Source organism: Labedella endophytica, assembly GCF_003990045.1.
Lineage (GTDB): Bacteria > Actinomycetota > Actinomycetes > Actinomycetales > Microbacteriaceae > Labedella > Labedella endophytica.
Genome location: NZ_RZGZ01000002.1, coordinates 57,672 through 171,674 on the forward strand (window position 1 = coordinate 57,672; position 114,003 = coordinate 171,674).

A 114,003-nucleotide genomic window follows, 5' to 3' on the forward strand; every position below is an offset into this window, starting at 1 on the left:
CGAGCTTCGACTCGGTGCCGGTGAAATACGTGTCGACGAAGGACTGGCTGAGGCCGACCGCCTCGAACGCCTGCGCACCGGCGTATGAGGACACCGTCGAGATGCCCATCTTCGACATGATCTTGAGCACGCCCTTGCCGAGCGCGTAGATCAGGTTCTTGACGGCCTTCTCGGGCGTGAGACCCGCGATCATGCCCGCGCGGACGAGGTCCTCGCACGACTCCATCGCGAGGTACGGGTTGACCGCCGAGGCGCCGTACCCGATGAGCAGGGCCACGTGGTGGACCTCGCGGACGTCGCCTGCTTCGACGACGAGACCGACCTTCATGCGGTTCTGCTCGCGGATGAGGTGGTGCTGCACCGCGGCGAGCATGAGGAGGGACGGGATCGGGGCGAGCTCCTTCGTGGAGTCGCGGTCGCTCAAGACGATGAACTCGCTTCCCGCCGCGATGGCTCCGTCGACCTCTGCGCACATCTCGGCGATGCGCTCCTGCATCGCCTCGGGCCCGTCGTCGACCCGGTAGAGGCCGCGGACCGTCGTGGTCGTGCGCTTGCCCGGACGCGGATCGATGTGCTGGATCTTCGCGAGCTCGTCGTTGTCGATGACGGGGAAGTCGAGGATGACCTGCTTCGCGTGCTCCGGTCCCCAGGACAGGAGATTGCGCTCCGGGCCGAGTCCGGACGACAGCGAGGTGACGACCTCTTCCCTGATGGAGTCGAGCGGCGGGTTCGTGACCTGCGCGAACTGCTGCACGAAGTAGTCGAAGAGCAGCCGCGGCCGCTTCGACAGCACGGCGATCGGGGTGTCCGAGCCCATCGCGCCGAGGGGCTCCGCACCGTTCTGGCCCATCGGCATGAGGAGGATGCGGACCTCCTCCTGCGTGTAGCCGAACGTGCGCTGGCGGCGAGAGACGGACGCGGGCGTGTGTACGATGTGCTCCCGCTCCGGGAGGTCGGCGAGGCTGATGCGGCCGGCATCGAGCCACTCGCCCCACGGCTGGGACGCCGCGAGAGAGTCCTTGATCTCGTCGTCCTCGATGATGCGCTGAGCCTCGGTGTCGACGAGGAACATGCGGCCGGGGCGCAAGCGGCCCTTGCGCTTGACGCGCGCCGGGTCGATGTCGAGCACACCGGTCTCGCTCCCGACGACGACGAAACCGTCGTGCGTCTCGAGCCAGCGGCCGGGACGGAGCCCGTTGCGGTCGAGGGTCGCCCCGACGAGCGTCCCGTCGGTGAAGGTGAGGGCGGCGGGGCCGTCCCACGGCTCCATCTGGAGCGAGTTGAACTCGTAGAAGTCACGCCGGCTCTTCGGGATGCCCGGCTGCTTCTCCCAGGCCTCGGGAACCATCATCATCATGGCGTGGGGCAGCGAGCGTCCCGTGAGGGTGAGCAGCTCGAGCACCTCGTCGAAGGAGGCCGAGTCGCTCGCCCCCGGCGTGATGATCGGGAGCAGCGGGTCGATGTCGCCGATGAGCTCGGACTCGAGCTGCGACTGCCGCGCACGCATCCAGTTGCGGTTGCCCTCGACGGTGTTGATCTCGCCGTTGTGGGCCATCATGCGCAGCGGCTGTGCGAGCGGCCAGGACGGGAACGTGTTGGTGGAGTACCGGGAGTGCACGATCGCGAGCTTCGACGCGAAGCGCTCGTCGGAGAGGTCGGGGTAGAACGGCTCGAGCTGGAGCGTCGTGACCATGCCCTTGTAGACGAGGGTCCTGCTCGAGAGCGAGATGAAGTAGGCGCCGAGCGTGCGCTCGGCGCGCTTACGCAGGCGGAAGGTCTGACGGTCGAGGGCGATGCCCGCGAGGGGCGCTCCCTCGTCGTCCGTGAGCTCGCTCGCGACGAAGAGCTGCTCGAACGACGGCATCGCCGCTCGCGCGAGCTTCCCGAGGTTGTCCGGCTCCGTCGGCACGTCGCGCCATCCGATGACCCGCAGACTCTCGTCCTCGGCGATCTCGGCGATGCGGGCCTTGAGCGACGCGCGCTCATCGTCGTCCGTCGGGAGGAACGCCATACCCACGGCGTACTGTCCGGCGTCCGGCAGGTCGAAGCCGGCGACCGCGCGGAGGAACTCGTCGGGTATCTGCGTGAGGATGCCGGCACCGTCGCCGGTGCCAGCGTCCGAGCCGATCGCACCCCGGTGCTCGAGGTTGCGCAGCGCGTCGAGCGCTCCGTCGATGATGTCGTGACCTGCGGTACCGCGCAGGGTCGCCACCATGGCGAGACCGCACGCATCGCGTTCGGCGGCCGGGTTGTAGAGACCCTGGGCCTCTGGCACGAGGCTGAACTGGGAATACGGAGGGCGTGGAGCCATGGAGAATACCGTCCTCACGAGGTCAAGGAGAGTGAGGGACGACGGTGGCCCTGCTGCAGGTCGCGGGGCTGGGCCCCGATGGTCCGGTCCGTCGCCCGCGGCGGCGGGTCGATCGATTCGCGGTGGTTCCGGCTGCCCCGAGGACGTCCCGACCGGTCGTTCTCGGACAGGTCGTTGGTCTCCGCGGTGGTGATGGCCGGTTCGCGATTCTGGTGCTTGTCGCCCCAGCGAGTGTCGCTCCGGTGCCCCACGCCCGACGGATTGTGTCGATCGGACGCTGTGGCTCGTGTGATGCGGTGGCGACGGCCGTGACGTCGTCATCGTCGTCGCGACGGTGTCGACACCGCGAGCACGAGTCTACCCCAGCGCCGGGCGTGCTCCACCCGAGGCGGACGCGTGCGTCAGGCGCGTGTCGAGGCGCCGGTCGAGCCGGTGGATCCGGCCGCGCTGAGTCTGTCGTTGACGTCGGTCTCGTCCTCGGCCGGGGCGTCCGGGTCGCTCGTGTCCACGAGGGCGCCCGACGGGACGTCGGGGTCGACCCACTCCCGGCCGGGCAGGTACGCAGACGGTTCCTTCCCGACGTGGCGGCGGCGCTGGACGACGTTGATGATGATGCCGAGCGCCACGGCGCCGATCGCGGCCCAGACGTTGACCCGCAGGCCGAGGATGATCTCGCTCGGGTCGATGCGGATCGACTCCCATACGATGCGGCCGAGGCCGTACCAGATGAGGTAGATGCTGAAGACGCGGCCCCACTGGAGGCGGAAACGGCGTTCGAGACCGAAGATCACGGCGACCCCGACGAGATTCCAGATGATCTCGTAGAGGAAGGTCGGGTGGAAGAGGGTCCCATCCGGCAGACCGAGGGGCCACGCCGGGTTGCTCGGCTCGATCTCGAGGCCCCACGGGAGCGTCGTGGGCTGGCCGAACAGCTCGTGGTTGAAGTAGTTGCCGAGCCGCCCGAAGGCCTGTGCCAGAAGCATGCCGGGAGCGAGAGCGTCGGCGAAGGTCCAGAAACGGACACCGGTCTGCTTGCTCGCGAGCCACGCACCGACGGCACCACCGAGGAGCGAACCGAAGATCGCGATGCCGCCCTCCCAGATCGCGATGACCTTCCAGAGCTCGGCGCCCTCGAAGAAGTAGTCGTTCGGGTGGGTGAGGACGTGGAAGATACGCGCCCCGATGATGCCGAGCGGCACGGTCCACAGGAGGAAGTCGAAGATCACCCCGGGCTCGGCCCCGCGTGCCGTGAGCCGTCGCGACGTGAGCGCCGCGGCCACGACGATGCCGAGGAGGATCCACAGTGCGTAGAAGTGGATCGTGAACGGCCCGAGCGTGATACTGCTCACATCGGGACTGGGAATGCTCGCGGGGAACACGTCGGATACGCACCTTTCACACGTCGGAACGGAGTCGTCCGTCCGAAGGGCCAGTGTAGTCGGCCGGGCGGGCTCGTCGTGAGCCGCCGCGGAGGGGGTCTAGGCGGGAGCGGAGGTCCCGGTCGCGAGGTCGGCGGCCACACGTGCTACCGCCTCGACACCGCCCGTGGAGAGCGCCGTCACGAGGGCGGAACCGACGATGGCGCCGTCGGCGTACTCGAGCACTTCACGCACCTGCTGCGCTGTGGAGATGCCGAGACCGACGCACGTGTTCTCCACACCCGCGTCACGGAGCCGGGCGACGAGCCCACGGGCTGCCGAGTCCACGTCCGAGCGGGCTCCCGTGATGCCCATGGTCGAGACGGCGTAGACGAATCCGCGACTGACCTCGACCGCGCGCTTCAACCGCGCATCGGACGAGGACGGTGCGGCGAGGAACACTCGGTCGAGACCGGTCCGCTCCGACGCGACGAGCCATTCCTCTCCTTCGTCCGGGATGAGGTCCGGGGTGATGAGCCCCGCCCCGCCGGCCGACACGAGGTCGTCGGCGAAACGCTCGACGCCGTAGGACAGAACGGGATTCCAATAGGTCATCAGCAGCACGGGCGTCTGGACCTGCTCGGTGATGCGCCGGACCGCCTCGAAGCCGTGGCTCAGGCGGAAGCCGCGGGCGAGGGCCTGCTGCGTCGCCTTCTGGATGACGGGTCCGTCCATGACGGGGTCCGAGTAGGGCAGACCGAGCTCGATGACGTCGACACCGCTCTGTGCGATCGCGACGGCGGCGTCGACCGACTCCTCGAACGTGGGGAACCCGACGGGCAGGTATCCGACGAGGGCACCGGAGCCGGCATCGACGCGCGTGCGGATGACGTCGGAGACGGCGCTCATGCCTGCTCCGCCCCGGCGTCGATGAGGTCGAAGTACCGGCCGGCCGTCTCCATGTCCTTGTCTCCGCGACCGGAGAGGTTCACGAGGATGACCGAATCGGGGCCCAGCTCGCGACCGAGCTCGAGCACGCCGGCGAGGGCGTGAGCCGACTCGATGGCCGGGATGATGCCCTCGGTACGGCTGAGGAGACGGAGCGCGTCCATGGCCGCAGCATCCGTGACACCGCGGTACTCGGCGCGCCCGATGCTCGAGAGCCAGGAGTGCTCGGGACCGACGCCCGGGTAGTCGAGCCCGGCGGAGATCGAGTGCGACTCGACCGTCTGGCCGTCCTCGTCCTGGAGGAGGAAGGTGCGGGCGCCGTGGAGGACTCCCGGTCGACCGCGCGAGATCGTCGCCGCGTGGCGGGGCGTGTCGACGCCGTCGCCAGCCGCCTCGAAGCCGTACAGACCCACCTCGGTGTCGTCGAGGAACGCGTGGAAGATCCCCATCGCGTTCGACCCGCCACCGACACACGCCGCGACGGCGTCGGGGAGCCGACCCGTCAGAGCGAGAACCTGCTCGCGCGATTCCTCGCCGATGATCTTCTGGAGGTCGCGCACCATCGCGGGGAACGGGTGGGGGCCGGCGACCGTTCCGAAGATGTAGTTCGTGGACTCGACGTTGGTCACCCAGTCGCGCATGGCGTCGTTGATCGCGTCCTTGAGGGTGCGCGACCCGGTCGTGACGGGGATCACCTCGGCACCGAGGAGGCGCATCCGCGCCACGTTGAGCGCCTGCCGCTCGGTGTCGACCTCACCCATGTAGACGACGCAGTCGAGGCCGAAGAGGGCAGCGGCCGTCGCCGTCGCCACCCCGTGCTGGCCGGCGCCGGTCTCGGCGATGACGCGCGTCTTGCCGATCCGCTTCGTCAGGAGCGCCTGGCCCAGGACGTTGTTGATCTTGTGGGAGCCCGTGTGGTTGAGGTCTTCGCGCTTCAACAGGATGCGCGCGCCGCCGGCGTGCGCGGCGAAGCGTTCGACCTCGGTGATGACGGAGGGACGACCGACGTAGTTCGTCAGGAGCCCGTCGAGCTCCGTGTGGAACGCGGGGTCGACCTTCGCGGCCTCCCACGCCACCGAGAGCTCGTCGAGCGCCTCGATCAGGGATTCGGGGACGTAGCGTCCGCCGAAATCGCCGAAGTACGGACCGGTCTCGTCGCGTAGAGCCACAGGGTCACACCGCCAGGAAGGATTCGAGAGTGGAAACAGGATGATTGGTCACGAGCGCCTCGCCGATGAGGACGACGTCGGCCCCGGCCTCGCGGTACGCCGCGACGTCCGCCGGAACGGCCACCGCGGACTCCGCCACCTTCACGACGTCGTCGGGGATCGTCGGGGCCAGTCGGGCGAAGAGGGTCTTGTCGAGTTCGAAGGTGCTGAGGTCCCGCGCGTTGACACCCACGAGTCGCGCGCCGAGGTCGAGGGCGCGGGAGAGCTCGTCGCCGCTGTGGGTCTCGACGAGCGTGGTCATTCCGAGCTCGGTCGACAGCGCGAACAGCTCGGCAAGGGTGCGGTCGTCGAGTGCCGCGACGATCAGGAGCACGAGGTCCGCTCGTGCGGCCCGAGCCTCGAACACCTGGTAGGGCTGCGAGATGAAGTCCTTGCGGAGCACCGGCAGGTCGACGCGTGCACGGACCGCCCTCAGATCGTCGAGCGATCCCTTGAAACGACGACCCTCGGTGAGCACGCTGATCGCGCTCGCTCCCCCGAGCTCGTAGTCGGCGGCGAGGGCTGCGGGATCGGTGATCTCCGCGAGGTGACCGCGAGACGGGCTCGCGCGCTTGACCTCGGCGATGATCTTGACGCGATCCGCGCGGGACAACGCCGCGAGGGCGTCGAGCGCGGGAGGGGCTGCGAGGGCGTCGGCCTCGACCGTGGCGAGCGAGACGGCCTCCCGACGAGCGAGAGCGTCCTCCGCGGCGCCGGCCGTGAGTTCGGCCAGCATCCGGTCAGTGCCCCTTCGAGACGGACTTGTCGCCGTAGGCGCCGTATCCGGCCTTGGACATGATCAGTCCGAGGAGACCGCCGACGACGAGCAGCCCGACGCTCGCCCAAACGAGGACGGGCATGTCGAGGAAGAAGAACAACGTCCCGACAGCGACGGCCACGAGCATGACCACGACGGCGGTCCAGGCTGCGGGCGAGTGTCCGTGTCCGAGCTCGGTCGAGTCGTCGCTCATGGGTCTCCTTCGTGTGCGGGGTGTAGGGCGAGTCTACCGGTTCAGCGGGTGGGGTCGTCGCCGCGGCTGAGCTCGTCCCAGCTGTCCACGGCGTCGAGCGGAGCGCCGTCATCGGCGTGTTCGAACCGCACGGCATCGTACTTCCGCGACGGCCCCGGCCACCGTCCCGCCGTGAGCACGACCGCGGCACCCACGAGCGCGAGCAGGACACCGACGACGATGGCGAGGCTCGGCCAGATCGACGTCTCCACGGATTCGACCGCTTGCGCGACGGACTCGCTGCCGGCGACGCCCGTGGCCGTGCTGATGGCCGAGGACGACGACCCGATCGGATCCGCCAGCGCGAGGGCGGCGGAGAGCACGACCGACGCCCCGATGAGTGCGGTCAATGAACCGAGGATGACGCGGAAGAGACGGCCGGCGATACCGAGGGCGGCCCCGGCCGCGAGACCGGCCAGGCCGAGAGCCGCGAGGGCCGGGGCCGCCGTCTCGCCCGTCGCCTCGACGACGACGCCCGCGGTCTGGCCGGCCGTCACGGAGAACACGAACCAGGCGCGCGTCCACGTGAGGAACACGAGTCCCGAGATCACCAGGACCGCGAGGATCGACAGCGACTTCAGCCGACGGGCGTTCACACCGGTCACCGGATGCGACGCATCGCGTCGGCGACGGCCACGGCGCGCAGCGGAGCGGCCGCCTTGTTCTGCGATTCGAGGAACTCGCTCGCCGGATCGGAGTCGGCGACGAGTCCGCCGCCGGCCTGCACGTACGCGGTGCCGTTCATGATCGTCGCCGTGCGGATCGCGATCGCGAGATCGACGTCGCCGGAGAAGCCGAAGTAGCCGACCACTCCCCCGTACACGCCTCGTTGAGCCGGTTCGAGCTCGTCGATGATCTCGAGGGCGCGCGGCTTCGGGGCGCCAGACAGGGTGCCGGCGGGGAAGGTCGCGCGGAACACGTCGAGACTCGTCGCGCCCGGGGTGAGGTCTCCCTCGACGCTCGAGACGAGGTGCATGATGTGACTGAAGCGCTCCACACGCATGAACTCGGTCACCTCGACACTGCCGGGCCTGCACACCTTGAGGAGGTCGTTGCGGGCGAGGTCGACGAGCATGAGGTGCTCGGCGCGCTCCTTCGGGTCGTGCGCGAGCTCGGCCTCGAGCTCCGCGTCCTCCTCGGGGGTCGCGCCGCGCGGCTTCGACCCCGCGATCGGGTGGGTGAAGACACGGCCGTCCTGCACCTTGACGAGCGCCTCGGGCGACGAACCGACGATGTGGTAAGGCTCGCCGTCCGGCGTCTCGAGGCTCAGGAGGTACATGTACGGGCTCGGGTTGAGACTCCGGAGGATCCGGTAGACGTCGATCGCGTCGGCCTGCGTGTCGAGCTCGAACCGCTGCGACACGACGACCTGGAAGATGTCGCCGTCGCGGATGTAGTCCTTCGAGGCCACTACGGCGTCGAGGAAGTCCTGCCGCTCCGTGCGGTGCCGCGGGTCGGCCCGGCGGTCGAGGTCGACGTTCGCGAGCCACGCCTCCGACGGATCGGCGAGCTCCGACTGCATCCGATCGAGTCGGGACTGCGCGTCCGCCCAGGCTCCCTCGGGGTCGTCACCGTCCGCGAGCACGTTGGCGATGAGCATGACGGTCCCGCGACGGTGGTCGAGCACGACGATGTCGGCCGCGAAGCTCACCGCCTGACCGGGGACGCCGATCTCGTCGACGGGCCGATCGGGCAGGTTCTCGATCTGGCGGATGGCCTCCCATCCGATGAACCCGACGAGGCCGCCCGTGAGCGGCGGATGACCGGCGATCTTCGGGGTCTCCCAGCGGGAATGCAGCGCCTCCACGGCGCGCAACGGCTCGGTCGGGGCGTCGTGCCCGAGCGCTCGTTCGGCCGAGAGACCGAGGTCGAGCCAGACGGCCTCGTCCCCCCGCTGGGTGAGCACACCGAACGAGCTGACGCCGACGAAGGAGAAGCGGCTCCAGATCCCGCCCTGCTCAGCGGACTCCAGGAGGAAGGTGCCCGGTCTGTCCCGGGCCAGCTTGCGGTAGATGCCCACCGGGGTCTCGCCGTCGGCGAAGAGCTCCCGGATGACCGGGACCACCCGGTGGCTGGTGAGGAGGGAGTCGAATCCGTCCCGCGTCGTCGATCCGCTCATGCCGCTCATCCGAGGTCCCCCCGGTCTCCCGGTACGACCTCGAGCCCGTCGGCGTCGAAGCACGTGCGTGTGCCCGTGTGGCAGGCCACACCGACCTGGTCGACCTGGACGAGGACGGTGTCGCCGTCGCAGTCGAGAGCGGCGGAGCGCACGAACTGGGCGTGGCCCGACGTGTCGCCCTTCCTCCAGTACTCCTGACGCGACCGCGACCAGAACGTCACTCGCCCCTCCGTGAGGGTGCGACGCAGTGCTTCCGCGTCCATGTAGCCGAGCATGAGGACCTCGCGCGAGTCCCACTGCTGGATGACCGCGGGCACGAGACCGTCACCCGCGAAACGCACGCGGTCGATCACCGGTTGGACGTCGATCATGATCGCACTCCGATTCCTTCGGCCTGCATGGCCGCCTTCACGTCGCCGATGGTCAGGAGACCCGAGTGGAAGACGCTCGCGGCGAGCACCGCATCGGCGCCGGCGCCGATCGCGGGGGCGAAGTGGTCCGTCCGACCCGCTCCCCCCGAGGCGATGACGGGGACGGAGCTCACGGCGCGCATCGCGGTGATGAGCTCGAGGTCGAAACCGTCCTTCGTGCCGTCGGCGTCGATCGAGTTCACGAGCAGCTCGCCCGCTCCGCGCTCGATCGCCTCGCTGGCCCACTCGAGGGCGTCGATGCGGGTGAGCGTCCGCCCGCCGTGGGTCGTGACCACGAACCCGGACGGTGTCGTGTCCGCCCGGGTGACGTCGAGCGAGAGCACGACGACCTGGGCCCCGAAGCGGTCCGCGATCTCGCCGATCAGCTCGGGACGGCGGATGGCGGCGGAGTTCACGCCGACCTTGTCCGCTCCCGAGCCGAGGAGTCGCGCGACGTCCTCGGCCGAGCGGACCCCGCCGCCGACCGTGAGCGGCACGAAGACCTGTTCGGCCGTCGCGGTGACGACCTCGTAGGTCGTGTCGCGGCTCTCGACCGTCGCGGTGACGTCGAGGAAGGTGATCTCGTCCGCGCCCTGAGCCGCATAGCGGGAGGCGAGCTCGACGGGGTCTCCGGCGTCGGCGAGGTTCTGGAAGTTGACGCCCTTGACGACGCGGCCGTCCGCGACGTCGAGGCACGGGATGACACGGATCGCGAGCGACATCGGCGGGCTCCCTACAACCGCGCCGCGTGGATCGCGCTCACGAGGATAGCCCGCGCCCCGAGCTCGTACAGCTCGTCCATGACGGAGTTCGTGTCCTCACGGCGCACCATCACGCGTACGGCGACCCATTCCGGGTCGCGCAGCGGCGAGATCGTCGGCGATTCGATGCCACGCGCGATCGCGGTCGCCCGCTCGATGAGCGCGGCCGGGAGGTCGTAGTCCATGATGACGAACTGTCGGGCCACGAGTACGCCCTGGAGCCGGCGCAGGAGCGTCGGGAGGGCGGGCGGCGATGCAGGGGACGAGATGAGGACGGCGCTCGATTCGAGGATCACCGGGCCGAAGATCGTGAGGCCGGCGTTCCGGAGCGAGGAACCCGTCTCGACGACGTCGGCGACGGCGTCGGCGACCCCGAGCTGGACAGCCGATTCGACGGCGCCGTCCAGCTTCACGAGGGTGGACTCGACGCCCGCGCGAGCGAGGAAGTCGCCGACGAGACCCGGGTAGCTCGTCGCGAGCCGCTTACCGGCGAGGTCGGAGAGCTCGGAGAACGATCCCGTGGGACCGGCGAAACGGAACGTGGAGCGGGCGAAGTCGAGTTCGGCGACCTCCTCGGCCTCGCTGTGGGAGTCGAGCAGGAGGTCCCGGCCGGTGATCCCGACGTCGAGGGCCCCCGACCCGACGTAGGTCGCGATGTCGCGCGGACGGAGGTAGAAGAACTCGACGCCGTTGCGGGAGTCCATGAGGTGGAGGACCTTCGGGTCCTTGCGGACGGCGTAGCCGGCCTCGTCGAGCATGAGGGCGGCCGTCTCGGCCAGCGAGCCCTTGTTGGGCACTGCGATTCGCAACATGTGGAGGGAACTTTCGTCGGGGACAACGGGTGACGGCGGAATCAGCGCGTCACAGATGTCGATAGACGTCCGCGGTGTCGAGACCCTTCGCGAGCATGAGCACCTGGAGGTGGTACAGGAGCTGCGAGATCTCCTCGGCGGTGGCCTCGTCCGACTCGTACTCGGCGGCCATCCACACCTCGGCGGCCTCCTCGACGATCTTCTTGCCGATGGCGTGTACGCCGGCGTCGAGCTCTCGCACGGTCTTCGATCCCTCGGGACGGGACCGTGCCTTCTCACCGAGTTCAGCGAAGAGGTCGTCGAAGGATTTCACCCGTTCAGCCTACCGGGCGTGGGAGGGGGTTACGCGCGGGCGGCGTCCGCGATCTCGCGCAGCCGCGCGATCCGGGCCGCCGGGTCGTCCCCGCCGAAGACGGCCGAACCCGCCACGAACACGTCGGCTCCGGCGGCGGCGGCGATACCGATCGTGTCGGCGGAGATCCCGCCGTCGACCTGCAGGTCGACGGACAGCCCGCGGCGCTCGCGGACGTGCGCGAGCGCCTCGAGCTTCGGCATCGTCTCCTGCATGAAGGACTGACCGCCGAAACCGGGCTCGACCGTCATGACGAGCACGAGGTCGAACTCGGCGAGGTCGTCGACGATGGTCTCGATCGGCGTCCCGGGCTTGAGCGAGATCCCTGCCTTCGCTCCGCGGGACCGCAGCTCGCGCGCGAGCAAGACGGCGTCCACCGCGGCCTCCGCGTGGAAGGTCACGCCGGCCGCGCCGGTCGCCGCGTACTCGGGCGCCCATCGATCGGGGTCGTCGATCATGAGGTGCACGTCGAGCGGAACCGGCGACACGGCCTGGATGCGCTCGACCATCTGCAGTCCGAACGTCAGGTTCGGGACGAAATGGTTATCCATGACGTCGACGTGCACGGCGTCAGCGGTCGCGATCGTGCCCAGCGCCGCCTCCATGTTGACGAAGTCGGCGGACAGGACACTCGGGTGGATACGGGCCGTCATGAGCACCACCCTAACCGGCGAGGCTCCCGCGGCACGGTCACTCGGCCACCGCGAGCAGGGCGATGAACATCGCGTCCGTCGCGTGCCGGTGCGGCCACAGCTGGGCGCTCAGTCGTTCACCGTCGTCCCCGAGGTCGAGGCCGTCTCCGGCGATCCCGCGGAGGACGGCACCGGCGTCGAGCTCCGAGACGCGTCCGCGGGAGCGGCGGACCGCCGCCGAGACGACGGCCCTCGTCTCCGCGAGGTGCGGAGAGCACGTGACGTAGGCCACGAGGCCACCGGGACGCGTCGCGGCGATCGCCGAGTCGAGCAGGCGCGCCTGCAGGTCCGCGAGCTCGGCGACGTCGCGCGGCTGCTTGCGCCACCGTGCCTCGGGACGCCGGCGCAGCGCCCCCAAGCCGGTGCACGGTGCGTCGACCAGCACCCGGTCGAACGCGAGCGGGTGCCGCTCCCCCACCGTGGTGCCGTCGAGGACGGTCACGGGCACATCCAGGGGAACGGGAGCGACGGCGCGACGCACGAGCTCGGCCCGAGCGGGAACGAGCTCGTTCGCCGTCAGGTGTGCACCAGCGGCGAGAGCCTCTGCCGCGAGCAGGGCGGTCTTGCCCCCGGGACCGGCGCACAGATCGAGCCAGGTCTCGCCGGGGACGACGGGCCGAGCACGCGCGAGGGCGAGCGCGACGAGCTGCGAACCCTCGTCCTGCACGCGGACGCGCCCCGCGGCCGCGGTCACGACCGCATCGGGATCTCCCCCGGCCCCCGTGAACCCGACAGGCGAGAACCGATTGGGCGACGCCTCGGCCGGGCGACTCGCGAGACCCGGCAGAGCGGCGAAGTTGACCGCCGGGGCGTCGTTGTCGGCGCGGAGCAGGTCGGACAGCTCCGACTCGCGACCCTCGGCCGCGAGCGAACGGCGGAAGGCGCGGAGCACCCACTCGGGGTGGGAGGTGAGCGCGGCTTCGCGGTCGTCGGCGCTCGTCGCAGCCTCCGACACCGCGCGCGTCCAGGCGTCGGGAGATCGTCGCGTGATCGCACGCAGCACACCGTTGGCGAAGCCCACGGCGGATCGTGACCCGTATCGGCGCACGAGTGCGACCGACTCGTTGACGGCCGCGTGATCGGCGACCCGCATGCCAATCACCTGATGGCAGCCGAGCCGGAGAGCGTCGAGAACCGTCTCGTCGATCTGCCCGACCGGGCGACCGGCCGCGATCGCGATGATCCGGTCGTAGTAGCCCGACATGCGCAGCGTCCCGTAGCAGAGCTCGGTCGCGAGGGCGGCGTCCGCTCGATCGAGCCCCGCCGCCGCAATCGCTCCGGGCAGGAGCAGGTTGGCGTATGCGTCGTCGCGACTGACCGCGGAGATCACGTCGAAGGCGACGAGTCGAGCGGGCTGGATACGCTCGTCGGGCCGTGAGCGTCGTCGATCATCGGTCATGATGCGACCACCTCTCCGTCGGCGCCGGCGCCGAGCCCGCGCCACCAGGATGCTGCGTCCATCTCGCGCTTGCCGGCCGGTTGCACCGTGACGAGGAGCACGGGCCCAGTGCCGGTCCCCACGATGATGCCCTCGTCGGTGGCTCGGACGAGGCCGGGGGCCGGCGACCCGTGTTCGCTCTCCGGCCGGCTGACGGCGAGGAGCTTGACCCGTGTATCGCCCACCGTCGTGTGGGCGCCCGGTTCCGGCGTCATCGCCCGGATGTGGGCGATGACGTCGAGCCGGTCCCCTGCCCACTCCACGCGCCCGTCGGCCGCGGTGAGCTTCGGGGCGAACGTCGGTTCCCCGTCCTGTGGCACGGGCGCGGCCCCGGACTCGATGGCGGTGATCGCCGCGACCACGTCGGCGGCTCCCGAGACGGCGAGCTCCGCGAGCAGTTCTCCCGACGTCTCCTCGCCCGAGAGCTCCCGCTCCGTCCTCGTCCACATCGGTCCCGCGTCGAGTTCGGGGACCAGCTGGAACACCGTCGCCCCGGCGCCGGAGCGGTGGGCGATCGACCGCTGAACGGGGGACGCGCCGCGCCACGCGGGCAGGGCGGAGAAGTGGAGGTTGATCCACCCGGCCGGCGGAGCGCTCAGGAGCGGCTCGCGCACGAATCCGCCGAAGGCGACGATCACGCCGAGGTCCGGGCGGGTCGCGAGGATGCGTTCGGTCGCGTCAGCGTCGAGTCGCGTCGCGCGGATGACGGCGAGCCCCCGTTCCTCGGCCGCAACCGCGACCGGGGACGGCGTCAGGACGCGTCGCCGTCCGACGGGTGCGTCGGGGCGCGTCACGACGGCGACCACCTCGTGGCCGGCGGCGATGAGCGCGTCGAGGGTCGGCACCGCCGTGGAGGGGCTTCCAGCGAAGACGATCCTCATGTCCAGACCTCCGGGTCGTCGAAATGGAGCCGCAGGGACGGTGCGGCGCGTTGGGGGCGACCGGCGATGGGGCGTCGGCGGGTCGTGGCGTTGCGGATCAGGGTCGAACGCAGTTCGCGCGCGATGTCCGGACCCGCCCGATAGTCGAAGCGTACGACGGATCGCACTCCCCCGCCGTCGACGGGGATCGGACCGAGCACGTCGCGCACCGCCACGCCCGACACGGCGTCGACGGCGCTCTCGACCGCATCGACGGGTCCGGTGATCGTGGCCGTGCGCACGGCGGGTGGGAATCCGAGGGCCCGTCGGTCCGCGAGCTCTCGTGAGGCGAAGAGCGACTGGTTGCCCGCGGCGAAGGCCTGGGCGAGGGCGCCGGACACGCCTGCGAGGACGACGGGAGCGCGGGGAGCGGCGAGGGCCGCGGCATTCGACCACCAGCGCATCGCGTCCTCGGCGATCGTGAGGGACTCGCGGGCGAGCATGCGCTCGCCGTCGAGGAGGAGGACGGCTGCGTACCCGCCGTCGGCGAGGGGTTCGGCCCCGCGTGTCGCCACGACGAGAGCCGGGGACCCCGGCACGGTCAGGACGCGGTGCTCCCCGTCGGCGACCACGACGCGCGCGCCCGGGAACGCGCGACCGAGTTCCTCGGCGGTCCGCCCTGACCCGCGGGAGACGAGACGCAGCTTGGTACCGGAGCACACGTCGCACGTCCAGGACGCGGCGACCGCACCGCACACGCCGCACTGCGGCTGCGCTCCGCGACGCGCGATGCCGAGCGGTCCGTGGCAACGGGCGCACGTCGCCGCCGTGCCGCACGATCCGCACGCGACGACGGGCGCGTACCCGGGGCGCGCGACCTGGACCAGCACCGGCCCCGTCGCGAGCGCCTCCCTGGCGAGCTTCCACGCGGTCGCGGGGATCCGCGCGCTCGCCTCGCCCGGGGGATCCTCGGCGAGGACGACGCGCGGCCGGATCACCGGCGACGGTGTGACGGGGGTCAGCCAGTCGATCTCGACGAGTCTCTCCGCATCGACGCTCCGCGCATGGGAGAGCAGGACGAGGGCCGCGCCGGACTGCGATTGCCGCACGAGCGCGACGTCACGCGCGTGCACGTACGGCGCGAGCGGCTCACGGTGGAGCGGGTCCCCGTCGTCCCAGATCAGCAGGAGCCCGAGGTCCGAGGCCGGGGCCAGCAGTGCCGAGCGATTGCCGATGACGATGTGCGGACCGCCACCGAGCGAGGCGAGGAACGCCCGATAGCGGTCGGCCGACGGCTGAGCGGCGTCGACGCGCAGGACGAGGTCCCCGACCCCCGAACCGATGAGCGCCGCCTCGACCTGGTCGAGATCGCGGTGGTCGGGGACGGCGATGATCGATTGCTTCCCACGGGCGGACGTGTTGGCGGCGAGCCGGGCGGCCGTCGTCGCCCACGTCCCCACGGTGCCGCCAGCCACGAGTCGCACGAGGGCCGGGATGGCGTCGACAGCGAAGCGACCGCCGGAGGCGACACCGTCGTCGAGCACGGATCCGGCGTAGCCTGCGAGGGACTCGACCTCCGGGACCTCCCCTCGGATCGACGGCGAGCCCGCGGCGACGAACGCCTTCTCGACCCTGACCTGCCGCTTGGGAACCGCGAGGCGGAGGACGTCGCTCGCGGAACCCGCCGCCCGGTCGGCGACAGCCCGGGCCAGAGCCCAGACCTCGGGAGTGAGGACGGGGACCTCCGAGACGAGCGCCTCGATGGGGCTCAGATTCCCCTCGTGCTCGGACTCCTCCGCGACCTCGACGACGAAGGCATCAGCGATCCGACCGGCCGACCGCAACGGAACGCGGACCCGCACGCCGGGTGCGACGCCGACCATGTCCTCCGGGATCCCGTAGTCGAAGAGATGGTCCAGTTGCGGAAGCGGCGAGTCGATGACGACCCGCGCGACCCGGGCGGTCACGCGGTGGTCCTAGAGTCCTGCGGCGGCCCGCAGGTCCGCAACGCGGTCCGTGCGCTCCCAGGTGAAGTCGGGCAGCTCGCGACCGAAGTGGCCGTAGGCCGCGGTCTGGGCGTAGATGGGACGGAGGAGATCGAGGTCCTCGATGATCGCGGCGGGACGGAGGTCGAAGACCTCACGGATGGCCCGAGCGATCGTCTCCTCCGACACCGTGCCCGTGCCGAAGGTCTCGACGTAGAGGCCGACGGGGGCCGAGGCCCCGATGGCATACGCCACCTGGACCTCGAGCCGGTCCGCGAGACCCGCCGCGACGGCATTCTTCGCGACCCAGCGCATCGCGTAAGCGGCCGAGCGGTCGACCTTCGACGGGTCCTTGCCGCTGAACGCCCCTCCGCCGTGCCGCGATGCGCCGCCGTAGGTGTCGATGATGATCTTGCGGCCCGTGAGGCCGGCGTCTCCCTTGGGTCCGCCGATCACGAACGTCCCCGTGGGGTTGATGAGGAAGCGGGTCGACGAGGTGTCGAGATCGACGCTCTCGAGGACCGGGCGGATCACGTGTTCCGTCACGGCCGCGCGCACGTCGGCCGTCGAGACGCCCGCGGCGTGCTGTGTCGACAGGACGATGGTCTCGACGGAGCGCGGCGTGGAGCCCTCGTAGCCGATCGTGGCCTGCGTCTTCCCGTCGGGGCGGAGGAAGTCGAGCTCCCCGCTCTTGCGCACGGACGCGAGCTTCTCAGCGAGGCGGTGGGCGATCCAGACCGGGATCGGCATGAGCTCGGGCGTCTCGTTCGTCGCGAAGCCGAACATGATGCCCTGATCGCCAGCGCCCTGCGCGTCGCGCGCGTCGACGCTCGATCCCTCGCGCGACTCGAAGGCTGCGTCGACGCCCTGGGCGATGTCGGGCGACTGCTGCCCGATGGACACGGAGACGCCGCACGATGCGCCGTCGAAGCCGGTCTCGGACGAGTCGTAGCCGATCCCCGTGACGACGTCGCGCACGATCTGGGGGATCTCGACGTAACCTGTCGTCGACACCTCGCCGGCCACCTGCACGAGCCCCGTGGTCACGAGCGTCTCGACGGCGACGCGGCTCGCCGGATCGACCGTGAGCAGCGCGTCGAGGATGCTGTCGGAGATCTGGTCGCAGACCTTGTCCGGGTGGCCCTCGGTGACGGACTCGGAGGTGAACAGGCGGAGTGCGGTCATGGATGATCTCCATCGGGGAAGGTTCGGTGCTCGACATCGTGTCGGCGTTCCCAGCTTGCCCTGAACGCCCGACACCGGGGTGCATGTGACGACGAAAGGCCGGCGCCCTCGGGCGCCGACCTCTCGTCGGGGGTGCTTATTCCGCCAGCGGGCGGACGGTCAGCTTGTCCTCGTTGATCTCGCGCATGGCGATCGAGAGGGGCTTGTCGTCGACGTTGGAGTCGACGAGCGGCCCGACGTTGTCGAAGAGGCTTCCCTCGTGGAGGTCCGCGTAGTAGTCGTTGATCTGACGCGCGCGCTTCGACGCGAAGATCACGAGGGCGTACTTCGAGTCCACCTTCGACAGCAGTTCGTCGATGGGGGGATCGATGATTCCTTTTTGGCGATCGGCCATGGTTATTTCACACTCCTGGTGCGTTCGGTCGTGGCGGGGTTCGTGCGTTGCTCGGCGGCGGGGAGGCCGCCCGACAGCGACGAACGGTGCTCGAGAGCGGTCAACGCGAGGTCGCGGATCCGCGGGTCACCATCAAGTCTACGACCTCGGCGGCCGCCGTGCCCACGTCGGAGTTTACGATGCGGTGATCGAACTCGTCCTGAGCGGCCAATTCGATGTGCGCGGTCTCGAGACGGCGGGCCTGTTCGGCCTCGTCCTCGGTGCCGCGGCCGATGAGACGACGCACGAGTTCGTCCCACGTCGGGGGCACCAGGAAGACGAGCGTCGCCTCCGGCATGTGCCTCCTGACCTGGCGCGCTCCCTGGATGTCGATCTCGAGCAGGACGCTGTCACCGCGCGTGAGCGCCTCGTCGATCGGTCCCCGTGGCGTGCCGTAGCGGTGGGAGTTGTGCACGGTCGCGTACTCGAGCAGCTCGTCCGCGTCGACCATGCGATCGAACTCCTCGTCCGTGACGAAGAAGTAGTTGACGCCCTCGACCTCGCCGGGTCGCGGGTTCCGCGTGGTAGCCGAGACGCTCAGGAGGACGTCGGGGTAGTTGTCCCGGATGTACGAGGCGACGGTGCCCTTCCCGACGGCCGTGGGGCCGGCGAGGACCACGAGGCGGCTGCGGCGACGGGACCGGTTCACCGACTCGCGCTCGGCGAGGAACGACTTGAGCTTCCCGCGCTGATGCACCCCGAGTCCCCCGAGTCGCTTCGAGGGCGAGATGCCGAGATCGTTCATGATGCGAGGGAGCTTCGTCTGGCCGATGGCTGGAACGCTGAGGAGCAGGTCGGTGACGCGGAGGCGCCCCTCGACACCCACGGGATCGCTCGTGGCGGCGTCGAGCACGTCGACGGACGACCTCGTACCGCCCGCGACGGCGGCCTTGACGGCCGCACGCGCCCGACGAGCGGCCACGGCGGCGTGCGACGCCGCGGTGCGGTCGACCTCCGGTGGTCGACGACCCGAATCCTGCGTCACAGCGCTCCTCTCACCTCCGCTGCCCGCTCGACGATGGCGTCGGCGATCCCGTCGGGACCCGCCAGAAGGAGGCTGCGTGATTCGCTTACGATAACGCCCTCGAAGAGGTTCCCGTAAATCTGCCGAGCCTCCCCTGTGCGCGCGCCCTGGTGGCCGAAGCCGGGGGCGAGGACGGGGAGCGGCGCGGGGACGTCTCCGAGGCCTGCGGCCCGCAGATCGACCGTCGCCCCGATGACGACACCGATGGGGCCGAGCACATCATTCGTCGTGGCGTTCCAGGCGGCGACGTCGTCGAGGACGTTTCGCGCGAGGGTGCGGCCGTCGTCCGACCGGGCGGACTGGACACGGGTTCCCGCGGGATTCGACGTCGCCGCGAGCACGAACGCGCCCTTGCCGGCGCGCACCGCCGTCGCGAAGGTCTCGTGCAGGTCCTCGACTCCCAGGTAGGGGTTGAGGGTGAGGGCGTCGACCTCGAGCGGCGAGCCCTCCGCGAGCCACGCGGCGGCATAGCCCGCCATGCTCGACCCGATCTCGCCGCGCTTGACGTCGCCGATCACGACGAGGCCGGAGGCGCGCGCCGCGGCGAGCACCTCCTCGAGCGCGAGGAAGCCGGCCGAGCCGAACCGCTCGAAGAACGCCACCTGCGGCTTGACGATGCCGGCGACGCCCGCCGTGGCCTCGACGACCCTCAACCCGAAGTCGCGCGCTCCCGCGGCCGAGATGGGCAGTGCCCACGCGGCCAGGAGGCTCTCGTGGGGATCGATCCCCACGCAGAGCCGCCCGGCCCGGTCGAAGACCTCGACCAGTCGCTCACCGAACCTCACACGCGGGCCTCGCGTTCCCGCTGGTACTCCTGGAGGCTCGTCACCTGGAAGCCGTCGCGGATCGCTCCGAAGGAGGCGACGGCGGCGGTCAACTGAGCGATCGTCGTGAAGAGGGGCTTGTCCGCGGCCACGGCGGCGGCCCGGATCTCGTAGCCATCGGCACGAGCGGAGCGACCGGACGGCGTGTTGATGACGATGTCCACCTCGTTCCGGTTGATGAGGTCGACGATCGAGGGCTCTCCGACGACCGCCTCGTCGCCCTCGCTGAACTTGCGGACCTGGGTCGTGTGGATACCGTTGCGGCTGAGCACCTCGGCCGTCCCCACGGTCGCGAGGATCGTGAAGCCGAGCTCCTGGAGGCGGAGCACCGGGAGCACGATCGACCGCTTGTCCCGGTCGGACACCGACACGAAGACCGTGCCCTCGAGCGGGAGCCCGCCGTACGCGGCCTCCTGGCTCTTCGCGAACGCCGTCGGGAAGTCGCGGTCGATGCCCATGACCTCACCCGTCGAGCGCATCTCCGGGCCGAGGACCGAGTCGACGATGTCACCGTTCTTCGTCCGGAACCGCTTGAACGGCAGCACGGCCTCCTTGACGGAGACGGGCGAGTCCATGGGGACGAGTGAGCCGTCCACGGCCGGCAGCAGACCGGACTCGACGAGCTCCGGGATGGTGGAGCCGGTCATGAGAAGCGACGCGGCCTTCGCGAGCGGGATGCCGAGCGCCTTCGACACGAACGGCACCGTGCGGGACGCGCGGGGGTTGGCCTCGAGCACGTAGAGAACGCCCTGGGCGATCGCGAACTGCACGTTGAGGAGTCCGCGCACGCCGACGCCCTTGGCGATCTCGAGCGTCGCGTCTCGGACGCGGTCGATCTGCGCCTTGCCGAGCGTGACGGGCGGCAGCGTGCAGCTCGAGTCGCCGGAGTGGATCCCGGCCTCCTCGATGTGCTCCATGACACCACCGATGTAGAGCTCGGTCCCGTCGTAGAGCGCGTCGACGTCGATCTCGATCGCGTCGTCGAGGAAGCGGTCGACGAGCAGCGGATGGGTGGAGTCGACGATCCCCTGGTCCGCGATGCGGTGGAAGTAGTCCTCGAGGGACGCGCTGTCGTAGACGATCTCCATGCCGCGGCCGCCGAGCACGAAGCTCGGGCGGACGAGCACCGGGTAGCCGATGTCCTCGGCGATGCGCACGGCACCGTCGAAGTCGGTCGCCGTCCCGTTCTTCGGCGCGAGCAGGCCGGCCTGATCGAGGATCGTCGAGAACGCGCCGCGCTCCTCGGCGAGGTCGATGGCCTCTGGCTGTGTCCCGAGGATCGGGATGCCCGCCGCCTTGAGACCATTGGCGAGGCCGAGGGCGGTCTGGCCGCCGAGCTGCACGACGACGCCCACGAGCTCCCCGGAGAGGCTCTCCGCATGGATGACCTCGAGGACGTCCTCGAGGGTGAGCGGCTCGAAGTACAACCGGTCGCTCGTGTCGTAGTCGGTCGAGACCGTCTCGGGGTTGCAGTTGATCATGATCGTCTCGAAGCCCGCCTCGGAGAGGGCGAACGACGCGTGCACGCACGAGTAGTCGAACTCGACGCCCTGGCCGATGCGGTTCGGGCCGGAGCCGAGGATGACGACCTTGCGCCGGTCGCTCGGGGCGACCTCGGTCTCCTGGTCGTAGCTCGAGTAGTGGTACGGCGTGAGCGCGGGGAACTCCCCCGCGCACGTGTCCACGGTCTTGTACACGGGGCGGACCCCGAGGATGTGACGCACCTCGCGCACCTCGGTCTCGCCGAAACCGCGCAGCTGACCGATCTGCGCGTCGGAGAAGCCGTGGTCCTTCGCGACCGTGAACACGTGGGTGTCGAGGACCGGCGCGGACCCGATGTACTCGGCGACCTCGTTGATGAGCACGATCTGGTCGAGGAACCACGGGTCGATCTTCGTCGACTCGAACGCCTGCTCGACGGTCGCGCCGAGGCGCAAGGCCTGCTGGACGACGACGATGCGCCCGTCGGTCGGCGTCGAGGCGATCTCGAGGAGCTCCTCGACCGACCGGGACTCCTCGCCCCAGTGGAAGCTCGACCCCTTCTTCTCGAGGGAGCGGAGCGCCTTCTGCAGCGCCGTCGCGTAGTTGCGACCGATCGCCATGGCCTCGCCGACGCTCTTCATGGTGGTGGTGAGCGTCGGATCGGCGGCCGGGAACTTCTCGAACGCGAACCGCGGCACCTTCACCACGACGTAGTCGAGCGTCGGCTCGAAGCTCGCCGGGGTGACCTTGGTGATGTCGTTGGGGATCTCGTCGAGGCGGTAGCCGATCGCGAGCTTCGCCGCGATCTTCGCGATCGGGAAGCCCGTGGCCTTCGAGGCGAGCGCGCTCGAGCGGGAGACGCGCGGGTTCATCTCGATGACGATGACGCGCCCGTTCGATGGGTCGACCGCGAACTGGATGTTGCAGCCTCCCGTGTCGACACCGACTGCACGGATGATGTCGATGCCGATGTCGCGCAGGTTCTGGTACTCGCGGTCGGTGAGCGTGAGTGCGGGAGCGACGGTGATCGAGTCACCCGTGTGCACGCCGACGGGGTCGACGTTCTCGATCGAGCAGACGACGACCGTGTTGTCGGCCTTGTCGCGCATGAGCTCGAGCTCGTACTCCTTCCACCCGAGGATCGACTCCTCGAGGAGGACCTCGCTCGTCGGGCTCTGGTGGATGCCGTCGCCGACGATGCGGCGCAGCTCCTCCTCGGTGTATGCGAAGCCCGATCCGAGACCGCCCATGGTGAACGAGGGGCGGACGACGAGCGGGTAGCCGAGGTCCTCGGCGTAGGACACGGCCTCCTCGACGGAGTGCGCGATGTGTGAACGGGCCACGTCCGCGCCGGCGTCGAGGACGAGCTGCTTGAAGATCTGGCGGTCCTCGCCCTTGTTGATGGCCTCGAAGTTCGCACCGATGAGCTCGACGTCGTACTTCTCGAGGATCCCGTGGTCGTGCAGCTGGATCGCGGCGTTGAGCGCCGTCTGTCCGCCGAGCGTCGGGAGGATCGCGTCGGGGCGTTCCTTGGCGATGATCGTCTCGATGACCTCCCACGTGATCGGCTCGACGTAGGTGGCGTCGGCGAAGTCGGGGTCCGTCATGATCGTCGCCGGGTTCGAGTTGACGAGGATGACGCGCACGCCCTCCTCGCGCAGCACGCGGCAGGCCTGGGTCCCCGAGTAGTCGAACTCCACGGCCTGGCCGATGACGATCGGTCCGGAACCGATGACGAGGACGCTGTTGATGTCGTCGCGCTTGGGCATTAGTTCTGGTCTCCCGTGGAAAGGTCAGGCGTGAAGGTGGTCTCGTCCCGTCGTGCGATCACGAGATCGCGGAAGCGGTCGAAGAGGTGGTTGGCGTCGTGCGGGCCCGCGGCGGACTCCGGGTGGTACTGCACGCTGAAGGCGGGGATGTCGAGGCAGCGCAGTCCCTCCACGACGTTGTCGTTGAGGGAGTAGTGGCTGACCTCGGCACGCCCGAAGCCCTCGGGGCTGTCGTGCACGCCCTCCACCGGAAGGTCGACGGCGAAACCGTGGTTCTGCGAGGTGATCTCGACGCGACCGGTGGTCTTGTCGAGCACCGGCTGGTTGATGCCGCGGTGGCCGAAGGGCAGCTTGTATGTCGGGAAGCCGAGCGCACGTCCGAGGAGCTGGTTGCCGAAGCAGATGCCGAAGTACGGCACGCCCGCGCGGAGCGATTCGCGGAGCAGCTCGACGTGGGCGTCCGAGGCGGCGGGGTCGCCCGGGCCGTTCGAGAAGAACAGTGCGTCCGGGTTCAGCGCCTTCACCTGATCGGCCGTCGCCGTCTGCGGCAGCACCTCGACGTCGAACCCGCGCTCGGCGAGGTAGAGGAGCGTGGACTTCTTCACCCCGAGATCGAGCACGGCGACGGTGCCGACGCGCTCGCCGGTGGCGGCCATGCGATACGGCTCGCCGGTGGAGACGTCCCCGGAGAGGTTGCGTCCCGTCATGTCGGCTCCGTGGCGGACGAGATCGAGCTGGGTGCCGGTGGACAGCTCGGCCTCGTCGCCCGAGAAGATCCCGGCCTTCATGGCGCCCGCCGAGCGGATGTGGCGTGTGACGGCCCGGGTGTCGATCCCGGCGATGCCCACGACGCCGTCGCGCGTGAGCTCGTCGTCGAGCGAACCCTCCGCGCGGAAGTTCGAGACGACCCGGGAGGGGTCGCGCACGACGTAGCCGGCCACCCAGATGCGAGCGGACTCGCGGTCCTCCGTGTTCACCCCCGTGTTGCCGATGTGGGGGGCCGTCTGCAGCACGATCTGGCCGGCGTACGAGGGGTCGGTCAGCGTCTCCTGGTAGCCCGTCATTCCGGTGGCGAAGACGACCTCGCCGAGCGTGCGGCCGACCGCGCCGTAAGCGCGGCCCGTGTATCGGGTGCCGTCTTCGAGGACGAGGACGGCTGGAGGTCCGGGGGCGAAACGGTTCTCGCTCATGAAAGGGACTCACTCTCGGTGGGTGCGGGGGGACGGGGGACGAGGAGGCGCTCGAGATCGGCGATCACGGAGCGTTGATCGGCGTCGACGACGCGGACGTAGGAGTCACAGGGAGCACCGGAGATGCTCCAGCCGATGCGGACGAGGCCGTCGGACTCGACGACCCGGTCGATCGCGACGTTCGTCGCATCGACCGAGGTGAGGGTCGAGGCCGCGATGAAGCTCGGTCGCTCGCCCGGTATCGTCAGGACGAGTCCCGACGGGGCGATCGCCAGCACGGCTCGCGCGCGGAATCCGAGCCCCTGGATCGCGAGGCGTTCGAGGGGTCGGCCGGACTCGGTCGTCGCGACGTAGAGCACGTCGACCGAGCGGATCGGGACGTAGTCCTCGGGGACCTCGGGCACCACGAGAGCGGAATCGCGTCGGACGCGCGACCTCCACGCGAACCACATCACGGTCAGGAGACCGGCGAGCACGACGGCCACGATGAGGCCGGGCACGATCCTATCCATGGGCCGTCACCGACCTCACGGCGCCGACGACCTCGTCGTGCGGGCGGAGCGCACCGTCGAGCACGGTGGGCACTCCGCGGTGGAGCGTCGCGACGACGCGGCCGGGCAGCGTCCGCCCGAGGTAGGGAGAGTTCGTGCTCCGCCCCGCGAGGTCGCCTACGGCGAAGGTCCGCGTCGCGGCCGCGTCCACGAGGGTGATGTCCGCGCGGGAGCCCACAGCGAGGGGCGCGCCCGCGCCGGCGAGCCGGCCGATGCGCGCGGGCGCCGTCGACAGCACCCGGGCCACGTCGGCCCACCCGATCAGGCCGGTGTCGACCATCGTCGCCTGGACGACGCTCAGTGCCGACTCGAGCCCGACCATGCCGTTCGCCGCCTCTGGCCACGCGCAGTCCTTGTGCTGCTCCGGGTGCGGGGCGTGGTCGGTCGCGACGATGTCGATCGTCCCGTCCGCGAGTCCGGCACGCACGGCTTCGACGTCCTCCGCCGACCGCAGGGGCGGGTTCACCTTGAAGCGGGCGTCGTAGGACTCCGCGAGATCCTCGGTGAGCAGCAGGTGGTGGGGGGTGACCTCGGCCGTGACGTCGATGCCGCGAGCCTTGGCCCAGCGGATGATCTCGACCGAGCCGGCCGTCGAGACGTGGCACACGTGCAGTCGGCTGCCGACGTGCTCGGTGAGGAGCACGTCGCGCGCGATGATCGCCTCCTCAGCGACCGCCGGCCAGCCCGCGAGGCCGAGCCGCGTCGCGACCTCGCCTTCGTTCATCTGGGCCCCGACCGTGAGGCGGGGCTCCTGGGCGTGCTGGGCGATCGCCCCGTCGAAGGCCTTCACGTATTCGAGCGCACGGCGCATCAGCAGGGGGTCGCTGACGCACACCCCGTCGTCGGAGAACAGGCGCACGCGTGCGCGGGACGATGCCATGGCGCCGAGCTCGGCGAGCCGCTCCCCCGCGAGGCCCGCCGTGACCGCCCCGATCGGCTGGACCGTCGCGTAGCCGGAGGCCTCCCCGAGGGCGAGCTCCTGCTCGACGAGACCGGCGGTGTCGGCGACGGGCGACGTGTTCGCCATCGCGAAGACCGTCGTGAATCCGCCCGCCGCGGCCGCCCGCGTCCCGGTCAGGACCGTCTCGCTGTCCTCGTGCCCCGGCTCGCGCAGGTGGGTGTGGAGGTCGACGAGGCCGGGAAGGGCCTGGAGGCCGTCCGCGTCGATGATCATGGCGCCGGGTGAGGCGTCGAGGGTGCCGACGCCCGCGATGACGCCGTCCACGACGGCGATGTCCGCTCGTGCGCCGTCCGGGAGGGTCGCTCCGCGGATCAGCAGGGTGGGTGTCGACATGTCAGTCCTCACGTTCGCCGGAGAGCAGGAGATACAGCACGGCCATACGCGCGGAGACACCGTTGGCGACCTGCTCGCGCACCGTGGACTGCGGGGAGTCCGCCGCTCGGGAGGAGATCTCGAGTCCGCGGTTCATCGGTCCGGGGTGCATGACAATCGTATCCGGGCCGAGACGTGCCAATCGCTCGTCGTCGAGGCCCCAGCGGCGGGCGTACTCGTGGGGGCTCGGGAAGAATGCGTCCTTCATGCGTTCGGTCTGGATGCGCAGCATCATGACGACTTCCGGCTGCGTCGCGAGCGTCGCGTCGAGGTCGTACGACGTCTCGGCCGGCCAGCCCGTGAGGTCGAGGGGGATGAGCGTCGGCGGACCGACGAACACCGTCCGGGCGCCGAGAGCCGACAGCAACCACACGTTGGAGCGGGCGACGCGCGAGTGCAGGATGTCGCCGACGATCGCGACGGTGATGCCGTCGAGGCCGCGTCCCCTGCTCGCGGTGCCGTGGATGCGGCGGCGCATGGTGAAGGCGTCGAGGAGGGCCTGCGTCGGGTGCTCGTGGGTGCCGTCGCCGGCGTTCACGATCCCCGCGTCGATCCAACCGCTCGCGGCGAGCGTGTGGGGGGCGCCCGACGCGCCGTGGCGGATGACGACGGCGTCCGCGCCCATCTCCTCGAGCGTCTGTGCCGTGTCCTTGAGGCTCTCCCCCTTGGAGACGCTCGATCCCTTCGCGCTGAAGTTGATGACGTCGGCCGAGAGACGCTTCGCCGCCGCCTCGAACGAGATGCGCGTGCGGGTCGAGTCCTCGAAGAAGAGGTTGACGACGGTCTTGCCGCGCAGCGTCGGGAGCTTCCGCACCTCGCGCGTCTGTGTGTCGGCCATGTCCTCCGCGACATCGAGGATGTGGATCGCGTCGTCGCGCGACAGGTCGCGAGTGGACAGGAGGTGGCGCATCACGACGCGCTCCCCTCGATCGAGGAGCCCTGATCGCCTGTGGGCCCCTGCTCGATCGTGACGGACTCCTCGCCGTCCACGTCCTCGAGCCGGACGTAGATGCGCTCGCTCGGGGACGACGGCAGGTTCTTGCCGACGAAGTCGGGGCGGATCGGGAGTTCGCGGTGTCCTCGGTCGACGAGCGCGGCGAGACGCACGGCGCGCGGGCGCCCGATGTCGCCGATGGCGTCGAGCGCCGCGCGGATGGTGCGGCCCGAATACAGGACGTCGTCGACGAGGACCACCGTGGCGCCGTCGACGCCGCGTGGCGGGATCGAGGTGGGCGAGGGTGCGCGCGTGGGGTGCCGCGAGAGGTCGTCGCGGTACATCGTCACGTCGAGCGAACCGACGGGCACGTCGATGCCGGAGAACTCCGACACGAGGGTCGCGATGCGACGGGCGAGGACGACGCCGCGCGTGGGGATGCCGAGGATGACGAGATCGTCCGCTCCGCGATTGGACTCGAGGATCTCGTGTGCGATGCGGGTCAGCGCCCGCGAGATGTCAGCATGCTGCAGCACGATACGTGCGCCCATGTCCGACTCCCTTCTCCGCCTCTCGGACGGTGTTAAAGGTTGTCTCGTTGCTTCCTCGACCCTACCAGCCTCCCCGAGGACGCTCGTGCGAGCGCCGTGGGTGTGAACTGTGGTCAGGAGGCCTGCTGGGCGATGCGTCCGAGGAGCCCGTTGACGAAGCTCGGGGAGTCGTCCGTCGAGTACTCCTTGGCCGCCTCGACGGCCTCGTCGATCGCGACCCCGGTGGGGATCTCCTCGTTGAAGAGGACCTCCCACACGCCGATGCGCAGGATCGCCCGGTCGATGGCCGGCATGCGATCGAGCGACCAGCCCTGCGAGAACGTCTCGATCTGCTCGTCGATCTCGACCTGGTTGTCGATCACGCCGTCGACGATGTCGCGCGCGTACAACCACGACGCCGCACGATCGGGCTCGCTCGCCGCGCGGCCGGCCTCGGCCGACAAAGACTCCGACGGCGTGATCTGACGCACGTCCGCCGAGTACAGGATGTCGAGCGCGCGCTTGCGCGCCTTCGTCCGAGCGCCCACTAGTCGGTGACCCGGCCCAGGTAGTCGCCCGTTCGCGTGTCGACCTTCACCCGGGTGCCCGTCTCGACGAAGAGCGGCACCTGGATCTGGTGACCGGTCTCCACGGTCGCCGGCTTCGTGCCGCCCGTGGAACGGTCTCCCTGGAGGCCCGGTTCCGTGTAGGTGATCTCGAGAACGACGGAGGCGGGGAGCTCGACGTAGAGCGGGTTGCCGTTGTTGAGCGCGACGGTGGCCATCTGGTTCTCGAGCATGAAGTTGGCGGCGTCGCCGACGATCTCGCTGGGGACCGTGATCTGGTCGTAGTCGCTCGTGTCCATGAACACGAAGCCCGAGCCGTCGTTGTAGAGGTACTGGTAGTCGCGGCGGTCGACGTTCTCGGTCTCGATCTTCGTGCCGGCGTTGTACGTCTTGTCGACGACCTTGCCGGTCATGATGTTCTTGAGCTTGGTGCGGACGAACGCGCCGCCCTTGCCCGGCTTGACGTGCTGGAACTCGATGACGGACCACAGCTGTCCGTCGATGTTGATGACGACGCCGTTTCTGATGTCAGCGGTTGAAGCCATGGGGTATCCGTTCGGTACGCGTTCAGGGGAAGCGGTCGAGAACCGCGAAGGGGCCGGATCGGCCAGCATCCGAGTGTACCGCAGGCGATCCTCCGGGAATCGAGCGGGCCGCCGTCGGGTCAGCTACCGGAGACGATGTGGAGCAGCGCCAGCCGGTAGGAGTCGAAGCCGAAGCCCGCGATGACCCCTGACGCCACCCCCGAGATGACGCTCGTGTGGCGGAACGTCTCCCGCGCGTGCGGGTTCGAGATATGGACCTCGATGAGGGTGCCGCCCGGTTTCGTCACGAGGGCGGCCGCGTCGCGCAACCCGTAGCTGTAGTGGGTGAACGCCGCCGGGTTGAGAATGACGGGCGAGCCGGTGTCGACGGCCTCGTGCAGCCACGAGATGAGCGTTCCCTCGTCGTCGGTCTGACGGAGGTCGAGCGCCCATCCGTCCGGGAGGTCCGCGGCGAGGGACTCCCGCAGCGCGTCGAGGTCGGCGGAGCCGTAGACGTCGGGTTCGCGGCTGCCGAGGCGTCCGAGGTTCGGGCCGTTGAGGACGAGGACGGTCGGCATGCCTATGAACCAATCTCCTGGTACGCGCTGAACATCAGGGACTGATCGGGCGCGGTCAGTACGCTCGGCCGCGCGATGTCGTCGAGCACGATGAACCGCATGTGCCCGGCACGCGCCTTCTTGTCCCGTTGCATCGTCGCGAGCAACGTGTTCCAGCGCCCCACCGGGTAGTCGATCGGCAGGTCGAGCGACGAGAGCACGGAGCGGTGGCGATCCACCACGGCGTCGGACAGCGGGCCGGAGAGGCGGCCGAGCTCCGCCGCGAAGACCATGCCGATCGCCACGGCGGCACCGTGGCGCCACTGATACCGCTCGGCGTGCTCGATCGCGTGACCGAGGGTGTGACCGTAGTTGAGGATCTCCCGACGACCCTGCTCGGTGAAGTCCTCGCTCACCACGGCGGCCTTGAGAGCGATCGAACGCTCCACGACGTCGCGGAACTCCTCCGTCGTCGGGTCCGTGACGCGCGCGACATCCGACTCGATGACGTCGAGGATGCGGGGGTCGCCGATGAAGCCGCACTTCACGACCTCGGCGAAACCGGCGAGGATCTCGTTGCGCGGGAGCGTGCCGAGCAGATCGAGATCGGCGATCACCGCGGAGGGCGAGTGGAACGCGCCCACGAGGTTCTTGCCCTCGTTGGTGTTGATCCCCGTCTTACCGCCGACGGCCGCGTCCACCATACCCAGCACGGTCGTCGGGATCTGCACGACCCGCACGCCGCGCAACCACGTCGCGGCCACGAAACCCGCGAGGTCGGTCACCGCACCGCCGCCGAGGCCGATGACGGCGTCGCTCCGGGTGAAGTCGGCCTGACCGAGGATCTGCCAGCAGAAGGCTGCGACCTCGACGCGCTTGCCCGTCTCGGCGTCGGGCACCTCAGCGAGGAGGACCTCGAGCGAGGAGTCGAGGAGCCGCTCGCGCAGCCCCGCTGCGACGGCCCCGAGGGTGGACGGGTGCACGATGAGCACCTTGCGCACGCCCGATCCGAGGGCCGTGGAGACCTCCCCGAGGAGGTCGCGTCCCACGTGCACGGCATAGCCGTCCTCGCCGCCGACCTGGATGGGTGCGGAGTCCGCGCCTCCCGTCGTTCCGTTCATGTCCGTCCTTCCCGTGGTCATATGCGTCCTCTCGCCCAGTCGGCGATCTCGTCGGCGAGCCGTGAGATCGGAAGTCTCGATGTGTCCCAGGTGGCCGTCGCGAGCCGTTCGTACGTCGGGCGGCGTTCGGCGAAGATGCGCTCCCACGACTCGATACCGTCGGTGAGCAGCGGCCGGTTCGATCCGGCGATGCGTGATCGGACGACCTCGGCGCTGACAGTGAGGTAGACGACCGTCGCCGACTCGAGCAGCGTCGCCGTGTCGGGGTGCAGGACGGCACCGCCGCCGAGCGAGACGACCGATCGCTTGCCGACGGATCGCGCCACAGCGGCCCGCTCGTACGCGCGGAAGGCATCCTCGCCCTCGCTCTCGAAGATCGCGGGGATGGGGCCGTGCTCGGAGACGATCATGCGATCCGTGTCGGTGAACGGGACCCCGAGGTGCCGCGCGACTCGGCGCCCGATCTTCGACTTCCCGGCCGCCATCGGTCCGATCAGGACGAGGGCGCGGACGTCGGGATCAGACACCCGCTGGGACCGCTCCGGCGTCGGTCTCACCGAGCCGCGCGTCGGATGCGGTGGCCGTGCGCAGCTCCTCGGGGATCGCCGCGAGGTACGACTCGAGGTTGCGGCGGGTCTCCCCCACCGAGTCGCCGCCGAACTTCTCGAGGACCGCGTCCGCGAGCACGAGCGCGACCATGGCCTCCGCGACGACGCCGGAGGCGGGCACGGCGCAGACGTCCGAGCGCTGGTGGTGCGCCGTGGCCGTCTCGCCGGTGGCGACGTCGACCGTGCGCAGGGAGTGGGGAACGGTCGCGATCGGCTTCATGCCGGCGCGCACGCGCAGCACCGTCCCGGTGCTCATCCCGCCCTCGGTCCCGCCGGCTCGGTCACTCGCTCGAACGATGCCGTCGTCGCCGACGAAGAGCTCGTCGTGTGCCTGCGAGCCCCGCCGCGTCGTGGTGAGGAACCCGTCGCCGACCTCGACACCCTTGATGGCCTGGATGCCCATGAGTGCCTGAGCGAGCCGACCGTCGAGACGGCGGTCCCAGTGCACGTGGGATCCGAGCCCGGGCGGCAGACCGTAGGCCAGCACCTCGACGACACCCCCGAGAGTGTCTCCGTCGCGCTTCGCGTCGTCGACCTCGGCGACCATGGCGGCGCTCGTGTCGGCGTGGAAGCAACGCAGCGGATCGGCGTCGAGCCGGTCGACGTCGTCGGGTCCCGGGAGGGGCGCCCCCTCCGGGACGCGCACGGGGCCGATCGAGAGGGTGTGGCTCACGAGCCGGATGCCGAGCTCAGAGAGGAAGGAGCGGGCGACCGCCCCGAGGGCGACGCGCGCGGCCGTCTCTCGGGCGCTCGCGCGCTCGAGGATCGGGCGGGCCTCGTCGAAGTCGTACTTCTGCATACCGACGAGATCGGCGTGGCCCGGGCGCGGGCGGGTCAGGGGCGCGCTGCGTCCGCGCGAGCGTTCGGTCGACTCGACCGGCTCCGGGCTCATGACCTCGCTCCACTTGGGCCATTCGGTATTACCGACGCGCAGGGCCACGGGGCTGCCGAGGCTCAAGCCGTGGCGGACGCCGCCCGAGAGGGTGAGCTCGTCCTCCTCGAACTTCATGCGGCTGCCGCGGCCGTAGCCGAGCTTGCGACGCGCGAGGTCCTCCCGCATCGCGTCGAGCGAGACGGGCACGCCGGAGGGCAGACCCTCGAGGATCGCGATGAGTTCCGGGCCGTGGGATTCCCCTGCGGTGAGCCAACGAAGCATGGTCCCATCCTTCCACAGCACCGGCGGCGAGCCGTTCCCGTGACGTCGCGTGCTCAGTCGAGCGCGGTGACGATTCCCGACGCCGGCATCCCGACCGCGTCGAACATCGCGACCGTGACGTGCTCTCCGACGTCCTTCCATGTCGCGTCCTCGACCGCGGCGAACAACCGCACCTGACGGGCCGCCTGGTGGACGAGCATCGAGAGCCCGTGCACGACGACGGCCCCACCCTGAAGACCGGCGGTCACGAAGGCGCTCGGCCACGGCGAGTACGCGACGTCGAGGAGGAGCGCACCCTCCCCGAACGATGCGAGCGCGGGTTCCGGCACGTCCGCTCCCCCGGGGAGCGTCGAGACCACGAGGTCGGCCGACACCGTCGCCGCCCCCTCGAGTCCGACAACGGTCGTCTCGAGGCCGAGAGATCGCGCCAGGCCGGCGACGCCCGCCGCGCGCTCCGCGGAGCGGGCAGCGATCGTCAGGCGGCGGGCGCCGAGATCGGAGGCGGCGACGACGGCGGAGGCCGCGGTCGCACCCGCTCCGACGACGAGGACGTCGCGTGCCTCCGGCCGACCGGCGCCCCGGACAGCACCGACGATCCCCCCGACGTCGGTGTTCGCCCCCCGCGGCGTGTGCAGACCGTCGGAGACCGATCCCACGAGGGTGTTCACGGCCCCGGTCAGCTCGGCGGCCCGATCCCGCGTCGAGGATGCAAGCCAGGCCTCCGTCTTGAGAGGCATCGTGACCGAAACACCCCGGCGGTGGGCTGGCGATGAGCTGAGGTAGCCGCCGAGCCCGCCGGAACCGACCTCCGTCACGTCGTACTCGGCATCGAAGCCGAGGGCCGCATACGCGGCGCGATGGAGCAACGGCGACTTCGAATGCCCGATCGGCGATCCGACCACGCCGAAGAGCGGACGCACGATCTCAGCGGACACGACGCGTCAGCACCCGCTGTCGGGATTGTCCGCGCACCACGACCGCAACTGCGCGACGGCGGCCTCGTGCTCCGCGATGGTGTTCGTGAAGACCGTCTCCCCCGTGTTCAGATTGACCGTCACGAAGAAGATCCAACTTCCGTCGGCCGGATTCATCGCGGCGTCGATCGCGATGTCGCCGGGGCTCGCGATCGGCCCGACGGGCAAGCCGTCGCGCTGGTAGGTGTTCCACGCGTTCACCGAGTCGAGCGCCTCGGCAGACGACCATACGGAGCCGGAGGCCTCGTCCACGCCGTACTGCGCCGTCGAGTCCATCTCGAGCCGCATCCCCACGTCGAGCCTGTTCTGAATGACCCGCGAGACCTTGTAGAAGTCGTCGGACTGACGTGCCTCGCGCTGGATGATCGAGGCGATCGTCAGCACCCGCTCGCGGTCCTCCACGGGCACGCCGGCGCTGTCGAGCGACGAGACCGTCCGGTCGACGAGGGTCTGCACCACCTGCTCCGCCGTCAGCCCGGGGTCGAACGTGTACGTGGCGGGGAAGAGCCATCCCTCCATCGAGACCGCCGAGGCCGGCACTCCGTACGCCGTGGGGTCGGCGACGGCCGCCTCGAAGTCCGCGACCGGGATGTCGGTCGCGGCCGACAGCTCCTCGATGATCGTCGCGCCGGTGAGTCCCTCCCGGATGACCGCGGTCCGTTCGATCTTGTTCGCCGGGTCCTGCAGCGCGTCGAGAGCCGATCGTGCGCTCATCTCCTCGGCGAGCCGATAGACACCGGGCTGGAAGACGACGTCGCCCTCCGCCAGCAGCAGGTCGTAGAACGCGTCGACGGTCTTCGTCACCCCCGACGACGCGAGCGTCCTGGCGATGTCGGTCCCGGTCTCGCCGTCGGCGATCGTGACGAGGACCTCGCCGGAACCGGTGCCGGTGAAGTCGTTCGGCTCCTCCCACCCCATGACGGAGCGGATCTGCGGCTCGAAGGTGTTCCAGACGTAGACCCCGCTCGCGACGAGTCCCGCGACGACGAGGAGGGTGATGATGGTGCCGACAAGACCCCGGCGGCTGCGCTTCTCGCGCGGCGGATAGCCGTCGTCGCGCGACGTCGCGCGGCGTCCGGCGCGGTTGGCCGCGACGGTCGGCTGCTCGGACGTCGCCGTCCCGAGGAGCACGTGCGGGGGCGCGTCGGCATCGAGCTCGGAATCGGGCTCGGATCCGGCTGTCTCTGCTCCACCGGGCTCGGATCCGACGTTCTCGGGTCCACCGGTCGGGCCGGACGCGCGTTCGCGAGCCTCTCGCCGCGACAGCGGCTGTGCCGGCGACTCCCCGACTCCGGTGGTCCGCTCGGAACCGGCCGGCTGCGGCCGGTCGCTCGACGCACCCCTGACCGGGTCGGCGCCACCGAGGAGGGCGGTGAAGGGATCCGGCTCGTCGGACGGGGCGTCGGGGTCTGGCGTACGGCTCATGGGGTGGGGGGCGTTTCCTCTGCGTCGACGGGCGTCCCGGGTGGCCGTCCCGTGCTGCGCTCGGTGTCGAGCGCGTGCTGCAGGATGACGACGGCGGCGATCTGATCCACGATCATACGGGACGATTTCTGACTCCGGCCCGACTGGCGTAGCGCCGAATTGGCGGACACCGTACTCAAGCGCTCATCGACGAGTCGGACCGGGAGACCCAGAACGGCCGCGAGCCGCACCGCGAAACCCCGCGCGTCATCGGTCGATGCGGTGGCCCGACCCGACAGGGCGAGGGGCAGCCCTACGAGCACCTCGGATGCCTCGTACTCGACGGCGAGCTCTCCGATCCTCGTCAGATCGGAACCGTCGCTCGCACGGCGAACCGTCTCGAGGGGCGTCGCGAGCATGCCGTGGAGATCGGATCGGGCGACCCCGACGCGCGCCTTCCCGACGTCGATGCCGAGCCGGACACCGGTGCGGAAGCCGTCGGCCGCCACCGATCAGGCGCCGATGCCCGCGACGATCGCGGAGAGCGCGGCGTCGATCTGCGACAGGTCGCTCCCGCCGCCCTGGGCGAGGTCGTCCTTGCCGCCGCCGCCGCCGCCGAGGACGCCGGCCGCGACGCGCACGAGCGCACCCGCCTTCACGCCGGCCGAGCGGGCCGATTCCGTGGTCGCGACGATCACGACAGGGCGCCCGGACACGTCGGCCGCGAGGGCCACGACCGCGGACTCCGACGCGAGCTTCGCGCGGACCTGCGTCGCGAGCGACCGCAGCTCGTCACCCGACGCGATCGAACCGAGGTTCTCCGCGACGACGAGCACGTCTCCCCGTCGGCGGCCGGCGGCGGCGAGGGTCGGCACGCGCTCGGCGAGAGCCCGTGACTCGAATGCCTGGATGCGCTTCTCCGCCTGCTTGAGACTCGACACGAGGTCGCCGATGCGCTCGGGAAGGGATTCACGCGGGGTCTTGAGGCTGCTCGAGAGCTGCGACACGATCGCCCGTTCGACGGCGAAGTCACGGAAGGCCTCCGGCCCGACGAGCGACTCCACCCGGCGACTCGTCGAGCCAACGGACGACTCGCTCACGAGGTTGACGATGCCCACCTCGGCGCTCGTGCGCACGTGGGTCCCCGCGCACAGCTCGCGCGACCACGGACCACCGATGTCGACGACGCGAACGACGTCGCCGTACTTCTCACCGAACAGGGCCATGGCCCCGAGGGACTTCGCCTCGTCGAGCGGCAGCTCGCGCGTGACGACCTCGAGGTTGTCCTGGATGGCGTTGTTCGCGATCTCCTCGATCTCCGAACGCGTCTCGGGCGAGAGCGCCTGATTCCAGGAGAAGTCGAGGCGGAGGTATCCGGCTTTGTTGTACGAACCCGACTGGTGTGCGTTCGGCCCGAGCACCTGACGGATCGCCGCGTGGATGAGGTGGGTTCCCGAGTGCGCCTGGCGCGCTCCCCTGCGGTAGGCGGCGTCGACGATCGAGGTCGCTGCGTCGTCCACGGCGACCTCGCCGGAGGACACACGCACGCTGTGGGAGATGAGCCCCTTCACGGGCTTCTGCACGTCGAGTACCTCGAGCTCGTAGCCGGGACCGACGATGAGCCCCTTGTCGGCATCCTGACCACCGGACTCCGCGTAGAGCGACGTCTCCGCCAGGATGACCTCGGCCGTCTGGCCGGCGCGCGCCACCGACACCGACTCGCCGCCGACGATGATGCCGAGGATCCGCGAGGACGTCTCGAGCTCGTCATAACCCGTGAAGACCGTCTCGCCGACGCGTCGGAACTCGCTGTAGGCCGACAGGTCGGCGAGGACGGACTTCTTCGCCTTCGCATCGGCCTTCGCCCGGGTGCGTTGCTGCGTCATGAGCGTGTCGAACGCGGCACGATCGACGGTGAGGCCCGCCTCCTCGGCGATCTCGAGGGTGAGGTCGATGGGGAACCCGTACGTGTCGTGCAGGAGGAAGGCCGTGTCACCCGGGAGCGCGGGCGTGCCCGCCGCCTTGGTCTTGTCGACCGCGAGGTCGAGGATCGTCGTCCCTCCCGCGAGGGTGCGCAGGAACGCCTCCTCTTCGCTGATCGCGGCGCGGGAGATACGGTCGTAGTCCGTCTCGACCTCGGGATACGCGGCCTTCATGGCGTCGCGGGACGCCGCGAACAGCTCGGGGAACGTCGCTCCGTCCACCCCGAGCAGGCGCATCGAGCGCACGCTGCGGCGGAGGAGGCGACGCAGGATGTACCCGCGTCCCTCGTTCGACGGCGTGATGCCGTCGCTCATGAGCATGAGCGACGAGCGAACGTGGTCGGCGATGACGCGCATGCGCACGTCGTCGTCGTGATCGGCTCCGTAGCGACGTCCCGAGAGCCGTGACGCCTCGTCGAGGACAGGACGCACCTGGTCGATCTCGTACATGTTCTCGACGCCCTGCTTGAGGAACGCGACGCGCTCGAGACCCATGCCGGTGTCGATGTTCTTGCGCGGCAGGTCTCCAGCGATGCGGAAATCGACCTTGCTGCGCACGTCCTCGATCGCGTACTGCATGAAGACGAGGTTCCAGATCTCCACGTAGCGGTCGTCGTCGGTGGCCGGTCCCCCGTCGGCTCCGTAAGCGGGACCGCGGTCGAAGAAGATCTCGGAGCAGGGGCCGGCGGGACCGGCCTGCCCGGTGGACCAGTAGTTGGTGTCCTTGCCGAGGCGCTGGATGCGCTCGTCCGGCAGTCCGGCGATCTGCTTCCAGAGCCGGATCGCTTCGTCGTCGTCCTCGTAGACCGTGACCCAGAGGTCCTTCTCGTCGAAGCCGTAGCCTCCGGCCGACTCGGGACTCGTGAGGAGCTCCCATGCGTAGCCGATGGCGCCATCCTTGAAGTAATCGCCGAAGGAGAAGTTGCCGTTCATCTGGAAGAACGTGCCGTGGCGCGGCGTCTTGCCGACTTCCTCGATGTCGTTCGTCCTGATGCACTTCTGCACGCTCGTGGCGCGCGGGTACGGCGCGGGCACGAGGCCCGTGAGGTACGGGATGAACGGGACCATGCCGGCCACGGTGAAGAGGAGGGTCGGGTCGTCGCTCACGAGCGACGCCGACGGCACGACGGTGTGGCCGCGGTCGCCGAAGTAGTCGAGCCAGCGTTGCCGGATGTCAGCTGTCTGCATGGTTCCGTTCGAGTCGTTTCGGGGCTTAGCAGCCCGGTGTTGTGGAAAAAAGGACGCGGAACCCGCGGCGGGTCAGTCCTTCGAGAGCCTGTCGATCGCGTCTTCCGCCTCACGCGTGACGCTCTCGAGCGACTCACGCAGTTCCGCCTCGCGCTCCTTGTACGCGTCGGCGATCGAGTCGCCGAACTCGCGCATCTTCTCGTCGATGTCGGCGAAGAACGCGGCTCCCCGCCGTGACCGGTTGATCTGGTGGGCGACGACGAATCCGCCGAGCATGCCGAGGACGAGGTAGGCGAGGGACTTCATGGGATTTCTCCTTGAGGGGACGTCGCGTGCAGGTGCTGACCAAGAAGCCATCCTAGTCGCGAGCTGCGCGGCGAAGCGCGGTGAACCGAGGGTCTACACGGCCTCGCGGACGAGCGACGGCGGACGACGAAGGGGGCCACGGCGAACCGTGACCCCCTTCGATTGGCGACAGACGCGTCAGCGCGCCGCGTAGTACTCGACGACGAGCTGCACTTCGCAGGTCACGGGGACCTCGGCGCGCTTCGGGTCGCGGACCAGGCGGACCTGGAGCTTGTCGAGCTCGACCTCGAGGTACGCCGGAACCTTCGGCAGGACGTCGGCGTGTCCGCCGGCGGCCGCGACCTGGAAGGGCTCGGTGCCCTCGCTGCGAGCCTTGACGTGGATGAGCTGTCCCGGCTTCACGCGGAAGGAGGGACGGTCGACGATCTTGCCGTCGATGAGGATGTGACGGTGCACGACCATCTGGCGCGCCTGCGCCGTGGTGCGGGCGAGGCCGGCACGCAGGACGAGGGCGTCGAGGCGGTGCTCGAGGATCTCGACGAGGTTCTCACCCGTGAGGCCCTTCGTGCGACGCGCCTCTTCGAAGGCGATGCGGAGCTGCTTCTCGCGGATGCCGTACTGGGCACGGAGACGCTGCTTCTCGCGCAGACGAACGGCATAGTCCGAATCGGCCTTGCGCTTGGAGCGGCCGTGCTCGCCCGGGGCGTATGGACGCTTCTCGAGGTAACGAGCGGCCTTCGGGGTGAGCGCGATGCCGAGGGCACGCGACAGACGGGTCTTGCTACGGGTACGTGACTTGGTAGACACGGTTTCCTTTCGGATGGAAGTCTCTGACGTTCCGCGGCGCCGTCGGCGCTGCGGGTCGGGGTGCGTACACGCTCCCCGGAAAGTCCACGGGGGAACCTTCCGAACGGATCGGCTCGACCACACATCCGGGAGAGACTCCCGGCGCACGATCGATCGATGTTCGGTTGTAAGAGGGTTCGGGCCGGGGCCGCTCGGCTACAGAGCGCATCCCGTCGGCCGATCTCGCGCAGCCGCACGCTTCGATCGGACCTAGGCCGTCGACAATCCTAGCACGGAGATCCCCGCCACCCCGCTCTCCGACCGGCGTTCGGACGTGACCGCTCAGCCCGTGATCCCGCGGATGATGCGGCGGAGCTTGTCGAGCCGCGAGGAGACCTCGCGCTCGTGGCCGTGCGTGGTCGGGCGGTAGTACTGTGCGGTCCGCAACTCGTCGGGGAGGTACTGCTGGGCCACGACTCCGAGGTCGGCGTCGTGGGGGTATTTGTAGCCCTTGCCATGCCCGAGCTTCTTGGCCCCGGCGTAGTGCGCGTCGCGGAGGTGCAGGGGGACCCGGCCGAATGCCCCGGCCCGCACATCGGCGATGGCGGCGTTTATGCCGTTGTACGCGGCGTTGGACTTCGCTGCCGTCGCGAGGTACACCGTCGCCTCGGCGAGAGGGATGCGTCCCTCCGGCATCCCGATGAGTTGCACGGCGTCGGCCGCCGCGACGGCGATGGGGAGCGCCTGCGGATCGGCCATGCCCACGTCCTCGGACGCCGAGATGATCAGTCGCCTGGCGATGAAACGCGGGTCCTCCCCCGCCTCGATCATGCGCGCGAGGTAGTGGAGGGACGCATCCACGTCCGAGCCCCTGATCGACTTGATGAAGGCGCTGATGACGTCGTAGTGCTCGTCGCCGTTCTTGTCGTAGCGGAGGAGCGCGCGATCGACGGCCGTCGACACGATGTCGGCGGTGACGACGGCACGATCGTCGCCGTCCACGACCGCGGCGGCGGAGAACGCAGCGGCCTCGAGGGCGGTGAGCGCCCGGCGGGCGTCGCCGGACGCGAGTCGGACGATGGCGTCCTTCGCTCCGTCCTCGACGTCGACGCGGCCCGCGAGTCCGCGGGGATCCTCGACGGCACGGTCGACGAGGATCCGGAGGTCCTCGTCCGAGAGCTGCTGCAGGGTCAGGAGGAGCGACCGGGACAGCAGGGGCGAGATCACCGAGAACGATGGGTTCTCCGTGGTGGCTGCGATGAGGATGACCCAGCCGTTCTCGACGCCCGGGAGCAGCGCATCCTGCTGCGCCTTCGTGAAGCGGTGGATCTCGTCGAGGAACAGCACGGTCGACAGACCGTAGAGGTCTCGTCCCGAGAGCGCCTCCTCCATCACCTGGCGTACGTCCTTCACGCCGGCCGTGACCGCGGAGAGCTCGACGAAGCGGCGGCCGGAGGAGTGGGCGACGGCTTGCGCGATCGTCGTCTTCCCTGTGCCGGGCGGACCCCACAGGATGACGGACACCGATCCCTTGGTGCCCTCGGTGTCGCTCGCGAGACTCCACAGGGGGGAACCGGGACCGAGCAGATGGCGCTGACCGGCCACCTCGTCGAGGCTGCGCGGGCGCATGCGCACGGCGAGCGGGGACGACCCCGGATGCAGTCCGGGCGCGGAGGAGGCCATACGACCAGGCTACTGGCCCGGTCCGACACAGCGGCCGAGCGTGTCTTTTGGGGCTCGATCCCCCGTCCCCGTAAAGTGCTAGGGGGCTCGGGGGTAGAGAGCCCATCGTCCCGGGCAGAGACCCGAACAGCAGCGGAGGACCACGTGGCACCCAGCAAGAACGAGGAGCGCCAGGCACGCGAGGCGCGTCAGCGGCTCAAGGCCTACAAGGCACGCCAGGCCGTGCACGAGCACCGCACCTCGCGTCGGGTCCGTGACAACTGGATCGCCGCCGTACTCGTCGTCGTGGTCGCAGCGGGCGTCACCATCGGCCAACTCGCGTTTCTCCAGGTCGGACCGTTCGACACGGCCACCCCGGAGGCGTCCGCATCGGCGTCAGCCGATCCCTCGGCGGCTCCGGCCGTAGAGCTCCCGTCCCCCGACCTCGCCGAGGACCGCACCTGGACCGGAACGATGACGATCAACGACATCCCGCTCGACATCGAGCTCGACGGCGCGGCCGCGCCTCAGGGAGTCTCCGCCTTCGTCGCGCTCACGCAGGCCGGCTTCTACGACGGGCTGTCGTGCCACCGACTGACGACGTCGGAGGGATTCGGCGTCCTCCAGTGTGGAGACCCGAACGGCGACGGCTCGGGTGGGCCCGGCTTCAGCTATGGACCGATCGAGAACGCACCGGCCGATGACGTCTACCCGGCCGGCACGATCGCGATGGCCCGCCAGGGCGGCGACGGTTCCAGCATGGGCAGCCAGTTCTTCATCGTCTACACGGACACCACGATCCCCGCGGACGAGGCGGGCGGCTACACCGTCCTCGGACAGGTCACGAGCGGCCTCGAGGGACTCGTATCCGGTGTCGTCGACGCCGGCACCGCGGACGGCGGGACGGACGGCGCTCCGGCGGTCCCCGCCACTATCACCTCCGTAACGGTTCAGTAGTCGGTCGACGGCGCGGCTGCCGCGCGTAATAGGCTGGGCAACGATTCTGTACGGCCGCACCACAGCGCGGCCGCAAGCGACAAGGGTGATGCACGTGACAACGTCTGGGCAGCAGGAGTGGGGCCGCGTCGACGACGACGGCACCGTATACGTCCGAGAGGGTGATGACTGGCGCACCGTCGGCCAGTTCCCCGATGGGACACCGGACGAGGCGATGGCCTACTTCCAGAGGAAGTACACGGACCTCGCGGGTCAGGTGGTGCTGCTCGAGCAGCGCGCACGCAACGGCGCGCCCGCTGCGGACGTCGCGCGGGCCGTCAACCGTCTGAAGACCGAGCTCGAGGCTCCGAACGCCGTCGGCGATATCGAGTCGCTCCGCGTCCGGGTCGCCGCGCTCGACACGACGGTGTCCGAACTCACAGCCCAGCAGAACGTCGAGGCGCAGGCCGCCGTCGAGGCGGCCGTCGCCGAGCGCACGGCCATCGTCGAGGAGGCCGAGGCCCTCGCGGCGCTCGACCCGGCGAAGGTCCAGTGGAAGCAGGCGACCGAGAAGCTGGGCGATCTCTTCGCCCGCTGGCAGGCCCACCAGCAGACGGGTCCCAAGCTCCCGAAGAACGAGGCGAACGACCTCTGGAAGCGTTTCCGGACGGCTCGCACGACGATCGAGCAGCACCGTCGTACGTTCTTCGCCGAGCTCGACTCGGTCCATCGCGACGCGAAGACCAAGAAGACCGCTCTCATCGAGCGCGCGGAAGCGCTCATCCCGAAGGGCATCGAGGGCGTCCCGGGGTACCGCGATCTCCTCGACGAATGGAAGCAGTCAGGGCGCGCGGGCAAGAAGACGGACGACGCCCTGTGGGCCCGCTTCAAGGCGGCGGGCGACGCGATCTACCAGGCGAAGGCCGAAGTGGACGCCGCCGAGAACGAGGAGTACTCCGCGAACCTCGAGGTCAAGCTCGCTCTCCTGGAGGAGGCCGAGCCGCTCCTCGCGGAGAAGGACCTCGACACCGCGAAGAAGGCGCTGATCTCGATCCAGCGACGCTGGGATGCGGCCGGAAAGGTCCCGCGCGACCAGATCCGTCCCATCGAGGACCGGCTCCGCAAGGTCGAGCAGGCGGTTCGGACACTCGAGGACGACCAGTGGCGCCGCAACAACCCGGAGACGAAGGCCCGCACGGAGGGTCTCGCGTCGCAGCTCGGGTCGGCGATCGAGAAGCTCGAAGCGGAACTCGCCTCGGCGACCGCTTCCGGAGACGCACGCGCCGAGGCCGAGGCCCGCGAGGCGCTCGAGACGCGACGGGCGTGGCTCGACGCGATCGGTTGATCGGACAGCAGTGAGACGGCGGGGCCGGTGAGTGATCACCGGCCCCGCCGTCATTCGTCGTGTGTTGTCCACCGCCCCGCTCGATGACGGGATCGTCCACAGGACGCCGCTCAGCGAGGTCGACCCGTACCAGCGGAGCGCATGCTGTCGGGCATGTCCTCCCCCGCGCTCCCCCTCCTCTTCTTCGGCGGCCTCGAATTCTCGGTCGCCGAGCTGTCCGCCGCTCGTATCGACGGGGAGGTGGTGGCCGTCGGGGACGGTTTCGCGCCGGTCGGCCTGCCGGTGGACGTGCGCCACCGCGCGGCGGCGCTCGCCGCGGACGTGCCGCTCGGTTACACGCTCGTCGGCCGGAGCGCCGCCTGGGTGCACGGTGCGAGCGCTCGCTGCCCGGTACCCGTGGAGATCGGCGGTTCCGGACCGGCCGCACGCTGGGCCCGGCCCTATCGATCGGTCCGGACCATGCGGATCCGCGACGACCACCGCCTCGTCGTCGTGGTCGGACGCATCGGGGTGCCGGTGCTCTCTCCCGTGGCGACCGTCATCGACCTGGCCCGGCTGGATCCCACCCCCTCGGAGGCCGCACTCATGACGGCGGTCGTCCGTCGATGCCGGCTGACCCGGGAGTCGCTCCTCGACTCACTCGACGACTGGACCCACCTGCCCGGCAAGCGTCACATCGCGGAGAGACTTCGGGCCGCAACGGCGGGCGCGAGCGAGTCGTGACGCGACACGGCGTCGAACTCGTCAGCCGCCGTTGACCCGGTACACGTCGTAGACCGCGTCGATGCGGCGCACGGCGTTGAGGACGCGCTCGAGATGAGTCGTGTCCCCCATCTCGAAGACGAAGCGACTGATCGCGAGGCGGTTGTTCGACGTCGAGACCGTGGCGGACAGGATGTTCACGTGGTTCTCGCTGAGCACGCGGGTGACGTCCGAGAGGAGACCGGCGCGATCGAGGGCCTCGACCTGGATCTGCACGAGGAAGAGGCTCTTGGACGTCGGCGCCCAGTCCACGTCGATCATGCGCTCGGGCTCCTGGAGGAGCGACTGCACGTTGTGACAGTCCGAGCGGTGCACCGATACTCCCGTACCACGAGTGACGAAACCGACGATCTCGTCGCCCGGGACGGGGGTGCAGCACTTCGCGAGCTTGACGAGGATGTCCGGCGCCCCCCGGACGAGGACCCCGGAGTCGCTGTCCGGAAGCGGACGTGTCCGTCCCCGGACCGGGAAGTCCATGGCATCGGAGTCGTCCGCATCGGTCTCACCCTGGATCAGGGCCGCTACCTTCTCGAGAACCGATTGCGTCGAGACGTGTCCCTCGCCGACGGCGGCGTAGAGGCCCGAGACGTCCTCGTACCGGAGCTGCGAGGCGACCTCCGCGAACGAATCCTGGTTCATGAGCTTCTGCAGAGGCATGTTCTGCTTCCGCATCGCGCGGGCGATCGCATCCTTGCCCTGCTCGATGGCCTCGTCGCGGCGCTCCTTCGTGAACCACTGACGGATCTTGTTGCGCGCCCGCGGGCTCTTGACGAAGTTCAGCCAGTCCTGGCTGGGGCCGGAATCAGGGTTCTTCGACGTGAACACCTCGACGACGTCGCCACTGTTGAGCTCCGACTCGAGCGGCACGAGCCGTCCGTTGACCTTGGCGCCCATCGTGCGGTGGCCGACCTCGGTGTGAACCGCGTAGGCGAAGTCCACGGGAGACGCCCCGGCGGGCAGACCGATGACGCGGCCCTTCGGCGTGAAGACGTAGGTCTCCTTCGCCCCGATCTCGAAACGCAGGGAGTCGAGGAATTCGCTCGGATCGGCGGTCTCCGCCTGCCAGTCCGAGATGTGCGCGAGCCAGGCGAGGTCGTTCTCCGACGGCGCCCCCCCGGACTTCGTGCCGTTCATCCGCTCCTTGTACTTCCAGTGGGCGGCGACACCGTACTCGGCGTGCTGATGCATCTCGTGGGTGCGGATCTGGATCTCGACGGACTTGCCACCCGGCCCGATCACGGTCGTGTGGAGTGACTGATACAGGTTGAACTTGGGCGTGGCGATGTAGTCCTTGAACCGTCCGGGCAACGGCGTCCATCGCGCGTGGATGGAACCGAGGACGGCATAGCAGTCGCGCACGCTCCCCACGAGGACGCGGATTCCGACGAGGTCGTAGATGTCGTCGAAGTCCCGACCGCGCACGATCATCTTCTGGTAGATCGAGTAGTACTGCTTAGGCCGGCCCACGACCTTGCCCCGGATCTTGAGGCCCTTGAGGTCTTCGCCGACGGAATCGATGACGTTCTGCACGTACTCTTCGCGCTGCGGCGTCCGTTGACGCACGAGGCTCTCGATCTCGGCGTACAGCTTCGGGTGGAGCACCGCGAACGAGAGGTCCTCGAGCTCCCACTTGATCGTCTGGATACCGAGTCGGTGGGCGAGAGGTGCGTAGATCTCGAGCGTCTCGGTGGCCTTCCGCACCGCGGACTCCGGCTTGACGAAGCCCCACGTGCGCGCGTTGTGCAAGCGATCCGCGAGCTTGATGATGAGGACGCGGATGTCCTTCGACATCGCGACGATCATCTTGCGGACGGTCTCCGCCTGCGCACTGTCGCCGTACTTGACCTTGTCGAGCTTCGTGACGCCGTCCACGAGCATCGCGATCTCGTCGCCGAAGTCGCCCCTCAGGTCGTCGAGCGAGTACTCCGTGTCCTCGACGGTGTCGTGGAGCAGCGCAGCCGCGATGGTCTTCGAACCGATCCCGAGGTCCGCGAGGATCTGCGCGACGGCGACAGGGTGGGTGATGTACGGCTCACCGCTCTGACGCTTCTGGCCACGGTGCGCCCGCTCGGCGACGGTGTAGGCGCGCTCGATGATCGAGATGTCGGCCTTGGGCTCGTGCATCCGGACCGTCCGGATCAAGCGGTCGACCGCACCGGCCGGCTGCGCCCGCGAGAAGATGCGGGGCACCAGACGGCGCAGAGAGGCGGTCTGCGACGGAGTCGTCTCGGTCATCGCGCGCACCACCTCTCTGTTCCGAGGTTACTCTGCGTCGACGGTCTGTCCGGCCACAGCGGGGCGCGCGGCCGGCGAGGTCGAACGGGATCGCGTCGCCAGGATCCGCTTGTCGCGTCGAGCCAGGTCGGGCTCGCCCTCACGGAACAGCGCGTAGAGCGGCGCCGCGACGAAGATCGTCGAGTACGTGGCAACGAGGATTCCGACGAGCAGCGACAGCGAGATGTCGCGCAGCGTCTCGGCCCCGAGGACGAACGCGCCGATGACGAGAATCGCGGCGACCGGCAGAGCGGCGACGACGGAGGTGTTGATGGAGCGCACGAGCGTCTGGTTGACGGCGAGGTTGACCGACTCCGCGAAGGTCCGCGGAGACTCCTCCCCGTCCTCGGAGGTGTTCTCCCTGATCTTGTCGAACACCACCACGGTGTCGTAGAGCGAATACCCGAGGATCGTGAGGAAACCGATGACGGCGGCCGGCGTGATCTCGAACCCGCTGAGCGCATAGACGCCGAGGGTGATCACGAGAACGTCGACGAGCGCGATGATGGCCGCGGCCGACATCTTCCACGTGCGGAAGTAGATGGCCATGATGGCGAACGTGAGGACGAGGAAGATCACGAGACCCGTCAGGGCCTGCCGCGTGACGTCCTGACCCCATGAGGCGCCGATGAAGGAGGTGCTGACCTCGCTCGAGTCGACTCCGTAGGCCGCGGCGAGGGATTCAGCCACCGCGGTCGACTCGGTGGGCGTCAGCTGGTCGGTCTGCACGCGGACGGACGACTCGCCGACCGTCGTGACCCGGGGCACCGCGTCGGGTGCCGCCCCGGCGACGGCCTCCGTCGCGACGTTCTGATCGGTCGTGTCGGCGTCCGCGATCGTGAACTCCGACCCGCCCGTGAACTCGATGCCGAAGTTGAAGAAGTTGCCCGTCGTCGCGCCCTTGACGAGCGGCACGGCGATCGAGCCGAGGACGAGGAGAATCGCCACGGTGAACCAGATCCGGCGGTTGCCGACGAAGTTGATGGACCGCTTCCCCGTATAGAGGTCGTTACCGAACTGCGTGAGGTTGGCCATCAGGAGTCCTTGTCCTTCTTCGTCGAGGACGCCGGGGTGGTCCCCTGCGCCTCAGCGAGCTTGCGTTCGGCGATGGTCTGGCGGCGCTGCGCCTCGCGACTCGATCGCGCGAGCTTCGCCTGCTTCTCGGTCTCGGTCGGTGACCGGAACTGCGCACGACCGCGGTAGACGGCGCCGAGAGCTTTCGGATCGAGACCCGAGAGCTTGTGACCGCTCGAGAAGAACCGTGTCTGTGCAAGCAGCTGGAGCATCGGGTGTGTGAACAGGAGCACGACGAGCACGTCGATGATCGTGGTCAGACCGAGGGTGAACGCGAACCCACGCACGTTGCCGACCGCGACGGCATACAGGACCACCGCGGCGAGGAGATTGACGCCCTTGGATGCGTAGATGGTGCGCTTCGCGCGCTTCCACGCGGCCTCGACGGCGGATTCGAGCCCGCGTCCGTCACGCAGTTCGTCTCGGATTCGTTCGAAGTACACGATGAACGAGTCGGCCGTGAAGCCGATCGCGACGATGATTCCCGCGACACCGGCGAGGGAGAGCCGGTAGCCCTGTCGCCAGGACAGCAGGGCGATCGCGAGGTAGGTGAGCACACCGGCCACGACGAGCGATGCGATCGTGACGAAGCCGAGCAGGCGGTACTGGAAGAGCGTGTAGATCACGACGAGGATCAGTCCGATGAGGCCGGCGATGAGGCCGATCTGGAGCTGGGCTGAACCGAGGGTCGCGGAGATCTGCTCGGAGGACGACACCTCGAAGCTGATCGGCAGTGCGCCGTACTTCAGCTGGTCGGCGAGCGTCTTCGCGGTCTCCTCCGTGAAGCTTCCAGAGATGCTCGGTCGGCCGTCCGTGATGAGTCCGTTCATCGACGGGGCCGAGATGACCGAACCGTCGAGCACGAAGGCGAACTGGTTCTGGGGCGCCGTCGCTCCGTAGAGACGCTGGCTGATGTCGGCGAAGATCTCGGTGCCGTCACCGTCGAGGGTGATGTTGACGACCCACTGTCCCGTCGTTCCGCCGGACTGCGTCGTCTGGAGTCCGCTCGTGGCGTCGGTGATGGCCGATCCGCTGAGCTCGACCGGTCCGAGGATGTACTTGACGCTGCCGTCCGACTCGCACGTGACGAGGGGCTCGTCGTCGGGGGCGTCTCCGGCGTCGGCCGGCGGGTTGTTGCAGTCGTATGCCTGGAACTCCGCCTGGAGCGCCGGGGTGACGTAGGCGAGGTCGCTCGCACTCGTCGGGGCGACGCTCGGGGTCGACTCGAGGGCCGGGTCAGGCGGCGGGTAGGGCGTCTCGACCCCGTCCTCCCCGACGAACGTGTTGGCCGGTGCCGAGGTCGTGAGCACGGGACGGAACTCCAGCTGAGCGGACGCCTCGATCCGGGCACGCGTCTCCTCGTCGGCCTCACCAGGGATGGAGACGACGATGTTGCGTCCACCCTGGGTGTTGACCTCCGCCTCGGAGACACCGGAGGCGTCGACGCGCTGGCGGATGATCGCCACGGCCTGGCTCAACTGCTCCTGGGTGACCTCCTGGCCGTCCTCCAGTTGGGCCTCGAGGATGATCTGCGTACCGCCCTCGAGGTCGAGGGCGAGTTTGGGACTCGTACTCGCCTCCCCCCAGATGACGCCGCCCGCGAGGACGGCCCCGAGGATGAGGAGGATCGCGCCCAACCACGCGAGTGAACGCGACGCATTTCTGACCGGGGTCGAACGTGCCAACTCGGTGTACTCAGCTTTCTACGATCGTGCCGCCCACGACGGGGCGGCACGAGGGGGTGGGACGACTAGTTGTCGGACTTCTTTTCGGCGTCGGCCTGCTTCTCGGCGTCCGTCCGCACGTCGATGACGGGCTCGCCGGCGACGAGGGGGTCGCTCGATGCCGACGTCTCGTCGACGATGACGTCGTCACCGGCGACCGTCTCGGCCTCGACGTCGTCGATGACGCGGGCGATGGTCTGGCGGTGCACGGTCACGACCGTGCCGGGCGCCACCTCGAGGCCGACCTTGTTGTCGTCCTCGTCCATCGTGAGGATGGTGCCGAAGAGGCCGAAGTTGGTCATGACCTCGGCTCCCGGGGCGACCTTCGACTGCAGCGCCTCCGTGTCACGCTTGCGCTTCTGACCGTTGCGGAACATGAAGAAGATGAGCACGGCCAGGATGGCCAGCATTCCGAGAGTGATCGGATCCATGAGGGGGGTGACACCTTTCGCGGCCAAGAAACCGCTGATCGATAAGAACGTTACGTATGGAGTGTGCCGCCTGGAACGGCTCCTTCGGGAACTCGCCCGGCGGGCCAGCTTGAATTATAGGTCATCGGTGAGGAACGGGCCTGAGCCTCTCTCCACACCGAAGTGGCGGAACGCCGATGGCGTCGCGACCCGACCCCGCGGAGTTCGCGTGAGGAGCCCGATCCGCACGAGGAACGGCTCGACGACGCTCTCGATCGTCTCCGCCTCCTCCCCCACGGAGACGGCGAGCGTGCCGAGCCCTACAGGGCCGCCGTCGAAGCGCGTGAGGAGGATGTCCATGACGGCGCGATCGAGGCGGTCGAGCCCGAGCGGATCGACGTCGTAGAGCTCGAGGGCTCCCCGGACGGCCTCGAGATCAGCGCCCGTGCCGTGCACGAGGGCGAAGTCGCGCACCCGGCGGAGCAGCCGGTTGGCGATCCGAGGCGTGCCGCGGCAGCGTCCGGCGATCTCCGCGATGGCCGAGGACGAGATATCGAGATCGAGGAGGAGTGCCGCTCGCGCGAGGACACGCTCGAGGTCGGAGGCGTCGTAGAACTCGAGGTGGGCGGTGAATCCGAACCGGTCGCGCAGCGGGTTGGGCAGGAGACCCGAACGGGTCGTCGCCCCCACCAGGGTGAACGGCGCCAGATCGAGAGGAACGGAGGTGGCCCCCGCCCCCTTGCCCACCATGATGTCGATCCGGAAGTCCTCCATCGCGAGATAGAGCATCTCCTCCGCGGACCGTGCCATGCGGTGGATCTCGTCGATGAAGAGGATCTCGCCCGGCAGGAGACTCGACAGGACGGCGGCGAGGTCGCCGGCGTGCTGGATGGCCGGCCCGCTCGAGAGCCGGAGCGGCCTCCCGCTCTCTGCCGCCACGATCATCGCCAGTGTGGTCTTGCCGAGCCCGGGGGGACCGGCGAGCAGGATGTGGTCGGGGGTCCGGTTCTGGATCGCAGCGGCGCGCAGGAGGAGCTCGAGCTGTCCGCGTACCTTCGGCTGTCCCACGAACTCCGAGAGCGTCGCCGGTCGGAGCGCTCCCTCGAACGCGAGCTCGGCCTCGGACTCGGGGAGCGGCTGGACCGACGAACCATCGGTCACGAGCCCGCTCCATTGCGCGGGGCGGGACCGAGCTGCGCGAGAGCGAGCCGCAGGAGGGTCTGGACCGGCGCCGTCGCGGCATCCGGGTGGGCGGCGGCGACGTCGTCGACGGCCGAGGCGGCGACGCGCTCCGGCCAACCGAGCCCGACGAGGGCGCTCACGACGTCGGCACCCGCCGAGGTCGCGACGGTCGCGCGCGCCTCCGGCTGCGTGATGCCGAGGAGCTTGCCGGCGAGGGAGACGACGATGAGTTTGGCCGTCTTGGGGCCGATCCCCGACACCTTCCGGAAGGACGCGTCGTCATCGGCCGCGACCGCCGCGGCGATCTGGCCCGGACCGAGGTGGGAGAGCACACCGAGCGCGGACTTCGGACCGACTCCCGCGACCCCGAGCAGGAGGTCGAAGACCTCACGGTGCTCGACCGACTCGAACCCGAACAGGGTCATGGCGTCCTCTCGGACGATGAGGGTCGTGTGGAGGAACGACTCGTGGCCGACGACCATCGTGAGAGCGTGCTCGGGCGTCACGAGGACGGCGTAGCCGACCCCACCCACCTCGATGTGCGCGGTCGCTCCGGATACGGCGAGCACGCGGCCCCTGATGCTGGAAATCACCCGTTCAGCCTACGGCGGGCCGCCGACACCGCCGCGACCGCCGCGCGGTCGTCCTCGGGCGCTCGCGCGTCAGCGCTTGCTCGCGCGCTCCGCCGCCGCCCACGCGCGCTGCGCCGGAGTCAACGCTGCGGCACCCCCGGTCGCCGCGGCCGGTCCAGCGCCGCGCCAGGCGTGACAGATCGCGAGGGCGAGAGCGTCGGCCGCGTCGGCAGGCTGGGGCGGCTCCGCGAGTCGCAGGACCCGCGCGACCATGGTCTGGACCTGCTTCTTGTCCGCCGCGCCGTATCCCGTGACCGCGGCCTTGACCTCGCTCGGAGTCCGCAGCCCCACGGGGATCGTGCGTGCGGCGGCCGCGCGGAGCGCGAGTCCGCTCACCTGCGCCGTGCCCATGACGGTCCGGAGATTGTGCTGCGCGAAGACCCGCTCCACCGCGATCGCGTGCGGTTCGTGCTCGTCGATCGCCGCCTCGAGCCCCAGCCCGATCGTGAGCAGGCGCTCCTCGATCGGGCTCGATGGGTCGCTGCGGACCACGCCGTAGTACACGAGCGAGACGCGGCGGTCCGGCTCCACGTCGACGACGCCGATGCCGCACCGGGTGAGACCGGGGTCGATTCCCAGCACCCGGAGCGTCACGCCTCAGTCCTCTGCTTCGAGCTGCGCCTGGACCTCGGGAGTGATGTCGTAGTTGCTGTAGATGTTCTGCACGTCGTCGGAGTCCTCGAGCGCGTCGATGAGGCGGAAGACCTTGCGGGCGGTGTCAGCGTCCACCTCGATCTTGAGGTTCGGGACGAAGGCGACGTCGGCGGAGTCGTAGTCGATCCCCGCATCCTGGAGAGCCGTTCGCGTCGCGACGAGGTCGCTCGCCTCCGTGAAGACCTCGAACGTCTCGTCCTCGGCGACGACCTCCTCGGCACCCGCCTCGAGCACCGCGAGGAGCACGTCGTCCTCCGTCGTGCCCTCCGCGGGAACGACGATGATGCCCTTGCGGGCGAAGTTGTAGGCGACGCTGCCGGGATCGGCCATGGCTCCACCGTTGCGGGACATGGCGGTGCGGACCTCGGCCGCCGCGCGGTTCTTGTTGTCCGTCAGACACTCGATGAGGAGCGCGACGCCGTTCGCCGCGTAGCCCTCGTACATGATCGTGGAGTACTCGACGACCTCACCGGTGAGGCCGGCGCCGCGCTTGACGGCGCGATCGATGTTGTCGTTCGGTACGGAGGTCTTCTTCGCCTTCTGGATGGCGTCGACGAGCGTCGGGTTGCCCGAGAGATCGGCCCCGCCCATCTTCGCGGCGACCTCGATGTTCTTGATGAGCTTGGCGAACGACTTCGCGCGCCGCGAGTCGATGATGGCCTTCTTGTGCTTCGTCGTCGCCCACTTGGAATGCCCGGACATGTGCTCCTCTTTACTGCCGCGTGATGATCGCACCCATTGTAGAACGCTCCGGCGGCGTCACCGCGGTGGAACGCCGCCCCGGAGCGAGACGGGGCGCCCACCCGCGATCACTCTCAGTCGGCGGTGCGGGTCGAGACGGTGTCGAGGAAGCGACGGTGGAACCGCGACTCCCCCGTCATCTCCGGGTGGAACGACAGCCCGAGGAGGTTCCCCTGCTCGACCGCGACGACGGTCCCGTCCGCGAGGCGGGCGAGCGAACGGGCGGCCGGACCCATCTCGGACACGACGGGGGCCCGGATGAAGGCGGCGCGCACAGGTCCGGGCCCGATCGCCGGCACGTCCAGCTCGGTCTCGAACGAGTCGAGCTGCGATCCGAACGCGTTCCGGCGCACGGTCACGTCGAGCCCACCGAACGTGCGCTGCCCAGGGATCCCGTCCTCGATGCGCTCCGCCAGCAGGATGAGCCCCGCGCACGTGCCGAGGACGGGCAGCCCGTCTGCGATGGCCGCACGCACCGGGTCTCGCATCCCGAACGTCGTCGCGAGCTTGTCGATGACCGTCGATTCGCCCCCCGGGAGGACGAGTCCGTCCACGCTCGCGAGTTCGGACGGACGACGCACCGGCACGACGTCCGCGCCGAGCGACGACAGCAGGGCGACGTGCTCGCGCACGTCGCCCTGGAGCGCGAGGACCCCGACGCGCGGGGCCGCGCTGCTACCAGCCACGCTCGGCGAGCCGGTGCGGGGCGGCGAGATCGGCGACGTTGATGCCGACCATCGCCTCGCCGAGGCCCCGAGAAGCCGCGGTAATCTCCGCGGGATCGTCGAAGAAGGTCGTCGCCTTCACGATCGCTGCTGCGCGCTGCTCCGGGTTGCCCGACTTGAAGATGCCGGACCCGACGAAAACGCCGTCGGCGCCGAGCTGCATCATGAGGGCCGCGTCGGCCGGGGTCGCGACGCCTCCGGCCGTGAAGAGCACGACGGGGAGCTTCCCGGTCGCAGCGATCTCCGCCACGAGCTCGTACGGGGCCTGCAGCTCCTTGGCCGCGACGTAGAGCTCGTCCTTCGACAGCGCCGTCAGGGCTCGGACCTCGGCACCGATCGTGCGGATGTGCTTCGTTGCCTCGGACACGTCGCCCGTGCCGGCCTCGCCCTTGGACCGGATCATCGCAGCGCCCTCGTTGATACGGCGGAGCGCCTCACCGAGGTTCGTCGCACCGCACACGAAGGGGACGGTGAAGGCCCACTTGTCGATGTGGTTGACGTAGTCGGCGGGGCTCAGCACCTCCGACTCGTCGATGTAGTCGACGTCGAGCGCCTGGAGCACCTGGGCCTCGACGAAGTGTCCGATGCGCGCCTTGGCCATGACCGGGATGGAGACCTCGGCGATGATCGCCTCGATGAGGTCGGGGTCGCTCATGCGGGCGACGCCTCCCTGGGCGCGGATGTCGGCGGGCACGCGCTCGAGCGCCATGACGGCCACGGCGCCGGCGTCCTCGGCGATGCGCGCCTGCTCCGGGGTGACGACGTCCATGATGACGCCGCCCTTGAGCATTTCGGCGAGTCCGCGCTTGACGCGGGTGGATCCGGTTTCGGAAGAGGATGAGGTCTCGGTCATGGCCCCGAGCCTAGGCCCGTGATCCCGCCGTTCTCGGTGTCGCCAGGTGCCAATCACCGAGGAGTGGACTGGTCCCCCGTCGATCCGACGAGCCAATTCAGGATCAGTGGCTCTCGGCGTGCAGCCAAGCGTCCGCGAGAGTCTTCCGGACGTCGCCGAGAACCTGCGGGAGGGCTTTCGTCCGGGCGATGATCGGGAAGAAGTTCGAGTCCTGCGCCCACCGGGGCACGATGTGCTGGTGGAGATGGCCGGCGATGCCGGCTCCCGCGACCGCCCCCTGGTTCATTCCGATGTTGAATCCGTCGTTGCGCGAGGACGCGCGGACGACGCGCATCGCGGTCTGCGTCAGGGAGCCGATCTCGGCGACCTCCTCCACCGTCGCGTCGTCGTACAGCGGGATGTGACGGTACGGGCACACGAGGAGGTGTCCGGAGTTGTACGGGAACAGGTTCAGGAGCACGTACGCGTGCGTGCCGCGTGCCACGATGAGCGAGGTCTCGTCGTCCTGCTGGGGAGCCCAGCAGAACGGGCACTCGTCGATGTGCGGCTGCGGTCCGCTCTCGATGTACGCCATCCGGTGGGGCGTCCACAGCCGCTGGAACTCGTCGGGGACGCCGGCCAGGTGGGCCGCATCCTCGACGCCGGGGTGACCCTCGGTCATTCCGCCCACGCCGAGAGGACGAGTTCCTTCGACGCGATCGCGCTGCGGATGCGCTCGATCGCCTGGTCGACGGGCACACCGTTGAGCTGGGTTCCGTCGAGGAAGCGGAAGCTCACCGAGCCGCCCTCGACGTCCTGCTCGCCCGCGATGAGCTGGAGCGGTACCTTGCCCGTCGTGTGGGTGCGGATCTTCTTCTGCATCCGGTCGTCGCTGCGGTCGACGCTCGCGCGCACACCCGCCGCCCGGAGCCGGGCCACGACGTCCTCGAGATACGGCGCGTATTCGTCCGCGACGGGGATGGCGACGACCTGCTCGGGCGCGAGCCAGAGCGGGAAGGCTCCCGCGTAGTGCTCGAGGAGGATCGCGAAGAACCGCTCGATCGATCCGAGCAGCGCGCGGTGGATCATGACGGGCTGCTGACGGGAACCGTCGGCGGCCGCGTACTCGAGTTCGAACAGCTCCGGCTGGTTGAAGTCGAGCTGCACCGTGGAGAGCTGCCACGTGCGGCCGATCGCGTCGCGCGCCTGGACCGAGATCTTCGGGCCGTAGAAGGCGGCTCCACCCGGGTCGGGCACGAGTTCGAGTCCGGACGCGACGGCGACCTCACGGAGCGTGTCGGTCGCCTCCGTCCACATCTCGTCGGTGCCGACGTACTTCTCCGGGTCCTTCGTGGAGAGTTCGAGGTAGAAGTCGTCGAGCCCGTAGCCGCGGAGGGTCTCGAGGACGAAGTCGAGCTGACGGGTCAGCTCCTCCTTCACCTGGTCGGGCGCCACGTAGATGTGCGCGTCGTCCTGCGTGAGGCCGCGCACGCGTGTGAGGCCCGACAGCGTGCCGCTCTTCTCGTAGCGGTAGACGGTGCCGAACTCGGCGAGCCGCAGCGGCAGCTCGCGGTAGCTTCGACCGCGCGCCCGGTAGATGAGGTTGTGCATCGGGCAGTTCATGGGCTTCAGGTAGTAGTCCTGGCCCTGGCGCGTCAGCTGGCCGTCCGCGTCGTACTCGGCGTCGAGGTGCATCGCCGGGAACATGCCCTCCTTGTACCAGTTGAGGTGCTGGCTGGTCTCGAACAGGTGCCCCTTGGTGATGTGCGGGGTGTTCACGAGTTCGTAGTCGTTCGCGATGAGCCGCTCACGCATGTAGTTCTCGATCTCGTTGCGGATGATTCCGCCGCGCGGATGGAAGACCGCGAGCCCCGAGCCGATCTCGTCCGGGAAGCTGAAGAGGTCGAGTTCGCGACCGAGCTTGCGGTGGTCGCGCTTCGCGGCCTCCTCGAGGCGCGCCTGGTAGGCGCGGAGCTCGTCCTTCGTGGGCCAGGCGGTGCCGTAGATGCGCTGGAGCTGCGGGTTCTTCTCCGAGCCGCGCCAGTAGGCGGCGGCGACGCGCATGAGCGCGAAGCCGTTGCCGATCATGCGCGTGTTCGGCAGGTGCGGGCCGCGGCAGAGGTCCTTCCAGACCGTCTCCCCCGTCTTCGGGTCGACGTTGTCGTAGATCGTCAGTTCGGCGCCGCCGACCTCGACGTTCTCGCCCGACTCGCCCTCGTCCGATCCGCCCTTGAGCCCGATGAGCTCGAGCTTGAACGGCTCGTTCGCGAGCTCGGCGCGCGCTTCGTCCTCCGTGACGACGCGGCGCATGAAGCGCTGCCCCTGACGGATGATGCGGTCCATCTCCTTCTGGAGCGGCTTGAAGTCGTCGAAAGTGAAGGACTCGCTGACGTCGAAGTCGTAGTAGAAGCCGTCGGTGACGGGCGGGCCGATGCCGAGCTTCGCCTCGGGGTTGATCCGCTGCACCGCCTGCGCGAGGACGTGGGCCGCCGAGTGGCGCAGGATGCCGAGCCCATCGGGCGAGTCGATCGTCACCGCCTCGACCTCGTCGGCGTCCGTGATGGTCGCCGCCAGATCCTTGAGCTCGCCGTTGACGCGCATGGCGACGACGGACCGATCGGTGAACCTGGCGAAACCGTCTGACACAGCTGTTCCTTATCGTCCGAGGGGGGCTTGACCACCCACTCTATCGCCGGGATCGGGCGCGCCGGACGGCCTCGGCGAGCTGCACCGGGAACGACGAAGGCCCCCGGCGATGCCGGGGGCCTTCGTTTCGATGGTGGGCGATACTGGGATCGAACCAGTGACCTCTTCCGTGTCAGGGAAGCGCGCTACCGCTGCGCCAATCGCCCATATTCATTCAGTTGTAAGCATGGCTCAGGATGAGAAATCGTGATCCTGATGATTGAGGTGGCGACGGGATTCGAACCCGTGTGGACGGCTTTGCAGGCCGCTGCCTCGCCTCTCGGCCACGCCACCGCGTGTGGTTGCCCACATGCCGTAGCCGACCGAAGCCGACCACCAACACTCGAGCGGATGACGAGATTCGAACTCGCGACCCTCACCTTGGCAAGGTGATGCGCTACCACTGCGCCACATCCGCATTTCGCTCCCGTTTCCGGGTGCCTTGAAACTGTAACCGAAACCGGCCGCATGTCCAAACCGAGACGCGCCGGCCGCGTGGAGACCGACTCGAGCGGCGATCGTGGTTCGCAGCACCCCTCGACGTCGGATAGGATCGTGTACCGCAGGCGGCCTCACGGACGCGCTGCACGGGCGATTGGCGCAGTTGGTAGCGCGCTTCCTTCACACGGAAGAGGTCATCAGTTCGAGTCTGGTATCGCCCACCACGACCCCGTAGGCCACCGGCCGTGCGGGGTTTCGTCTTCTCCCCGCAGGTCGCCCCGGGTGAACAGTCGAGACGCGCGACCGCGACCTGATCCATCAGAAGACGGCGCTCAGCACGATCCAGACGATCGCGGCGGCGAAGACGAGCGAGGCGAGCGCGATCCCGATGCCCACCCAGGCCATCCGTGGGAGTCGCGAGCGCAGCCGGGAGCCCGATGCCCCAACGTCGTTCTGCGCCGGTCCGGCGAAGCGCAGACCGGGCGCCGCCGCGACGCGCTCGTCGAGGTACATGTCCGTCTGCGACCAGGCCTTCTCCCCCACCGTCTGCCGGATGCGCTCGAAGCGCTCCCACGTCGCGACCCGTTCGAACGCGAATCCGCCCGGTTTGTAGACGATGAGTCGGTCGTCCCGGATCTCGACGTCGAGGTCACCCGACTCATCGATCAGCAGTGCCATGAGGTCCGGCGTGAAGACGTACAGGGCATCACGCTCGTAGCCACTCGGCACGTACAGCCGGAAATGGGAATCGAAGTCGCCCTCGAGCGAGAGAGCCTGATCCGCCGCCGGGCGATTCAGAAGGCTCGAGAACGGTCCACGATCGTTGCTCTTCGCATCGAGGATCATGTGCGGCAGCCGCCGCGGGAGCCGGATGGCGAGATAGCCCAGGTCGATGCTCGATTCCGGCGACGTGATCCGCACGGATCGTGTGATCGTCCAGCCGCCCCGCTGCTCCACCGACTGCGTCTGACGGGTCCCGCCCGTAATCCGCCCGGTCTCCCAGCCATCGCCGCTGACCCGATCGCGAACGATCCCGACCGACACGCGCTCCCACAGCCCTGCCCCGACCGCCGGCGGTTCCGCGACCGCGTCGTACCCCCAGCCGTTCGCCGACGCGAAGCGCAGCAGCTGGGAGATGTTCTCGATTCCGTTGAGCATGCGCCCTCCCTCGGCCAACGCTATCGGGCCTGTGGATCCGCCGGTTTCGCGGCGCGACCGGCCGTAAGGAGGTACGGTCGGGGATACAGGGTCACCCCGGCTCTCGACGGAGGCAAGACCATGGCGGAGAAGTCATCACGCAAGGCGGTCGCGAAGACGGCCGTTCGCTCTCTCAAGGAGAAGCGACTCGACAAGAAGAACAAGAAGGACTCGTCGTCCGACGCCGGAGACATCGTCTCGAACGCGAACCGCAAGAAGTAGACCTCTCGAGTGACCACGGTCGCTTGAGACGGAGGAGACGGTTCATGGCCTCACGGCCATGGGCCGTCTTTCCTTGCGTGCGGCGGTGCCGAGCACGGGCTCGGCGGATCGCGCGCTGTGGACGGTCCTCAGCCGGCTGCGCGAGGATGTCCACGTGACCACTCCCGAGCGCGCGAGCGCCCTCTCCCGCATCCTTCCCGGGATCATCGGTCTGCTCGGCAGCAAGAGGATGTTCGCGTCCGCCGACCGCACGATGCGCCGGGCGCGCGAGCAGCTCGTCCGCCCCCAATCGTTCGCTCCGCCGCGCTCCCTCGAACGACACGTCGACGTGAGCATCCGCCACGAGAACGGCTGGCCGATCTACACGGTCGGGCCGCGCACCGGAGCCTCCTCCCGACGTGCCGTCTACATTCACGGCGGCGCCTGGATCAACGAGATCTCGTCGTTCCACTGGCGGCTCATCGCCGACTTCGCGGCATCGACGGGTACGGAGATCACCGTGCCGATCTATCCGCTCGTCCCCCGTGCCGAGGCGACCGCCGAGAACGTCGTGGGGGTCATCGCCGATCTCGCGGCGAGCATCGTGGCGCGGGTCGGCGGCCGGAACGTCGTGCTCCTCGGGGATTCGGCGGGAGGCACGATCGCCCTCTCCGTCGCGCACCTCCTGAGGGATCGCGGCGTTCCCTCCCCCCGCGACGTCGTGCTCATCTCCCCCGTGATCGACATGAGGTTCACCGACCCCGAGATCTACCGCATCGAACCGTCGGACCCGTGGCTCGACGTCCCCGGACCGCGTGCGGCGGGGGAACGCTGGCGCGGTGACCTCGACATCACCGACTCACGAGTGAGTCCCGCATTCGGCCCGCTCGGCGGACTCGGCCGGATCTCGCTCTTCACGGGTACACGCGACATCACCCACGCCGACGCCATCACCCTCGAGAGGAAGGCCGCCGAGGAGGAACACCCCCTCGATGTGCATCGTGCGCCGGGCATGATCCACGTCTACCCGCTGCTCCCGATCCCGGAGGGCGCGGCCGCGCGCGAGGCGATCAGGCAGGTCCTCCGCCGCGACGCCCCGATCGACTGAGGCGGCGAGCCGGACCGGCCCACTCGAGACCGACTGAACGGTGAGGGCTCAGACGACGGTCCAGCCGTAACGCGACGCGAGCGTCTTCGCCACGCGGCGGTAGGTCTTCTCCGGGAGGAACGCCGCCTCCCGGCGCACGCTCGAGGCGTCCACGCGGAAGACCCGGTCGAGGCGCGCCCAGCTCTCACGATGCGCGGAGTCCCACGCACCCGTGCCGATCGACACGTGGTCCGCATCTCCGTCGTGGTCCTTCGACGTGAGCTGGACACCGAGCAGTCCAGAGCGGCCGGCCGAGACGATGAGGACGGGCCGGTCCTTGCCCCGCCCGTCGTTCTCCTCGTACGGCACCCACGTCCACACGATCTCGCCGGGATCCGGCAGCCCGTCCGCCGACGGCGCCCACTCGAGCCTCACCCGCCCGAGCGATCGTGGATCCACCTCGACGGTCCTTCCGGACCCGGCCTGCGACGGGGTACCGGTCGGCACCTGCCCATGCGAGGGCGCGGTCGGTCGCGACGGGGCCGTGGATCGCCGGGACGGGGCCGGTCGGAACACATCGAGGAGGGCGGAGAGAAGACCGGAGGCACGAACCATGCCGGGAAGACTACCCCGCACACGCTCACTGCCCGCGCGCCCATCCACACCCGATCCGGCAGGCCCGGAGCCCATCGACCGCACCTCCGTCCGCCTGACCGGTTCGGCGCGCTGCAGATTCTGTTGAGCGCTGCAGGAATTGCTGCAGCGCCGACCAAGAACTGCAGCGTGCCGCGCACAGACTGCGGGCGCGGCGGCGCCGGGTCAGTCGGCGGCGGTGAGCGCCATCATGCGGGACATCGAGCGCAGGTACTTCTTGCGGTAGCCACCCGAGAGCATGTCTCCGCCGAAGACCTCGTCGAGAGGGACTCCGCTCGCGACGATCGGGATCTGCGCGTCGTACACCCGGTCGATGAAGGCGACGAGGCGGAGTGCCTCAGCCTGCGACTCCGTGGAGTGCACGTGCGAGAGGCCGATGCGGTCGATCCCCTCGATCAGCCCGATGTACCGCGACGGGTGCACGGTCGCGAGGTGCGCGATGAGGGCGTCGAACGCGTCGTCGCTCACCGTCTCTCCCGCGGCCGTCGCCTGCTCGATCCGGGCGGCGTAGTCCGCCTCGTCCCGGGTGGTGGCATGGCCCTCGAGTGTGCGGCGACGGTAGTCGGTGCCGTCGATGCGCAGGGTGTCGAAGTTGCCGGAGAGCGCGTGGATCTCGCGGAGGAAGTCCGCCGCGGCGAAGCGGCCCTCCCCGAGCGCGTTCGGCGGCGTGTTCGAGGTCGCCGCGAGCCGCGTGCCGGTGGAGACGAGCTCCGTGAGCAATCGCGTCATCATCATCGTGTCGCCGGGATCGTCGAGCTCGAACTCGTCGATGCAGAGGAGCGTCGATCCGGTGAGCAGCTCGACCGTCTTGGCGTAACCGAGGGCACCCACGAGCGCCGTGTACTCGATGAAGGTTCCGAAATACTTCCGGGGGCCCGGCGCCGCGTGCCAGAGGGCCGCGAGCAGGTGGGTCTTGCCCACGCCGAAGCCTCCGTCGAGGTAGATGCCCGGGCGCGTGTCCGGTGTCTTCTTCTTGCGCGAGAACAGTCCGCCACCACGGGCGGGGGCCGACCACGAGCCGGCGAAGGTCCGGAGGATCTCCACGGCCTCGGCCTGGGAGGGATACTCCGCGTCGGGCCGGTAGTTCTCGAAGCTCGCCTCCGCGAACTGCCGGGGCGGTGCGAGGCCCTGGGCCAGCTCGGTTCCGCTGAACTGCGGGGATCGCTCGGCGAGGCTCACCGGGGATCGGGTGGAGGAGGAGGCCATGGGCACCTTCGGATCGGGGCGGGAGGCGTGTGTCGGTGTCTTACGGCCACGGTGGCGGCGGGAGGACGCATTCCGTAGATTCGCTCGTGACCCGTCCCAGCCTATCCGTCGGTCCGCACGGGTAACGTCGGGTGGACAGTACCGAAAACGAGGAGACACGATGCCCGTCGAGACCGACAGCTCGGACGACAAGTTCGCCGGCTACGCCCACCCCGAGCGCCTCGTCACGACCGAGTGGCTCGAGGAGCGCCTCGGAACGGACGGGCTCGTCGTGGTCGAGTCCGACGAGGACGTCCTGCTCTACGAGGTGGGCCACATCCCCGGTGCCGTGAAGGTCGACTGGCACACGGAACTCAACGACCCGGTGCAGCGCGACTACGTCGACGGGGCCGGGTTCGCCGCGCTCCTCAGCGCGAAGGGCATCGACCGTTCGGACACCGTCGTCATCTACGGAGACAAGAACAACTGGTGGGCCGCGTACGCGCTCTGGGTCTTCACGCTGTTCGGCCACGAGGACGTCCGTCTGCTCGACGGTGGACGTGACAAGTGGATCGCCGAGGATCGACCGCTCACGACGGAACCCGCCGAGCGGCCGACGACGCGCTACCCGATCGTGGTACGCGACGACACCGTCGTCCGCGCGTTCAAGGACGACGTGCTCACGCATCTCGGCAACCCCCTCGTTGACGTCCGCTCTCCCGAGGAGTACTCGGGCGAGCGGACGACCGCCCCCGCCTATCCGGAGGAGGGCGCCTTGCGCGCCGGCCACATCCCGAGCGCCCAGAACGTGCCATGGGGCAAGGCCGTGGCAGAGGACGGCACGTTCCGGCCGGTCGTCGACCTCGACGCGATCTACCGCGACGGAGCCGGACTGTCCGAGGGCGACGACATCGTCGCCTACTGCCGCATCGGCGAACGCTCGAGCCACACCTGGTTCGTCCTCACGCACCTCCTCGGGTTCGAGAACGTGCGCAACTACGATGGTTCCTGGACGGAGTGGGGCAGCGCCGTGCGGGTCCCGATCGTGACGGGCACGAAACCGGGACGCGTCCCCTCCGAGTGAGACCGGCCTCCCCGTTGTCCCCGTACCGCACGGCGCGGGGATAATGGGCTCATGAGTGACGAGACCCTCCCCCCGGCCCTCGCGGAGATCAGCGAGGAGTTCCTCGCCGTCGGCGAACCGGATCGCCTGCAGTTGCTCCTGGAGTTCTCCCGCGAGCTGCCGACGCTCCCCTCGCGACTCGCGGAGCACCCCGAGCTCCTCGAGCGCGTCGCGGAATGCCAGTCCCCGGTCTACATCGTGGCCGAGGTCGACGGCGGCGTCGTGCACCTCCACGCCACGGCTCCCGAGGAGGCGCCCACCACGCGCGGCTTCGCCAGCATCCTCGTCCAGGGTCTCGCGGGGCTCACGCCCGACGAGGTCCTCGCGACACCGAACGACGTCGCCCACCGGCTCGGCCTCGGCCGCGCGGTCTCGCCGCTTCGCCTGAGCGGGATGTCCGGGATGCTCGCACGGATCAAGCGCCAGGTCGCGGTCCGCACCGCCTGAGGCAGTCGCGTCCTCTCGGCGTCACGACGACTACCAGATCCGTCAGTCGCGGATCGACCGGAGCCAGGTGGAGATCGCGCCGTTCCAGCCGGCTTCGTCGAAGTTCCAGATCCGGGCGTGACGAGCCTCATGGAACGAGACGAGGTCGACGAGGTCGGGCCGTGCCTCCGCGAGGGCCTTCGATCCGTCCGACGGCACGAATCCGTCGTCCTCGCTGTGCAGGATCAGGACGCGGTGCTCCAGCAGGGGCGCCGAGGCCACGACGTCGAGAGACCCGAGATCGACGGGCTCGGACAGACCCGTGAGGCGCCGGCCCCAATCGTTCCCGATCGCGAGCAGGGCGGCGTCCCGCACGACCGCCGGAAGGTGCGACGCGGTCGCCTGGAAGGCGAGGACCCGGTGCCAGTCGACGACGGGCGAGTCCAGGACGAGCCCGACGACGAGGCCCTTCCGATCGGATCGCAGCACCGTCTGCAGCGCGATCGCACCGCCCATCGACCAGCCCATGAGGACGATCCGTTCAGCTCCTCGGTCGACCGCGAAGTCGATCGCCGCCTCGACGTCGCGCCACTCGGTCGTCCCCAGGCCGTAGCGGCCGTCGGCGCTCCGCGGACCTTCGTTGTCGTTGCGATAGGAGACGAGGAGCGAGGTGAAACCGGACTCGGCGAAGACGGGGACGGCACGCAGTCCCTCGGCGCGCTGCGAACCATGACCGTGGATCTGGATCACCCAGTCACCTCCGACGCCGTCGTCCGACGGCACGATCCAGGCGGGTGCCGGGCCGAGGGGCGTCGGGACGGAGACGTACTCGTACTCGACGCCGAGCTCGCGGGGATGGCGGTAGAACCACCCGCTCATTCCCGCGGCGACGTCGCCGGGCACACGACCCAGATTGCTCGACAGGACGGAGCGCGTGACGGTGCGGTCGGAGCGGGCCAGGATGTCGCCCACTTTCACGTAGGGCTCCGAGCCGTCGACCCACAGGCCGTAGCGCCCGGGCACACCCGTCTCCGCATCGGCGCGCAACGTGATCGTGCGGCCGGGCCGGTCGACACCCAGGATGCGCGAGTTGGATGGGCGCTTGCGCGGCGGAACCACGACTTTGCGCGACACGGTCGAGACGAGGGCGAGGAACGCGGCTGCGGTGGACGACGTGACCGCGAGGGCGGCGAGGGCTGCTGCGACTCCGGAACTCCGGGTGGTCTCCGGCTGACGGCGGACGGCGTGCCTCTGAGCTTTCATCGTCATGTCACTCTAGTCTGCCACCGTGGGAGAGATTCCGATCACCGACGCCGTCCCGGCCGTCTTCGCCGCGGCGCGCGATGCCATTCGTGACGCCCTCATGCGCGACGAGCTCGTCGTCAGCGAGATCCCGGCCCCGGCCCAACTCGCGCCGAACGCCGTCGCCTTCTCGGCCGACGTCCGCCCCTCGCGCCACGGCGTCGACTCCGAGCTCGGCACCGGCCGATTCATCCTGCTCCACGATCCAGAGGAACCCGAAGCCTGGGGTGGCCCGTTCCGCGTCGTGTGCTTCGCCCAGGCCCCGCTCGAGACGGAGATCGGCCTCGATCCCTTCCTCGCCGAAGTCGCGTGGTCCTGGCTCGTCGATTCCCTCGAGACCTTCGGCGCCGCGTACACGGCGGCTTCCGGCACAGCGACGAAGATCCTCTCCTCCGGCTTCGGCGAGCTCGCGGAGCATGGCGACGGAGCGCAGATCGAGCTGCGGGCATCCTGGTCCCCGCGCGGCGGCGACATGGACGCCCACGTCGCGGCATGGGGCGAGCTGCTCTGTCTGCTCGCCGGTCTCCCGCCGGCCGGCTCGGAGGGTGTCGCGTCCCTCGATGCTCGGAGGACTGCGCGTGACTGAACGTGTCGTCATCGACACGCGCGACGAGTACCTCCGCGCCGTCGAGAAGATCGCGGGCGGGCACGGGCCCGTCGCCGTGGACGCGGAGCGGGCGAGCGGCTTCCGCTACTCCCAGCGCGCCTATCTGATCCAGATCTTCCGCCGGGGTGCCGGCGTCTTCCTCTTCGATCCACCGGCGATCGGGAGCTTCGACGAGTTGCAGGCCGTGATCGCGTCGGAGGAGTGGGTGCTGCACGCCGCGAGCCAGGACCTGGCGTGCCTGCGCGAGGTGGGTCTCGATCCCACGACCGTGTTCGACACGGAACTCGCGGCCCGCCTCCTCGGTCTGCCGCGGGTGGGCCTCGGCACCGTCGTCGAGGACAAGCTCGGGATCGTGCTCCGCAAGGAGCACTCCGCCGCCGACTGGTCCACACGACCCCTCCCCGATTCCTGGCTCGAGTACGCGGCCCTCGACGTGGAACTCCTCGTCGACCTGCGCGACGAACTCGCAGCGGACCTCGTCGCCGCCGACAAGGTCGAGATCGCTCGTCAGGAATTCGAGGCCACCGTCGCCCGTCCCGAGCGTGCGGCCCGCGTCGACCCGTGGCGCAAGCTGAGCGGGATCCATGCCGTACGGGGTGGGCGGGGTCTGTCGATTGCCCGCGAGCTCTGGGAGACGCGCGACGCTCTCGCTCGCGAGCGCGACGTCGCCCCCGGCCGCCTCATCCCCGACAGCTCGATCGTGGCCGCTGTCCGGACGCAACCCACGACCCTGCATGCCCTGGCCACCCAGAAGGACTTTTCCGGTCGGGCCAGCCGCTCGGAGATCGACCGCTGGTGGGCGGCGATCGAGCGCGGACGCACGACGACCGATCCCCCGCCGACGCGCGGCACCGGCGAGACCCTGCCTCCCCCGCGGTCGTGGGCCGACCGGAACCCCGACGCCGACGCGCGCCTGAAGACGGCACGCCCTCTGCTCATCGAGCGTGCGGAGGAGCTGCAGCTCCCGGTGGAGAACCTCCTCACCCCCGACTTCCTCCGCCGCCTGGCCTGGACTCCCCCGGATCCGATCACGGACGAGACCGTCTCCGAGGTGCTCGAACAGTTGGGCGCACGCCCGTGGCAGATTGACGCAACCGCACAGTTGATCGCCCAGGCCTTTGTCGATCCCCACCAAGCGCCGCTCGACGGCGAGTCGGACGCATCGTAGAAAGAATCAAAGGATTGGGGTGCGTCCGCGACCCTTCCTAAGATCGTTGCGTAATCCCAACAAGGAGGCACTGTGGCCGGAAACAACGACGTCTACTTCGTCGATGGAATGCGAACGCCCTTCGGGCGAGCGGGCGAAAAGGGCGTGTACTGGGACACCCGGGCGGACGATCTGATCGTCAAGGCGATCATCGGTCTGCTCGAACGCAACCCGAATGTCCCGAAGGATCGCATCGACGAGGTCGCCATCGCCGCGACCACGCAGCAGGGGGACCAGGGCCTCACCCTCGGTCGCACCGCCGCCCTCCTCGCCGGTCTCCCGAAGTCGGTCCCCGGCTTCGCGATCGACCGCATGTGCGCCGGTGCCATGACGAGCGTCACGACGACCGGTTCGGGAGTGGCGTTCGGCGCATACGACCTCGCGATCGCCGGCGGAGTCGAGCACATGGGACGACACCCGATGGGCTTCAACGCCGATCCGAACCCGCGCTTCCTGTCCGAGAAGCTCGTGAGCGGGGACGCCCTCAACATGGGTATCACCGCCGAGCGCATCCACGACCGCTTCCCCGGGCTCACCAAGGAGCGTTCCGATCGCTTCGGGATGCGCAGCCAGCAGAAGGTCGCGGCAGCCTACGAGGCCGGCAAGATCCAGCCGGACCTCGTCCCCGTGGCCGTGCGCAGCGCCCAGGGATGGGGCCTCGCCACCGCCGACGAGGGCATGCGTCCGGAGACGACGATGGAGGGACTCGCCGCCCTGCGCACGCCGTTCCGCCCGCACGGCCGCGTCTCGGCCGGTAACGCGTCACCGCTCACCGACGGCGCCACCGTCAGCCTCCTCGCGTCCGGCGACGCGGTGAAGGAGCTGTCGCTCGCCCCGAAGATGCGCATGGTCTCCTTCGCCTTCGCCGGCGTCGAGCCCGAGGTCATGGGCCTCGGTCCCGTCCCGTCGACGGAGAAGGCGCTCCGCAAGGCCGGCCTCACGATCGAGGACATCGGCCTGTTCGAGCTGAACGAAGCCTTCGCCGTGCAGGTGCTGTCCTTCCTCGACCACTTCGGCGTCGACGACGACGACCCCCGTGTGAACCCGTGGGGCGGCGCGATCGCGATCGGTCACCCGCTCGCGGCCTCGGGGGTGCGCCTCATGATCCAGCTGGCCCGCCAGTTCGCCGAGCGCCCCGACGTGCGGTACGGCCTCACGGCCATGTGCGTCGGCCTCGGCCAGGGCGGCACGGTCATCTGGGAGAACCCGAACTGGAAGGGAAAGAGGTAGCAGCATGAACGACTACGAGAACATCGACTTCACGCCGCTCGTCGCCCTGTCGGACGACGAGGTCGTCACCCGCTCCTTCGTCCGCGACGTTCCGCTGTCGGAGGGCCGCGTGCTGGCGCTCGTCACGCTCGACAACGGCCGCGACCACACCCGTCCGAACACACTCGGCCCGGCGACGCTGCTCGAGCTGCGCGACGTCCTCGACGGTCTCCGCGAGCGAGCGTCCCGCGGCGAGATCCATGGTGTCGCCGTCACGGGCAAGCCCTTCATCCTCGCCGCCGGGGCCGACCTCAGCCAGGTCGACATCATCCCCGACCGCAAGACGGCCGCCCTGCTGCCGAAGCTCGGCCACGACGCGCTCGGTCGACTCGGCGACCTCGGCGTCCCGAGCTTCACCTTCATCAACGGTCTCGCCCTCGGTGGCGGGCTCGAGATCGCCCTGAACTCGGACTACCGCACTCTCGACATGTCGACGGCGGCGATCGCGCTCCCCGAGGTCTTCCTGGGCCTCATCCCCGGGTGGGGCGGCGCCTATCTGCTGCCGAACCTCATCGGCATCGAGAACGCCCTCAAGGTCGTCATCGAGAACCCGCTCAAGAACAACCGCACGCTCAAGCCGAAGGACGTGCTCGAGCTGGGGATCGCGGATGTCGGATTCGCCCCCGCGACTTTCCTCGAGCAGTCGATCCGCTGGGCGGACGGCGTCATCGCCGGGAGTGTCACCGTCAAGCGGCCTCACGCCCCCGGCCGCATCGAGCGCGCCGTCAAGTGGGACGCCGCCGTCGGCATCGCACGCAAGCAGGTCGCCTCGCGACTCGGGACCGTCCAGACGTCGCCGTACGTCGCGATGGACCTGCTGAAGGCCGCGAAGTCCGGCACGAGGGCGGAAGGATTCGCCCGCGAGGACGACGCCCTCACCGACCTCATCTCGGGGGATCAATTCCGGGCGAGCGTCTACGCCTTCAACCTCGTCCAGAAGCGGGCTAAGCGACCGGCTGGCGCTCCCGACCCGAAGATCGCCCGGAGGATCTCGAAGGTCGGCGTCATCGGCGCCGGCCTGATGGCGAGCCAGTTCGCACTGCTGTTCGTCCGTCGCCTCCAGGTGCCCGTGGTGATCACGGACCTCGATCAGGCGCGCGTCGACAAGGGACTCGCCTACATCACCGGTGAGATCGACACCCTGCGGGGGAAGGGCCGGATCTCGGGAGACGAGGCGAACCGGTTACGTGCGCTCGTCACGGGCACGACGAACCGAGCGGACTTCGCGGACGCCGACTGGGTGATCGAGGCGGTGTTCGAAGAGCTCGGCGTCAAGCAGGAGGTCTTCGCGGACATCGAGAAGTACGTGGGCCCGGAGACCATCCTCGCCACCAACACGTCGTCCCTCTCGGTCGAGCGGATCGGCGAGAAGCTGGCACACCCCGAGCGCCTCGTGGGCTTCCACTTCTTCAACCCCGTCGCGGTCATGCCTCTCATCGAGGTGGTCTCCGCTCCGGCGACGGACGACGTCACGCTGTCGACGGCGATGGCCACGGCCAAGGCGCTGCGGAAGAACGCGGTCATCACCCGCGACACTCCGGGATTCGTCGTGAATCGCGTGCTCGCCAAGGTCCTCGGCGAGGCGATGCGCGCCGTGGACAGCGGAACGCCGTTCGCGGACGTCGACACCGCTCTCGCGCCGCTCGGCCTCCCCATGGCCCCATCGGCCCTGCTCGACCTCGTCGGGCTCAAGGTGGGGGCGCACGTGCTCGACACGCACCACGCGGCCTTCCCCGAGCGGTTCTACCGGTCGGACAACCTGCACGCCCTCGCCGACCACGGCTCGCTCCTCGAGAAGGACAAGTCGGGGAAGATCACGGGCTTCGACAAGACCGCGCTCAAGATCGTCTCGGGCGGCGGCACCCCGACGCCCGGCGACGAGATCCTCCGGCGGCTGCAGGACGGCCTCGCCGACGAGATCCACCGGATGCTCGAGGACGACGTGGTCCACGCGGCCGAGGACATCGACCTCTGCATGATCCTCGGAGCCGGCTGGCCGTTCCAGATGGGCGGAGTCACACCGTACCTCGACCGGGTCGGCGCGAGCGAGCGTGCCTTCGGTGGCACGTTCCACTCCCCGCGCATCGCGGGCGTCGAGTAGGCCTGTCGCGTACGGGCAGCGAGTAGACACGTCCAGTGCGAGGAAGGCCCCCGACCGTTCACCCGGTCGGGGGCCTTCCTCGTATCCGGCCGATCGGACCGGGATCTCGTCAGCGGGAGTCGTCGTCCGACGACCTCGCCCGGTCGGCGTCCGCGAGGAGGTCGTCGTGGCCCGTGGCCTCACCGTCGAGCGGGCGGGCCACCGGGATCCGCGTCCCGAGCACCTGGGAGACGACGCCCCGCGCGATCGACTTCGCCGTGAGCCCCACGTCCTCGAGGATCTCGCCACGGGAGGCGTGCGCGAGGAACCGGTCGGGAAGACCCAGCTCGTCGACTGCAGTGTCGATCCCCGCCGCGCGCAGATCCTGACGCACGCGTGTGCCGATCCCTCCCACGCGTATACCGTCCTCGAGGGTGATGACGAGGCGGTGGCCCGCCGCGAGCTCGACGACCGATGCGGGTACGGGAATGACCCACCGCGGGTCGACGACCGTCGCGCCGATGCCGTGCGCCTCGAGCAGAGCGGCCACATCGAGGGCGAGTCGGGCGAACGGCCCGACCCCCACGATGAGGACGTCGCGGCGATCGGAACGCGCGAGCACGTCGACCCCGTCGTGAAGCCTCTCGAGAGCGGGGATGTCCTCCCCCACGTCTCCCTTGGGGAAGCGGAGGACGGTGGGCGCGTCGTCGACGGCGACGGCCTCGCCGAGCTCCTCGGTGAGTCGCGTCCCGTCACGCGGGGCTGCGATCCTGATCCCCGGAACCGCCTGCAGGAGCGCGAGATCCCAGACACCGTGGTGGCTCGGGCCGTCGGGTCCCGTGACACCCGCGCGGTCGAGCACGAACGTCACGCCCGCGCCGTGCAGGGCGACGTCCATGAGGACCTGGTCGAAGGCGCGATTCACGAACGTCGCGTAGAGCGCGACCACCGGGTGAAGCCCGCCGAAGGCGAGGCCCGCCGCCGAGGTCACGGCGTGCTGCTCGGCGATCCCGACGTCGAACACTCGCGCGGGGAACCGCTCCGCCATCCGGTGGAGACCCGTCGGGCGCAGCATCGCCGCCGTGATGCCCACGAGGCGTTCGTTCGAACCGGCGAGACGCACGAGCGAGTCACCGAAGACGTCGGTCCAACTCGGACCGGTGCCGGCATCGAGGGGCTCGCCCGTCTCGGGGTCGATCTTCCCCACAGCGTGGAACTGATCCGCGACGTCCCGCCGCGCGGGCTCGTAACCGCGCCCCTTCTCCGTGATGGCGTGCACGATGACCGGTCCGCCGTAGTCACGCGCGTGTTGGAGGACCTCCTCGAGAGCTTGCAGATCGTGTCCGTCCACGGGGCCGAGGTACTTGATGTCGAGGTTGGAGTAGAGCGCCTCGTTGTTGGTGAAGCGCGACAGGAACCCGTGGGCTCCCCCGCGAACGCCACGGTAGATCGCCCGTCCGGGAGGCCCGAAGCGCGAGAAGACCTGTTCGCTCGACCGGTGCAGCGACTGATAGGTCTTGCGCACGCGGACGTCGTTGAGGAACCGAGCCATCCCACCGATCGTGGGCGCGTACGAGCGGCCGTTGTCGTTGACGATGAGGACGAGCCGGCGGGTGTTGTCGTCGCTGATGTTGTTGAGCGCCTCCCACGTCATCCCGCCCGTGAGGGCGCCGTCTCCCACGACCGCCACGACGGTCCGGTCGTCCTGCCCCGTCATGGTGAAGGCGCGGGAGATCCCGTCGGCCCACGAGAGGGAGCTGGAGGCGTGGGAGCTCTCTACGATGTCGTGCTCGGATTCCGCGCGCTGGGGATAGCCGGCGAGGCCGCCCTTCTGCCGGAGCGTCGAGAAGTCGCGACGGCCGGTGAGCAGCTTGTGGACGTAGGACTGGTGGCCCGTGTCGAACACGATCGCGTCCTGGGGCGAGTGGAACACCCGGTGCATCGCGATGCTCAGTTCGACGACCCCGAGGTTCGGCCCGAGGTGCCCGCCCGTGCGGGAGACCTCCGCCACGAGGAACCGGCGGATCTCCCGTGCGAGTTCCTCGAGCTGCCGCGGGTTCAAGGCGTCGAGATCGCGTGGTCCGTCGATGCCGTCGAGAAGAGTCATCCCGTGCCTTGCCTTCCGATCCGTGATCCCTCCACTCTACGCAGCACACCCTTAAAGCGGACGGCGACCGGACCGCGTGAGCGGATCCGGTCGCCGTCCGTCACACCGACGGGCGCGTGAGCGTCAGACGAGGCTGCGCAGCACGTACTGGAGGATGCCGCCGTTGCGGTAGTAGTCGGCCTCGCCGGGGGTGTCGATCCGGACGACCGCGTCGAACTCGACGACGGCCTTGCCGGCGGGCGAGTGCTCCGTCGGCTCGGCGACGACGCGCACGGTCGAGGGGGTCACGCCTTCGTTCAGCTTCTCGATGCCGGAGATCGAGATCGACTCGGTCCCGTCGAGCCCGAGGGACTCCCAGGTCTCGCCCGCCGGGAACTGCAGCGGGACGACGCCCATGCCGATGAGGTTCGAGCGGTGGATCCGCTCGAAGCTCTCGGTGATGACGGCCTTGACGCCGAGGAGGCTCGTGCCCTTCGCAGCCCAGTCGCGGCTGGAACCGGAGCCGTACTCCTTGCCGCCGAGGACCACGAGCGGGGTGCCCTGCGCCTGGTAGTTCTGCGACGCGTCGTAGATGAACGACTGCGGAGCGTCCGGCTGCGTGAAGTCACGCGTGTACCCGCCCTCGACGCCATCGAGCAGCTGGTTCCGGAGGCGGATGTTCGCGAACGTGCCGCGGATCATCACCTCGTGGTTCCCGCGACGCGAGCCGTACGAGTTGTAGTCCTTGCGGGCCACACCGTGCTCGTCGAGGTACCGACCGGCGGGGCTGTCGCCCTTGATCGATCCGGCGGGGCTGATGTGGTCGGTCGTGACCGAGTCGCCGAGCTTCGCGAGCACACGGGCACCGACGATGTCGCTGACGGGGGTCGTCTCCATCGTCATGCCCTCGAAGTACGGGGGCTTCCGCACGTAAGTGGACTGCGGGTCCCACGCGAAGGTCGCGCCCTCGGGGGTCGAGAGCGAGCGCCAGCGCTCGTCACCGTCGAACACGCCGTTGTACTCGTGCGTGAACATGTCGGTGTCGATCGAGGAGTCGATCGTCTCCTGGACCTCCGCCGCGTCGGGCCAGATGTCCTTGAGGAACACGTCGTTGCCCTCGGAGTCCGTTCCGAGCGCGTCGACCTCGAAGTCGAAGTTCATCGACCCGGCGAGGGCGTACGCGATCACGAGCGGCGGGCTCGCCAGGTAGTTCATCTTGACGTCGGGGTTGATGCGTCCCTCGAAGTTGCGATTGCCCGAGAGGACGGCGGTTACCGCGAGATCGTTGTCCTGCACGGCCGTCGAGATCTCGTCGAGGAGCGGGCCCGAGTTGCCGATGCACGTCGTGCAGCCGTAGCCGACCGTGTAGAAGCCGAGGTCCTCGAGGTAGGTCGTGAGACCGGCCTTCTCGTAGTAGTCCGTGACGACCTTCGACCCGGGGGCGAGGGTGGTCTTGACCCACGGCTTGGCCTTGAGGCCCTTCTTCGACGCGTTCCGCGCGAGCAGACCGGCGGCCATCATGACGGAGGGGTTCGAGGTGTTCGTGCACGACGTGATGGCGGCGATCGCGACGGCGCCGTGGTCGATCGTGAAGTCGGCTCCACCCTCGAGGGCGACCTTCGTGGGCTTCGACGCCGTCTTCGGCGAGTGGCTCGCGGCGGCGTACTGGTGCTGGTGGCTCACATCCCGCTCACCCGGGGCGTGTGCGCTCTCCTCGTCCTGCGGCGTGAAGCCGATCGGGTCGGAGGCGGGGAACGTGCCTTCGACGGCCGCGTCCACCTGCGAGTGTCCAGGGGTCGCGTAGTTGCCGAGGTCGATCTCGAACTGCGACTTGGCCTCGGTCAGCTCGATGCGGTCCTGCGGACGCTTCGGGCCGGCGATCGAGGGGACGACGGTCGCGAGGTCGAGTTCGAGGTACTCGCTGAACACGGGCTCGACCGCGGGGTCGTGCCAGAGCTTCTGCACCTTGGCGTACTGCTCGACGAGGGCGATCTGGTCCTCGCTGCGACCCGTGAGGCGCAGGTAGTCGAGCGTGACGTCGTCGATCGGGAACATCGCGGCCGTCGAGCCGAACTCGGGGCTCATGTTGCCGATCGTGGCGCGGTTGGCGAGGGGGACCTCGGCGACACCCTCACCGTAGAACTCGACGAACTTGCCGACGACGCCGTGACGACGGAGCATCTGCGTGATCGTCAGCACGACGTCGGTCGCGGTGACCCCCGTGGGGATCGAGCCGGAGAGCTTGAAGCCGACGACCTTCGGGATGAGCATCGAGACGGGCTGGCCCAGCATCGCCGCCTCGGCCTCGATTCCGCCGACGCCCCAACCGAGCACGCCGAGGCCGTTGACCATGGTCGTGTGGGAATCGGTGCCGACGCACGTGTCGGGGTAGGCGCGCATCACACCGTCGACCTCGCGCGTCATCGTGACGCGGGCGAGGTACTCGATGTTGACCTGGTGCACGATGCCGGTTCCCGGCGGCACGACCTTGAAGTCGTCGAACGCCGTCTGGCCCCAGCGCAGGAACTGGTAGCGCTCCCCGTTGCGCTCGTACTCGAGCTCGACGTTGCGCTCGAGGGCGTTCTCCGAGCCGAAGAGGTCGGCGATCACCGAGTGGTCGATGACCATCTCGGCGGGCGCGAGCGGGTTGATCTTGTTCGCGTCGCCACCGAGGGCCTCGACGGCCTCGCGCATCGTGGCGAGGTCGACGATGCACGGCACGCCCGTGAAGTCCTGCATGACGACGCGGGCCGGTGTGAACTGGATCTCGGTGTCGGGGTCGGCGGTGGGGACCCACTCGCCGAGGGCGCGGATGTGCGCGTCCGTGATGTTGGCACCGTCTTCGGTGCGCAACAGGTTCTCGAGCAGGACCTTGAGGCTGAACGGGAGCTTCTCGTAGCCGTCGACCGCGTCGATGCGGTAGATCTCGTAGTCGTTGCCGGAGACGTGGAGCGTGTCCTTCGCTCCGAAGCTGTTGATCGTTGACACGATGTCTCTCCTTCGTCGGCGCCATCGGCGCACTCATGTCAATCTTGGATTCCCGGAGCGCCAGGGGCTAGCAAGGAGGTCCTAACCTCCCGCCGCACGAAGCGCGACTCGCGGATCCGCGATTTATCTCGATGTCGAGATAATTCTAGCGCAGTGGAGAACCTCCTCGCGGGCCGCCGGGCTGCGGAGGAGCGGGATCGCGACGATCAGGCCGCGTCTCGCGTCGTCGAGCGCAGGAGCGATCGGATGACGAGCCAGGTGACGACGAGGAGGGGGGCGTAGAGGGGGATCCCCATCACGAGCCGCGCGGTTCCGAGCGCCTCGATGGCTCCGGCGTAATACAGAGGCATCTGGACGATCAGGCGCAGCGCGAAGAGGCCGCACCACATCAGGGTGAGGGCCGAATAGATCCGGCGGAGCCGTCGATCGTCGCGCCAGGTCGTCCCCGCACCCGTGAGGAAGCCGGCAGCGACGCCGATGATGGGCCACCCGATGAACACCGACGCGAGCAGGACCGCGAAGTACGCTCCGTTCGTCCAGAAGCCGGGGATGTAGTAGTCCTCGGGCCGGTTGTTGAGCAACGCGAGCACGGCGGACAGCACGATGCCGAGAACGCCGCCGATCGCCGGCGCGGTCGGCTGGCGCTGGATGATCCGCGCGACCACGAAGACAGCACCCACGATGAGAGGAAGCGCGATGGAGAGGACGAGGTCACGCGTGAGCGTGTATGCGACGAGGAAGACGAGGCCCGGGAGCATCGCCTCGATGACTCCGCGCACGCCGCCGATCGCGGCGAGGACGCTCTTCCCGTCCACCTGCCCCGACTCCGCGAGTCGTCCGATACCGGAGGAACGGGCAGCCTGCTCGAGACGCGCGCGCGCGCCGTCGTCATCGGAGCCCCCGGAGTCCGGGGCCGAGCCGCCGGCGACCGGGTCGTTCGTCATGCGTCGGTGGGTGCCGCGTCGGTGGAGGCGGACGTGGGCATCTTCAGCGGGATCAGGTCGCGCGGCGGCATCGGCTGCGTGCCACGGACGACGACGACGCTGCGGAAGAGATCCTCGATCTTCTCTGCGGCCTCGGGCGAGGACGTGCCCTCCCCCGCGATGACGCCGCGAAGGAACCAGCGGGGTCCGTCGATGCCCACGAATCGGGCGACACGACTCGAGGTGCCCGAGCCATCCGCTGCGGCGACCGGGACCTGGGCCCGGATCTCGGGGCCGAAGGGGCCCTCCACATCCGTGACGGTCCCGCCCTGCTTGGTGATCTGCTCGACGATCTGCAGCCGTGTCTCGTGCCAGAGACCCGTCGTGCGGGGCGCCGCGAACGGCTGGACCTGGAGGGAGGAGCCGGCGTAGTCCAGACCGACGGCGACGATCCGCTTCGAGCTCTCCTCCACCTCGAGCCGGAGATTGAGTCCTTCGCGCGGCAGGATCTTGACCCCGCCGAGATCGATGTACGGCCGAACCGCATTCGCTTCCGCCTCGTCGAACGGGCCGTTCTCCGCACGGTCGGCCGGAGCGGACTTCGCGTCGAGGTCGAGATCCGGCTCGCCCTCGGGGGCGTCGATCGCGTCGACGACGTCGTCGGTGGGCGGGATCGTCTCGACGTCGGTCGTCACCGCGGCGGCCTCGGCCGTGGTCTTCTTGGATCGCTTCATCGTGTCTCTCCCGTTTCCGTGCCGTATCCGCTCGAACCGAACCCACCTGCGCCACGCGCACTCCCCGGCAGTGTCTCCACCGGGACGAAACGCGCTCGTGTCACCGGCATCACGATGAGCTGAGCGATGCGGTCACCCACCGCGATGTCGTACGACTCGCGCGCATCGGTGTTGAGCAGCGTCACCTTGATCTCACCCCGGTAGCCGGCGTCCACCGTTCCCGGCGCGTTGACGACGGTGATGCCGTGCTTGGTCGCGAGCCCGCTGCGGGGAACGACGAAACCGACGAACCCGTCGGGCAGCGCGATCGAGACGCCGGTACCGACGAGGGCACGCTCGCCCGGGTCGAGACGGACCGCCTCCGCCGCGCGCAGATCGGCCCCCGCGTCACCGGGGTGGGCGTAGCTCGGAGGTTCGGGAGCGATAATGAGAACGTCAACGCTTTCGGTCACGTGTCGAGGGTAATGCAGAACTCCGAACGAAGTGGGTGCGGTGCGGTATCGGGAAAAGCTCTGGCCGGCGCGATGGATCCTCGTGGCGACGCTCCTCGTGATACCGGCCAGCGCACTGGTCTTCGCTCCCCTGTCGTGGACACTCGGCTTCGCCACGGGCATCGTCCTCTACGCGGGCTGCCTCGGCCTCTACATCCGTGCGGGCGTGCCGCTCGAGATCACGGACACCGAGTTCCGCGCGGGCCGCGCCCGGATCGACCTCTGCTTCATCGGGTCGGCGACCCCGTACTCGGGGCAGGAGGCGACGGCCCAGCGGGGCCCGGAACTCGACGCTCGCGCGTGGCTCCTCCTCCGCGGCGGGGTGTCCGGCGTGGTGCGCATCGAGATCGACGATCCGGGCGACCCCACTCCCTATTGGCTCGTATCGACAAGAAACCCCGATCTGCTCGTCTCCGAGCTGACCGGGGCTGTTGCCTCACGCGCCTGACGTCAGGCGGAGCATTCCGCGCACAGCGGGCCGAGCTTCGACTCGTGGTCGAACTGGGAGCGATGCTTCACGAGGAAGCAGCTCACGCAGGTGAACTCGTCCGCCTGGGGCGGGAGCACCACGACGTCGAGGTCGAGGTCCGACAGGTCGGCGCCGGGAAGGTCGAACCCCGAGGGGTTGTCCGCATCTTCGACGTCGACGGCACCGGACATCTTGTCAGGGACGCGCTCCTTGAGTGCCTCGATCGACTCGGAGTCGTCCTCGGTCTTGCGAGGGGCGTCGTAATCGGTTGCCATACCCGTCCATCTCTGCTGTGTAGTCCACTGAAATCGCGGCGTCAGTTTGCATGAAAGGTCCGCGAATAGCAAACCCGCGCCAAGCATCTCGACGACGCTTCCTGGACAACTTCCGGCACGCCTTGCGTATTCCCCGGAATGGCCGTCGTCCCGTGTGAGTATGGGGCATCCGGATCCATCCTGGAAGGCAGGCACATGCAGGATTTGAAGGTCGTCGGAGTAGAGGACGGCGCACTCGTCGCCGCGACGGAGAACGGCGAGCGGTACCGCATCGTCATCGATGAGGTGCTGCACTCGTACGTGCGCCCGCCGCGGCTCGAGCAGAACACCGGTCCCCGCATCAGCCCGAAGGACATCCAGGCCCACATCCGTTCCGGCCTGTCGGCCGAGGAGGTCGCCGAACTCACGGGTGCCACCCTCGACTACGTGCGCCGTTTCGAACGCCCGGTGCTCGCGGAACGCGAGCACATCGTCGGTCAGGCTCTGAGCGTGCCCGTGATCGCCCCGGTCGAGGCGGCCGACGGCGAGGAGGCCACCTTCGGAGCGGCCATCCGCGCGCGGCTCGATTCACTCTCCGCCTCCGGTGAGCGCTGGACGAGCTGGAAGGACGCCGAGGACGGCTGGATCGTCAAGGTGTCCTTCACCTCGGGCGAGGTCGACCACGATGCACGCTGGACCTTCGAGCCCAAGCGCCAGACGCTGTCCCCCCAGAACTCCGAGGCGATGACGCTGTCGCGCCAGGGCGAGATGCCCAACGGACTCATCCCCCGTCTTCGCGCGGTCGAGCCCGACGGGAACGCTCACCACGACGACTCCCGCTTCGACAGCGGAGCGTTCGCCGTCGAGCGGCCGTCGGGAGACGACGATCTCGTCGCCGTGCTGGAGCCACTCGCGTTCGGTCGCAACCAGACCTCGTCGAAGGCCGCGGCTGCGGCGGCGGTCAACCGCGGCGACGACGCGCAGGGCGCTGCGTCGACGCAGACGGCCGATCTCCTCGAGGCCCTCCGCAAGCGGCGGGGCGAGAGGGAGCCGGCCGACTACCGGGGCACCCAGACTCCCGCCACGTCGACGCCGTCTTCGCCCGAACCGGCTCAGCTCTTCGACATCCCGATCGACTCCGCAGGCGACAAGCCGGCCGAGGAGCCGCCTCTCACGAAGGCGCCGCCGACCCGCAAGGGTCGCACCTCGATGCCGTCGTGGGACGAGATCGTCTTCGGCGCCCGCACCGAAGACGACTGAGTCACCCGGCACGCCGGACACGTGCATGTGATCCCGCCCCGGCCTCGCGGAGGGATCAGGTGCGCCACGCCCCCATACGGATGATGGGCACGGATCGCTCCTCGGGAGTGATCGAGCCGTGCTGCCCCACCATGCCGCGACCGGGGTCGTCGCCGAAGCGATCGTCGTAGAACGCGATGCGTTTCCTCGGAGCGACGAGGACGTCGCCGATCCGGTCGAGCACGTCGGGTGCGACCTCGGCCCCGAACCATCCGGCCGTAATCGCGGCGGTACGCGTCGTGACCCAGGCCGAATCGCCGAAGCGCTCCTCCCAGGCGGAGGCGACCGATCCGGGGTCGACGTCGGGGTCGAGTCCCAGGTGCAGGAAGCGCGGCTCTCCGGCGACGTGGCGTATGCCCGTCATGAGATCGAGATGGTCGGAGAAGAGCACGTGGGCATCGTGACGGATGTCGACCATGCCGTGGTCGGCGGTCACGATGATCCCCGTCCCCCGGGCCACGGAGGACTCGAGGACGCCGAGCGCCGAGTCGATCGCCTCGAGGACCGAGGTCCACTGGGGACTCTCGACCCCCTCCGCATGGCCGGCCTTGTCGAGCTCGGGGATGTAGACGTAGGTGAGCGTCCTCTCCGCGACGGAACGCTCCGCCGCGACACGCATGCGGGACGCGAGATCGTCCTCGCCCCGGTACGGCGCGCCCCGGAGGATCGCGCGAGAGAAACCGGAGCCGGCGAAGATCTTCGGCCCGACCGCGACGATGGAGGCGGTCGCGGGGTCGGTGCGCTCGAAGGCGGTGCTGCTCCGCTGCCACGTCTCGGGGGCCATCCGCTCGTCCCACCCGGAGAGCTGCTTGACCACCCGGTCGTTCGCCCGATCGATCGCGCTGTAACCGACGAGGCCGTGCTCGCCCGGCCAGACGCCCGTGAGGATCGTCGTCAGCGCGGCGGCCGTCGTGCTGGGGACGACGCTGTCGAGCGAGCGAGAGCGGGCCGCCACGAGGCGACGGGCATGACCCGCGCGGGCCGCGAGGGCGTGGGAGCCGAGTCCGTCGACGACGACCACTACGGCGGAGCGCGACCGGGGCAGCCCCAGACGCCCGCGACCGCCGGACAGGGCGGCGATCGAATCCGGGAGAACGTCGGCCAGGCTCACGGCGGCCGGTTTGACGATCGGTAGCATGGTCGGCATCGGGCCCAGTCTCCCACACGCTGTCCGGCCCCGTTCCTCCATCCGCCTCCGCACGGAAGCAACGAATGACGCCCAGAAACACCAATTCATCCGGCTCGTCGGTTTCGAACGACGAGCCGATCGCCGAGCGCATCGAGGACGTCGACGTCTCGACCGAGATGCAGGGCTCGTTCCTCGAGTACGCCTACTCGGTCATCTACTCGCGCGCCCTCCCCGATGCGCGCGACGGCCTCAAGCCGGTGCAACGGCGCATCATCTTCCAGATGACGGAGATGGGCCTGCGCCCCGACCGAGGACACGTCAAGTCGGCGCGTGTCGTCGGCGAGGTGATGGGAAAGCTGCACCCCCACGGTGACTCGGCCATCTACGACGCGCTCGTCCGTCTCGCTCAGCCGTGGACCCTCCGTGTGCCGCTCGTGGACGGCCACGGCAACTTCGGCTCGCTCGACGACGGCCCGGCCGCCGCCCGCTACACCGAAGCGCGGCTCGATGCAGCGGCCCTCGCGCTCGCCGAGGGGCTCGACGAGGACGTCGTCGACTTCGTGCCGAACTACGACAACCAGTTCCTGCAGCCCGACGTGCTCCCGGCGTCGTTCCCGAACCTGCTCGTCAACGGGGCGAGCGGCATCGCCGTGGGAATGGCCACGAACATGGCTCCCCACAACCTCATCGAGGTCGTGGGCGCGGCCCGTCATCTGCTCGCTCATCCCGACGCCACCCTCGAGGACCTCATGGAGTTCGTGCCCGCGCCGGACCTCCCCTCCGGCGGGACCATCGTGGGCCTCGACGGGATCAAGGATGCCTACGCCACCGGTCGCGGCGCCTTCAAGACACGTGCCCGGGTGAGCGTCGAGAACATCACGGCACGCAAGGCCGGTCTCGTCGTCACCGAACTGCCCTACCTCGTCGGTCCCGAGAAGGTCATCGAGAAGATCAAGGACGGTGTCGGCTCGAAGAAGCTGAGCGGCATCTCCGATGTCACGGACCTGACGGACCGTCAGCACGGCCTCCGGCTCGTGATCGGCATCAAGACGGGGTTCAGCCCGGAGGCCGTGCTCGAGCAGCTCTACCGCTACACACCCCTCGAAGACTCGTTCAGCATCAACAACGTCGCGCTCGTCGACGGCGGCCCCCGCACCCTCGGTCTCCGCGAACTCCTCCAGGTCTATGTCGAGCACCGCATCTCCGTCGTGACGCGGCGCACGCGCTACCGGCTCGATCGACGACGCGAACGCCTGCACCTCGTGGACGGACTCCTCATCGCGATCCTCGACATCGACGAGGTCATCCAGGTGATCCGCGCGAGCGACGATTCCGAGCAGGCGCGCTCGCGACTCATCGAGGTCTTCGACCTGTCCCAGATCCAGTCCGAGTACATCCTCGAGCTGCGCCTGCGGCGACTGACACGCTTCTCCCGAATCGAGCTCGAAGCGGAACGGGACGCTCTGCGGGCAGAGATCGCGCAGCTCGAGGCGCTCCTGGCATCGGAGGCCGCGATCCGCACCCTCGTCTCCGACGAGCTCGGTGAGATGGCCGATCGCTTCGGCACCCCCCGGCGGACCCTCCTGACCACGGCGCGACCGAGCGCGGCCCCGTCCCGCTCCAAGAATGCCCCCGTCCTCGAGGTGGCCGATGTCGCGTGCCGCGTGCTCCTCTCCACGACGGGTCGCATCGTCCGTGTCGACCTCTCGGAGGGCGTCGACGCCCTCGTGCCGCCCGCCCGACGTTCCAAGCACGACGCGGTCCGGTCCGCCCTCGACACAACGAGCCGGACCGAGATCGGAGCGATCACCTCGACGGGCCGCATGATCCGTTTCAGCCCCGTGGACCTGCCCGTGGTACCACCGCAGAGCGTGCAGCTGGGGGCCGGTGTCCGCATCGCGGACTACCTCGCCATGACGGACCGATCTGAGCGTGTTCTCGCGCTCGTGGCCCTCGACGACGAGCGGCCGATCGCCCTCGGTACCGCGGCCGGCGTGGTCAAGCGCGTCGCTCCCGGCGAGTGGCCCGCGCGACCCGATGTGGAGGTCATCTCCCTGAAGCCGGGCGACTCCGTCGTCGGGGCCGCCGTCTCGGAGGACGACGACGAGCTCGTCTTCATCACGAGCGACGCACAGCTATTGCGGTTCGCGTCCGCGAACGTGCGGCCTCAGGGCCGTTCCGCCGGCGGCATGGCCGGCATCAAGCTCTCCGCGGGGGCATCCGTGGTGTTCTTCGGGGTCATCCGCGCGGAAGACGAGACGATCGTCGCCACGGTCGCGGCCGACTCGCGCGCTCTCGCGGGCACCGACGCCGGGAGCGCGAAGGTCTCGGACCTGTCGGAGTTCCCTGCCAAGGGGCGGGCCACCGGCGGGGTCCGTGCGCAGCGATTCCTCAAGGGCGAGGACCGGATCTCGCTCGGGTGGGTCGGCCCCTCCCCGGCGCGGGCTTCCGGGCCCGACGGGTCTGTGCGCATTCTGCCCGAGGGCGGCGCGAGGAGAGACGCCTCAGGCATCGGGCTCTCCGCTCCCATCGGCTCGATCGGCCGCGCGATCGGCTGATCGGCCCGCGCTGGTCGCCCGGCCGCGGTGGGGTCCGCCGCACGGACCCCGCCGCCTCAGACGTCGATGCGGTCGCGGGACAGCCGGTCGGAGCTGTCGATGATGAACTCCTTGCGGGGAGCGACGTCGTTTCCCATGAGGAGCTCGAACACGTTGCCCGCCATCTCGGCGTCCTCGATCCGCACCCGGCGGAGGGTCCGGTGCGCGCGCTCCATCGTCGTGGATGCCAGCTGCTCCGCATCCATCTCGCCGAGGCCCTTGTACCGCTGGATCGGCTCCTGGTAGCGCTTGTTGCTGCGCTTGAGCCCGGTGAGCACACCCTGCAGCTCTTGCTCGGAGTAGGTGTAGATGATGTCGTTCGGCTTCGAACCCGCGTTGATGACGACGACCCGGTGCAGCGGCGGGACGGCGGCGAACACCCGACCGGCTTCGATGAGCGGCCGCATGTAGCGGAAGAAGAGCGTGAGCAGGAGCGTACGGATGTGCGCGCCGTCCACGTCGGCGTCGCTCATCAGGATGATCTTGCCGTAGCGCGCGGCGTCCAGATCGAACGTCCGCCCGGATCCTGCGCCGATGACCTGGAGGATCGAGGCGCACTCGGTGTTCGAGAGCATGTCGCTCACCGAGGCCTTCTGCACGTTGAGGATCTTGCCGCGGATCGGGAGGAGGGCCTGGAACTCGCTGTTGCGAGCGAGCTTCGCCGTGCCGAGCGCGGAGTCGCCCTCGACGATGAAGAGCTCGGTCGCGGCCACGTCGCTCGAACGGCAGTCCACGAGCTTCGCCGGGAGGGTGGAACTCTCGAGGGCGTTCTTCCGGCGCTGGGTCTCCTTGTGTGCTCGGGCGGAGATACGCGTCTTCATCTCGGCGACGACCTTGTCGAGCACGAGAGTCGTCTGCGCCTTGTCCTCCCTCTTCGTGGATGCGAAGCGCTCCTTGAGCCGCTCGCCGACGACATTCGCGACGATCGCCCGGACGGCCGGAGTGCCGAGGACCTCCTTCGTCTGGCCCTCGAACTGCGGCTCGGGCACGCGGACGGTCACGACGGCGGTGAGGCCGGCCATGACGTCGTCCTTCTCGAGCTTGTCGTTGCCCACCTTGAGGCGTCGGGCGTTCTGCTCCACCTGCGACCGCACGATCTTGATGAGGCCCTGCTCGAAGCCCGTCTGATGCGTGCCGCCCTTCGGCGTCGCGATGATGTTCACGTAGCTGCGCACGGCGGTGTCGTAGCCCGAGCCCCAACGGAGCGCGACGTCGACGCTGCACGTGCGCTCGATCTCGGTGGGGACCATGGCGCCGGTCTCCTGCAGCACGGGGACGGTCTCGGAGAAGGTCCCGTCTCCCGTGAGTCGCCACGTGTCAGTGACCGGGGAGTCGTTCGAGAGGAAGTCGACGTATTCGGATATGCCGCCGTCGTAGCGGAACTCGGAGACGGTCGCGCCCTCCCCTGTCGCCTCGGTGGCGCGTTCGTCGTCGATCCGGATGCCGAGCCCTGGCACGAGGAAGGCTGTCTGCCGGGCGCGGGCGTGCAGGTCGTCGACGTTGAAGGTGGCGCCGGGCGTGAAGATCTGGCGGTCGGCCCAGTAGCGCACGCGGGTTCCCGTGACGCCCTTCGCGACCTTGCCGACGGCGCGCAGCACGCTGCCCTTCTCGAAGGGGGTGAACGGCGCATCCGGCGTGCGACCGGCGGAATCGTCGAAGATCCCCGGCTCCCCCCGGTGGAACGACATCGCCCACGTCTTGCCCCCGCGATCCACCTCCACGTCGAGCCGCTCGGACAGGGCGTTGACCACGGAGGCCCCGACGCCGTGCAGGCCGCCAGAAGCGGCGTACGAGCCGCTGCCGAACTTGCCACCCGCGTGGAGCTTCGTGAAGACCACCTCGACGCCGGACAGACCGGTCTTCGGTTCGATGTCCACGGGGATGCCCCGAGCGGTGTCCCGGACCTCGACGCTGTCGTCGGGGTGGAGCACGATGCCGATCTGCGATCCGTGTCCGGCGAGGGCCTCGTCGACCGAATTGTCGATGATCTCCCACAGGCAGTGCATGAGTCCGCGGGAGTCCGTCGAGCCGATGTACATGCCCGGGCGCTTCCGCACGGCCTCCAGTCCTTCGAGGACGGAGAGATGGCGAGCCGAGTAGTCTGTCACGGGTACCCAGCCTAGTTCGGGGGCGGCTCCGAACACCGTAAGACACGGTCTCAGCCCCCGGACGGACGCACCGTACGCGCACAGCGAAATACGTGTCAATCCGGCAATAAGCCAGCGGGTGCGTGGTTGTATATGAAGACCACGCTGAACGTAGTAGGTCGAACAGGAGGAGCCCCATGGAATACACCACCAACCAGAGCGAGCAGCTCGAGGCGAGCGCTCCCCAGCTCACCGCGGCCGACCGCTGCGACAGCTGTGGCGCGCAGGCGTACATCCGCGTCGAATTGAACTCGGGAGAGCTCTTCTTCTGCGCTCACCACGGACGCAAGTACCAGGAGAAGCTCGCGAGCGTCGCTCAGTCCTTCCACGACGAGTCCGCTCGTCTCCTCGAGGACCAGCGGGCCTGACTCCGTAGCGCACGATCTGCTCGACACACGACGACCGCCACGACATCGTGGCGGTCGTTCTGCGTCGAGCGGGGCGTCCGCTACGTCCACGGCGACCGCAGGGCGACCCGAGGGCACCCGAGCCGCCGACAGCCGTCCGTCACGCGCCGTGGCCCGTCAGCCGCCGTGAGTCAGCCGTTCGATCCGCGGGGACAGTCTCACCGCGATCTCCTCGCCGATGGTCCCCGTCGAATCGGCCCACTCCTGGAGGGTCGGTTCGCCGCGGTCCTCCCGGCCGACGAGCGTCACGACATCGCCGACGGTGAGTCCCGCCTCGGGGGCGACCGTGGTCTCCACGAGACCGACCGTGATCGAGACCCGTCGACCGTCGACCGCCGCCTCGAGGCGCCGCCCCGCGCCCGGGAGGCCGTCGACGCTCCCGATGGACAGGACCGCTCCCCCGGACTCGTCGAGATCGACCACGCGCGCACGCAACGACAAGACGGGCACGAGACCGAGCGATGACGGGGTGACGCCGTCTCCCGGCGCGATCCCGTAACCGAACGCTCCGACCCTCACGACGTCGAACCGACTGTCGTCGCGAGCGAACGACGCCGCGCTCGCCGCGAGGTGTCGAACGAGACCGGTGCGTCGCCCCTCCGACACGCCGGCGACGGCACGTTCGAACGCGCGGATCGACACCCCGTCCTCCTCGTCGGAGGCCTCGGCGATGTGGGTCCACACCCCGGCCAATTCGACGAGGCCGGCGTCGGCGCTCCGCTCGATGGCCGCGACGAGATCAGCCCACTCCTCCGGTCGCGCCCCCGCACGGCCGAGACCCGTGTCGATCTTCGCGTGGATCCGTGCCGGTCGCCCGTCGGCCGTCTCCACGATGCGCTCGAGCTGGGTCTCGCTCGACACACCGATCTCCACACCGTTCGCCACCGCATCGGCGTAGTCCTCCTGTGGACCGAAGAGCCAGGCGAAGAGCCGGACGTCCTCTGGCAACCCGGCTCGACGGAGCGCCACCCCGACGGGCGCGTCGAGCACGCCGACGAAGCGGATGCCCTCGTCGACCGCCGCCGCGACGATCCGATCGAGGCCGTGCCCGTAGGCGTCGTTCTTGACGACCGTCATCACAGAGGCCGGTGCCACGGCGGCGCGGACCCGGCGGATGTTGGCGCGGTAGGCGTCGAGGTCGATCTCCGCCCATACGTCCCGCGTCACGAGGAGATCCTCTCGACACGGTCGCCGAGGCCCGCCATGACGGCCGCCGGCTCGACATCGAGTGCGCTGCTCCAGTCCATCAGGCTCGGCTCACCACACGCGGGGTCACCGAAGACCGTGACCCGGGCGCCCGGCCGGACCGCCCGGTCCCCGAGCGAGACGACGAAGACGTTCATGGCGACGCGCCCGACGATCGGCGCACTCGTTCCGTCGACGAGCACGTGGGACCGGTTGCCGGCGTGACGGTGTACCCCATCGCCGTAGCCGAGCGCGACGAGAGCCGTGCGCTCGTCGCGAGCCGCTCGATAGGTGTAACCGTAGGAGACGCCGTCGCCGCGGCGGATGGACTTCGTCGAGAGCAGTTCGGAGTGGAGCGAGGCGACCGCCAGTCCCCGCCCCCCGAAGCCGTAGACGGCGTCACGGGCGACTGCGGCGTCTGCCTGACCGACCGGACGGATTCCCGCCGCGCGCAGCTCGTCCTGCCGTCCGACGTGCGCACGACCGACGAAGATACCGAGACCGGGCGCCGTAGCCTGCGCGGCCAACGCTCCGTCCGCGTTCGCGACGTACAGGCCCGACGCGCCGGTGTTCCGCGCGATGTCCGCCACACGGGCGAGACCGAGACCGAAGGCGTTCGCCGTCACGTCGACGAGAAGGGGGCCCCCGGCGATGGCGCGCTCGACGTTCTCCGCGAGCGCGGAGACCATCACCTGCAGCTGCCGCCGTGGACCCATGTCGGGATCGCTAGATCGTGCTGAAGGCGTGATCGATGTTCGCGAGGATGACACCACGGGCCTCCTCGGCGAGACGGTCGAGCTCCGCGTGCGCGGGAGTCGCCGACCAGTCGAGCCCCCGGCGCTCGAGGGCGCGGGCGATGAGGAAGTCCGTCAACACGGGGTTGAGCGGCAGTACCGGGCCCTGGACGCGGGTGCCGATCGCGTTCGAGACGCGCACCCCGTCCTCGAAGCCCGCGGTGCCGGTGACACCGGACGTGACCTGGCCGAAGGGTGCGGCTCCGTCCCGACGCGTCGTGACGGTCCGGTGATCCTCGAAACCGACGATCCGGCCGACCGATGACTCGACGACCAGGTAGCCGGCGTGCCGGGCCCCCGCGCGGTCGGTCGTGACGGGGAAGACGCCGATGCCATCGATCGTCTCGCCGTCGGGTGCCACGATGCGCTCACCGAGCGCCTCCATACCGGCGCCCACAGCGAGCAGGGGGATCCCCGCTGCGACCCACTCCGTGAGCTCGGGCGCGATGCGACGGAGGTCGCCGATCACGGAACGCACGGCGGACAACGGACCGTTGCCGATCACGACGATGTCCGGTCGCTCGGCGGGCAGCGCGTCACCGATCCGGTGGTGCAGGACCGTCGCCGTCCCGCCGGCACGTTCGAGCCGCGTCGCGAGCGCGAGAACGTTCCCGCTGTCCCCCGTCACCCCGAGCTCTGCGGGGAAGAGCTGGAGGATCACGACGGTCTCGTCGGCGACGCTCATCGCGCGATCTCCATGTCACCCTGGCCCACGAGCTTGCGGGCGTACATCATCTGTTCGTAGTTGACGATCCACGCCTTGCGGCCCGACGTCGGGGCTGGCATGCCTCGCATGATCTCGATGCCCTTCTTCAGATCCGGCTCGATGTGGTGGACGGGGATACCGGCGTGCTCGAGACGCAGCGCGACCTGCCACCCCTTCGCACCCGAGATGACGTCGACGTGGTCGAGGCCTGTGAAGTCGACGTCGTAGATCCACGAGATATCGGGCGTGCCCTCGTCGATCGCGAGGAGGACCTGCTCCGGGGGCGTGTCGAACGCGTCGAGGTTCAGCTGGAGGCTCGCGCCGTTCTTGAACATCGTGATCTCGACCTGCTCGCTGCCGAACTGCAGCAGCTCGCCGCGACCGTACGCCGGACGCATCACTCGGAAGGCCTCGACGGCCCGATCGGCGGAGAACTGCGACTCGAGGACGAGTCGGGCCGTCTGCAGCGCGGCGGCCGCGTCGACCGCGTAATGCAGTCCGCGAGCGGGGAGCACGACGTCGAGCGTCTCTCCCCCGATCGCGATGGTCGCGGTCGTTCCCGACCACCCCACGACCTCTGAGGCCGCATCGACGTCGCCGACGGCATCCGCATCGCGGAAGTCCTCGGCGTTCACGAGACCGTGAGCCGATTGCGCCACGACCTCGGCGCTCGCGCCGAAGTAGCTGACGGCGGGTCGCACGCCGGCGATCTTCCGAGCGACCTTGCTGAGGTACGGGTCCTCACGGTTGGTCACGACGTTGGTGGCGGCCAACACCCCCGTGTCGATCATCATGTCGGCGACCCGCTCGGTCTCGTAGAACCGGAAGAGCTGGTCGACCTGCACGTTGAGCATGAGAACGATCGACGGACGCAGCGTCTGCGCGAGCTTGACCGCATAGGCCTCGTCGATCTCGAGCACCGCGACGTCGGCCGAGAGCTTGCCTGTGATGCTCACCTCGCTGAGCAGGGCGCTCGTCACACCCTGAGGGAGGTTCGCCCCCGTCGGGTTCGTGAACACCTTCAGGCCGTGGGCACGCAGGAGTTCCGACACCATGTGGGTGGTCGTCGACTTGCCGTTCGAGCCGAGCACGAACACGACGCCGCCGGGGAGCTGGTCCGGCAGGCTCGGGAGATAACTCGGCGCGAGACGGTTGACGAGGTGCCCGGGATAGGCCGAGCCGCCACCGCGCGCGCGCGTGACGGCCCGGGCCAGCCGGCCGATGAGGATCGGGACGGTGTAACGGAGACCCATCGATTTACTCGAGGTAGTCGCGCAGCGACTGCGAACGGCTGGGGTGCCGCAGCTTGGCCATCGTCTTCGACTCGATCTGTCGGATCCGCTCTCGCGTGACCCCGAACGTGTCGCCGATCTGGTCGAGCGTCTTCGGCATCCCGTCGCCCAGACCGAAGCGCATGCGGATCACGCCGGCCTCGCGCTCGGAGAGCGAGTCGAGCAGGCTCTCGAGCTGCTTCTGCAGCATGGTGAAGCCGACCGCGTCGGCGGGGACGACGGCCTCGGTGTCCTCGATGAGGTCACCGAACTCGCTGTCGCCGTCTTCACCGAGCGGGGTGTGCAGCGAGATCGGCTCGCGGCCGTACTTCTGCACCTCGATGACCTTCTCCGGGGTCATGTCGAGCTCGCGGCTCAACTCCTCCGGCGTGGGCTCGCGCCCGAGGTCCTGAAGCATCTGGCGCTGCACGCGGGCGAGCTTGTTGATGACCTCGACCATGTGGACCGGGATGCGGATGGTGCGCGCCTGGTCGGCCATCGCGCGGGTGATCGCCTGACGGATCCACCACGTGGCGTAGGTCGAGAACTTGAAGCCCTTCGTGTAGTCGAACTTCTCGACCGCACGGATGAGACCGAGGTTGCCCTCCTGGATCAGGTCGAGGAACTGCATCCCACGGCCCGTGTAGCGCTTCGCGAGCGAGACGACGAGACGGAGGTTCGCCCCCAGCAGGTGGCTCTTCGCACGCTGCCCGTCCTTCGCGACCCACGTGAGCTCGCGGCCCAGCTGGGTGCGCTTCTCCTGGTCGCTCAGGTGGGACAGCTTCTCCTCGGCGAAGAGACCGGCCTCGATGCGCATCGCGAGCTCGACCTCCTCAGCGGCGTTGAGGAGCGCGACCTTACCGATCTGCTTCAGGTAGTCCTTGACGGGATCGGCCGTGGCACCCGTGATGGCCGAGGAGTAGACGGGGACCTCGTCATCGTCGTCCGTCATGGACAGCACGAGGGCGCCCTTCGGAAGCGGTTCGACGGAGGCGGCCGGAGCAGCCTCCTCGTCGCCGTCCTCGGTCGCCGGGACGTCGGCGGGCGCGTCGTCCGGGGTGTCGGCGACCACGACCTCGACGTCGGCTTCGACGTCCTCCGACTCGTCGTCGGATGCGGCCGATGCGGCCTTCTTCGCGGCGGCCGCCTTGGTCTTCGGCGCGGCCTTCGTCTTGGGTGCTGCCTTCGCCGGGGCCTTCTTCGCGGCGGCCGGCTTGGTGGTCGTCGTCCGTTCGGTCGGCTCGTCCTCGACGATGGCCTCAGCCTTCGCCTTCGTGGGCGCTGCGGTCTTGGTTGCCATTGCGAACACCTTTCGGTCCTAGCGGCGGAGATGTGCGCCTACCGGGCTCGGGTTGCTTTGTCGGACAGAATTCTTGTCATCGCTTGCCGTGAGCGCGAGTCGGCGAGCCGGTGACGGACTTTCGGGCAGTACGAGGACCCATGTCAAGCCCCGGCCTGACGCTCGCCCGACGTCCTGATCACTCCGACGTCGTGCACACCGACCCCCGCGAACGGGAGACCGTGGTCACCGGGACCCGAACGGGTCCGTTCACCATTATACCCACGGAAGACGGGGACCGAGACCGTCGGACCGTGACCCGACGCGGCCTGAGCCCTGATTCCCGGGCCCACCGGCTCTTCGGACGGACGTGCATCCGGCCGTCGAGCGGGATCGGGACCCCTCGCGTCAACCGCGGGAGCGCCTCACCCTACGCAGGAGTGCAACCCAGATCGGTCCGACGTTTATTCCCTCGTCGTCCGACAGACGCGACCGTACCGTTCGCCGTGTCAGGAGGAGGAGGACCACGCCGGTGCCGACGACGAGGTACTGGACGAGGAAGGCGATGCGGAACGACTCCAGCCGGTAGAGCTCCTCGTTCGAGGTGGACCCTCCCCCGAGCAGGTCGATCACGACGCCGATGAGGAACATCATCACGAAGCTCGCGAGGAACCCGCCGACGTTCACGACGCCGTTCGCCGAACCGAGCGAGCGGGCCGGGTTATAGGTGCGGGCGTAGTCGAAACCGATGAGCGAGCCGGGTCCACCGATGCCGAGGAACACGAGGAGGACGATGAGGACGGCGAGCGGGGGCGTGCCCGGCCAGGCGAGGAGCAGGGTCCACGCGGAGAAGACCAGTCCCACGACGAGCAGCACCAGGTTGCTTCGGCGGTAGGGGAAACGCGCGCTCAGGATGCCGAGGATCGGACCGGCGATGACGCCGGACACCACGATCACGAGGAGCATCGACGCCGCGAGCCTCTCGTCGAGACCGAGTCCGAACACCATGAAGGGGAACCCCCACATGAGCGTGAAGACGGTGCCGCTCGACTGGGAGACGAAGTGCGCCCAGAACCCGAGCCGGGTGCCGGGTCGTCTCAGGCTCGAGAGGAGGAGGTCGAGCGATTGGCCCCAACTCGACGCCCGCGGCGGCTCGATCGAGTCGGTCGGCCGATCGGCGATGACGCCGATCACCACGACCGTCGACAGGAGCGCGAGCGAGCCGGCGGTCAGGAAGGCCGGTGTCCATCCGAACATGTGGAGCAACCAGGCGAAGGGCACGGCGGAGAGGATCTGACCGGCCTGTCCGAGGTTGCCCACCCACTGGGAGAGCTGCGGGACGTTCCGGCCGGAGAACCAGGAGTGCACGAGTCTCATGACGGCGGGGAAGATCCCGGCGTCGCCGAGACCGACGAGTACGCGTCCGAGAGCGGCGACCGCGATGTCGGGGGCGATCGCGAGCACGACCTGCCCGACGGCCATGAGTGCGAGCCCCGCGACGAGGAGAACGCGCGGTCCGATGCGGTCGATCATCACCCCGACGGGGATCTGGGCCGCGGCGTAGACCACGAGCTGGACGACGGCGAGGCTCGAGAGCGCCGCAGCCGACACGTCGAAGCGGTCGGCCGCCTCGACGCCCGCGACACCCAGGGTGGTCCGCTGGAGGATCGCGACGATGTAGGCCGCGATACCGACCCCGAAGACGAACCAGGAGCGCCGGGAATTCACCTGAACAGCTTACCGGCGGCGATCCGACGTCGCCCCCGGGCGACCGCCCGGTGTCAGATCCGGCCGGGGAAGTCGTCGTCCCCCGAGCGGCGCCCGGCTAGGAACTGTTCGAGTTCGTCCGCGATCGCGTCCGCGCTCGGCAGTTCACCGTCCTCGTCCGTGAGGGGAGATCGCACGCTCGTGCCCTCCATGTAGGCGTCGTACCGCTGCTCGAGCGTCGTCACGAGCCGCGCGAGTTCCTCGTTGCCCGCGACCTGTTCGTCGATGCGGGAGACGAAGTCGCGGCCGGCGCCGCGGAGTTCGTCGCTCGGGAGGATCAGGCCGGTCGCCGACGAGATCATGTCGAGCGCGGCGACGGCCGAATCCGGGTACTCGGTGTCCGCGAGGTAATGCGGGACGAGCAGCGCGAAGCCCGAGACGTCGGCCCCCTGTTCGGCCAAGCGGTACTCGAGCACGTGCAACACGTTCGCGGCGACCTGCGTGTGGGGGCGCCAGACCGAGAGCGACTCGATGAGGTCCGACCGGTTCCCGCTCACCGTGACGCCGATGGGCCGCGTGTGCGGCACGGGCATCGGGATGGCGTGGACCCAGGTGGTGCTGGACACGCGGAACCGCTCCCCGAGAGCGATGACCGCGGCGATGAAGCCCTCCCAGGCGAAGTCGGGCTCGTAGCCGGACAGCAGGAGGAAGGGACGGTGCACGTCGTCCTCGGCGAGCGAGAGCTCGAGACGGGGAGGCGCGTAGTCGGTGAGACGGTCCTGTTCGAAGGAGATGATCGGACGGCGCGCCCGGTAGTCGAGGAGAGCGTCGTTGTCGAAGCGCGCCACGGGGCGGTGGGTGATGGACTCGAGCAGGTGCTCGGTCACCTGCGCGACGGCGCCGCCGGCGTCGGCGAAACCGGTCAGTCCGACCACGAGGGGTAGCCCCTCTCCGACCTCGTCGGCCACGGCCGTCAACTCGTACAGCGCATCGGTTCCAGGCATGCATTCATGCTAATCGCGGCCCGGAGAGCCCGGTGCCGGTGGGCTGCGCTCAGGGCGAACAGCGCGGCGGGGCCGGCCGGATCCGCCGGCCCGCGACGATTAGCATTGCGGGCATGCCGATCCCCTCCTTCTCCTTGTCGATCTCCTCCCCGTCCGATGTCGCGTGCGACGTGCTCCTCCTCCGGTCCGCCAAGACCGCCGACGGACCGCGACTGTCGAGCGACGTCGCGCCGGACCTCGACGCTTCCCTGGCGGCCGTCGGTGCCACCGGCGCATCCGAGGAGCTCGTCCGCCTGCCCGCGCCGACCATCGCCGCCGGTTCGGTGGCGATCGTCGGAACGGGCGAGGACGCCGAGGCCGGCACTCTCCGCGACGCCGTCGGTGGGGCGATCCGCCGACTGGCCGGGACCGCCCACGTCGCCGTCGACGCGACGGACCTGGACGGCGCGTCGGTCGAGGCGCTCCTCGAGGGGGCGCTGCTCGGAAGCTATGCCTTCACGCGGTACCGCAGCGCATCGGCCGGGGACACGAAGACCCCGGTCGCGACGGTGACGGTCCTCGTGTCCGACGCGATCACCGACGCGGAGCGGACCGAGATCGCGAACCGCGCCCGCAGCGTCGCGACGGCGATCGCGTCCGTGAAGGACCTCGTCAACATCCCGCCGTCCGACCTCTACCCCGAGTCGTTCGCCGACCATGCGGTGGAGTCGCTCGCGGGTACCGACGTCGAGGTGACGGTCTGGGACGAGGAGGCCCTCGCCCGCGACGGCTTCGGAGGAATCCTCGGCGTCGGCATCGGCTCCTCCCGAGGCCCCCGGCTCGTGCGCGTCGACTACGCGCCCGACGGCGCCACGAAGCACATCGCCCTCGTCGGCAAGGGCATCACGTTCGACACCGGCGGCCTGTCGCTCAAACCGGCCGGTTCGATGGTCGGCATGAAGTACGACATGACGGGGGCCGCGACGGTCCTCGCCGCGGTGGCAGCGGTCGCCGAGCGCGAGCTGCCCGTGCGCGTCACCGGCTGGCTCTGCCTCGCCGAGAACATGCCGTCGGGCACGGCGATGCGACCGGAGGACGTCATCACGATCCGCGGCGGCCGCACGGTCGAGGTGCTCAACACCGATGCCGAGGGCCGGCTCGTCATGGCCGACGGCCTCGTCGCCGCGAGCGAGGAGTCGCCCGACGTCATCGTCGACATCGCCACCCTCACGGGAGCGGCCGGAATGGCGCTCGGCTCCCGCTACTCCGGAGTCATGGGTGACGACACCCTCGTGAAGACGGTCGTCGACCTGGCCGGAGCCTCGGGCGAGACCTTCTGGCCGATGCCCCTCCCCGCGGAGCTGCGCGGCCTCCTGGCGTCCGACGTCGCGGACATCGCCAACGCGAAGATGGGCAACCGCAACGGCGGCATGCTCCTCGCCGGAGTGTTCCTGCGCGAATTCGTCGGGTCGGTCGACGGCGTACGCATCCCGTGGGCCCACATCGACATCGCCGCGACGGCGAACAACGAGGGTTCGCCCTACGGATTCACCGGCAAAGGACCGACGGGAGTCGGCGTGCGCACACTCGTCGCGCTCGCCGAGCACATGACGCGCGCGTAGTAGGGTTTGAGGGCGCCTCGTGCCGCGTCGCCTCCCGACCTCGTCGGGGAAGAGCGCCGGCTGCGAGATCAGGGCGAAGCACGATCCGAGACGCGGACCGATTCGAGATGCACAAGGGAGAAGCTCAGTGTCAGAGCAGGATTTCGACGTCGTGGTGCTCGGAGGCGGCAGCGGCGGATATGCCGCAGCGCTCCGCGCCAGCGAGCTCGGATTCTCGGTCGGACTGATCGAGAAGGACAAGGTCGGTGGCACCTGCCTCCACCGTGGCTGCATCCCGACGAAGGCGCTCCTCCACGCGGCCGAGGTCGCCGACGTGTCGCGCGACTCGTCGAAGTTCGGCGTCAAGACGACGTTCGAGGGCATCGACATCGCCGGTGTCACGAGCTACCGCGAGGGCATCGTCGCCAAGAAGTACAAAGGGCTGCAGGGCCTGATCAAGGCGCGGAAGATCACGACGATCGCCGACGAGGGGCGACTGACGTCCCCCACCACCGTCCAGGTCGGCGACGAGACCATCACGGGCAAGAACATCATCCTCGCGACGGGCTCGTACAGCCGTTCGCTCCCCGGCCTCGACATCGGCGGCCGCGTCATGACGAGCGAGCACGCGCTCCAGCTCGACTTCGTGCCGGAACGCGTCGCCATCCTCGGCGGCGGCGTCATCGGCGTCGAGTTCGCGAGCGTCTGGAAGAGCTTCGGCTCCGAGGTCACCATCATCGAGGGTCTCCCCCACCTCGTCCCCGCCGAGGACGAGGCGATCAGCAAGCTCATGGAGCGCGCCTTCCGTCGTCGCGGGATCGACTTCTCGCTCGGTGTGCGCTTCGCGGGCGTGACGCAGGACGACTCCGGCGTCCACGTCTCGCTCGAGAACGGCACGGTCATCGACGCCGACATCCTGCTCGTCGCCGTCGGCCGGGGGCCCGCGACGTCCGGCCTCGGCTTTGAGGAGGTGGGGGTCGCGATGGATCGTGGCTTCGTCACCACGGACGACCGTCTCCAGACCTCCGTTCCCGGCGTCTACGCCGTGGGCGACATCGTTCCCGGCCTGCAGCTCGCGCACCGCGGCTTCCAGCAGGGCATCTTCGTCGCCGAGGAGCTCGCGGGGTTGAAGCCGGTCATCATTCCGGACATCAACGTCCCGAAGGTGACGTACAGCGATCCCGAGGTCGCGTCCGTCGGACTGTCCGAGGCGAAGGCCAAGGAGCAGTACGGCGACGACAAGATCACGGCCTACGACTACAACCTCGCCGGAAACGGCAAGAGCGAGATCATCGACACGAGCGGCCTCATCAAGGTCGTCCGAGTCAACGACGGCCCCGTCGTCGGCGTCCACATGATCGGCGCGCGCGTCGGAGAGTTGATCTCCGAGGGCCAGCTCGCCGTGAACTGGGAAGCCTACCCCGAGGACATCGCGCCGCTGGTCCACGCACACCCCACTCAGAGCGAGGCTCTCGGAGAGGCCTTCATGGCTCTCGCCGGGAAGCCGCTGCACGCCCTCTGATTCACGACGACCGGCGATCCGGTCGGTAGAGTTGTCACACGAAGTACGGTTTTTGAAGGAGACAAGGTCATGAGCGAATCCGTCAGCCTCCCGGCGCTCGGCGAGAGCGTCACCGAGGGAACGGTCACCCGTTGGCTCAAGAATGTCGGAGACAGGGTGGAGGTGGACGAGCCCCTCCTCGAAGTATCGACGGACAAGGTCGACACCGAGATCCCGTCGCCCGTCGCCGGAGTCATCGAGAAGATCCTCGTCGAAGAGGATGAGACGGTCGAGGTCGGAACCGACCTCGTCGTGATCGGAGACGGTGCCGGGTCCTCCGACGACGCTCCGGCCGAGCCCGAAGCCGCTGAGGAGGCTCCCGCCGAGGAGACCGCACCGGCCGAGACGCCGTCCCCCGAGGACGAGACGCCGGACCAGACCTCCCGTGAGCAGGAGACCGCGGCTCCGGCCGACTCGGACGCCGCTCCCGCGAGCGAGGCCGAGGAGATCGCCCAGGAGGCCGTCTCCGAAGGTATCGACGACACCGAGGACGAGACGGACGCTCCGGCGCCCGCCCCCGCCGCTGCGGCTCCCGCCGCCGTGCCGGCCGCCGCTCCCGCCGCCCCGGCTCCGGCCGCTCAGCCGGCTGCTGCCGCTCCCGCCGCATCCGACTCCGGTTCGGCGAGCGGACCCGGCTACGTGACCCCCCTCGTCCGCCGCCTGGCGAACGACAAGGGTGTCGACCTCGGCTCCGTCACCGGCACCGGTGTGGGTGGACGCATCCGCAAGGAGGACGTCCTCGCGGCTGCCGAGTCCGCGACGACCGCCGCTCCGGCCACCTCCACCGAGGCACCCGCCGTCGAGATCTCGCCGCTGCGCGGCACGACCCAGCCGATGTCCCGTCTGCGCAAGGTCGTCGCACAGCGCGCGGTGGCGTCGATGCAGGCGACCGCCCAGCTCACCACCGTCGTGGAGGTCGACGTCACCAAGGTGGCTGCCTTCCGCCAGAAGGTGAAGGATCGCTTCCTCGAGAAGACGGGCGTCAAGCTCTCCTTCCTGCCGTTCTTCGCTCTCGCGGCCGCCGAGGCTCTGCGCACCTACCCGGTCATCAACGCGACCGTCGACGGTGACTCGATCGTCTACCCGGACCACGAGAACATCAGCATCGCCGTCGACACGGAGCGCGGTCTGCTCACGCCCGTCGTGAAGAACGCCGCCGACCTCGACATCGCGGGCTTCGCCGCCCAGATCGCCGATCTCGCCGAGCGGACGCGCGACAACAAGCTGAAGCCCGACGAGCTCGCCGGCGGAACGTTCACGTTGACGAACACGGGATCGCGTGGCGCCCTGTTCGACACACCGCTGGTCTTCCAGCCGCAGAGCGCCATCCTCGGCACGGGTATCGTCGCGAAGAAGCCCGTCGTCATCTCTGCCGATGGCACGGACTCGATCGCGATCCGCTCGACGGTCTTCCTCGCACTGTCGTACGACCACCGCATCGTGGACGGAGCGGATGCCGCTCGCTTCCTGGTGGCCGTGAAGAACCGCCTCGAGGCCGGCGCCTTCGACGGCTCGCTCGGAATCTAAGGCGCGGTCCCGAACACCTCGCGGATACGCCAACCGGCCTCCGTCCTGATCATCAGGACGGAGGCCGGTTCCGTTTCGTCGGTCGGATCGAGAGCGACGAGGCGGGCATCACCGAGGTCTTGCTGCTGAGTGATGGTGAGGGCGTCGAGCGGGAGCCCGAGCGCGCGGGGCAGATCCCCGGTCCCGTCGCGGCGAACGGTCTCGAGCAGCCTCGACCCCGACTCGAAGACCGTCTCCCAGCAACCGTCCGTGGCGCCGGTCGAACAGCCGGCCAGGGCGTCGAGCGTCCCGCGCGTACCCGCGACGGCGTCGTCGGGATCCGTGGGCGAGGCACTCGACGCGTTCGACGGGCCCGCAGTCTCCGTGGGTTCCGCCGGTGCGTCGGTCGGCTCGTTCGCCGTCTCGCTCAGGGCGGCGCCGGCGGACGATGCCCGCGCCGTCGGCGCGGGTTCGGTCGACGCGGGATCGGCGTCAGAGGAATCCCCCGTCGGGATCAGCGTCGCCACGACGACCGCGACGACGACGGCTCCCCCGGCGGCGACGAGCACACGACGCCGACGACCGCCCTCGGCACTCCGCCACCCCTCCGTCCGATGACGGATCAGGTCGGCTGATCGTCCGATACCCCCGGAGAGAGCGGACGACGCGCCCTCCACGATGCGCCGAGGGGTCGACCGCGACCGCTCCCGCATGCGCGATCGCGGAACGACCGGCGATCCCAGGGAGCGGGCCGCTCGCCCCGCGGAATTCCCCACATCGATCTCGGCTCCCGCGTCGAAGGCCAGGGGCAGCGGATCCGCGATCTCGAACAAGCGCACCTCGACAGCCGTGCGCACCCCCTCAGCGAAGGGGGTTTCTGCTCCCGCCCGGATCTCGTCGGCGACCCGAGCAGCTCGATCCCGGGCCTCGGGGTCCGATACCGCCTCCGCGAGATCGTCGACGAGATCCGCGAAGGATCGAAGATCCCCCGCGGCGCCACGGTGACGATCGCGGCGGTCGACCGAGTCGCTCGCGACGGTGGCGCGCTCGCAACCGAGGAGCAGCGGGCGGCCTCCGGTCCCGATCGCGATCGACGACGCCGACACCGCCCCGTGCACGAGCCCTCGGTCGTGCATGCTCGAGAGTGCAGCGAGCACGGGTGCCAGGACGGTGACGAGTTCTCCTCCGCGCAGACGCACTCCCGCCGAGACGACGGCCGCGAGCGTCTCTCCGCAGAAGTCGAGCACGACCGCTGGCGCCCCGTCGGCATCGAGGCAGACGTCGAGGACCCGCGGGATGCAATCGCCCTCCAGGTGCTCGAGTCGTTCGATGAGCCTCATGGCCCGGGCACCGCCGTCGTCACCGTCGAAGGTCACGATCGACACGCTCGTGCGAGAACCCGGATCGGCGCCGGACGCCGCATGGTGCACGCGACCCCCGTGTCGATCCGGCGCGCGTCGGACGATGCGGTACCCCGCGAGCCGAGGGACGCCGGACGAGGAGCGCTGGGGAGCGCCCCGTGGAGGCGTCGCATCCACCCTCGTCATCGTCCCGTCGGAGGGCTCTGCCGACCGCCTCCGGGGATCCGTCGCCCGTGTTCTCGCGTCCGCATTTCTCGTCATCGCTCGAGGATCCCGGGTCCGCGCGGACCGCGCGCGACGTCGACCACCGACCGTGGAGGATCGGCCGTCCACAGCGCCGACGTCGGCAGGACGACCGGCGCAGCGATCGAGGAGAGATCCGGGGCGGACGAGGGCCGCAGGGAGGGTATTCTTAGGACCATGGCACGCAAGGAACGCGCAGCGAAGGCGCCGAAGGAACCCGGTCGCATCAAGCAGATGGTTCAGGTCTTCCACATGACGCGTCGGTACGACCCGTCCGTGGTCTGGTGGATGATCCTCGGATTCGTCGGCAGCGTCGCGGTCTTCGTGATCGCGGCCGTCCTGTTCTCCCGCGACAGCATCGTCGGAATCGTGCTCTGGAGCGTCGCAGGCCTTCTGGCCGGCGTCCTCGTCACCATGATCATCCTCGGTCGTCGGGCGGAGCGCGCGGCCTACGGGCAGATCGCCGGTCAGCCGGGTGCGGTCGGAGCCGTCTTCAAGGGCTCACTCCCCCGCGGCTGGGCGGGCAGCGAGATGCCCGTCGCCGTCAACGGCAAGACCCAGGACGCCGTCTACCGTGCAATCGGCCGCGGCGGCATCGCCCTCGTCGGCGAAGGCCCCGTCTCGCGCACCCGCCGCATGGTCGAGGACGAGAAGCGCAAGGTCTCGCGCGTCCTCCCGAACGTGCCCGTGACCACGCTCTACGTCGGACCGGACGAGTCGTCCGTTCCGCTCCACCGCGTCCCCCGTGAACTCCGCCGGGTGAAGCCGCAGCTCACGAAGCCCGAGGTGCTCGCCGTGAGCAATCGCCTCAGCTCCCTCGGCAACGCGCTGCCCATCCCCAAGGGCGTCGACCCGTTCAAGGTGCGACCGCAGCGAGCCCGCTGATCACCTGATCGATCGGTCGGCCGTCTGACCGACGGTCAGTACCGGACGAGCACCGTCCCGGCCAACCGGTCGTGCATCCCCCGCTGGTCCGCATCCCAGACGACCGCGGGGATCACGAGCAGCAGCAGCACGGTGCGGACGATCGGGCGCCACGGCCCGACCCACCCACCACCTACGGCGACGACGCGCATGCCGAGGAGCCGGTGGCCGAGGCTCCCGCCGATCGTCGGGATGAACACCACCTGCAGCGTCGCGAAGATCAGCGTGAGCGCGAGACCGTCGATGATGCCGTCGGACGACCGGAAGAACGCGAAGGCCAGGAGGTAGGCAGGGGCCTGGTCGATGAGGAGCGCTGCGATGCGCCGACCCAGTCTGGCGATGCTGAGGCGCCCCGTCGCCGGAAGTCCCAGCCTTTTCCCCGGCCAATCGGATGGGGTTCCTGCGGCGGAATCTCGGGGTTCTGTGGGCACGTTCCGAGTCTATCGACGCGTCCGTAACATGCCGGAAACATAGGTGTCACGGTCGGGAAACCCCGTGTGCCTACGCTGGGGCGAGGCTGCGCCCGTGCAGTCGTTTTCGCAATCAACGATGGAGAGATCGTCACATGTTCAGTGATTCTTCCGAAGTTCTCAAGTTCATCAAGGAAACGGACGTCAAGTTTCTCGACATCCGCTTCACCGATCTCCCCGGAGTCCAGCAGCACTTCAACATCCCTGCTTCGACCGTCGACGAGGAGTTCTTCACCGTCGGCCAGCTGTTCGACGGGTCGTCCATCCGCGGCTTCGCCAACATCCACGAGTCGGACATGCAGCTCATCCCCGACGTGACGACGGCGTACATCGACCCGTTCCGCGTCGAGCGCACGCTCATCCTCGTCTTCGACATCTACAACCCGCGCAACGGCGAGATCTACGCCAAGGACCCGCGTCAGGTCGCCAAGAAGGCCGAGAAGTACCTCGCGTCGACCGGCATCGCCGACACGGCCTTCTTCGCCCCCGAGGCCGAGTTCTACATCTTCGACGACGTGCGCTACTCCGTCACGCAGAACCAGGCGTTCTACACGGTCGACTCCGAAGAGGGCGCGTGGAACACCGGTCGCGAGGAAGAGGGCGGAAACCTCGGAAACAAGACCCCGTACAAGGGCGGCTACTTCCCCGTGAGCCCCGTCGACAAGCAGGCCGACCTGCGCGACGACATCAGCCTCAAGCTCATCGACGCCGGCCTCATCCTCGAGCGCGCCCACCACGAGGTCGGCACCGGCGGCCAGGCCGAGATCAACTACCGCTTCGACACGATGGTGCACGCGGCGGACGACATCCTCAAGTTCAAGTACATCGTGAAGAACACGGCCGAGCAGTGGGGCAAGACGGCGACGTTCATGCCGAAGCCGCTCTTCGGTGACAACGGTTCGGGAATGCACACGCACCAGTCGCTGTGGAACGACGGCACCCCGCTGTTCTACGACGAGAACGGCTACGGCGGCCTGTCCGACATGGCCCGCTGGTACATCGGAGGCCTGCTCAAGCACGCCCCCGCCGTGCTCGCGTTCACGAACCCGACGGTCAACTCGTACCACCGCCTCGTTCCCGGCTTCGAGGCGCCCGTCAACCTCGTCTACTCGGCGGGCAACCGCTCGGCCTCGATCCGTATCCCGATCACGGGAACGAATCCGAAGGCCAAGCGCATCGAGTTCCGCGCGCCCGACGCGTCCGGAAACCCGTACCTCGCGTTCGCCGCCCAGCTCATGGCCGGCCTCGACGGGATCAAGAACCGCATCGAGCCGCATGAGCCCGTCGACAAGGACCTCTACGAGCTCCCGCCCGAGGAGGCCAAGCTCATCCCGCAGGTGCCCGCATCGCTCGGCGAGGCGCTCGACGCCCTCGAGGCCGACCACGAGTTCCTGCTCGCCGGCGGCGTCTTCTCCCCCGAGCTCATCGAGACGTGGATCGACTACAAGCGCGAGAAGGAGATCAAGCCCCTCGCGCAGCGTCCGCACCCCTTCGAGTTCGAGCTGTACTACGGGGTGTAGCTAGATCACTGCGAACTAGCGGGTACAGTCCGCAATGAGTCCGCAAGAGCCCGTCACGGTCCGCCGTGGCGGGCTCTTCCCGTTCTCGGATCCACCCGTGACCCAGTAACAGAACCACCCCTCAGAGCAGCCGGAAAGCTCCCCTGGATTGTGTACGGGGCAACACCCCGACCGAACGCACCGACGACGACGACGACGACGGTGTCACAGGTCTGACGGGAGAGGCCAGCATGAGCGACGAGACGACGCGCCGTCCCTCAAAGGGTCGGAGACGAGGAAGGCCCCAGCATCGTTCGGGTCGATGGGGGCCGTTCGAATACCATGCGCTTCGTCGAGCATGGTCCTCGTGCGCGCTGCGGGCTAAGCCTCACAGCACTCCACAACCGATACGGTTCCTCCACTCCTTTGTCCACCATTTACCCGACATGCGACTTCTGCGGTCTTCGTCAGCCTCATACAGTGTCGCCGGCAGGGTGTCGGCGTTCGGGTCGCTGACTCCCGGTCGCTCCCGCCTCGGATTTGGTAACGATTGGCGCGAATTCTGGACGGGAGCGTCCGTCAGACGTAGCCTCCGCTTAACGGTGATGACGCCTCGACCTGGGGGTCGACGTGCGAACCACCGTTTGGGTGCTGGAGCGGGAGGGCGGCGATTCGGGTTTCGCTGGACCTTCTGCTCCTGTGCTGTCTCGAGCAAGTCACTCTCCGCCCACAGGACGAGAGTCCGCACGCGCGGGTAGATAACTCTGAACTATGCCGTGGTGGGTGGGATGGACGAACAACAGGGGAACGTCGCCGGAGGTATTCATCACATAGCTGTCCCGCGTCACGGCAGCGCTCAAGATCACCTGAGCCGACGGATGCTCCTCAATGAGTGACGCGATCAACCGTCCGATGTGCCGGCTCATATGCCGTCCCCGTCGCCGGTCGCCTGGTCGAGATCTCTCACGTGCCACCCCTCGCTCTGAATCATCAGGGAGGAGCGGGGGTCTTGGCGGCTCACTGAAGTCATTTATCTTGACAGACCCAAGACATTCACGTCTAGTCGTTGCAGACGCTCCGTATTGGCCTACGCAGTTGCGCGCGCGGCGACCGAGCCATCTTCGAGATCACCTCTTGGGAGTATGCGGTGTTCCCCTGCCGCCAAGGGGTTCTCTCGTTCTAATGGGCCTCGTCGGGCAGGCTCGCGATCCAACGCCGCAGTTCTTCCTCTTGAAACAGCGGCTTTGATCCGAAGTAGCGCGGGCCTAGTTGGTGTGTATTGATCGCCCTATAGAGGGAGGATCTACCAACTCCGCACGCGGCCGCGGCTTCGTCGATCGTGTATGCGATCTTTGGTACTCCCAGAGCTTCCCTGAGCTCCTCTCGCACGATCTTCCGCATCATCGCGACGCCGATCGGCAGAGGCGGTTCGATCTCGACGTCTGGATTTGGCTCACGTCGGCGTTCGGGAGTGAAGGCCCGCGAGACCTCGGGATGGGTTTCCCTTTGGATATGAAGGACCGTCTCACCCAGCCATGACTTCTCTGGCGTGTCTAAATCGCGTTCAGTCCGCAAAGCGTCCGCACGAGCCTCCATCGGCAACCACCGACCCCTAACAGTCACAACGCCCGTTTCCCCGTACCGCGAGCTACACGAAGGCACAACTACCCCCGACGACTTCGAGCTGTACTACGGCGTCTGATCCGTCAGGTTTCCCGCTGTTCGGTCGGCGGCGCGTCAGATGTCGAGGTCGAAGAGATCCGAGTCGGATCGGCGCCCGGTCTTCGGCGCCGGCCGGAGGTCGGCCCGCGTCAGCGTGCGCAGGTAGGTGTCGAGCGCGTCGAATTCCTCCGACCACTCCGGGTCGGGCTCGTGCCACGACTGGGGAACCGAGAGAACGTCGTTCCCAACGCCCACGACGAGATCGGCGAACGCCTTCTCCGAGGTTCCGTCGAGGGCGATGGGGATCCGCACCGCCTCTGCTTGTGCGCGCTTGGCCAGCGCCGCGGTGAGGTCGACGAGCACCTCGGCTATCCGGTCCGTCGTGGTCACGGTCTCGCCGGCGTACGTGATTGCTCGCATGCTCTCAGCCTCGCGCATTCGAACCGCGGATCCGGGGCCTTGCAGGCCGGCGCGGACTCTGGCACGCCCGAACGGCCGGCGGACCGGGCCGCGTTCGGATCCCGGACGGACACGTCACGTCACCCAGCCCCCGATCGGGGGAATGTGAGATGCCCTCACGTCTCTTAGACTCGACGAGGCGCCATCCAACGATCAGACGGTCATCACGACCCGTCCCGACCGCTCGGGCGCAGGGGATATTCCGGAAGGGGACCACGCAATGACCTCGAGTCTCGAGACAGCAGCGCCGAAGAAGCGGTTCAAGGGCCTCCAGGGCCTGAGGTTCTTCGCCGCCGTCAGTGTCGTCGCCCACCACTCGATGTTCTACGCCCACGAGCGCCTCGACGACGGGTTTCCCGTCTGGGGCATCGGGGCCGTCGAACTCTTCTTCGCCATCAGCGGTTTCGTCGCCGTGGTCTCGTCGCGATCGGTCCGCGACCGCGTGGACGGGTGGAAGTACTACGTCGTGCGGCGCGGAATCCGCATCCTCCCGATGTATTGGCTGGCGACGACCGTCAAGCTCATCACCCTGTTCGCACTCCCGGCCGCGGTCCTCCACGCCGAGCTGAATTGGGGCAACATCGGCCTGTCGTATTTCCTGCTTCCGTCCGAGAACATCGACGGGACGATCGCCCCCCTCCTCGGCGTCGCCTGGACGCTCCTCTACGAGGCGTTCTTCACGATCGTCTTCATGCTGGCGCTCCTCGTACCCAGGGTGAACCCGTTCTGGTTCTCCGGCATCGTCCTCTCACTCTTCGCCCTCGGTTCGCTGTTCCGACCGGAGGACTACAGCCCCTTCGCCGTCTACTTCGACCCGATCCTGCTGTATTTCGTCATCGGTATGGTGATCGGGCGATTCGCCCAGTCCCGCCGGGTGCGACCCCTTCTCCTCGGCCTCGCCGTGGTCGTCGCGCTCCACGTCGTCACCGATCTCCCCGGCGGCGTCAACCTGGAGCAGCAGATCCGCCTCGTCGTGATCGCCGGGCTCCTGATCGGCGTCATGTTCGCCGAGCCGTGGCTGGACAAGCACGCTCCGAACATCCTGGTCCACCTCGGCAACGCCTCGTTCTCGCTCTATCTGATCCACCCGATCGTCGCTCCGGTCGTGCCGGAGGTCCTCAACATCATCGGGCTCCAGTGGCCGATCCTGTCGACGATCCTGTCCGTCCTCGGCGCCCTCGTCGCCGCGCTCATCCTCTACCGGTTCGTGGAGAATCCCGTGACGCTGTTCCTCCAGCGGAAGCTGCGCTACGGCACGATCCCGAGAAAACCGGCACGCGCCCCCTCCGACGCGGCCGACGTCGGGGGCGGAGAAGCCCGACGGACGGAGACCGGAGAGACCGATCACGCTCGGCGGATCGCCCGGCACGGGTCGCGCTAGCGGCGCCCCCTGTCCACCGCTCAGTCGGCGTCGGTGTCGGGGAGCCCGTAGAAGAGTCGTTCGAAGACGGCTCGCGAGCGGCGCGTGACGGCGAGGTAGTCCTCCTCGATGTCACTCGCCGATCCCGGCGGATACTCGAGGATGCGCGCGATCCCGTCGAGTCCGCGACGATCCGACGGCAGGACGTCGGTGGTGCGGTTCAACCACAGCGTCATCGCCGACCGGACGCGGGACGAGAACACCCACGCGGCGTCGAGCAGCTCGGCGTCCGCCGGCTCGACGAGCCCCTCGTCCCGGGCGACCTCGAGGGCCTCGCGCGTGGAGGTCGTGCGCAGAGCCGGGATGTCGGCGGCGTGCTGGAGCTGCAGCAGCTGGACGAGCCACTCGACGTCGCTGAGCGAGCCGCGGCCGAGCTTGACGTGGCGGGCGGGGTCGGCGCCCTGCGGGAGGCGCTCGCTCTCCACACGTGCCTTGATGCGCTTGACCTCACGCACGTCGGCCTCGCTGACGTCGCTGCGATACCGCACGGAGTCGGCGAGGGCGCCGAAGTCCGCGAGCAGTGCGGCGTCCCCGACGACGGGCTCCGCCCGCAGGAGCGCTTGCGCCTCCCAGGTGAGCGACCACCGCTCGTAGTACGCGCGGTAACTGTCGAGCGAACGCGTGACGGGCCCGTTCTTCCCCTCGGGCCGGAGCCCGATGTCGAGATCGAGGGGAAGACGCGCATCGTCCGTGAGTCGGGCAAGCTCGTGGACGAGCTTCGTCGCAGCCCGCGGCACCTCGTCCGCCCGCTCGCCCGTGGGGCGGTAGACGTAGATCACATCGGTGTCGGAGCCGAATCCGAGCTCACGACCGCCGTACCGGCCCATCCCGACGATGGCGAACTCGAACGGAGGATCGTCCGTTGCCGCCTCCCGGAGAGCACGGAGGGTTCCGCTGAGGGTCGCCGTGGTCACATCGGTGAGCGCGTCGGAGATGTCACGGAGGCTGTTGACGCCGAGGACCGACGACATCGCGAGGCGCAGGATCTCACGTCGGCGCACCCGCCTGATCGACGCGGCGGCCTTCGTCAGGTCCTCGTGGCGAGAGAGGATCGCGAGAATCTCCTCGTCGAGCACGGGACGCGACTTGGCACGCAGCTCGGCATCGTCACCGAGCCACGCGGCCGCCTCGGGGAAGCTGTCCATGAGTTCACCGATGTAGCGGGATCCGGACAGGACGCGGGTGAGCCGCTCGGCCGCGCCGGACGAGTCGCGGAGCATCCGCAGGAACCAGTGGGAGTCCCCCAGCGACTCGCTCACACGCCGGAACGTCAGCAGGCCGTAGTCCGGGTCGGCGCCCTCGGCGAACCAGCGCAGGAGCACGGGGAACAACAGACGCTGGATCGTCGCCTTGCGCGAGACCCCGGCGGTGAGCGCCGCGATATGCGCGAAGGCGCCGGCCGGGTCTCGGAATCCGATTGCGGCGAGCCGAGCGCTCGCCTGGGCGGGGGTCAGGACGAACTCGTCGTCCTCGAGAGCCGCGACGGCGGAGAGCAGCGGCCGGTAGAAGAGCCGCTCGTGAAGCGTGCGCACGCTGTGTTTGGTCCGCTCCCAGAGCACGATCAGCTCGCCCGCCGTGGAGGCGAGACCCGAACCGCGGGCGAGTGCGCGGAGCGCGTCGTCGTCGCGCGGCATGAGGTGCGTCCGCCGCAGGCGCGTCAGTTGCAGTCGATGCTCGAGCACCCGCAGCACACGGTAGTCCTCGGCGAAGTCGGCGGCCTCGGTGCGGCCGATGTATCCACGGGACGCGAGCGCCTCGAGGGCCGCGAGCGTGCCGCGCTGGTGCACAGCGTCGTCGCTCGAGCCGTGGACGAGCTGCAGCAGCTGCACGGTGAACTCGACGTCGCGTAAGCCCCCCGGCCCGAGCTTCAATTGATAGTGGACGTCCTCCGCCGGAATGTGCGCGGTGACCCTCTCCCGCATCTTCTGCACGGACTCCACGAACCCGTCGCGCGACGAGCTGTTCCAGACCCGGGGTCCCACCGCGTCGACGTACCGGTCGCCGAGCTCGCGGTCTCCCGCGAGCGAGCGCGCTTTGAGGAGCGCCTGGAACTCCCAGCTCTTCGCCCACCGATCGTAATAGGCGAGGTGGGAGTCGAGGGTGCGCACGAGTGCGCCGGCCTTGCCCTCCGGTCGGAGGTTGGCGTCGACCTCCCAGAGGGGCGGTTCGATCCCGGACTCGTCGATGCCCCGCATGGTCAACACCGCGAGCCGCGTCGAGATGTCGATCGCTCGCGCGGTCGTGACGTCGTCGCCGGCCGACTCCCCCACGAAGATGACGTCGACGTCACTCACGTAGTTGAGTTCGGACGCCCCGGCCTTGCCCATTCCGATGATGGCGAGCCGGGTCGCGCGCACGTCGGATTCGGGGAACGCACCTGGGCGTGGCGTGTCGGTCGTGACCATCCGCCTCGCCACGGCGAGCGAGGCGTCGAGGGCGGCCCCGGCCAGGTCCGCGAGGCAGTCCGAGACCTGGGCGACGACGGACGTGGGAGAACGCGCCGTCAGGTCGAAGGCCGCCACCTGGGTGAGCAGTCGCCGGTAGCACGTGCGCAGCGCCGCCCACTCGTCCTCTGAACCCGCTCGGGACACCCCGTCGACGGCTCCGACGCACTCGAGGAGGGTCGAGCGCATCTCGTCGAGCGTCGGGAGCCGTCGTGACGGGTTCTCCACGACGTCGAGGCACTCGGGGTGACGGTGGAGGAAGTCCGACAGCCCACTCGATGCGCCGAGGACCCGCAGCAGTGTGCGGCGCCCGTCTGAGGTCGAGCATGTCTGGCGCACGGCCTCGGGGTGGCTGCGCGCGAGCGCCAGCAGTCCGTCGAGGGCGGCATCGGGATCGGCGACGCCCGTGAAGTCCTGGACCAGCTCGACGTCGCCCACGACGGACAGCGCCTCGAGCTCGTCGAGGCGGGTCCGCGCGTCGGAGAGCGCGGTGAATCCCACCCGGGCGAGTCCGCTGAGGGTCGCAAGCTCGCGTCTCATCGGGTCAGAGGATCTGCAGGTTCGTCTCGAGTTCGAACGGGGTCACCTGGGCGCGGTACTGCTGCCACTCCTGGCGCTTGTTGAGCAGGACGTAGTTGAAGACCTGTTCGCCGAGCGTCTCGGCGACGAGCTCCGACCGTTCCATGATGCTCGTGGCCCGGTCGAGGCTCGCGGGGAGGCTGTCGTAGCCGAGGGCGCGACGCTCCGTGTCCGTGAGGCTCCAGACGTTGTCCTCGGCCTCCGGCGGCAGCTCGTAGCCCTTCTCGATGCCCTTGAGGCCGGCGGCCAGCATGAGCGAGAACGCGAGGTAGGGGTTCGCGGCCGAATCGATCGCGCGGTACTCCACGCGAGCGGACTGGCCCTTGTTGGGCTTGTACAGGGGCACCCGCACGAGCGCCGAGCGGTTGTTGTGACCCCACGAGACGAAGCTCGGCGCCTCGGACACCATGCCGGTGCCGACACCGCCCCAGAGTCGCTTGTACGAGTTCACGAACTGGTTCGTCACGGCGGTGATCTCGGGAGCGTGCGTCAGCAGGCCCGCGATGAACTGGCGACCGATCTTGGACAGCTGGTACTGGGCACCGGCCTCGTAGAAGGCGTTCGAATCACCCTCGAAGAGCGACATGTGGGTGTGCATCCCGCTGCCGGGGTGCAGGGCGAGCGGCTTGGGCATGAACGTGGCGTGCACGCCCTGCTCGATCGCCACCTCCTTGATGACGGTGCGGAAGGTCATGATGTTGTCCGCGGTCGTCAGCGCATCGGCGTACCGCAGATCGATCTCGTTCTGACCGGGGCCCGCCTCGTGGTGGCTGAACTCGACCGAGATCCCGAGGTCCTCGAGCATGCGGACGGAGCGACGACGGAAGTCGTGTGCGGTGCCGCCCGGGACGTTGTCGAAGTAGCCGGCGTGATCGACCGGCACGGGGCCCTCGGCGCCGTACTGCGCCGACTTGAGCAAGTAGAACTCGATCTCGGGGTGCGTGTAGAACGTGAACCCGGCCTCGGCGGCGCGCGCGAGGGTGCGCTTCAGGACGTTGCGCGGGTCGGCGACCGCGGGCTGGCCGTCGGGCGTCGTGATGTCGCAGAACATCCGGGCGGTGGGATCGATCTCACCGCGCCACGGCAGGATCTGGAACGTCGACGGGTCGGGGAGCGCGAGGAGGTCGGACTCGAACGATCGCGTCAGGCCCTCGATGGCCGAGCCGTCGAAGCCGAGCCCTTCGGCGAAAGCGCCTTCGACCTCGGCCGGCGCGATGGCGACGGACTTGAGCGTCCCCACGACGTCCGTGAACCACAACCGGACGAACTTGACTCCCCGTTCCTCGATCGTCCGAAGCACGAAGTCACGCTGCTTGTCCATCCACTCCTCTTTCGGTCGATCCGAGCGATCTCCAGGCTACAGTCTCGAGGCGCTCGCGGCCTGTGCACCGCGAGGTGGGTCACGCGTCGTCCGCGCGCTCCTCGTCGGCCCAGCGCTGAGCATTCGCCCGGAGTCTGTCCGGAGCGGACGCCGCCTCCGCCTCGGTGTCGAAGGGACCCGCGCGGTCGACTGAGGGCGACTCGAGGCCGTGCTCGACGGCTCCGGTGCGCAGGTTGTACCAGTACTTCTTCGTCGCGTCCGCCGCCATGGGGGTTCCTTCCGCCGTCGTGGCTTCCGATCCTATGCCCGGGCGACGCGGACGAGGAGGGTCTCGCGCTCGCTACGCTGAGGGGCATGACGAAGCACACTCACGCAACGGCGATCGGCATCGACATCGGCGGGACCGGCATCAAGGGAGCCACGGTCGACCTCGAGAAGGGCGTGTTCCTGAGTGATCGGATCAAGATCGCGACCCCCGAGGGAGGCAAGCCCGACGACATCGTCTCGGTGGTCGCCGACATCGTGAGCCAGTTGCCGTCCTCCGACGACGAGTCCATCGCCCTCGGCGTCGCCTTTCCCGCGATCGTGAAGCACGGCCGCACCTTGAGCGCCGCGAACGTGTCCGACGAGTGGATCGGCCTCAAGGCGGAGAAGAGGTTCGAGAAAGCGCTCGGTCGCGACATCACCTTCGTGAACGACGCCGACGCCGCGGGCTTCGCGGAGGCGCGCTTCGGCGCGGCGACCGACGTCGACGGCCTCACCCTCGTGACGACCCTCGGCACCGGCATCGGCACGGCCCTGCTCTTCGACGGAGTGCTCGTGCCGAACGCGGAGCTCGGCCACATCGAGATCGACGGCCGCGACATCGAGACCGTCGCGTCCTACGGCGCCAAGGAGCGCGACGACCTCTCCTGGGAGGAGTGGGCCGCTCTCCTGACGAGCTTCTACAAGCGACTCGAGCGCCTCATCGCCCCCGACCTCTTCATCGTGGGTGGCGGCGTCTCGAAGCACCACGAGGAGTTCCTCCCGCTCATCGACATCGACACGCCCATCATCCCGGCGAAGCACCGCAACAAGGCCGGCATCCTCGGCGCGGCCGCGATGGCCGACCGCGGTCACGCCGTGCCGGACAAGGCCACGCACGGCGCCTGAGCGCCGACGAGGGGGCGCCCGACGGGCGCTCCCTGCCCGGGTGCGCGCACTCTCGGGCGAGAAGAGTGTGAACGGGCCGGCTGATACGCCGGGTTCTGTGACGACACGGATGCCGCCGACGACCATCTCTCTCGGGGTTACGTTGCCGCAACCCTCTAGCGGCCTACCCGGGGACGGGACGAGCAGCCCCATGGCCCCCTGTCTGACCTTGCTCCGGGCGAGGTTTACCGAGCCGACCGGGTCGCCCCGGCCGCTGGTGGTCTCTTACACCACCGTTTCACCCTTACCGCAGGTGACGAACACCTGAGGCGGTCTGTTCTCTGTTGCACTGTCTCGCGGGTTGCCCCGGGTGGGTGTTACCCACCGCCCTGCTCTGCGGAGCCCGGACGTTCCTCGGCGTCCGGTCGGGAGACCCGTCCGGACGACGCGGCCGTCTTGCCGACCCGTTCACGAGGTCGATCCTACCGCGACGGCGGGAGCAGGCCCTGTCGCTTCAGAGCCCGGACTCCTCCGTGCGCACGAGGACGGCACCGCATTCCGGGCAGGACAGGACCTCGTCGGAGACCGCCGAGCGGACCGTCGCGAGGTCGTTGCCCGTGAGGGTCATCGTGCACGCTCCGCACGTCCCGGCGCGCAGGAGGGCTGCACCGTAGCCGCTGCGCGTCCGCGAGCGCTCGTAGGCCGTGAGCAAGGACTCGTCGATCGTCGAGACGAGGCTCGATCGCGACGCCTCGAGGGCCTCGAGCTCGCGGTCGAGGTCGGCGCGCCCCGCATCGCGCGTCGCTTCGAGCTCGGCGATGCGCGCGGACAGGGACGTGTCCGATGCGGCGGTCTCCCCGTACACGGCCTCGGCAGCCTCGAGCCGTTCCATGACCTCGAGCTCCGCGTCCTCGAGATTCTCCTTGCGGCGACTCAACGAGACGAGCTCGGATTCGAGAGCGGTCGCATCCTTGGCCGACGACGATCCGGCGAGGCGCTCGGTGTCGCGCTTGATGCGCGAATCCACCACGGCGACATCGGACTCGATGCGGGACAGATCGGTGCGCGCGTCCTCCACAGCGCCCAGCTCGGTCGCGAGGCGGCCCCGCAACGCGTCCCGATCGACGACGAGGGCCGCGATCGCGGCGATCTCCGGGAGGTTGTTCTTCCGGTGAGCGACCCGGGAGACGTTGGTGTCGACAGTCTGGAGGTCGAGCAGGGAGCGCTGGGCTGCGGGACTGGCTTTCATGGGGTTCTCACTTCATCGGGGTCGAAGGGGGCGAGCGCTACTGCGTGACGACGAAGTCCCACGGATCGGTCCGCAGGTCACTCACGCGCACGTCGAGATCGGGCAGTTCCGCGCGGAGCTGGCGAGCCCCCGCCTCGAGCCACAACCACTCGCTCGCCCAGTGGGACGTGTCGAGGAGGGCGGGCCCGAGGCCGAGGAGCGCCCGTTCGCGGGCGTCCGACGTCGGGTGGTGCCGCAGATCGCTCGTGATGTACACGTCGGCGCCGACGACGGCTGGGTGCTCGAGGAGGGAGTCCCCCGCACCGGCGCAGAGGGCGATCGTCGAGACGGGCGCGTCGTAGTGGCCGGAGGCGCGGATGCCACCGGCCGTCGCCGGGAGGATGTGGGAGAGGGCCGCGGCGAGCGCCCCGAGCGTCGTCGGGGCGGGGAGCCGGCCGATACGACCGATACCGGCCTCGCCGGTCGCATCGGGGTCGAGCGGACGCACGTCCTCGAGGCCGAGGAGCGAGGCGAGGACGCCGGAGGTGCCCGCTGCGACGACATCGGCGTTCGTGTGGGCGGAGACGAGGGCGCAGCGGGCCCGGATCAGCCGCGTGACGAGGGAACCCTTCACCGTGTCGCCCGCGAGGGCCGTCACCCCGCGGAGGAGGAGCGGGTGGTGGGCGATGAGCAGATCGGTCCGGGCGTCGACGGCCTCGTCGACCGTGTCGCCGACGACGTCGACGACGAAGCCGACGCGCGCGATCTCGTCGTCCGGGTGACCGCACACGAGACCGGTCTCGTCCCAGGACGACGCGCCGGCCGCCGGCCACAGCCGCTCGACCGTCTGCAGGACCTCTTTCAACGCGTACGACACGAGCAACACCCTACGGGATCGCTCGTCGGAGCCCGCGTCGCGTTCCCCCGACGTCGGTGTCGCCCGACCTCCGGGAGCGACGGCGGCGGTACCATCGAGGGGATGAACGAGTCGCCGATCCCCACGCCCTACGAAGACCTCCTCCGAGACGTCCTCGAGAACGGCACGCCCAAGTCCGATCGCACGGGCACCGGCACCCGGAGCGTGTTCGGACGCCAGATCCGCTTCGACCTCGCGGAGGGCTTCCCCCTCATCACCACGAAGCGGGTCCACTTCCGCTCCATCGCCTACGAGCTGCTCTGGTTCCTGCGCGGCGACGGCAACATCTCGTGGCTCACCGAGCACGGCGTGACCATCTGGGACGAGTGGGCCGATGCCCAGGGCGAGCTCGGTCCGGTCTACGGGGTGCAGTGGCGTTCGTGGCCCACCCCCGACGGCGGGCACATCGACCAGCTCGCGCAGATCATCGACACGATCCGCCGCGATCCCGACTCGCGTCGCTTGATCGTGTCCGCCTGGAACGTCGCCGACATCCCGAGCATGGCGCTCGCCCCGTGCCACGCCCTCTTCCAGTTCTATGTGGCCGACGGCAAGCTGTCGTGCCAGCTGTACCAGCGGAGCGCCGACATGTTCCTCGGCGTGCCCTTCAACATCGCGAGCTACGCGCTCCTCACCCATCTCGTGGCGGCGCAGACCGGTCTCCAGGTGGGCGAGTTCGTCTGGACAGGTGGCGACTGCCACATCTACGACAACCACGTGGAGCAGGTGACGGAGCAGCTCTCCCGCGACCCGTTCCCCCTCCCGACCCTGCGCATCGAGGGCGAGCACGCGGACATCTCCGACTACGCGTTCGAGGACCTCGAGGTCGAGGGATACCAGCACCACCCCGCCATCCGCGCGGCCGTCGCCGTCTGATCGGCGTGCTCGGTCTCGTGTGGGCGCAGGCCCACGCCGGTGTCATCGGTCGGAACGGCGGCATGCCGTGGCACGTCCCCGAGGACCTCGCGCACTTCAAGGCCGTGACCCTGGGCGCGGCCGTCGTGATGGGCCGTCGCACGTGGGAGTCGTTCCCTGAACGCTTCCGGCCGCTCCCGGGACGCCGCAACATCGTGCTCACGCGAGACGCATCCTGGAGCGCCGACGGTGCCGAGCGCGCGACG

General features: G+C 69.2%; 103 protein-coding genes, 4 tRNA genes and 1 other RNA gene (2 of these 108 running past the window's edge). 25 read left to right on the top strand and 83 right to left on the bottom strand.

Going from position 1 to position 114,003, the window contains the following annotated elements; translation table 11 throughout:
- The 39 genes from gltB to ELQ94_RS03990 form a co-directional block, all read right to left on the bottom strand.
- Nucleotides 1–2,311, bottom strand: partial view of a glutamate synthase large subunit gene (gltB, locus tag ELQ94_RS03800; protein ID WP_127047406.1) — the 5' portion only. 2,264 nt of this gene lie to the left of the window's left edge; 2,311 of the gene's 4,575 nt are visible here — the first part of the coding sequence; its start codon is at nucleotides 2,309–2,311; its stop codon lies beyond the left edge, outside the window.
- Nucleotides 2,312–2,712: 401 nt separating this feature from the next.
- Nucleotides 2,713–3,660, bottom strand: a complete 948-nt coding sequence (lgt, locus tag ELQ94_RS03805) for a prolipoprotein diacylglyceryl transferase (RefSeq protein ID WP_243696850.1) — start codon at nucleotides 3,658–3,660, stop codon at nucleotides 2,713–2,715.
- Nucleotides 3,661–3,789: 129 nt separating this feature from the next.
- Nucleotides 3,790–4,578, bottom strand: coding sequence for a tryptophan synthase subunit alpha (gene trpA, locus ELQ94_RS03810; RefSeq protein ID WP_127047410.1), 789 nt, complete (start codon nucleotides 4,576–4,578; stop codon nucleotides 3,790–3,792).
- The gene (gene trpB / locus ELQ94_RS03815) at nucleotides 4,575–5,786 is read right to left on the bottom strand and encodes a tryptophan synthase subunit beta (protein WP_127047412.1); all 1,212 of its coding nucleotides are present in this window, start codon (nucleotides 5,784–5,786) and stop codon (nucleotides 4,575–4,577) included. Before trpB ends, trpA begins: the two co-directional genes overlap by 4 nt.
- A 4-nt stretch (nucleotides 5,787–5,790) precedes the next feature.
- A complete protein-coding gene (gene trpC, locus ELQ94_RS03820) occupies nucleotides 5,791–6,561 on the bottom strand; it encodes an indole-3-glycerol phosphate synthase TrpC (protein ID WP_127047414.1) in 771 nt (256 codons plus the stop codon).
- Nucleotides 6,562–6,565: 4 nt separating this feature from the next.
- Nucleotides 6,566–6,796, bottom strand: a complete 231-nt coding sequence (locus tag ELQ94_RS03825) for a DUF6704 family protein (protein WP_127047416.1) — start codon at nucleotides 6,794–6,796, stop codon at nucleotides 6,566–6,568.
- 41 nt (nucleotides 6,797–6,837) lie between these two features.
- Complete coding sequence (locus tag ELQ94_RS03830) at nucleotides 6,838–7,440, bottom strand: Trp biosynthesis-associated membrane protein (protein WP_127047418.1); 603 nt, start codon at nucleotides 7,438–7,440, stop codon at nucleotides 6,838–6,840.
- On the bottom strand, nucleotides 7,437–8,954 hold the full coding sequence (locus tag ELQ94_RS03835) for an anthranilate synthase component I (protein WP_127047420.1): 1,518 nt from the start codon (nucleotides 8,952–8,954) through the stop codon (nucleotides 7,437–7,439). Before ELQ94_RS03835 ends, ELQ94_RS03830 begins: the two co-directional genes overlap by 4 nt.
- Nucleotides 8,955–8,959: 5 nt before the next feature.
- Nucleotides 8,960–9,325: a phosphoribosyl-AMP cyclohydrolase gene (hisI, locus tag ELQ94_RS03840; protein WP_127047422.1), complete on the bottom strand. Its 366-nt coding sequence runs from the start codon at nucleotides 9,323–9,325 to the stop codon at nucleotides 8,960–8,962.
- On the bottom strand, nucleotides 9,322–10,086 hold the full coding sequence (gene hisF, locus ELQ94_RS03845) for an imidazole glycerol phosphate synthase subunit HisF (RefSeq protein ID WP_127047424.1): 765 nt from the start codon (nucleotides 10,084–10,086) through the stop codon (nucleotides 9,322–9,324). The genes hisI and hisF overlap by 4 nt, the downstream gene beginning before the upstream one ends.
- 11 nt (nucleotides 10,087–10,097) lie before the next feature.
- Nucleotides 10,098–10,937, bottom strand: a complete 840-nt coding sequence (hisG, locus tag ELQ94_RS03850) for an ATP phosphoribosyltransferase (RefSeq protein WP_127047426.1) — start codon at nucleotides 10,935–10,937, stop codon at nucleotides 10,098–10,100.
- A gap of 49 nt (nucleotides 10,938–10,986) precedes the next feature.
- Nucleotides 10,987–11,250, bottom strand: coding sequence for a phosphoribosyl-ATP diphosphatase (locus tag ELQ94_RS03855; protein ID WP_106565161.1), 264 nt, complete (start codon nucleotides 11,248–11,250; stop codon nucleotides 10,987–10,989).
- Nucleotides 11,251–11,279: 29 nt separating this feature from the next.
- Nucleotides 11,280–11,942, bottom strand: coding sequence for a ribulose-phosphate 3-epimerase (gene rpe, locus ELQ94_RS03860; protein WP_127047428.1), 663 nt, complete (start codon nucleotides 11,940–11,942; stop codon nucleotides 11,280–11,282).
- A gap of 37 nt (nucleotides 11,943–11,979) precedes the next feature.
- On the bottom strand, nucleotides 11,980–13,380 hold the full coding sequence (locus tag ELQ94_RS03865; protein ID WP_127047430.1) for an RsmB/NOP family class I SAM-dependent RNA methyltransferase: 1,401 nt from the start codon (nucleotides 13,378–13,380) through the stop codon (nucleotides 11,980–11,982).
- Complete coding sequence (fmt, locus tag ELQ94_RS03870) at nucleotides 13,377–14,300, bottom strand: methionyl-tRNA formyltransferase (RefSeq protein WP_127047432.1); 924 nt, start codon at nucleotides 14,298–14,300, stop codon at nucleotides 13,377–13,379. Before fmt ends, ELQ94_RS03865 begins: the two co-directional genes overlap by 4 nt.
- Entirely contained in the window at nucleotides 14,297–16,246 is a 1,950-nt protein-coding gene (locus ELQ94_RS03875; RefSeq protein WP_127047435.1) for a primosomal protein N' family DNA-binding protein, read from the bottom strand. Before ELQ94_RS03875 ends, fmt begins: the two co-directional genes overlap by 4 nt.
- Before the next feature lie 9 nt (nucleotides 16,247–16,255).
- Nucleotides 16,256–17,449, bottom strand: a complete 1,194-nt coding sequence (gene metK, locus ELQ94_RS03880; protein ID WP_127047437.1) for a methionine adenosyltransferase — start codon at nucleotides 17,447–17,449, stop codon at nucleotides 16,256–16,258.
- Between the two features lie 136 nt (nucleotides 17,450–17,585).
- On the bottom strand, nucleotides 17,586–17,843 hold the full coding sequence (rpoZ, locus tag ELQ94_RS03885; RefSeq protein WP_127047439.1) for a DNA-directed RNA polymerase subunit omega: 258 nt from the start codon (nucleotides 17,841–17,843) through the stop codon (nucleotides 17,586–17,588).
- A gap of 100 nt (nucleotides 17,844–17,943) precedes the next feature.
- Entirely contained in the window at nucleotides 17,944–18,867 is a 924-nt protein-coding gene (gmk, locus tag ELQ94_RS03890) for a guanylate kinase (protein WP_127047441.1), read from the bottom strand.
- Nucleotides 18,864–19,691: an orotidine-5'-phosphate decarboxylase gene (pyrF, locus tag ELQ94_RS03895; RefSeq protein WP_208007535.1), complete on the bottom strand. Its 828-nt coding sequence runs from the start codon at nucleotides 19,689–19,691 to the stop codon at nucleotides 18,864–18,866. The genes gmk and pyrF overlap by 4 nt, the downstream gene beginning before the upstream one ends.
- Entirely contained in the window at nucleotides 19,688–22,981 is a 3,294-nt protein-coding gene (carB, locus tag ELQ94_RS03900) for a carbamoyl-phosphate synthase large subunit (RefSeq protein WP_127047443.1), read from the bottom strand. Before carB ends, pyrF begins: the two co-directional genes overlap by 4 nt.
- Entirely contained in the window at nucleotides 22,981–24,171 is a 1,191-nt protein-coding gene (gene carA, locus ELQ94_RS03905) for a glutamine-hydrolyzing carbamoyl-phosphate synthase small subunit (protein ID WP_127047445.1), read from the bottom strand. The genes carB and carA overlap by 1 nt, the downstream gene beginning before the upstream one ends.
- Complete coding sequence (locus tag ELQ94_RS03910) at nucleotides 24,168–24,683, bottom strand: PH-like domain-containing protein (RefSeq protein WP_166404650.1); 516 nt, start codon at nucleotides 24,681–24,683, stop codon at nucleotides 24,168–24,170. The genes carA and ELQ94_RS03910 overlap by 4 nt, the downstream gene beginning before the upstream one ends.
- Complete coding sequence (locus tag ELQ94_RS03915) at nucleotides 24,676–26,016, bottom strand: dihydroorotase (RefSeq protein WP_127047449.1); 1,341 nt, start codon at nucleotides 26,014–26,016, stop codon at nucleotides 24,676–24,678. The genes ELQ94_RS03910 and ELQ94_RS03915 overlap by 8 nt, the downstream gene beginning before the upstream one ends.
- Nucleotide 26,017: 1 nt before the next feature.
- Entirely contained in the window at nucleotides 26,018–26,965 is a 948-nt protein-coding gene (locus tag ELQ94_RS03920) for an aspartate carbamoyltransferase catalytic subunit (protein ID WP_127050015.1), read from the bottom strand.
- A complete protein-coding gene (pyrR, locus tag ELQ94_RS03925; protein WP_424977180.1) occupies nucleotides 26,965–27,657 on the bottom strand; it encodes a bifunctional pyr operon transcriptional regulator/uracil phosphoribosyltransferase PyrR in 693 nt (230 codons plus the stop codon). Before pyrR ends, ELQ94_RS03920 begins: the two co-directional genes overlap by 1 nt.
- A complete protein-coding gene (gene nusB / locus ELQ94_RS03930) occupies nucleotides 27,654–28,067 on the bottom strand; it encodes a transcription antitermination factor NusB (protein ID WP_127047452.1) in 414 nt (137 codons plus the stop codon). Before nusB ends, pyrR begins: the two co-directional genes overlap by 4 nt.
- On the bottom strand, nucleotides 28,067–28,630 hold the full coding sequence (gene efp, locus ELQ94_RS03935) for an elongation factor P (protein ID WP_127047454.1): 564 nt from the start codon (nucleotides 28,628–28,630) through the stop codon (nucleotides 28,067–28,069). Before efp ends, nusB begins: the two co-directional genes overlap by 1 nt.
- 119 nt (nucleotides 28,631–28,749) lie before the next feature.
- Nucleotides 28,750–29,187, bottom strand: coding sequence for a type II 3-dehydroquinate dehydratase (locus ELQ94_RS03940; RefSeq protein ID WP_127047456.1), 438 nt, complete (start codon nucleotides 29,185–29,187; stop codon nucleotides 28,750–28,752).
- A gap of 2 nt (nucleotides 29,188–29,189) precedes the next feature.
- On the bottom strand, nucleotides 29,190–30,287 hold the full coding sequence (gene aroB / locus ELQ94_RS03945; RefSeq protein WP_127047458.1) for a 3-dehydroquinate synthase: 1,098 nt from the start codon (nucleotides 30,285–30,287) through the stop codon (nucleotides 29,190–29,192).
- Nucleotides 30,288–30,304: 17 nt separating this feature from the next.
- Entirely contained in the window at nucleotides 30,305–30,814 is a 510-nt protein-coding gene (locus ELQ94_RS03950) for a shikimate kinase (RefSeq protein ID WP_243696851.1), read from the bottom strand.
- Nucleotides 30,807–32,051 (bottom strand): chorismate synthase, encoded by a 1,245-nt coding sequence (gene aroC / locus ELQ94_RS03955; RefSeq protein ID WP_127047460.1) that lies wholly within the window; start codon nucleotides 32,049–32,051, stop codon nucleotides 30,807–30,809. Before aroC ends, ELQ94_RS03950 begins: the two co-directional genes overlap by 8 nt.
- Before the next feature lie 53 nt (nucleotides 32,052–32,104).
- A complete protein-coding gene (locus ELQ94_RS03960; protein WP_127047462.1) occupies nucleotides 32,105–32,986 on the bottom strand; it encodes a shikimate dehydrogenase family protein in 882 nt (293 codons plus the stop codon).
- 6 nt (nucleotides 32,987–32,992) lie between these two features.
- Nucleotides 32,993–34,450, bottom strand: a complete 1,458-nt coding sequence (mltG, locus tag ELQ94_RS03965) for an endolytic transglycosylase MltG (RefSeq protein WP_127047464.1) — start codon at nucleotides 34,448–34,450, stop codon at nucleotides 32,993–32,995.
- Nucleotides 34,447–34,938, bottom strand: a complete 492-nt coding sequence (gene ruvX / locus ELQ94_RS03970) for a Holliday junction resolvase RuvX (protein ID WP_127047466.1) — start codon at nucleotides 34,936–34,938, stop codon at nucleotides 34,447–34,449. Before ruvX ends, mltG begins: the two co-directional genes overlap by 4 nt.
- Nucleotides 34,939–34,941: 3 nt before the next feature.
- Entirely contained in the window at nucleotides 34,942–37,599 is a 2,658-nt protein-coding gene (alaS, locus tag ELQ94_RS03975; protein WP_127047468.1) for an alanine--tRNA ligase, read from the bottom strand.
- Between the two features lie 72 nt (nucleotides 37,600–37,671).
- Complete coding sequence (locus ELQ94_RS03980) at nucleotides 37,672–37,905, bottom strand: hypothetical protein (RefSeq protein WP_127047470.1); 234 nt, start codon at nucleotides 37,903–37,905, stop codon at nucleotides 37,672–37,674.
- Between the two features lie 177 nt (nucleotides 37,906–38,082).
- The gene (gene rpsD, locus ELQ94_RS03985) at nucleotides 38,083–38,712 is read right to left on the bottom strand and encodes a 30S ribosomal protein S4 (RefSeq protein ID WP_127047472.1); all 630 of its coding nucleotides are present in this window, start codon (nucleotides 38,710–38,712) and stop codon (nucleotides 38,083–38,085) included.
- Between the two features lie 321 nt (nucleotides 38,713–39,033).
- Nucleotides 39,034–40,374 (bottom strand): replication-associated recombination protein A, encoded by a 1,341-nt coding sequence (locus tag ELQ94_RS03990; RefSeq protein WP_127047474.1) that lies wholly within the window; start codon nucleotides 40,372–40,374, stop codon nucleotides 39,034–39,036.
- Nucleotides 40,375–40,518: 144 nt separating this feature from the next.
- Between ELQ94_RS03990 and ELQ94_RS03995 the strand changes: the two genes are divergently transcribed.
- The 3 genes from ELQ94_RS03995 to ELQ94_RS04005 all read left to right on the top strand — a co-directional run bounded on the left by ELQ94_RS03995 (nucleotide 40,519) and on the right by ELQ94_RS04005 (nucleotide 43,357).
- Nucleotides 40,519–41,310: a peptidylprolyl isomerase gene (locus ELQ94_RS03995; RefSeq protein WP_127047476.1), complete on the top strand. Its 792-nt coding sequence runs from the start codon at nucleotides 40,519–40,521 to the stop codon at nucleotides 41,308–41,310.
- Nucleotides 41,311–41,404: 94 nt separating this feature from the next.
- Nucleotides 41,405–42,634: a DUF349 domain-containing protein gene (locus ELQ94_RS04000; RefSeq protein WP_424976770.1), complete on the top strand. Its 1,230-nt coding sequence runs from the start codon at nucleotides 41,405–41,407 to the stop codon at nucleotides 42,632–42,634.
- Nucleotides 42,635–42,787: 153 nt separating this feature from the next.
- Nucleotides 42,788–43,357 (top strand): hypothetical protein, encoded by a 570-nt coding sequence (locus tag ELQ94_RS04005; RefSeq protein ID WP_127047480.1) that lies wholly within the window; start codon nucleotides 42,788–42,790, stop codon nucleotides 43,355–43,357.
- A 21-nt stretch (nucleotides 43,358–43,378) separates the two neighbouring features.
- Here ELQ94_RS04005 and ELQ94_RS04010 read toward each other — a convergent pair whose 3' ends face one another.
- The 15 genes from ELQ94_RS04010 to ELQ94_RS04080 all read right to left on the bottom strand — a co-directional run bounded on the left by ELQ94_RS04010 (nucleotide 43,379) and on the right by ELQ94_RS04080 (nucleotide 56,747).
- A complete protein-coding gene (locus tag ELQ94_RS04010) occupies nucleotides 43,379–45,631 on the bottom strand; it encodes a RelA/SpoT family protein (RefSeq protein ID WP_127047482.1) in 2,253 nt (750 codons plus the stop codon).
- A gap of 27 nt (nucleotides 45,632–45,658) precedes the next feature.
- Nucleotides 45,659–46,705, bottom strand: coding sequence for a protein translocase subunit SecF (gene secF, locus ELQ94_RS04015; RefSeq protein ID WP_127047485.1), 1,047 nt, complete (start codon nucleotides 46,703–46,705; stop codon nucleotides 45,659–45,661).
- Nucleotides 46,705–48,429 (bottom strand): protein translocase subunit SecD, encoded by a 1,725-nt coding sequence (gene secD / locus ELQ94_RS04020; protein ID WP_127047487.1) that lies wholly within the window; start codon nucleotides 48,427–48,429, stop codon nucleotides 46,705–46,707. Before secD ends, secF begins: the two co-directional genes overlap by 1 nt.
- Before the next feature lie 65 nt (nucleotides 48,430–48,494).
- A complete protein-coding gene (gene yajC, locus ELQ94_RS04025; protein ID WP_127047489.1) occupies nucleotides 48,495–48,899 on the bottom strand; it encodes a preprotein translocase subunit YajC in 405 nt (134 codons plus the stop codon).
- A 114-nt stretch (nucleotides 48,900–49,013) separates the two neighbouring features.
- On the bottom strand, nucleotides 49,014–50,039 hold the full coding sequence (ruvB, locus tag ELQ94_RS04030) for a Holliday junction branch migration DNA helicase RuvB (protein ID WP_127047491.1): 1,026 nt from the start codon (nucleotides 50,037–50,039) through the stop codon (nucleotides 49,014–49,016).
- Nucleotides 50,036–50,653, bottom strand: a complete 618-nt coding sequence (gene ruvA / locus ELQ94_RS04035) for a Holliday junction branch migration protein RuvA (RefSeq protein ID WP_127047493.1) — start codon at nucleotides 50,651–50,653, stop codon at nucleotides 50,036–50,038. The genes ruvB and ruvA overlap by 4 nt, the downstream gene beginning before the upstream one ends.
- Nucleotides 50,654–50,722: 69 nt before the next feature.
- Nucleotides 50,723–51,286, bottom strand: a complete 564-nt coding sequence (ruvC, locus tag ELQ94_RS04040; protein WP_127047495.1) for a crossover junction endodeoxyribonuclease RuvC — start codon at nucleotides 51,284–51,286, stop codon at nucleotides 50,723–50,725.
- 3 nt (nucleotides 51,287–51,289) lie between these two features.
- Nucleotides 51,290–52,048, bottom strand: a complete 759-nt coding sequence (locus ELQ94_RS04045; protein WP_127047497.1) for a YebC/PmpR family DNA-binding transcriptional regulator — start codon at nucleotides 52,046–52,048, stop codon at nucleotides 51,290–51,292.
- Between the two features lie 113 nt (nucleotides 52,049–52,161).
- Nucleotides 52,162–52,773, bottom strand: coding sequence for a pyridoxal 5'-phosphate synthase glutaminase subunit PdxT (pdxT, locus tag ELQ94_RS04050; RefSeq protein WP_127047499.1), 612 nt, complete (start codon nucleotides 52,771–52,773; stop codon nucleotides 52,162–52,164).
- Nucleotides 52,763–53,665: a pyridoxal 5'-phosphate synthase lyase subunit PdxS gene (gene pdxS, locus ELQ94_RS04055; protein WP_127047501.1), complete on the bottom strand. Its 903-nt coding sequence runs from the start codon at nucleotides 53,663–53,665 to the stop codon at nucleotides 52,763–52,765. The genes pdxT and pdxS overlap by 11 nt, the downstream gene beginning before the upstream one ends.
- A gap of 103 nt (nucleotides 53,666–53,768) precedes the next feature.
- A complete protein-coding gene (locus ELQ94_RS04060; protein WP_127047503.1) occupies nucleotides 53,769–54,326 on the bottom strand; it encodes an HIT family protein in 558 nt (185 codons plus the stop codon).
- On the bottom strand, nucleotides 54,323–56,290 hold the full coding sequence (thrS, locus tag ELQ94_RS04065; RefSeq protein ID WP_127047505.1) for a threonine--tRNA ligase: 1,968 nt from the start codon (nucleotides 56,288–56,290) through the stop codon (nucleotides 54,323–54,325). The genes ELQ94_RS04060 and thrS overlap by 4 nt, the downstream gene beginning before the upstream one ends.
- A gap of 131 nt (nucleotides 56,291–56,421) precedes the next feature.
- A tRNA-Val gene (locus ELQ94_RS04070) sits at nucleotides 56,422–56,496 on the bottom strand.
- A gap of 56 nt (nucleotides 56,497–56,552) precedes the next feature.
- Nucleotides 56,553–56,623, bottom strand: a tRNA-Cys gene (locus tag ELQ94_RS04075).
- Between the two features lie 52 nt (nucleotides 56,624–56,675).
- Nucleotides 56,676–56,747 (bottom strand) — tRNA-Gly (locus ELQ94_RS04080).
- A gap of 171 nt (nucleotides 56,748–56,918) precedes the next feature.
- Between ELQ94_RS04080 and ELQ94_RS04085 the strand changes: the two genes are divergently transcribed.
- Nucleotides 56,919–56,994: transfer RNA gene (locus ELQ94_RS04085), tRNA-Val, on the top strand.
- Between the two features lie 94 nt (nucleotides 56,995–57,088).
- On the opposite strand, the gene ELQ94_RS04090 is transcribed toward ELQ94_RS04085, so the two are convergent.
- Nucleotides 57,089–57,928: a hypothetical protein gene (locus ELQ94_RS04090; RefSeq protein WP_127047507.1), complete on the bottom strand. Its 840-nt coding sequence runs from the start codon at nucleotides 57,926–57,928 to the stop codon at nucleotides 57,089–57,091.
- Nucleotides 57,929–58,048: 120 nt separating this feature from the next.
- On the opposite strand from ELQ94_RS04090, the gene ELQ94_RS17245 reads away from it, so the two are divergent.
- Both ELQ94_RS17245 and ELQ94_RS04095 read left to right on the top strand, forming a co-directional pair.
- Nucleotides 58,049–58,189 (top strand): hypothetical protein, encoded by a 141-nt coding sequence (locus ELQ94_RS17245; protein WP_166404651.1) that lies wholly within the window; start codon nucleotides 58,049–58,051, stop codon nucleotides 58,187–58,189.
- A 154-nt stretch (nucleotides 58,190–58,343) separates the two neighbouring features.
- Nucleotides 58,344–59,276 carry an alpha/beta hydrolase fold domain-containing protein gene (locus tag ELQ94_RS04095; protein ID WP_243696852.1) on the top strand — a complete coding sequence of 311 codons (933 nt, stop codon included), beginning with the start codon at nucleotides 58,344–58,346 and terminating at the stop codon, nucleotides 59,274–59,276.
- A gap of 48 nt (nucleotides 59,277–59,324) precedes the next feature.
- Here ELQ94_RS04095 and ELQ94_RS04100 read toward each other — a convergent pair whose 3' ends face one another.
- Nucleotides 59,325–59,714, bottom strand: coding sequence for a type II toxin-antitoxin system PemK/MazF family toxin (locus tag ELQ94_RS04100; protein WP_243696853.1), 390 nt, complete (start codon nucleotides 59,712–59,714; stop codon nucleotides 59,325–59,327).
- Nucleotides 59,715–60,074: 360 nt separating this feature from the next.
- Nucleotides 60,075–61,115, bottom strand: a complete 1,041-nt coding sequence (gene zapE / locus ELQ94_RS04105) for a cell division protein ZapE (RefSeq protein ID WP_127047513.1) — start codon at nucleotides 61,113–61,115, stop codon at nucleotides 60,075–60,077.
- A gap of 160 nt (nucleotides 61,116–61,275) precedes the next feature.
- Between zapE and ELQ94_RS04110 the strand changes: the two genes are divergently transcribed.
- The gene (locus tag ELQ94_RS04110; RefSeq protein ID WP_127047515.1) at nucleotides 61,276–62,178 is read left to right on the top strand and encodes a sulfurtransferase; all 903 of its coding nucleotides are present in this window, start codon (nucleotides 61,276–61,278) and stop codon (nucleotides 62,176–62,178) included.
- Nucleotides 62,179–62,229: 51 nt separating this feature from the next.
- A complete protein-coding gene (locus tag ELQ94_RS04115; protein ID WP_127047517.1) occupies nucleotides 62,230–62,664 on the top strand; it encodes a SufE family protein in 435 nt (144 codons plus the stop codon).
- Between the two features lie 42 nt (nucleotides 62,665–62,706).
- On the opposite strand, the gene ELQ94_RS04120 is transcribed toward ELQ94_RS04115, so the two are convergent.
- The gene (locus ELQ94_RS04120) at nucleotides 62,707–63,912 is read right to left on the bottom strand and encodes an alpha/beta hydrolase family protein (RefSeq protein ID WP_127047519.1); all 1,206 of its coding nucleotides are present in this window, start codon (nucleotides 63,910–63,912) and stop codon (nucleotides 62,707–62,709) included.
- Between the two features lie 94 nt (nucleotides 63,913–64,006).
- Between ELQ94_RS04120 and ELQ94_RS04125 the strand changes: the two genes are divergently transcribed.
- The 4 genes from ELQ94_RS04125 to ELQ94_RS04140 all read left to right on the top strand — a co-directional run bounded on the left by ELQ94_RS04125 (nucleotide 64,007) and on the right by ELQ94_RS04140 (nucleotide 69,129).
- A complete protein-coding gene (locus ELQ94_RS04125; protein WP_127050020.1) occupies nucleotides 64,007–64,531 on the top strand; it encodes a DUF3000 domain-containing protein in 525 nt (174 codons plus the stop codon).
- Nucleotides 64,524–65,720 carry an HRDC domain-containing protein gene (locus ELQ94_RS04130; protein WP_243696855.1) on the top strand — a complete coding sequence of 399 codons (1,197 nt, stop codon included), beginning with the start codon at nucleotides 64,524–64,526 and terminating at the stop codon, nucleotides 65,718–65,720. Before ELQ94_RS04125 ends, ELQ94_RS04130 begins: the two co-directional genes overlap by 8 nt.
- Before the next feature lie 72 nt (nucleotides 65,721–65,792).
- The gene (locus ELQ94_RS04135; RefSeq protein ID WP_127047523.1) at nucleotides 65,793–66,989 is read left to right on the top strand and encodes a thiolase family protein; all 1,197 of its coding nucleotides are present in this window, start codon (nucleotides 65,793–65,795) and stop codon (nucleotides 66,987–66,989) included.
- A gap of 4 nt (nucleotides 66,990–66,993) precedes the next feature.
- Complete coding sequence (locus tag ELQ94_RS04140) at nucleotides 66,994–69,129, top strand: 3-hydroxyacyl-CoA dehydrogenase NAD-binding domain-containing protein (RefSeq protein ID WP_127047525.1); 2,136 nt, start codon at nucleotides 66,994–66,996, stop codon at nucleotides 69,127–69,129.
- 109 nt (nucleotides 69,130–69,238) lie between these two features.
- Here the strand turns inward: ELQ94_RS04140 and dxs are convergent, their stop codons facing one another.
- The 5 genes from dxs to dut all read right to left on the bottom strand — a co-directional run bounded on the left by dxs (nucleotide 69,239) and on the right by dut (nucleotide 76,291).
- Complete coding sequence (gene dxs / locus ELQ94_RS04145; protein ID WP_127047527.1) at nucleotides 69,239–71,215, bottom strand: 1-deoxy-D-xylulose-5-phosphate synthase; 1,977 nt, start codon at nucleotides 71,213–71,215, stop codon at nucleotides 69,239–69,241.
- A 123-nt stretch (nucleotides 71,216–71,338) separates the two neighbouring features.
- Nucleotides 71,339–74,182: an aconitate hydratase gene (locus ELQ94_RS04150; protein ID WP_127047529.1), complete on the bottom strand. Its 2,844-nt coding sequence runs from the start codon at nucleotides 74,180–74,182 to the stop codon at nucleotides 71,339–71,341.
- Between the two features lie 206 nt (nucleotides 74,183–74,388).
- Nucleotides 74,389–75,126, bottom strand: coding sequence for a DUF3159 domain-containing protein (locus ELQ94_RS04155; RefSeq protein WP_127047531.1), 738 nt, complete (start codon nucleotides 75,124–75,126; stop codon nucleotides 74,389–74,391).
- Nucleotides 75,123–75,839, bottom strand: coding sequence for a DUF3710 domain-containing protein (locus ELQ94_RS04160; protein WP_127047533.1), 717 nt, complete (start codon nucleotides 75,837–75,839; stop codon nucleotides 75,123–75,125). Before ELQ94_RS04160 ends, ELQ94_RS04155 begins: the two co-directional genes overlap by 4 nt.
- Nucleotides 75,836–76,291, bottom strand: coding sequence for a dUTP diphosphatase (gene dut, locus ELQ94_RS04165; RefSeq protein ID WP_166404648.1), 456 nt, complete (start codon nucleotides 76,289–76,291; stop codon nucleotides 75,836–75,838). The genes ELQ94_RS04160 and dut overlap by 4 nt, the downstream gene beginning before the upstream one ends.
- A 40-nt stretch (nucleotides 76,292–76,331) precedes the next feature.
- On the opposite strand from dut, the gene ELQ94_RS04170 reads away from it, so the two are divergent.
- Nucleotides 76,332–76,778, top strand: a complete 447-nt coding sequence (locus ELQ94_RS04170; RefSeq protein ID WP_127047537.1) for a DUF3093 domain-containing protein — start codon at nucleotides 76,332–76,334, stop codon at nucleotides 76,776–76,778.
- A gap of 2 nt (nucleotides 76,779–76,780) precedes the next feature.
- Here the strand turns inward: ELQ94_RS04170 and ELQ94_RS04175 are convergent, their stop codons facing one another.
- The gene (locus ELQ94_RS04175) at nucleotides 76,781–77,074 is read right to left on the bottom strand and encodes a DUF4193 domain-containing protein (protein WP_127047539.1); all 294 of its coding nucleotides are present in this window, start codon (nucleotides 77,072–77,074) and stop codon (nucleotides 76,781–76,783) included.
- Between the two features lie 195 nt (nucleotides 77,075–77,269).
- Here ELQ94_RS04175 and sepH point away from each other — a divergent pair, with 195 nt between their 5' ends.
- Nucleotides 77,270–78,313, top strand: coding sequence for a septation protein SepH (gene sepH / locus ELQ94_RS04180; protein WP_127047541.1), 1,044 nt, complete (start codon nucleotides 77,270–77,272; stop codon nucleotides 78,311–78,313).
- Between the two features lie 55 nt (nucleotides 78,314–78,368).
- Here sepH and ELQ94_RS04185 read toward each other — a convergent pair whose 3' ends face one another.
- Entirely contained in the window at nucleotides 78,369–79,499 is a 1,131-nt protein-coding gene (locus tag ELQ94_RS04185) for an alkaline phosphatase family protein (RefSeq protein WP_243696856.1), read from the bottom strand.
- Nucleotides 79,500–79,564: 65 nt separating this feature from the next.
- Here ELQ94_RS04185 and ELQ94_RS04190 point away from each other — a divergent pair, with 65 nt between their 5' ends.
- Nucleotides 79,565–82,039: a DNA gyrase/topoisomerase IV subunit A gene (locus tag ELQ94_RS04190; protein WP_127047543.1), complete on the top strand. Its 2,475-nt coding sequence runs from the start codon at nucleotides 79,565–79,567 to the stop codon at nucleotides 82,037–82,039.
- Between the two features lie 56 nt (nucleotides 82,040–82,095).
- Here ELQ94_RS04190 and ELQ94_RS04195 read toward each other — a convergent pair whose 3' ends face one another.
- Nucleotides 82,096–84,186, bottom strand: coding sequence for a DNA gyrase/topoisomerase IV subunit B (locus ELQ94_RS04195; RefSeq protein ID WP_243696857.1), 2,091 nt, complete (start codon nucleotides 84,184–84,186; stop codon nucleotides 82,096–82,098).
- A 176-nt stretch (nucleotides 84,187–84,362) separates the two neighbouring features.
- Between ELQ94_RS04195 and ELQ94_RS04200 the strand changes: the two genes are divergently transcribed.
- On the top strand, nucleotides 84,363–84,593 hold the full coding sequence (locus ELQ94_RS04200) for a DUF7455 domain-containing protein (RefSeq protein WP_127047547.1): 231 nt from the start codon (nucleotides 84,363–84,365) through the stop codon (nucleotides 84,591–84,593).
- Nucleotides 84,594–84,749: 156 nt separating this feature from the next.
- Here the strand turns inward: ELQ94_RS04200 and ELQ94_RS04205 are convergent, their stop codons facing one another.
- The 7 genes from ELQ94_RS04205 to ELQ94_RS04235 form a co-directional block, all read right to left on the bottom strand.
- Nucleotides 84,750–85,799: an alanine racemase gene (locus ELQ94_RS04205; RefSeq protein WP_127047549.1), complete on the bottom strand. Its 1,050-nt coding sequence runs from the start codon at nucleotides 85,797–85,799 to the stop codon at nucleotides 84,750–84,752.
- A complete protein-coding gene (locus tag ELQ94_RS04210) occupies nucleotides 85,796–86,533 on the bottom strand; it encodes an alanine racemase C-terminal domain-containing protein (RefSeq protein ID WP_127047551.1) in 738 nt (245 codons plus the stop codon). Before ELQ94_RS04210 ends, ELQ94_RS04205 begins: the two co-directional genes overlap by 4 nt.
- Nucleotides 86,534–86,543: 10 nt before the next feature.
- The gene (locus ELQ94_RS04215) at nucleotides 86,544–87,296 is read right to left on the bottom strand and encodes a type 1 glutamine amidotransferase (RefSeq protein WP_127047553.1); all 753 of its coding nucleotides are present in this window, start codon (nucleotides 87,294–87,296) and stop codon (nucleotides 86,544–86,546) included.
- Entirely contained in the window at nucleotides 87,293–88,570 is a 1,278-nt protein-coding gene (locus ELQ94_RS04220) for a MurT ligase domain-containing protein (RefSeq protein WP_127047555.1), read from the bottom strand. Before ELQ94_RS04220 ends, ELQ94_RS04215 begins: the two co-directional genes overlap by 4 nt.
- 4 nt (nucleotides 88,571–88,574) lie before the next feature.
- Nucleotides 88,575–89,888, bottom strand: a complete 1,314-nt coding sequence (locus ELQ94_RS04225) for an RNA polymerase sigma factor (protein WP_127047557.1) — start codon at nucleotides 89,886–89,888, stop codon at nucleotides 88,575–88,577.
- Nucleotides 89,889–90,275: 387 nt separating this feature from the next.
- Nucleotides 90,276–91,595 (bottom strand): MFS transporter, encoded by a 1,320-nt coding sequence (locus ELQ94_RS04230; protein ID WP_127047559.1) that lies wholly within the window; start codon nucleotides 91,593–91,595, stop codon nucleotides 90,276–90,278.
- A gap of 53 nt (nucleotides 91,596–91,648) precedes the next feature.
- Nucleotides 91,649–92,578, bottom strand: coding sequence for a proteasome assembly chaperone family protein (locus ELQ94_RS04235; protein ID WP_127047561.1), 930 nt, complete (start codon nucleotides 92,576–92,578; stop codon nucleotides 91,649–91,651).
- A gap of 113 nt (nucleotides 92,579–92,691) precedes the next feature.
- Here ELQ94_RS04235 and ELQ94_RS04240 point away from each other — a divergent pair, with 113 nt between their 5' ends.
- From ELQ94_RS04240 to sucB, 3 genes are all read left to right on the top strand, one after another.
- Nucleotides 92,692–94,179 (top strand): leucyl aminopeptidase, encoded by a 1,488-nt coding sequence (locus ELQ94_RS04240; RefSeq protein ID WP_127047563.1) that lies wholly within the window; start codon nucleotides 92,692–92,694, stop codon nucleotides 94,177–94,179.
- Between the two features lie 127 nt (nucleotides 94,180–94,306).
- Nucleotides 94,307–95,680 carry a dihydrolipoyl dehydrogenase gene (lpdA, locus tag ELQ94_RS04245; protein WP_127047566.1) on the top strand — a complete coding sequence of 458 codons (1,374 nt, stop codon included), beginning with the start codon at nucleotides 94,307–94,309 and terminating at the stop codon, nucleotides 95,678–95,680.
- A gap of 69 nt (nucleotides 95,681–95,749) precedes the next feature.
- On the top strand, nucleotides 95,750–97,246 hold the full coding sequence (gene sucB / locus ELQ94_RS04250) for a 2-oxoglutarate dehydrogenase, E2 component, dihydrolipoamide succinyltransferase (protein ID WP_127047568.1): 1,497 nt from the start codon (nucleotides 95,750–95,752) through the stop codon (nucleotides 97,244–97,246).
- Here the strand turns inward: sucB and ELQ94_RS04255 are convergent.
- Nucleotides 97,243–98,601: a serine/threonine-protein kinase gene (locus ELQ94_RS04255; RefSeq protein WP_127047570.1), complete on the bottom strand. Its 1,359-nt coding sequence runs from the start codon at nucleotides 98,599–98,601 to the stop codon at nucleotides 97,243–97,245. The genes sucB and ELQ94_RS04255 overlap by 4 nt on opposite strands.
- A gap of 405 nt (nucleotides 98,602–99,006) precedes the next feature.
- Between ELQ94_RS04255 and ELQ94_RS04260 the strand changes: the two genes are divergently transcribed.
- Nucleotides 99,007–99,714 (top strand): DUF4191 domain-containing protein, encoded by a 708-nt coding sequence (locus ELQ94_RS04260; RefSeq protein ID WP_127047572.1) that lies wholly within the window; start codon nucleotides 99,007–99,009, stop codon nucleotides 99,712–99,714.
- Nucleotides 99,715–99,749: 35 nt separating this feature from the next.
- On the opposite strand, the gene ELQ94_RS04265 is transcribed toward ELQ94_RS04260, so the two are convergent.
- Nucleotides 99,750–100,184, bottom strand: coding sequence for an RDD family protein (locus tag ELQ94_RS04265; RefSeq protein ID WP_127047574.1), 435 nt, complete (start codon nucleotides 100,182–100,184; stop codon nucleotides 99,750–99,752).
- Between the two features lie 134 nt (nucleotides 100,185–100,318).
- Here ELQ94_RS04265 and glnA point away from each other — a divergent pair, with 134 nt between their 5' ends.
- Nucleotides 100,319–101,743: a type I glutamate--ammonia ligase gene (glnA, locus tag ELQ94_RS04270; RefSeq protein ID WP_127047576.1), complete on the top strand. Its 1,425-nt coding sequence runs from the start codon at nucleotides 100,319–100,321 to the stop codon at nucleotides 101,741–101,743.
- A 1,158-nt stretch (nucleotides 101,744–102,901) separates the two neighbouring features.
- On the opposite strand, the gene ELQ94_RS04275 is transcribed toward glnA, so the two are convergent.
- Nucleotides 102,902–103,318: a helix-turn-helix domain-containing protein gene (locus ELQ94_RS04275; RefSeq protein ID WP_166404652.1), complete on the bottom strand. Its 417-nt coding sequence runs from the start codon at nucleotides 103,316–103,318 to the stop codon at nucleotides 102,902–102,904.
- Between the two features lie 141 nt (nucleotides 103,319–103,459).
- Nucleotides 103,460–103,804 carry a hypothetical protein gene (locus ELQ94_RS04280; protein ID WP_127047580.1) on the bottom strand — a complete coding sequence of 115 codons (345 nt, stop codon included), beginning with the start codon at nucleotides 103,802–103,804 and terminating at the stop codon, nucleotides 103,460–103,462.
- Between the two features lie 259 nt (nucleotides 103,805–104,063).
- Here ELQ94_RS04280 and ELQ94_RS04285 point away from each other — a divergent pair, with 259 nt between their 5' ends.
- Nucleotides 104,064–105,224, top strand: a complete 1,161-nt coding sequence (locus ELQ94_RS04285; RefSeq protein WP_127047582.1) for an acyltransferase family protein — start codon at nucleotides 104,064–104,066, stop codon at nucleotides 105,222–105,224.
- Between the two features lie 20 nt (nucleotides 105,225–105,244).
- Here ELQ94_RS04285 and ELQ94_RS04290 read toward each other — a convergent pair whose 3' ends face one another.
- The 3 genes from ELQ94_RS04290 to ELQ94_RS04300 form a co-directional block, all read right to left on the bottom strand.
- A complete protein-coding gene (locus ELQ94_RS04290; protein WP_127047584.1) occupies nucleotides 105,245–108,247 on the bottom strand; it encodes a bifunctional [glutamine synthetase] adenylyltransferase/[glutamine synthetase]-adenylyl-L-tyrosine phosphorylase in 3,003 nt (1,000 codons plus the stop codon).
- A 4-nt stretch (nucleotides 108,248–108,251) separates the two neighbouring features.
- Nucleotides 108,252–109,607 carry a glutamine synthetase family protein gene (locus ELQ94_RS04295; protein WP_127047586.1) on the bottom strand — a complete coding sequence of 452 codons (1,356 nt, stop codon included), beginning with the start codon at nucleotides 109,605–109,607 and terminating at the stop codon, nucleotides 108,252–108,254.
- Between the two features lie 79 nt (nucleotides 109,608–109,686).
- Nucleotides 109,687–109,875: an SPOR domain-containing protein gene (locus ELQ94_RS04300; protein WP_127047588.1), complete on the bottom strand. Its 189-nt coding sequence runs from the start codon at nucleotides 109,873–109,875 to the stop codon at nucleotides 109,687–109,689.
- A gap of 86 nt (nucleotides 109,876–109,961) precedes the next feature.
- Here ELQ94_RS04300 and ppgK point away from each other — a divergent pair, with 86 nt between their 5' ends.
- On the top strand, nucleotides 109,962–110,759 hold the full coding sequence (gene ppgK / locus ELQ94_RS04305) for a polyphosphate--glucose phosphotransferase (protein WP_127047590.1): 798 nt from the start codon (nucleotides 109,962–109,964) through the stop codon (nucleotides 110,757–110,759).
- 68 nt (nucleotides 110,760–110,827) lie between these two features.
- Here ppgK and rnpB read toward each other — a convergent pair.
- From rnpB to ELQ94_RS04320, 3 genes are all read right to left on the bottom strand, one after another.
- Nucleotides 110,828–111,205, bottom strand: an RNA gene (gene rnpB, locus ELQ94_RS04310) — RNase P RNA component class A.
- A 47-nt stretch (nucleotides 111,206–111,252) separates the two neighbouring features.
- A complete protein-coding gene (locus ELQ94_RS04315; RefSeq protein ID WP_127047593.1) occupies nucleotides 111,253–111,987 on the bottom strand; it encodes a zinc ribbon domain-containing protein in 735 nt (244 codons plus the stop codon).
- Nucleotides 111,988–112,024: 37 nt separating this feature from the next.
- Entirely contained in the window at nucleotides 112,025–112,843 is an 819-nt protein-coding gene (locus tag ELQ94_RS04320; protein WP_127047595.1) for a Nif3-like dinuclear metal center hexameric protein, read from the bottom strand.
- Nucleotides 112,844–112,945: 102 nt separating this feature from the next.
- Between ELQ94_RS04320 and ELQ94_RS04325 the strand changes: the two genes are divergently transcribed.
- Both ELQ94_RS04325 and ELQ94_RS04330 read left to right on the top strand, forming a co-directional pair.
- Nucleotides 112,946–113,758 (top strand): thymidylate synthase, encoded by an 813-nt coding sequence (locus ELQ94_RS04325; protein WP_127047597.1) that lies wholly within the window; start codon nucleotides 112,946–112,948, stop codon nucleotides 113,756–113,758.
- A 5-nt stretch (nucleotides 113,759–113,763) separates the two neighbouring features.
- Nucleotides 113,764–114,003, top strand: partial view of a dihydrofolate reductase gene (locus tag ELQ94_RS04330; protein ID WP_424976775.1) — the beginning only. It continues 258 nt past the right edge of the window; the window shows 240 of its 498 coding nt (coding positions 1–240); it begins with the start codon at nucleotides 113,764–113,766; its stop codon lies beyond the right edge, outside the window.

Excerpts from the sequence above, each read along its gene's own strand:
- trpA (WP_127047410.1), bottom strand. The coding sequence starts at position 4,578 with ATGAGCGCCGTCTCCGACGTCATCCGCACGCGCGTCGATGCCGGCTCC.
- trpC (WP_127047414.1), bottom strand. The coding sequence starts at position 6,561 with ATGCTGGCCGAACTCACGGCCGGCGCCGCGGAGGACGCTCTCGCTCGT.
- ELQ94_RS03825 (WP_127047416.1), bottom strand. The coding sequence starts at position 6,796 with ATGAGCGACGACTCGACCGAGCTCGGACACGGACACTCGCCCGCAGCC.
- ELQ94_RS03835 (WP_127047420.1), bottom strand. The coding sequence starts at position 8,954 with ATGAGCGGATCGACGACGCGGGACGGATTCGACTCCCTCCTCACCAGC.
- hisI (WP_127047422.1), bottom strand. The coding sequence starts at position 9,325 with ATGATCGACGTCCAACCGGTGATCGACCGCGTGCGTTTCGCGGGTGAC.
- hisF (WP_127047424.1), bottom strand. The coding sequence starts at position 10,086 with ATGTCGCTCGCGATCCGTGTCATCCCGTGCCTCGACGTCGCGGACGGC.
- hisG (WP_127047426.1), bottom strand. The coding sequence starts at position 10,937 with ATGTTGCGAATCGCAGTGCCCAACAAGGGCTCGCTGGCCGAGACGGCC.
- rpe (WP_127047428.1), bottom strand. The coding sequence starts at position 11,942 with ATGACGGCCCGTATCCACCCGAGTGTCCTGTCCGCCGACTTCGTCAAC.
- ELQ94_RS03865 (WP_127047430.1), bottom strand. The coding sequence starts at position 13,380 with ATGACCGATGATCGACGACGCTCACGGCCCGACGAGCGTATCCAGCCC.
- fmt (WP_127047432.1), bottom strand. The coding sequence starts at position 14,300 with ATGAGGATCGTCTTCGCTGGAAGCCCCTCCACGGCGGTGCCGACCCTC.
- metK (WP_127047437.1), bottom strand. The coding sequence starts at position 17,449 with ATGACCGCACTCCGCCTGTTCACCTCCGAGTCCGTCACCGAGGGCCAC.
- rpoZ (WP_127047439.1), bottom strand. The coding sequence starts at position 17,843 with ATGGCCGATCGCCAAAAAGGAATCATCGATCCCCCCATCGACGAACTG.
- carB (WP_127047443.1), bottom strand. The coding sequence starts at position 22,981 with ATGCCCAAGCGCGACGACATCAACAGCGTCCTCGTCATCGGTTCCGGA.
- carA (WP_127047445.1), bottom strand. The coding sequence starts at position 24,171 with ATGAGCGAGAACCGTTTCGCCCCCGGACCTCCAGCCGTCCTCGTCCTC.
- ELQ94_RS03910 (WP_166404650.1), bottom strand. The coding sequence starts at position 24,683 with ATGGATAGGATCGTGCCCGGCCTCATCGTGGCCGTCGTGCTCGCCGGT.
- ELQ94_RS03915 (WP_127047449.1), bottom strand. The coding sequence starts at position 26,016 with ATGTCGACACCCACCCTGCTGATCCGCGGAGCGACCCTCCCGGACGGC.
- ELQ94_RS03920 (WP_127050015.1), bottom strand. The coding sequence starts at position 26,965 with ATGCGCCACCTCCTGTCCACTCGCGACCTGTCGCGCGACGACGCGATC.
- efp (WP_127047454.1), bottom strand. The coding sequence starts at position 28,630 with ATGGCTTCAACCGCTGACATCAGAAACGGCGTCGTCATCAACATCGAC.
- ELQ94_RS03940 (WP_127047456.1), bottom strand. The coding sequence starts at position 29,187 with ATGCCGACCGTCCTCGTCCTCAACGGCCCGAACCTCGGACGCCTCGGC.
- aroB (WP_127047458.1), bottom strand. The coding sequence starts at position 30,287 with ATGAACGGAACGACGGGAGGCGCGGACTCCGCACCCATCCAGGTCGGC.
- aroC (WP_127047460.1), bottom strand. The coding sequence starts at position 32,051 with ATGCTTCGTTGGCTCACCGCAGGGGAATCCCACGGCCCGGAACTCATC.
- mltG (WP_127047464.1), bottom strand. The coding sequence starts at position 34,450 with ATGAGCCGTACGCCAGACCCCGACGCCCCGTCCGACGAGCCGGATCCC.
- alaS (WP_127047468.1), bottom strand. The coding sequence starts at position 37,599 with ATGCAGACAGCTGACATCCGGCAACGCTGGCTCGACTACTTCGGCGAC.
- ELQ94_RS03980 (WP_127047470.1), bottom strand. The coding sequence starts at position 37,905 with ATGAAGTCCCTCGCCTACCTCGTCCTCGGCATGCTCGGCGGATTCGTC.
- ELQ94_RS03990 (WP_127047474.1), bottom strand. The coding sequence starts at position 40,374 with ATGGCCTCCTCCGCGCCCGGACTGCATCCGGGGTCGTCCCCGCTCGCC.
- ELQ94_RS04005 (WP_127047480.1), top strand. The coding sequence starts at position 42,788 with ATGTCCTCCCCCGCGCTCCCCCTCCTCTTCTTCGGCGGCCTCGAATTC.
- ELQ94_RS04010 (WP_127047482.1), bottom strand. The coding sequence starts at position 45,631 with ATGACCGAGACGACTCCGTCGCAGACCGCCTCTCTGCGCCGTCTGGTG.
- secF (WP_127047485.1), bottom strand. The coding sequence starts at position 46,705 with ATGGCCAACCTCACGCAGTTCGGTAACGACCTCTATACGGGGAAGCGG.
- yajC (WP_127047489.1), bottom strand. The coding sequence starts at position 48,899 with ATGGATCCGATCACTCTCGGAATGCTGGCCATCCTGGCCGTGCTCATC.
- ELQ94_RS04045 (WP_127047497.1), bottom strand. The coding sequence starts at position 52,048 with ATGTCCGGGCATTCCAAGTGGGCGACGACGAAGCACAAGAAGGCCATC.
- pdxS (WP_127047501.1), bottom strand. The coding sequence starts at position 53,665 with ATGACCGAGACCTCATCCTCTTCCGAAACCGGATCCACCCGCGTCAAG.
- ELQ94_RS04060 (WP_127047503.1), bottom strand. The coding sequence starts at position 54,326 with ATGACCGAGGGTCACCCCGGCGTCGAGGATGCGGCCCACCTGGCCGGC.
- ELQ94_RS04090 (WP_127047507.1), bottom strand. The coding sequence starts at position 57,928 with ATGCTCAACGGAATCGAGAACATCTCCCAGCTGCTGCGCTTCGCGTCG.
- ELQ94_RS17245 (WP_166404651.1), top strand. The coding sequence starts at position 58,049 with ATGGCGGAGAAGTCATCACGCAAGGCGGTCGCGAAGACGGCCGTTCGC.
- zapE (WP_127047513.1), bottom strand. The coding sequence starts at position 61,115 with ATGGCCTCCTCCTCCACCCGATCCCCGGTGAGCCTCGCCGAGCGATCC.
- ELQ94_RS04110 (WP_127047515.1), top strand. The coding sequence starts at position 61,276 with ATGCCCGTCGAGACCGACAGCTCGGACGACAAGTTCGCCGGCTACGCC.
- ELQ94_RS04115 (WP_127047517.1), top strand. The coding sequence starts at position 62,230 with ATGAGTGACGAGACCCTCCCCCCGGCCCTCGCGGAGATCAGCGAGGAG.
- ELQ94_RS04120 (WP_127047519.1), bottom strand. The coding sequence starts at position 63,912 with ATGACGATGAAAGCTCAGAGGCACGCCGTCCGCCGTCAGCCGGAGACC.
- ELQ94_RS04125 (WP_127050020.1), top strand. The coding sequence starts at position 64,007 with ATGCGCGACGAGCTCGTCGTCAGCGAGATCCCGGCCCCGGCCCAACTC.
- ELQ94_RS04140 (WP_127047525.1), top strand. The coding sequence starts at position 66,994 with ATGAACGACTACGAGAACATCGACTTCACGCCGCTCGTCGCCCTGTCG.
- dxs (WP_127047527.1), bottom strand. The coding sequence starts at position 71,215 with ATGACTCTTCTCGACGGCATCGACGGACCACGCGATCTCGACGCCTTG.
- ELQ94_RS04155 (WP_127047531.1), bottom strand. The coding sequence starts at position 75,126 with ATGACGAACGACCCGGTCGCCGGCGGCTCGGCCCCGGACTCCGGGGGC.
- ELQ94_RS04160 (WP_127047533.1), bottom strand. The coding sequence starts at position 75,839 with ATGAAGCGATCCAAGAAGACCACGGCCGAGGCCGCCGCGGTGACGACC.
- ELQ94_RS04175 (WP_127047539.1), bottom strand. The coding sequence starts at position 77,074 with ATGGCAACCGATTACGACGCCCCTCGCAAGACCGAGGACGACTCCGAG.
- sepH (WP_127047541.1), top strand. The coding sequence starts at position 77,270 with ATGCAGGATTTGAAGGTCGTCGGAGTAGAGGACGGCGCACTCGTCGCC.
- ELQ94_RS04185 (WP_243696856.1), bottom strand. The coding sequence starts at position 79,499 with ATGCCGACCATGCTACCGATCGTCAAACCGGCCGCCGTGAGCCTGGCC.
- ELQ94_RS04190 (WP_127047543.1), top strand. The coding sequence starts at position 79,565 with ATGACGCCCAGAAACACCAATTCATCCGGCTCGTCGGTTTCGAACGAC.
- ELQ94_RS04200 (WP_127047547.1), top strand. The coding sequence starts at position 84,363 with ATGGAATACACCACCAACCAGAGCGAGCAGCTCGAGGCGAGCGCTCCC.
- ELQ94_RS04210 (WP_127047551.1), bottom strand. The coding sequence starts at position 86,533 with ATGGGTCCACGGCGGCAGCTGCAGGTGATGGTCTCCGCGCTCGCGGAG.
- ELQ94_RS04215 (WP_127047553.1), bottom strand. The coding sequence starts at position 87,296 with ATGAGCGTCGCCGACGAGACCGTCGTGATCCTCCAGCTCTTCCCCGCA.
- ELQ94_RS04220 (WP_127047555.1), bottom strand. The coding sequence starts at position 88,570 with ATGGGTCTCCGTTACACCGTCCCGATCCTCATCGGCCGGCTGGCCCGG.
- ELQ94_RS04225 (WP_127047557.1), bottom strand. The coding sequence starts at position 89,888 with ATGGCAACCAAGACCGCAGCGCCCACGAAGGCGAAGGCTGAGGCCATC.
- ELQ94_RS04235 (WP_127047561.1), bottom strand. The coding sequence starts at position 92,578 with ATGCCTGGAACCGATGCGCTGTACGAGTTGACGGCCGTGGCCGACGAG.
- ELQ94_RS04240 (WP_127047563.1), top strand. The coding sequence starts at position 92,692 with ATGCCGATCCCCTCCTTCTCCTTGTCGATCTCCTCCCCGTCCGATGTC.
- sucB (WP_127047568.1), top strand. The coding sequence starts at position 95,750 with ATGAGCGAATCCGTCAGCCTCCCGGCGCTCGGCGAGAGCGTCACCGAG.
- ELQ94_RS04260 (WP_127047572.1), top strand. The coding sequence starts at position 99,007 with ATGGCACGCAAGGAACGCGCAGCGAAGGCGCCGAAGGAACCCGGTCGC.
- glnA (WP_127047576.1), top strand. The coding sequence starts at position 100,319 with ATGTTCAGTGATTCTTCCGAAGTTCTCAAGTTCATCAAGGAAACGGAC.
- ELQ94_RS04275 (WP_166404652.1), bottom strand. The coding sequence starts at position 103,318 with ATGGAGGCTCGTGCGGACGCTTTGCGGACTGAACGCGATTTAGACACG.
- ELQ94_RS04280 (WP_127047580.1), bottom strand. The coding sequence starts at position 103,804 with ATGCGAGCAATCACGTACGCCGGCGAGACCGTGACCACGACGGACCGG.
- ELQ94_RS04285 (WP_127047582.1), top strand. The coding sequence starts at position 104,064 with ATGACCTCGAGTCTCGAGACAGCAGCGCCGAAGAAGCGGTTCAAGGGC.
- ELQ94_RS04290 (WP_127047584.1), bottom strand. The coding sequence starts at position 108,247 with ATGAGACGCGAGCTTGCGACCCTCAGCGGACTCGCCCGGGTGGGATTC.
- ELQ94_RS04295 (WP_127047586.1), bottom strand. The coding sequence starts at position 109,607 with ATGGACAAGCAGCGTGACTTCGTGCTTCGGACGATCGAGGAACGGGGA.
- ELQ94_RS04300 (WP_127047588.1), bottom strand. The coding sequence starts at position 109,875 with ATGGCGGCGGACGCGACGAAGAAGTACTGGTACAACCTGCGCACCGGA.
- ppgK (WP_127047590.1), top strand. The coding sequence starts at position 109,962 with ATGACGAAGCACACTCACGCAACGGCGATCGGCATCGACATCGGCGGG.
- ELQ94_RS04315 (WP_127047593.1), bottom strand. The coding sequence starts at position 111,987 with ATGAAAGCCAGTCCCGCAGCCCAGCGCTCCCTGCTCGACCTCCAGACT.
- ELQ94_RS04325 (WP_127047597.1), top strand. The coding sequence starts at position 112,946 with ATGAACGAGTCGCCGATCCCCACGCCCTACGAAGACCTCCTCCGAGAC.